102 protein-coding genes and 2 pseudogenes (1 of these 104 running past the window's edge) are annotated in these 111485 nt (G+C 69.3%); 42 read left to right on the top strand and 62 right to left on the bottom strand.

Translation table 11 applies throughout. The features are described from left to right. The 4 genes from LRS14_RS13495 to LRS14_RS13480 form a co-directional block, all read right to left on the bottom strand. Positions 1 to 500: the start of a long-chain-fatty-acid--CoA ligase gene (locus tag LRS14_RS13495; protein ID WP_257799870.1), read on the bottom strand. The gene continues 1204 nt to the left of window position 1, outside the view; the window shows 500 of its 1704 coding nt (coding positions 1–500); it begins with the start codon at positions 498 to 500; its stop codon lies beyond the left edge, outside the window. Between the two features lie 84 nt (positions 501 to 584). Beyond that, the gene (locus LRS14_RS13490) at positions 585 to 2009 is read right to left on the bottom strand and encodes an NAD(P)(+) transhydrogenase (Re/Si-specific) subunit beta (protein ID WP_046113231.1); all 1425 of its coding nucleotides are present in this window, start codon (positions 2007 to 2009) and stop codon (positions 585 to 587) included. Continuing rightward, positions 2006 to 2323, bottom strand: a complete 318-nt coding sequence (locus LRS14_RS13485; protein ID WP_046113230.1) for an NAD(P) transhydrogenase subunit alpha — start codon at positions 2321 to 2323, stop codon at positions 2006 to 2008. The genes LRS14_RS13490 and LRS14_RS13485 overlap by 4 nt, the downstream gene beginning before the upstream one ends. A gap of 18 nt (positions 2324 to 2341) precedes the next feature. Next, a complete protein-coding gene (locus LRS14_RS13480) occupies positions 2342 to 3457 on the bottom strand; it encodes a Re/Si-specific NAD(P)(+) transhydrogenase subunit alpha (RefSeq protein WP_257799869.1) in 1116 nt (371 codons plus the stop codon). A 112-nt stretch (positions 3458 to 3569) separates the two neighbouring features. On the opposite strand from LRS14_RS13480, the gene LRS14_RS13475 reads away from it, so the two are divergent. The 3 genes from LRS14_RS13475 (at position 3570) to LRS14_RS13465 (ending at position 6242) form a co-directional block, all read left to right on the top strand. After that, the gene (locus tag LRS14_RS13475; protein ID WP_257799868.1) at positions 3570 to 4064 is read left to right on the top strand and encodes an NUDIX hydrolase; all 495 of its coding nucleotides are present in this window, start codon (positions 3570 to 3572) and stop codon (positions 4062 to 4064) included. A gap of 26 nt (positions 4065 to 4090) precedes the next feature. Further along, positions 4091 to 5197: a tRNA 2-thiouridine(34) synthase MnmA gene (gene mnmA, locus LRS14_RS13470; protein ID WP_257799867.1), complete on the top strand. Its 1107-nt coding sequence runs from the start codon at positions 4091 to 4093 to the stop codon at positions 5195 to 5197. Between the two features lie 100 nt (positions 5198 to 5297). After that, entirely contained in the window at positions 5298 to 6242 is a 945-nt protein-coding gene (locus LRS14_RS13465; RefSeq protein ID WP_046113226.1) for a CysB family HTH-type transcriptional regulator, read from the top strand. Positions 6243 to 6275: 33 nt separating this feature from the next. Here the strand turns inward: LRS14_RS13465 and LRS14_RS13460 are convergent, their stop codons facing one another. Further along, positions 6276 to 7049: an N-acyl amino acid synthase FeeM domain-containing protein gene (locus LRS14_RS13460; RefSeq protein WP_046113225.1), complete on the bottom strand. Its 774-nt coding sequence runs from the start codon at positions 7047 to 7049 to the stop codon at positions 6276 to 6278. Between the two features lie 335 nt (positions 7050 to 7384). Between LRS14_RS13460 and LRS14_RS13455 the strand changes: the two genes are divergently transcribed. Next, the gene (locus LRS14_RS13455; protein WP_046113224.1) at positions 7385 to 8059 is read left to right on the top strand and encodes a CAAX prenyl protease-related protein; all 675 of its coding nucleotides are present in this window, start codon (positions 7385 to 7387) and stop codon (positions 8057 to 8059) included. Between the two features lie 27 nt (positions 8060 to 8086). Here LRS14_RS13455 and tgt read toward each other — a convergent pair whose 3' ends face one another. Together tgt and queA are read right to left on the bottom strand one after the other, a co-directional pair. After that, positions 8087 to 9247, bottom strand: a complete 1161-nt coding sequence (tgt, locus tag LRS14_RS13450) for a tRNA guanosine(34) transglycosylase Tgt (protein ID WP_046113223.1) — start codon at positions 9245 to 9247, stop codon at positions 8087 to 8089. A gap of 23 nt (positions 9248 to 9270) precedes the next feature. Next, positions 9271 to 10317 carry a tRNA preQ1(34) S-adenosylmethionine ribosyltransferase-isomerase QueA gene (gene queA / locus LRS14_RS13445; protein ID WP_046113222.1) on the bottom strand — a complete coding sequence of 349 codons (1047 nt, stop codon included), beginning with the start codon at positions 10315 to 10317 and terminating at the stop codon, positions 9271 to 9273. A gap of 52 nt (positions 10318 to 10369) precedes the next feature. Here queA and recG point away from each other — a divergent pair, with 52 nt between their 5' ends. The 6 genes and pseudogenes from recG to ubiA all read left to right on the top strand — a co-directional run bounded on the left by recG (position 10370) and on the right by ubiA (position 17466). Further along, on the top strand, positions 10370 to 12445 hold the full coding sequence (gene recG, locus LRS14_RS13440; protein WP_257799866.1) for an ATP-dependent DNA helicase RecG: 2076 nt from the start codon (positions 10370 to 10372) through the stop codon (positions 12443 to 12445). A gap of 47 nt (positions 12446 to 12492) precedes the next feature. Beyond that, positions 12493 to 13416 carry a LysR substrate-binding domain-containing protein gene (locus tag LRS14_RS13435; RefSeq protein WP_046113220.1) on the top strand — a complete coding sequence of 308 codons (924 nt, stop codon included), beginning with the start codon at positions 12493 to 12495 and terminating at the stop codon, positions 13414 to 13416. 55 nt (positions 13417 to 13471) lie between these two features. Then, on the top strand, positions 13472 to 13993 hold the full coding sequence (locus LRS14_RS13430; RefSeq protein WP_046113219.1) for a Dps family protein: 522 nt from the start codon (positions 13472 to 13474) through the stop codon (positions 13991 to 13993). Positions 13994 to 14141: 148 nt separating this feature from the next. After that, positions 14142 to 15767 (top strand): peptide chain release factor 3, encoded by a 1626-nt coding sequence (locus tag LRS14_RS13425; protein ID WP_046113218.1) that lies wholly within the window; start codon positions 14142 to 14144, stop codon positions 15765 to 15767. A gap of 172 nt (positions 15768 to 15939) precedes the next feature. Continuing rightward, positions 15940 to 16428 carry a PEP-CTERM sorting domain-containing protein gene (locus tag LRS14_RS13420; protein ID WP_257799864.1) on the top strand — a complete coding sequence of 163 codons (489 nt, stop codon included), beginning with the start codon at positions 15940 to 15942 and terminating at the stop codon, positions 16426 to 16428. Positions 16429 to 16547: 119 nt separating this feature from the next. Continuing rightward, positions 16548 to 17466: pseudogene (gene ubiA, locus LRS14_RS13415) on the top strand (4-hydroxybenzoate octaprenyltransferase). A 3-nt stretch (positions 17467 to 17469) separates the two neighbouring features. Here the strand turns inward: ubiA and proC are convergent. Then, positions 17470 to 18309 (bottom strand): pyrroline-5-carboxylate reductase, encoded by an 840-nt coding sequence (proC, locus tag LRS14_RS13410; RefSeq protein WP_257799863.1) that lies wholly within the window; start codon positions 18307 to 18309, stop codon positions 17470 to 17472. A 130-nt stretch (positions 18310 to 18439) separates the two neighbouring features. Here proC and LRS14_RS13405 point away from each other — a divergent pair. The 11 genes and pseudogenes from LRS14_RS13405 to LRS14_RS13355 form a co-directional block, all read left to right on the top strand. Further along, a pseudogene (locus LRS14_RS13405) lies at positions 18440 to 19714 on the top strand (Glu/Leu/Phe/Val dehydrogenase); the annotation flags it as partial. A gap of 278 nt (positions 19715 to 19992) precedes the next feature. After that, entirely contained in the window at positions 19993 to 20781 is a 789-nt protein-coding gene (locus tag LRS14_RS13400; RefSeq protein WP_257799862.1) for a tripartite tricarboxylate transporter substrate binding protein, read from the top strand. 65 nt (positions 20782 to 20846) lie between these two features. Further along, positions 20847 to 22010, top strand: coding sequence for an MFS transporter (locus LRS14_RS13395; protein WP_257799860.1), 1164 nt, complete (start codon positions 20847 to 20849; stop codon positions 22008 to 22010). Between the two features lie 13 nt (positions 22011 to 22023). Further along, complete coding sequence (locus tag LRS14_RS13390; protein WP_046113213.1) at positions 22024 to 23190, top strand: thiolase domain-containing protein; 1167 nt, start codon at positions 22024 to 22026, stop codon at positions 23188 to 23190. Positions 23191 to 23193: 3 nt separating this feature from the next. Next, positions 23194 to 23592 carry a Zn-ribbon domain-containing OB-fold protein gene (locus tag LRS14_RS13385; RefSeq protein ID WP_257799859.1) on the top strand — a complete coding sequence of 133 codons (399 nt, stop codon included), beginning with the start codon at positions 23194 to 23196 and terminating at the stop codon, positions 23590 to 23592. A gap of 196 nt (positions 23593 to 23788) precedes the next feature. Continuing rightward, positions 23789 to 24268, top strand: coding sequence for an Lrp/AsnC ligand binding domain-containing protein (locus LRS14_RS13380; protein ID WP_046113384.1), 480 nt, complete (start codon positions 23789 to 23791; stop codon positions 24266 to 24268). Between the two features lie 6 nt (positions 24269 to 24274). Further along, on the top strand, positions 24275 to 25045 hold the full coding sequence (locus LRS14_RS13375; RefSeq protein WP_257799858.1) for an ABC transporter ATP-binding protein: 771 nt from the start codon (positions 24275 to 24277) through the stop codon (positions 25043 to 25045). Further along, positions 25045 to 25758 carry an ABC transporter ATP-binding protein gene (locus LRS14_RS13370; RefSeq protein ID WP_046113210.1) on the top strand — a complete coding sequence of 238 codons (714 nt, stop codon included), beginning with the start codon at positions 25045 to 25047 and terminating at the stop codon, positions 25756 to 25758. Before LRS14_RS13375 ends, LRS14_RS13370 begins: the two co-directional genes overlap by 1 nt. Before the next feature lie 47 nt (positions 25759 to 25805). Then, positions 25806 to 27017, top strand: coding sequence for an ABC transporter substrate-binding protein (locus LRS14_RS13365; RefSeq protein WP_046113209.1), 1212 nt, complete (start codon positions 25806 to 25808; stop codon positions 27015 to 27017). Between the two features lie 117 nt (positions 27018 to 27134). Further along, the gene (locus LRS14_RS13360; RefSeq protein ID WP_046113208.1) at positions 27135 to 28022 is read left to right on the top strand and encodes a branched-chain amino acid ABC transporter permease; all 888 of its coding nucleotides are present in this window, start codon (positions 27135 to 27137) and stop codon (positions 28020 to 28022) included. Positions 28023 to 28098: 76 nt separating this feature from the next. Beyond that, the gene (locus tag LRS14_RS13355; protein WP_257800475.1) at positions 28099 to 29058 is read left to right on the top strand and encodes a branched-chain amino acid ABC transporter permease; all 960 of its coding nucleotides are present in this window, start codon (positions 28099 to 28101) and stop codon (positions 29056 to 29058) included. Here the strand turns inward: LRS14_RS13355 and LRS14_RS13350 are convergent. Further along, on the bottom strand, positions 28985 to 29956 hold the full coding sequence (locus tag LRS14_RS13350) for a hypothetical protein (protein WP_257799857.1): 972 nt from the start codon (positions 29954 to 29956) through the stop codon (positions 28985 to 28987). The two genes, LRS14_RS13355 and LRS14_RS13350, sit on opposite strands and share 74 nt — an antisense overlap. A 362-nt stretch (positions 29957 to 30318) precedes the next feature. On the opposite strand from LRS14_RS13350, the gene LRS14_RS13345 reads away from it, so the two are divergent. Continuing rightward, positions 30319 to 30513 (top strand): hypothetical protein, encoded by a 195-nt coding sequence (locus LRS14_RS13345; protein ID WP_257799856.1) that lies wholly within the window; start codon positions 30319 to 30321, stop codon positions 30511 to 30513. 263 nt (positions 30514 to 30776) lie between these two features. On the opposite strand, the gene LRS14_RS13340 is transcribed toward LRS14_RS13345, so the two are convergent. Next, positions 30777 to 31478, bottom strand: a complete 702-nt coding sequence (locus tag LRS14_RS13340; RefSeq protein WP_257799855.1) for a YggS family pyridoxal phosphate-dependent enzyme — start codon at positions 31476 to 31478, stop codon at positions 30777 to 30779. A 48-nt stretch (positions 31479 to 31526) separates the two neighbouring features. On the opposite strand from LRS14_RS13340, the gene LRS14_RS13335 reads away from it, so the two are divergent. From LRS14_RS13335 to LRS14_RS13320, 4 genes are read left to right on the top strand one after another with little or no spacing between them, the layout of a single operon-like run. Further along, positions 31527 to 32570 (top strand): type IV pilus twitching motility protein PilT, encoded by a 1044-nt coding sequence (locus LRS14_RS13335; protein WP_046113205.1) that lies wholly within the window; start codon positions 31527 to 31529, stop codon positions 32568 to 32570. Between the two features lie 8 nt (positions 32571 to 32578). After that, positions 32579 to 33169 (top strand): Crp/Fnr family transcriptional regulator, encoded by a 591-nt coding sequence (locus LRS14_RS13330; RefSeq protein WP_257799854.1) that lies wholly within the window; start codon positions 32579 to 32581, stop codon positions 33167 to 33169. A gap of 33 nt (positions 33170 to 33202) precedes the next feature. Further along, the gene (locus LRS14_RS13325; RefSeq protein WP_257799853.1) at positions 33203 to 34339 is read left to right on the top strand and encodes a PilT/PilU family type 4a pilus ATPase; all 1137 of its coding nucleotides are present in this window, start codon (positions 33203 to 33205) and stop codon (positions 34337 to 34339) included. 54 nt (positions 34340 to 34393) lie between these two features. Continuing rightward, on the top strand, positions 34394 to 35242 hold the full coding sequence (locus tag LRS14_RS13320) for a hypothetical protein (RefSeq protein WP_257799852.1): 849 nt from the start codon (positions 34394 to 34396) through the stop codon (positions 35240 to 35242). Positions 35243 to 35282: 40 nt separating this feature from the next. Here the strand turns inward: LRS14_RS13320 and LRS14_RS13315 are convergent, their stop codons facing one another. From LRS14_RS13315 to LRS14_RS13305, 3 genes are read right to left on the bottom strand one after another with little or no spacing between them, the layout of a single operon-like run. Next, the gene (locus LRS14_RS13315) at positions 35283 to 35924 is read right to left on the bottom strand and encodes a BON domain-containing protein (RefSeq protein WP_257799851.1); all 642 of its coding nucleotides are present in this window, start codon (positions 35922 to 35924) and stop codon (positions 35283 to 35285) included. Further along, positions 35921 to 36520 carry an SIS domain-containing protein gene (locus LRS14_RS13310; protein WP_046113200.1) on the bottom strand — a complete coding sequence of 200 codons (600 nt, stop codon included), beginning with the start codon at positions 36518 to 36520 and terminating at the stop codon, positions 35921 to 35923. The genes LRS14_RS13315 and LRS14_RS13310 overlap by 4 nt, the downstream gene beginning before the upstream one ends. Before the next feature lie 58 nt (positions 36521 to 36578). Continuing rightward, positions 36579 to 37001: a YraN family protein gene (locus tag LRS14_RS13305; protein WP_375136394.1), complete on the bottom strand. Its 423-nt coding sequence runs from the start codon at positions 36999 to 37001 to the stop codon at positions 36579 to 36581. Here LRS14_RS13305 and rsmI point away from each other — a divergent pair. The 3 genes from rsmI to LRS14_RS13290 all read left to right on the top strand — a co-directional run bounded on the left by rsmI (position 36994) and on the right by LRS14_RS13290 (position 40764). Beyond that, positions 36994 to 37905: a 16S rRNA (cytidine(1402)-2'-O)-methyltransferase gene (rsmI, locus tag LRS14_RS13300; protein ID WP_046113198.1), complete on the top strand. Its 912-nt coding sequence runs from the start codon at positions 36994 to 36996 to the stop codon at positions 37903 to 37905. The genes LRS14_RS13305 and rsmI overlap by 8 nt on opposite strands. Positions 37906 to 37966: 61 nt before the next feature. Further along, a complete protein-coding gene (gene tldD / locus LRS14_RS13295; protein ID WP_046113197.1) occupies positions 37967 to 39442 on the top strand; it encodes a metalloprotease TldD in 1476 nt (491 codons plus the stop codon). A gap of 203 nt (positions 39443 to 39645) precedes the next feature. Beyond that, positions 39646 to 40764 (top strand): 3-deoxy-7-phosphoheptulonate synthase, encoded by a 1119-nt coding sequence (locus tag LRS14_RS13290; RefSeq protein ID WP_257799848.1) that lies wholly within the window; start codon positions 39646 to 39648, stop codon positions 40762 to 40764. A gap of 41 nt (positions 40765 to 40805) precedes the next feature. Here the strand turns inward: LRS14_RS13290 and LRS14_RS13285 are convergent, their stop codons facing one another. The 12 genes from LRS14_RS13285 to LRS14_RS13230 all read right to left on the bottom strand — a co-directional run bounded on the left by LRS14_RS13285 (position 40806) and on the right by LRS14_RS13230 (position 55358). Continuing rightward, positions 40806 to 41738 (bottom strand): electron transfer flavoprotein subunit alpha/FixB family protein, encoded by a 933-nt coding sequence (locus LRS14_RS13285; RefSeq protein WP_257799847.1) that lies wholly within the window; start codon positions 41736 to 41738, stop codon positions 40806 to 40808. Positions 41739 to 41740: 2 nt separating this feature from the next. After that, positions 41741 to 42490: an electron transfer flavoprotein subunit beta/FixA family protein gene (locus LRS14_RS13280; protein ID WP_257799846.1), complete on the bottom strand. Its 750-nt coding sequence runs from the start codon at positions 42488 to 42490 to the stop codon at positions 41741 to 41743. Between the two features lie 26 nt (positions 42491 to 42516). Next, complete coding sequence (locus LRS14_RS13275) at positions 42517 to 43515, bottom strand: tripartite tricarboxylate transporter substrate binding protein (RefSeq protein WP_257799845.1); 999 nt, start codon at positions 43513 to 43515, stop codon at positions 42517 to 42519. A gap of 13 nt (positions 43516 to 43528) precedes the next feature. Next, positions 43529 to 45475: an acyl-CoA synthetase gene (locus tag LRS14_RS13270; protein ID WP_257799844.1), complete on the bottom strand. Its 1947-nt coding sequence runs from the start codon at positions 45473 to 45475 to the stop codon at positions 43529 to 43531. 48 nt (positions 45476 to 45523) lie between these two features. Then, positions 45524 to 46510, bottom strand: coding sequence for a nitronate monooxygenase family protein (locus tag LRS14_RS13265; protein ID WP_257799843.1), 987 nt, complete (start codon positions 46508 to 46510; stop codon positions 45524 to 45526). A gap of 16 nt (positions 46511 to 46526) precedes the next feature. Then, the gene (locus LRS14_RS13260; protein ID WP_257799842.1) at positions 46527 to 47525 is read right to left on the bottom strand and encodes a tripartite tricarboxylate transporter substrate binding protein; all 999 of its coding nucleotides are present in this window, start codon (positions 47523 to 47525) and stop codon (positions 46527 to 46529) included. Positions 47526 to 47617: 92 nt separating this feature from the next. Further along, on the bottom strand, positions 47618 to 48802 hold the full coding sequence (locus LRS14_RS13255; protein ID WP_257799841.1) for a CaiB/BaiF CoA-transferase family protein: 1185 nt from the start codon (positions 48800 to 48802) through the stop codon (positions 47618 to 47620). A 31-nt stretch (positions 48803 to 48833) separates the two neighbouring features. Next, positions 48834 to 49634, bottom strand: coding sequence for an oxepin-CoA hydrolase, alternative type (locus tag LRS14_RS13250; protein ID WP_046112946.1), 801 nt, complete (start codon positions 49632 to 49634; stop codon positions 48834 to 48836). Then, positions 49631 to 50773: an acyl-CoA dehydrogenase family protein gene (locus LRS14_RS13245; protein ID WP_257799840.1), complete on the bottom strand. Its 1143-nt coding sequence runs from the start codon at positions 50771 to 50773 to the stop codon at positions 49631 to 49633. The genes LRS14_RS13250 and LRS14_RS13245 overlap by 4 nt, the downstream gene beginning before the upstream one ends. Before the next feature lie 19 nt (positions 50774 to 50792). Continuing rightward, a complete protein-coding gene (locus tag LRS14_RS13240; protein ID WP_046112948.1) occupies positions 50793 to 51989 on the bottom strand; it encodes an acyl-CoA dehydrogenase family protein in 1197 nt (398 codons plus the stop codon). Between the two features lie 14 nt (positions 51990 to 52003). Continuing rightward, a complete protein-coding gene (locus LRS14_RS13235; RefSeq protein ID WP_257799839.1) occupies positions 52004 to 53194 on the bottom strand; it encodes an acetyl-CoA C-acyltransferase in 1191 nt (396 codons plus the stop codon). 25 nt (positions 53195 to 53219) lie between these two features. After that, positions 53220 to 55358 (bottom strand): 3-hydroxyacyl-CoA dehydrogenase NAD-binding domain-containing protein, encoded by a 2139-nt coding sequence (locus LRS14_RS13230; RefSeq protein ID WP_257799838.1) that lies wholly within the window; start codon positions 55356 to 55358, stop codon positions 53220 to 53222. A 137-nt stretch (positions 55359 to 55495) separates the two neighbouring features. Between LRS14_RS13230 and LRS14_RS13225 the strand changes: the two genes are divergently transcribed. Both LRS14_RS13225 and LRS14_RS13220 read left to right on the top strand, forming a co-directional pair. Further along, positions 55496 to 56434, top strand: coding sequence for a LysR family transcriptional regulator (locus tag LRS14_RS13225; RefSeq protein WP_046112951.1), 939 nt, complete (start codon positions 55496 to 55498; stop codon positions 56432 to 56434). A gap of 81 nt (positions 56435 to 56515) precedes the next feature. Beyond that, positions 56516 to 56977 (top strand): hypothetical protein, encoded by a 462-nt coding sequence (locus LRS14_RS13220; protein ID WP_257799836.1) that lies wholly within the window; start codon positions 56516 to 56518, stop codon positions 56975 to 56977. Positions 56978 to 56986: 9 nt separating this feature from the next. Here LRS14_RS13220 and LRS14_RS13215 read toward each other — a convergent pair whose 3' ends face one another. Next, positions 56987 to 57565 carry a cob(I)yrinic acid a,c-diamide adenosyltransferase gene (locus LRS14_RS13215; protein WP_257799835.1) on the bottom strand — a complete coding sequence of 193 codons (579 nt, stop codon included), beginning with the start codon at positions 57563 to 57565 and terminating at the stop codon, positions 56987 to 56989. 70 nt (positions 57566 to 57635) lie between these two features. On the opposite strand from LRS14_RS13215, the gene LRS14_RS13210 reads away from it, so the two are divergent. Genes LRS14_RS13210 through LRS14_RS13200 form a run of 3 tightly spaced genes read left to right on the top strand, consistent with a single transcriptional unit; the run spans position 57636 to position 61118 of the window. After that, positions 57636 to 58412, top strand: coding sequence for a serine protease (locus LRS14_RS13210; protein WP_257799834.1), 777 nt, complete (start codon positions 57636 to 57638; stop codon positions 58410 to 58412). A 55-nt stretch (positions 58413 to 58467) separates the two neighbouring features. After that, positions 58468 to 59889, top strand: coding sequence for an FAD-binding oxidoreductase (locus LRS14_RS13205; protein WP_257799833.1), 1422 nt, complete (start codon positions 58468 to 58470; stop codon positions 59887 to 59889). A gap of 17 nt (positions 59890 to 59906) precedes the next feature. After that, positions 59907 to 61118 carry a nucleotide disphospho-sugar-binding domain-containing protein gene (locus LRS14_RS13200; protein WP_257799832.1) on the top strand — a complete coding sequence of 404 codons (1212 nt, stop codon included), beginning with the start codon at positions 59907 to 59909 and terminating at the stop codon, positions 61116 to 61118. Between the two features lie 15 nt (positions 61119 to 61133). On the opposite strand, the gene LRS14_RS13195 is transcribed toward LRS14_RS13200, so the two are convergent. The 5 genes from LRS14_RS13195 to LRS14_RS13175 all read right to left on the bottom strand — a co-directional run bounded on the left by LRS14_RS13195 (position 61134) and on the right by LRS14_RS13175 (position 67924). After that, the gene (locus LRS14_RS13195; protein ID WP_046112956.1) at positions 61134 to 62693 is read right to left on the bottom strand and encodes a SpoVR family protein; all 1560 of its coding nucleotides are present in this window, start codon (positions 62691 to 62693) and stop codon (positions 61134 to 61136) included. A gap of 49 nt (positions 62694 to 62742) precedes the next feature. Then, positions 62743 to 64035, bottom strand: a complete 1293-nt coding sequence (locus LRS14_RS13190) for a YeaH/YhbH family protein (RefSeq protein WP_046112957.1) — start codon at positions 64033 to 64035, stop codon at positions 62743 to 62745. 30 nt (positions 64036 to 64065) lie between these two features. Beyond that, on the bottom strand, positions 64066 to 65988 hold the full coding sequence (locus LRS14_RS13185; protein WP_046113147.1) for a PrkA family serine protein kinase: 1923 nt from the start codon (positions 65986 to 65988) through the stop codon (positions 64066 to 64068). A 413-nt stretch (positions 65989 to 66401) separates the two neighbouring features. Then, entirely contained in the window at positions 66402 to 67328 is a 927-nt protein-coding gene (locus LRS14_RS13180) for a ParB/RepB/Spo0J family partition protein (RefSeq protein ID WP_046112958.1), read from the bottom strand. A 14-nt stretch (positions 67329 to 67342) separates the two neighbouring features. Continuing rightward, complete coding sequence (locus LRS14_RS13175) at positions 67343 to 67924, bottom strand: alpha/beta hydrolase (RefSeq protein ID WP_046113148.1); 582 nt, start codon at positions 67922 to 67924, stop codon at positions 67343 to 67345. 48 nt (positions 67925 to 67972) lie between these two features. Between LRS14_RS13175 and argC the strand changes: the two genes are divergently transcribed. Next, on the top strand, positions 67973 to 68914 hold the full coding sequence (argC, locus tag LRS14_RS13170; protein ID WP_257799831.1) for an N-acetyl-gamma-glutamyl-phosphate reductase: 942 nt from the start codon (positions 67973 to 67975) through the stop codon (positions 68912 to 68914). 309 nt (positions 68915 to 69223) lie between these two features. On the opposite strand, the gene LRS14_RS30265 is transcribed toward argC, so the two are convergent. The 9 genes from LRS14_RS30265 to LRS14_RS13125 all read right to left on the bottom strand — a co-directional run bounded on the left by LRS14_RS30265 (position 69224) and on the right by LRS14_RS13125 (position 79839). Next, positions 69224 to 69991 carry a GNAT family N-acetyltransferase gene (locus tag LRS14_RS30265; protein WP_257799830.1) on the bottom strand — a complete coding sequence of 256 codons (768 nt, stop codon included), beginning with the start codon at positions 69989 to 69991 and terminating at the stop codon, positions 69224 to 69226. Next, positions 69988 to 70764 (bottom strand): ParA family protein, encoded by a 777-nt coding sequence (locus LRS14_RS13160; protein WP_257799829.1) that lies wholly within the window; start codon positions 70762 to 70764, stop codon positions 69988 to 69990. Before LRS14_RS13160 ends, LRS14_RS30265 begins: the two co-directional genes overlap by 4 nt. Before the next feature lie 87 nt (positions 70765 to 70851). Beyond that, complete coding sequence (locus LRS14_RS13155) at positions 70852 to 74091, bottom strand: error-prone DNA polymerase (protein WP_257799828.1); 3240 nt, start codon at positions 74089 to 74091, stop codon at positions 70852 to 70854. Between the two features lie 84 nt (positions 74092 to 74175). Then, entirely contained in the window at positions 74176 to 75729 is a 1554-nt protein-coding gene (locus LRS14_RS13150; RefSeq protein ID WP_257799827.1) for a DNA polymerase Y family protein, read from the bottom strand. After that, positions 75689 to 76420, bottom strand: a complete 732-nt coding sequence (gene imuA, locus LRS14_RS13145; RefSeq protein ID WP_052736266.1) for a translesion DNA synthesis-associated protein ImuA — start codon at positions 76418 to 76420, stop codon at positions 75689 to 75691. Before imuA ends, LRS14_RS13150 begins: the two co-directional genes overlap by 41 nt. A gap of 71 nt (positions 76421 to 76491) precedes the next feature. Further along, complete coding sequence (locus LRS14_RS13140) at positions 76492 to 76824, bottom strand: SMR family transporter (RefSeq protein ID WP_257799826.1); 333 nt, start codon at positions 76822 to 76824, stop codon at positions 76492 to 76494. Further along, positions 76821 to 77513 carry a 16S rRNA (guanine(527)-N(7))-methyltransferase RsmG gene (rsmG, locus tag LRS14_RS13135; RefSeq protein WP_257799825.1) on the bottom strand — a complete coding sequence of 231 codons (693 nt, stop codon included), beginning with the start codon at positions 77511 to 77513 and terminating at the stop codon, positions 76821 to 76823. The genes LRS14_RS13140 and rsmG overlap by 4 nt, the downstream gene beginning before the upstream one ends. Then, positions 77513 to 79507, bottom strand: a complete 1995-nt coding sequence (mnmG, locus tag LRS14_RS13130; RefSeq protein ID WP_257800473.1) for a tRNA uridine-5-carboxymethylaminomethyl(34) synthesis enzyme MnmG — start codon at positions 79505 to 79507, stop codon at positions 77513 to 77515. The genes rsmG and mnmG overlap by 1 nt, the downstream gene beginning before the upstream one ends. Positions 79508 to 79560: 53 nt before the next feature. Next, entirely contained in the window at positions 79561 to 79839 is a 279-nt protein-coding gene (locus LRS14_RS13125; RefSeq protein ID WP_257799824.1) for a DUF2061 domain-containing protein, read from the bottom strand. Positions 79840 to 79947: 108 nt separating this feature from the next. Between LRS14_RS13125 and LRS14_RS13120 the strand changes: the two genes are divergently transcribed. After that, positions 79948 to 80238: a YkgJ family cysteine cluster protein gene (locus tag LRS14_RS13120; RefSeq protein ID WP_257799823.1), complete on the top strand. Its 291-nt coding sequence runs from the start codon at positions 79948 to 79950 to the stop codon at positions 80236 to 80238. A 36-nt stretch (positions 80239 to 80274) separates the two neighbouring features. On the opposite strand, the gene LRS14_RS13115 is transcribed toward LRS14_RS13120, so the two are convergent. The 3 genes from LRS14_RS13115 to LRS14_RS13105 form a co-directional block, all read right to left on the bottom strand. After that, positions 80275 to 82401: a peptidase domain-containing ABC transporter gene (locus LRS14_RS13115; protein WP_257799822.1), complete on the bottom strand. Its 2127-nt coding sequence runs from the start codon at positions 82399 to 82401 to the stop codon at positions 80275 to 80277. Positions 82402 to 82407: 6 nt separating this feature from the next. Next, complete coding sequence (locus tag LRS14_RS30260; protein ID WP_257799821.1) at positions 82408 to 83655, bottom strand: HlyD family secretion protein; 1248 nt, start codon at positions 83653 to 83655, stop codon at positions 82408 to 82410. 336 nt (positions 83656 to 83991) lie between these two features. Further along, the gene (locus LRS14_RS13105) at positions 83992 to 84705 is read right to left on the bottom strand and encodes a helix-turn-helix transcriptional regulator (protein ID WP_046112967.1); all 714 of its coding nucleotides are present in this window, start codon (positions 84703 to 84705) and stop codon (positions 83992 to 83994) included. A gap of 138 nt (positions 84706 to 84843) precedes the next feature. On the opposite strand from LRS14_RS13105, the gene LRS14_RS13100 reads away from it, so the two are divergent. Beyond that, entirely contained in the window at positions 84844 to 85221 is a 378-nt protein-coding gene (locus LRS14_RS13100) for a hypothetical protein (protein WP_157039537.1), read from the top strand. Positions 85222 to 85237: 16 nt separating this feature from the next. Here the strand turns inward: LRS14_RS13100 and LRS14_RS13095 are convergent, their stop codons facing one another. The 6 genes from LRS14_RS13095 to LRS14_RS13070 form a co-directional block, all read right to left on the bottom strand. Next, positions 85238 to 86422: an ABC transporter permease subunit gene (locus LRS14_RS13095; RefSeq protein ID WP_046112968.1), complete on the bottom strand. Its 1185-nt coding sequence runs from the start codon at positions 86420 to 86422 to the stop codon at positions 85238 to 85240. Beyond that, a complete protein-coding gene (locus LRS14_RS13090) occupies positions 86419 to 87180 on the bottom strand; it encodes an ATP-binding cassette domain-containing protein (protein ID WP_257799820.1) in 762 nt (253 codons plus the stop codon). Before LRS14_RS13090 ends, LRS14_RS13095 begins: the two co-directional genes overlap by 4 nt. Then, complete coding sequence (locus LRS14_RS13085) at positions 87177 to 88646, bottom strand: alpha/beta hydrolase (RefSeq protein WP_257799819.1); 1470 nt, start codon at positions 88644 to 88646, stop codon at positions 87177 to 87179. Before LRS14_RS13085 ends, LRS14_RS13090 begins: the two co-directional genes overlap by 4 nt. A gap of 107 nt (positions 88647 to 88753) precedes the next feature. Continuing rightward, positions 88754 to 90358 (bottom strand): thioredoxin fold domain-containing protein, encoded by a 1605-nt coding sequence (locus LRS14_RS13080; protein ID WP_257799818.1) that lies wholly within the window; start codon positions 90356 to 90358, stop codon positions 88754 to 88756. 60 nt (positions 90359 to 90418) lie between these two features. Beyond that, the gene (locus tag LRS14_RS13075) at positions 90419 to 91072 is read right to left on the bottom strand and encodes a YbhB/YbcL family Raf kinase inhibitor-like protein (protein WP_046112971.1); all 654 of its coding nucleotides are present in this window, start codon (positions 91070 to 91072) and stop codon (positions 90419 to 90421) included. Between the two features lie 133 nt (positions 91073 to 91205). Beyond that, entirely contained in the window at positions 91206 to 92030 is an 825-nt protein-coding gene (locus LRS14_RS13070; RefSeq protein WP_257799817.1) for an HDOD domain-containing protein, read from the bottom strand. 150 nt (positions 92031 to 92180) lie between these two features. On the opposite strand from LRS14_RS13070, the gene LRS14_RS30255 reads away from it, so the two are divergent. Beyond that, complete coding sequence (locus LRS14_RS30255; RefSeq protein ID WP_310740825.1) at positions 92181 to 93761, top strand: methyl-accepting chemotaxis protein; 1581 nt, start codon at positions 92181 to 92183, stop codon at positions 93759 to 93761. A gap of 164 nt (positions 93762 to 93925) precedes the next feature. Here the strand turns inward: LRS14_RS30255 and LRS14_RS13055 are convergent, their stop codons facing one another. From LRS14_RS13055 to LRS14_RS13045, 3 genes are read right to left on the bottom strand one after another with little or no spacing between them, the layout of a single operon-like run. Continuing rightward, positions 93926 to 95995: an ATP-binding protein gene (locus LRS14_RS13055; protein WP_257799816.1), complete on the bottom strand. Its 2070-nt coding sequence runs from the start codon at positions 95993 to 95995 to the stop codon at positions 93926 to 93928. A 45-nt stretch (positions 95996 to 96040) separates the two neighbouring features. Further along, on the bottom strand, positions 96041 to 96682 hold the full coding sequence (locus tag LRS14_RS13050) for a MarC family protein (RefSeq protein ID WP_257799815.1): 642 nt from the start codon (positions 96680 to 96682) through the stop codon (positions 96041 to 96043). Positions 96683 to 96706: 24 nt separating this feature from the next. Continuing rightward, positions 96707 to 97630 (bottom strand): hypothetical protein, encoded by a 924-nt coding sequence (locus LRS14_RS13045; RefSeq protein WP_257799814.1) that lies wholly within the window; start codon positions 97628 to 97630, stop codon positions 96707 to 96709. A 209-nt stretch (positions 97631 to 97839) separates the two neighbouring features. On the opposite strand from LRS14_RS13045, the gene LRS14_RS13040 reads away from it, so the two are divergent. Then, the gene (locus LRS14_RS13040; RefSeq protein ID WP_257799813.1) at positions 97840 to 98355 is read left to right on the top strand and encodes an RNA-binding protein; all 516 of its coding nucleotides are present in this window, start codon (positions 97840 to 97842) and stop codon (positions 98353 to 98355) included. Between the two features lie 83 nt (positions 98356 to 98438). On the opposite strand, the gene LRS14_RS13035 is transcribed toward LRS14_RS13040, so the two are convergent. From LRS14_RS13035 to LRS14_RS13020, 4 genes are read right to left on the bottom strand one after another with little or no spacing between them, the layout of a single operon-like run. Beyond that, entirely contained in the window at positions 98439 to 99224 is a 786-nt protein-coding gene (locus LRS14_RS13035; RefSeq protein ID WP_257799812.1) for an SDR family oxidoreductase, read from the bottom strand. Further along, positions 99221 to 99883: an LPS export ABC transporter periplasmic protein LptC gene (gene lptC / locus LRS14_RS13030; protein WP_257799811.1), complete on the bottom strand. Its 663-nt coding sequence runs from the start codon at positions 99881 to 99883 to the stop codon at positions 99221 to 99223. The genes LRS14_RS13035 and lptC overlap by 4 nt, the downstream gene beginning before the upstream one ends. After that, positions 99883 to 100476, bottom strand: a complete 594-nt coding sequence (locus tag LRS14_RS13025) for an HAD family hydrolase (protein WP_046112979.1) — start codon at positions 100474 to 100476, stop codon at positions 99883 to 99885. The genes lptC and LRS14_RS13025 overlap by 1 nt, the downstream gene beginning before the upstream one ends. Next, positions 100476 to 101477: an SIS domain-containing protein gene (locus LRS14_RS13020; RefSeq protein WP_257799810.1), complete on the bottom strand. Its 1002-nt coding sequence runs from the start codon at positions 101475 to 101477 to the stop codon at positions 100476 to 100478. The genes LRS14_RS13025 and LRS14_RS13020 overlap by 1 nt, the downstream gene beginning before the upstream one ends. A gap of 72 nt (positions 101478 to 101549) precedes the next feature. Here LRS14_RS13020 and LRS14_RS13015 point away from each other — a divergent pair, with 72 nt between their 5' ends. Beyond that, complete coding sequence (locus LRS14_RS13015) at positions 101550 to 103547, top strand: cation:proton antiporter (protein ID WP_257799809.1); 1998 nt, start codon at positions 101550 to 101552, stop codon at positions 103545 to 103547. A 19-nt stretch (positions 103548 to 103566) separates the two neighbouring features. Here the strand turns inward: LRS14_RS13015 and LRS14_RS13010 are convergent, their stop codons facing one another. From LRS14_RS13010 to rpmH, 6 genes are all read right to left on the bottom strand, one after another. Then, on the bottom strand, positions 103567 to 104034 hold the full coding sequence (locus tag LRS14_RS13010) for a cyclic nucleotide-binding domain-containing protein (protein ID WP_046112982.1): 468 nt from the start codon (positions 104032 to 104034) through the stop codon (positions 103567 to 103569). 75 nt (positions 104035 to 104109) lie between these two features. Further along, positions 104110 to 105495: a tRNA uridine-5-carboxymethylaminomethyl(34) synthesis GTPase MnmE gene (mnmE, locus tag LRS14_RS13005; RefSeq protein ID WP_257799808.1), complete on the bottom strand. Its 1386-nt coding sequence runs from the start codon at positions 105493 to 105495 to the stop codon at positions 104110 to 104112. 15 nt (positions 105496 to 105510) lie between these two features. Beyond that, positions 105511 to 107175 carry a membrane protein insertase YidC gene (gene yidC, locus LRS14_RS13000; RefSeq protein WP_257799807.1) on the bottom strand — a complete coding sequence of 555 codons (1665 nt, stop codon included), beginning with the start codon at positions 107173 to 107175 and terminating at the stop codon, positions 105511 to 105513. Next, entirely contained in the window at positions 107172 to 107477 is a 306-nt protein-coding gene (yidD, locus tag LRS14_RS12995; protein WP_375136387.1) for a membrane protein insertion efficiency factor YidD, read from the bottom strand. The genes yidC and yidD overlap by 4 nt, the downstream gene beginning before the upstream one ends. Before the next feature lie 7 nt (positions 107478 to 107484). Continuing rightward, the gene (locus LRS14_RS12990; RefSeq protein WP_046112985.1) at positions 107485 to 107973 is read right to left on the bottom strand and encodes a ribonuclease P protein component; all 489 of its coding nucleotides are present in this window, start codon (positions 107971 to 107973) and stop codon (positions 107485 to 107487) included. 27 nt (positions 107974 to 108000) lie between these two features. Next, positions 108001 to 108135, bottom strand: a complete 135-nt coding sequence (gene rpmH / locus LRS14_RS12985) for a 50S ribosomal protein L34 (RefSeq protein WP_046112986.1) — start codon at positions 108133 to 108135, stop codon at positions 108001 to 108003. A gap of 339 nt (positions 108136 to 108474) precedes the next feature. Between rpmH and dnaA the strand changes: the two genes are divergently transcribed. Both dnaA and dnaN read left to right on the top strand, forming a co-directional pair. Then, entirely contained in the window at positions 108475 to 109920 is a 1446-nt protein-coding gene (dnaA, locus tag LRS14_RS12980; RefSeq protein ID WP_046112987.1) for a chromosomal replication initiator protein DnaA, read from the top strand. 225 nt (positions 109921 to 110145) lie between these two features. Further along, a complete protein-coding gene (gene dnaN, locus LRS14_RS12975) occupies positions 110146 to 111324 on the top strand; it encodes a DNA polymerase III subunit beta (protein ID WP_046112988.1) in 1179 nt (392 codons plus the stop codon). Positions 111325 to 111485 lie beyond the last annotated feature (161 nt).

Here is a 111485-nt window from a genome sequence, read left to right as displayed (position 1 = left end):
ACTACGTAGTTGACGAGCGAGCCCTTGGCCAGGCCCAGCATGTCGCCCATGGCGGCCAGCACCACATGCTTGACCGGCACCGCATGCGCCACCTGCTGCAGCACGTGCGCGAAGTTCTCGAGGATCACCAGCGCCTTGGCGCCGGCGTCCTTGAGCTGGTGCTCCAGCTCGCGCGGGGTGTACAGCGGATTGACGTTCACCACCACGTAGCCCGCCCGCAGGATGCCCGCCACCGCCACCGGGTACTGGGGCACGTTGGGCATCATCACCGCCACGCGGTCGCCGCGCTCCAGCCCCAGCGACTGCAGGTAGGCGGCGAAGGCACGGGAGGCATCGTCCACCTGACGGAAGCGGTAGCTGCGGCCCATGAAGACGTAGGCCGGCAGGTCGCGGTACTTGCGGAAGCTCTCCTCGATCAGGGCCACGAGCGAGGGATACAGGTCGAACTTGATCTCAGGGGGAACGCCGGCGGGGTACTGCTTCAGCCAAGTTTTCTCCATCGCGGGGGCTCCAGAAACGAAGGGGCGATTCTGACGGAGCCTTCCGCGGTGCAGCATCAGGGGATTCGATAGCGATTTGGGCAGCTACTCCACCGCCTTGACCATCTCCTCCACCACCTTCTTGGCATCGCCGAAGACCATCATCGTCTTGTCCATGTAGAACAGCTCGTTGTCCAGGCCGGCGTAACCCGCGGCCATCGAACGCTTGTTGACGATGACGGTCTTGGCCTTGTAGGCCTCGAGGATGGGCATGCCGTAGATCGGGCTGCCCTTGGTCAGCGCGGCGGGGTTCACCACGTCGTTGGCACCCAGGATGATGGCCACGTCGGCCTGGCCGAACTCGCCGTTGATGTCCTCCATCTCGAACACCTGGTCGTACGGCACCTCGGCTTCGGCCAGCAGCACGTTCATGTGGCCGGGCATGCGGCCGGCCACCGGGTGGATGGCGTACTTCACCGTCACGCCCTTGGCAGTGAGCTTGGCCGCCAGCTCCTTGACCGCATGCTGCGCACGCGCCACCGCCAGGCCGTAGCCCGGCACGATGACCACCGTCTCGGCATTGCCCATGATGAAGGCCGCGTCGTCGGCGCTGCCGCTCTTGACGCTGCGCTGCTGCTGCGCGCCCGCCGCCGCCGCCGTGGCATCGCCGCCGAAACCGCCCAGGATCACGTTGAAGAACGAGCGGTTCATCGCCTTGCACATGATGTAGCTCAGGATGGCGCCCGAGCTGCCCACCAGCGAGCCCGCGATGATCAGCATGCTGTTGTTCAGGCTGAAGCCGATGCCTGCGGCCGCCCAGCCCGAGTAGCTGTTGAGCATGCTCACCACCACCGGCATGTCGGCCCCGCCGATGGGGATGATGAGCAGCACGCCCAGCACGAAGCCCAGCACGATCACCGCGGTGATGCTCATGCCGCCCTGCGACTGCCAGAACGCGAACACGAAGAATGCCGCCGCCAAGCCCAGCACCGCGTTCAGGATGTGCTGCCCCGGAAACTGCACCGGGGCGCCCTGGAACAGCCGGAACTTGTACTTGCCCGACAGCTTGCCGAAGGCGATGACCGAGCCGCTGAAAGTCACCGCGCCGATGAAGGCGCCCAGCGCCAGCTCGATGCGGTTGCCGCCCGGGATGGGCAGGCCCTTGGCGGCGATGCCGAAGGCATGCGGCTCGATCACCGCGGCCGCGGCGATGAACACGGCGGCCAAGCCGATCATGCTGTGCATGAAGGCCACCAGCTCGGGCATCTTGGTCATCTCGACGCGCTTGGCCATCAGCGCGCCGGCCGAGCCGCCCACCAGCAGGCCCAGCAGCACCCAGACCAGCCCGCCAATGCTGCCCTCGGCCAGCTTGACGATCAGTGCCGCGGTGGTCACCACCGCGATGGCCATGCCGGCCATGCCGAACAGGTTGCCGCGGATGGAGGTGGTGGGGTGGCTCAGGCCCTTGAGCGCCTGGATGAAGCAGACGCTGGCCACCAGGTAGAGCAGGGTGACGACATCCAGGCTCATGCCGCCTCCTTCTTGGCCGCCGGGCGGTCCTTCTTGCGGAACATCTCCAGCATGCGCCGGGTGACGAGGAAGCCGCCGAACACGTTCACCGCGGCCAGCGCCACGGCCAGCACGCCGAAGGTCTTGGCCGGCGCGCCTTCGGTCAGCGCGGCCGCCAGCATGGCGCCCACGATCACGATGGCGCTGATGGCGTTGGTCACGGCCATCAGCGGCGTGTGCAGCGCGGGCGTGACGGTCCACACCACGTGGTAGCCCACGTAGATGGCCAGCACGAAGATGATGAGGTTGGTGACGGTGGGTGACACGAAGTCCATGGCTGATCCTTCCCTTGCCTACTTGCGCTTGATGTCGCCAGCCTGCGTCATGAGGCAGGCGGCCACGATGTCGTCGTCCATCGGCACCTGGAAGCCGCCCTCCTTGGGCAGCACCAGCTTCAGGAAGTCGAGCACGTTGCGGGCGTACAGGCTGCTGGAATCGGCGGCCACCAGCGCGGGCAGGTTGGTCTCGCCCACCAGGGTGACACCGTGCTGCACCACGGTGCGGCCGGGCACGGTCAGCGGGCAGTTGCCGCCGGCCGGCGCAGCGAGGTCGACGATGACCGAGCCGGGCTTCATGCTGCGCACCATGTCCTCGGTGACCAGCACCGGCGCAGGCCGGCCCGGGATCAATGCCGTGGTGATGACGATGTCGGCCTGTGCCACGCGCTTGGCCACTTCCACCTTCTGCCGGTCGAGCCAGCTCTGCGGCATCGGCTTGGCGTAGCCGCCCACGCCTTGCGCCGCTTCCTTCTCCTCGGGCGTGTCGTAGGACACGTCGATGAACTTGGCGCCCAGCGACTCCACCTGCTCCTTCACCGCGGGCCGCACGTCGCTGGCCTCGATGACGGCGCCCAGCCGCTTGGCGGTGGCGATGGCCTGCAGGCCCGCCACGCCCACGCCCAGCACCACGACACGCGCGGCCTTGATGGTGCCGGCCGCGGTCATCAGCATCGGGAACAGCCGCTGGTACTTGTCGGCCGCGATCATCACGGCCTTGTAGCCGGCGATGTTGGCCTGGCTGGACAGCACGTCCATGCTCTGCGCACGTGTGGTGCGCGGCGCGGCTTCCAGCGCGAAGCTGGTGATGCCGGCCGTGGCCAGCGCGGCCAGGTTGTCGCGGTCGAAGGGATTGAGCATGCCCACCAGCGCGGTGCCGGGCTTCATCAGCGCCAGCTCGTCCGCCGAGGGCGAGCGCACCTTGAGCACCAGGTCGGCGGAAAAGGCGCCCGCGCGGTCGGTGATGTCGGCGCCGGCGGCGACGTAGGCCTCGTCGGTGGCGCTGGCGGCCAGGCCGGCGCCCGACTGCACCCGCACCTCGTGGCCCTGCGCCTTCAGTTTCTTGGCCGTCTCGGGGGTCGCGGCCACGCGGGTTTCCCCCGCGGCCGTCTCGAGCGGAACGCCGATGAGCATGGGTTCTCCTCCTCTGCGATGTTGCGGGGCAGCTTACACAAGTTCCCTCGCCATCCGTGTCATGGTTCACGCGGGCCGGGCAAGGCCGCCTGCCCGCCGCTACCATCCGCCGATGCCGTATGACCGATGCCAGCTCAGCGTGACGGTGGCCGCCGTGATCGAACACGAAGGCCGCTACCTGATGATCGAAGAGGAAACCAGCGAGGGTGTCCGGCTGAACAACCCGGCCGGCCACCTGGAGCCCGGCGAGTCGCCGCTGCAGGGCGTGATCCGCGAGACGCTGGAGGAAACCGGCTGCAGCTTCCAGCCGCAGCATGTGCTGGGCGTGTACCTCTCGCGCTTCCACCGGCCGGCCACCAGCGAGGACGTGACCTACCTGCGCATCGCCTTCGCGGGCACTGCGAGCGAACCCGCGCCCGGTTGGGTGCTGGACGAAGGCATCCTGCGCACGGTGTGGATGACCCCCGACGAGATCCGTGCCAGCGCCGTGCCGCACCGCAGCCCGCTGCTGCTGCGCTGCCTGGACGACCACCTGGCCGGCAAGCGCTATCCGCTGGACCTGCTCACCGTCGACCCCACGGTGTTTGCGCCCGAGGTCAAACGCTGAAATCCACCGCGCGGGACAATCGCGCGATGGAAACAAGGAACAAGCAGCGCGTGGTGGTCGGCCTGTCCGGCGGAGTGGATTCGGCCGTGACCGCCTGGCTGCTCAAGCAGCAGGGGCACGACGTCGTCGGCATCTTCATGAAGAACTGGGAAGACGACGACGACAGCGAGTTCTGCAGTTCGCGCCAGGACTTCCTGGATGCCGCCTCGGTGGCCGACGTGATCGGCATCGAGCTGGAGCACGTCAACTTCGCGGCCGAGTACAAGGACCGCGTGTTCGCCGAGTTCCTGCGCGAATACGGCGCCGGCCGCACGCCCAACCCCGACGTGCTGTGCAATGCCGAGATCAAGTTCAAGGCCTTCCTCGACCATGCGATGCGGCTGGGCGCCGAGAAGATCGCCACCGGCCACTACGCCCGCGTGCGCGAGGTGGACGGCCGCATTGAGCTGCTCAAGGGCCTGGACCCGGCCAAGGACCAGAGCTACTTCCTGCATCGGCTGACGCAGTCGCAGCTCAGCCGGACGCTGTTTCCGGTGGGCGAGCTGCACAAGACGGAGGTACGCCGCATCGCGGAGCAGATCGGCCTGCCCAACGCCCGGAAGAAGGATTCCACCGGGATCTGCTTCATCGGCGAGCGGCCGTTCCGCGAATTCCTGAACCGCTACCTGAAGCATGAGCCCGGCCGCATCGAGGACGAGAACGGCAAGGCAGTGGGCAAGCATGTGGGCCTGAGCTTCTACACCCTGGGCCAGCGCCAGGGCCTGGGCATTGGCGGCATCAAGTCGGCGCAGGGTCCGCAGGGCGAGCATGCGCCGTGGTACGTGGCCCGCAAGGACCTGCAGCGCAATGTGCTGGTTGTGGTGCAGGGCCACGAGCACCCGTGGCTGCAATCGCCTGCGCTCACTGCGGACGACACCAGCTGGATCGCCGGCACTCCGCCCGCGGTGCAAGCCTGTGCCGCCAAGACCCGCTACCGGCAGAGCGACGCCGCCTGCCGCTTCGTGGCGCAGGCCGACGGCCGCTTCGCGCTGCAGTTCGACCAGCCGCAATGGGCGGTGACGCCGGGCCAGTCGGCGGTGTTGTACGACGGCGAGGTGTGCCTGGGTGGCGGCGTGATCGCCTCCGCGGCGTGACCGCTTATTCGCCTGGCAACTATGCATAAGCGCAATAAGTAGTTCTTACGCATAAAAGCGAGCAACAAAATGCGGCGCTCTCATCAGCGAGCGTCCGCCCTTGAACTTCCAGCAGTTGCGATCCGTTCGGGAAACCGTCCGCCAGGGGTTCAACCTCACCTCGGTGGCCGAAGCCCTCCACACCTCACAGCCCGGCGTCAGCCGGCAGATCCGCGAGCTGGAGGAAGAGCTGGGCATCGAGCTGTTCGTGCGTGCCGGCAAGCGCCTGACCGGGCTGACGGCGCCGGGCGCCACCGTGCTGCCCATCGTCGAGCGCATGCTGCTGGAGGCCGACAACCTGCGCCGCGCCGGCGAGGACTTCGCCCGGGCCGGCCGCGGCACGCTCACCATCGCGGCCACGCACTCCCAGGCACGCTATGCGCTGCCGACGGCGGTGCGCGACTTCCGCCGCAGCCACCCCGACGTCACGCTGCACATGCACCAGGGCTCGCCACAGCAGGTGGCGCAGATGCTGCTGGACGGCAGCGCCGACATCGGCGTGGCCACGGAGGCCCTGACGCAGTACGACGAACTGGTGGCGCTGCCGTGCTACCGCTGGACGCACGTGGTCATCACCCCGCCCGGCCATCCGCTGGCCGAAGGCGGCGCGCTCACGCTGCAGAGCCTGGCCGCCCATCCGCTGGTGACGTACGAAGCCGGCTACACCGGCCGCGGCCACATCGACGAGGCCTTTGCCCGCCACGGGCTGTCGCCGCAGGTGGTGCTCACTGCAATGGACGCCGACGTCATCAAGACCTATGTGGAACTGGGGCTGGGCGTGGGCATCGTGGCGGCCATCGCCTATGACGAGGACCGCGACCGGCACCTCACGGCGATCGACGCGCGTCACCTGTTCGCCGCCAACATGACGCGGCTGGCCGTGCGCCGCGGCAGCTTCCTGCGCGACTACGCCTATGCCTTCATCGAGACCTTCGCGGCGCCGCTGGGCCGCGCGGTAGTGGAGCAGGCGCTGCAGTCCAGCGCCGGCGCCAGCTTCGACATCTGACGGCGCAGCGCGCCGCCAAAGCGGCCCACGCGCCTAGCGGTTGAACCCTTCGGTCGACCAGTTCGACTTCTGCAGCCGGCTGATGATGCCCGCCTCCTCCGCCAGCGAAAACGAAAACGGATACAGCGAACGTTCGCTGGCCGACAACTCCGGCTGGCCGCCGAACCTGGCGATTTGCTGCAGCGTGTAACCAAAATCCAGGTGCAGCAAAACGGCGGGCGCATCGACGCGCTTGTTGATCCGCTCTTCGCCCAGCACCTTGCAACCCAACATCCGGGTGTAATAATTCACATGCCGCGGGTTCACTTCGATCAATAAGGTATCAAATCCCTTGAATCGATAGGCAACGATATATGCGACGTGAAATAAAGATGCCAGCACCTGCTTGGCACCTGCCACTGGATCCATCGCCAGCTTGGTGAATTCGCAGATGCGGTGGCCATTCGCGCGCAAAGCATCCACTTCCGGGCCGAAGGTGTCTTCGGCATGCAGGCCCTCCGGCCCGTCCAGCCCCACGGTGATGGTGCCGATGATGGCGTCGTGGTCGGTGGCCGTCAGCGTGATGCGGTTGGGCGTCTGCTGGTCGGGCAGTCCGGCGTTCTGGTAGCCCCGCCACGCATAGCGCCGCTTGATGAGGATGTTCGCCGAGCTGCGCTGGCCATGGGAGTCGGCGCCGCGGATCTTGAACAGCCGCGGACGCGCACCGTCAGGCTTCGCCTCCACGCCCACATTGGCCACGCGGTGCGGCTCAAACGTCGCACCGATGATCGTGTTGGACGCGTCTCTCGTGCCGGGTCTCAAGTTCACCCCCCACCCCACATTGGTTTATTAGGTCAATTCTCACCCGAGCACAGCCATGAAGCTGTAGCAAGAGTTGAGGAACAAGCGCCGCGCCAAAGCGCGAAATCGTTCGCAGCGAAAGCGAACAACGGTCCGCAAGCCTTGCGCATTCAGGAACTACTGCACAGTCCAGCGTTGTAACAAACGCCAAGGCTCCATGAAATATTGACACCCACTGTTTCAAAAACAATCGGGACAACGCGCTTCCACATCGTTGCGGCCCCGTTTCCACCCATTCGAGCGTGCGGCCTGTCATGGGGGGTCCGGATACTCCGACGCTACCTCGCCACCTCGACAGGAACATGACGCTCAGCCGCGCCGCCCTTGCCCGCATCGCTCCCTTTGCACTGTTCATGGTGCTGCTCGCCCTCCGTGGCGCCCTGCCCGCCGAAGCCGACGGCGGCTTCGACACCCGCTGGATCTACGGCCTGACGGTAGTGGCCGTCGGCGCGCTGCTGCTGTATTTCCGCCGCGAGTACGGCGAGCTGGCGCGCCAAACCTGGCCCGGCGCCGGCGAGACGGCGCTGGCCGTCTTGGTGGGGCTGGCGGTGTTCGGCCTGTGGATCGTGCTGGACGCGCCGTGGATGGTGCTGGGCGAGCCCAGCGCCGCCTTCGTGCCGGTGCGCGCCGACGGCAGCCTGGACCTGCCGCTCATCGGGGTGCGCTGGATCGGGGCGGCGCTGCTGGTGCCGCTGATGGAGGAGCTGTTCTGGCGCTCCTACCTGATGCGCTGGCTGCAGCAGCCGCAGTTCGAAGCGGTGCCGCCGGCCCGGGTGGGCCTGAAGGCCATCGTGCTATCCACCTTCGTGTTCATGCTCGCGCACACGCTGTGGCTGGCGGCCATCGTGGCCGGGCTGGCCTATGCGCTGCTGTACGTGCGCACCGGCAAGCTGTGGGTGCCGGTCATCGCCCACGCGGTGACCAACGGCGTGCTGGGCATCTGGGTAGTGATGACCGGGAACTGGCAGTTCTGGTGAAGGGCCCGGCGGCGCAGGCCGCCGCCGCTACTGCGGCTGGATGCCCAGCGCCCGGTCGGCCTTGAACTGCGCGCGGAAGGCCTCGAAGCGGCCGGCGTCCAGCGCGTCGCGCACTTCCTGCATCAGGTTCAGGTAGTAGTGCAGGTTGTGGATGGTGGTGAGCATCGGGCCCAGCATCTCGCCGCAGCGGTCCAGGTGGTGCAGGTACGCCCGGCTCACCGCGCCGATGCCGCTGCCCGGCTCACCGGCGCAGGCCATGCAGCGGCAGGTGGGGTCGATCGGCCGCTCGTCAGTCTTGTAGCGGGCGTTGCGCAACCGCAGGTCGCCGAAGCGGGTGAACAGGTGGCCGTTGCGCGCGTTGCGGGTGGGCATCACGCAATCGAACATGTCCACGCCCTGGTGCACGCCTTCCACCAGGTCTTCCGGCGTGCCCACGCCCATCAGGTAGCGCGGCTTGTGGGCCGGCAGCCGGTGGGGCGTGTGGCCCATGATGTGCAGCATCTCTTCCTTCGGCTCGCCCACGCTGACGCCGCCCACCGCGTAGCCGGGGAAGTCCATGTCCACCAGCGCTTCCAGAGAGGCCTCGCGCAGGTTCTCGAACATGCCGCCCTGCACGATGCCGAACAGGGCGTTGCGGTTTTCCAGCCGCGCGAACTCGGCCTTGCAGCGCCGGGCCCAGCGCAGGCTCAGCTCCATCGACTTGCGCGCCTCGGCCTCGGTGGTGATGTGGCCCTTGGTCTCGTAGGGCGTGCACTCGTCGAACTGCATGACGATGTCGGAATCGAGCACCGTCTGGATCTGCATGCTGGTCTCGGGCGTCAGGAACAGCTTGTCGCCGTTGACCGGCGAGGCGAACTTGACGCCCTCCTCGCTGATCTTGCGCATCTCGCCCAGGCTCCAGACCTGGAAGCCGCCGCTGTCGGTCAGGATGGGCTTGGTCCAGCCCTCGAAGCGATGCAGCCCGCCGAACTGCTTCATCACGTCCAGCCCCGGGCGCATCCAGAGGTGGAAGGTGTTGCCCAGGATGATCTGGGCGCCCATCTCGTGCAGCGAACGGGCGCTGACGCCCTTGACGGTGCCGTAGGTACCCACGGGCATGAAGATCGGCGTCTCGACGACGCCATGGTTCAGGCGCAGGCGGCCACGGCGTGCATGGCCTTCGGTGGCCAGCAGTTGGTACTCAAGCATCGGTTGTTTTCCCGGCGGGCGCGTCAGGCGCTGCGTTGCAGCAGCATCGCGTCGCCGTAGCTGAAGAAGCGGTAGCGCGCCTCGATGGCGTGGCGGTAGAGGGCACGCACGTGCTCATGGCCGGCGAAGGCGCTGACCAGCATCAGCAGCGTGCTCTTGGGCAGGTGGAAGTTGGTGAGCAGCACGTCCACCACGTTGAAGCGGAAGCCGGGCGTGATGAAGAGCGTGGTCTCGCGCGCACCCGCCTGCAGCGTGCCGCCCACGGCGGCCGATTCCAGCGCGCGCAGCGTGGTGGTGCCGGCGCCGATCACGCGGCCGCCAGCGGCGCGGGTGGCGGCGATCGCCTCCACCGTGGCTTCGCTCACCTCGAACCATTCGCTGTGCATCTTGTGCTCGCTCAGGTCGTCGGTGCGCACCGGCTGGAAGGTGCCGGCGCCCACGTGCAGGGTGACACGCGCGGTGCGCACGCCGGCTGCCGCCAGCGCGGCCAGCACCGCCTCGTCGAAGTGCAGCGAAGCGGTGGGCGCGGCCACCGCGCCGGGGCGGCTGGCGAACACCGTCTGGTAGCGCTGTTCGTCGGCCGCGTCGTCGGCATGGGTGATGTAGGGCGGCAGCGGCACATGGCCGTGCTGCGCCAGCAGCGCCAGCGGGTCTTCGGGCAGCCGCAGGTGGAACAGCGAGTTGTCCGGGCCGCCGCGGCCCAGCACCTCGGCATCGAAGGCATCGGCGAATCGCACCTGGGCGCCGGCCTTGGGCGACTTGCTGGCACGCAGGTGGGCCAGCACCTCGTTGCCGGGCAGCACGCGCTCCACCAGCGCTTCCACCGCGCCGCCGGTGTCCTTGGTGCCCAGCAGGCGGGCCTTGATCACGGCGGTGTCGTTGAACACCAGCAGGTCGCCCGCACGAAACAGCGTGGGCAGGTCGCGGAACATGCGGTCCACCGGCATCAGGCCGGTGCCGTCGAGCAGCCGCGAGGCGCTGCGCTCGGCGGCCGGGTATTGCGCGATGAGTTCGGGCGGCAGCTCGAAGTCGAAATCGCTGAGGGTGAAGCGGCGGTTGGAGAGGGGCATGGGCTGCAGGCTTGACCGGCCTGTAGAGAGTGCGTGACGGCACAATTGTTCCATGCGCCCAGCCGCCGATCGTGCGACGAAAGAGACAGCCCCACGCGCGGCCCCGACGCTTTCGGCGCCGCAGCGCGCCATGCACAAGCTGGGCCTGGTGCGCGACATCGACCTGGCGCTGCACCTGCCCCTGCGCTACGAGGACGAGACCCGCAACATCCCCGTCGCCCAGGCCCGCGAAGGCGGCACGGTGCAGGTGGAGGGCGTGGTACTGGAGCACCGCATCGAGACCCGCCCGCGGCGCCAGCTCATCGTGCGCATCGCCGACGACACCGGCGAGCTCACGCTGCGCTTCATCCACTTCTACCCCTCGCAGCAGAAGGCGATGCCCGAGGGCCAGCGCGTGCGGGTGCGGGGCGAGCTGCGGGTGGGCTTCTTCGGCAAGGAGATGGTGCACCCCGCCGTCAAGGCCGTGACCGCCGACACCCCGCTGGCGCAGGCGATGACACCGGTGTACCCGGCCAGCGCCCAGCTGCCGCAGGCCTACCTGCGCAAGGCGGTGGCCAGCGGGCTGCAGCGCGCCGCGCTGGGCGAGGTACTGCCGCCCGAGGTGCTGCCACCCGGCCTGCCCAGCCTGAAGGAAGCGCTGCAGCTGCTGCACCACCCCACGCCGCAGACGCCGATCGCGGCCCTGGAGGACCGCACCCATCCCGCGTGGGAGCGGCTGAAGTTCGAGGAGCTGCTGGCCCAGCAGCTCAGCCAGCTGGAGGCCAAGCGCGAGCGGGCCAAGCTGGAGGCGCCCGTGCTGCACGCCACGCCCGGCGGCCTGCCCGAGCAGCTGCTGGCCGCGCTGCCCTTCGTGCTCACCGGCGCCCAGCAGCGCGTGTGCGAGGAGATCGCCGCCGACCTGGCCCGCCCGCAGCCGATGCACCGGCTGCTGCAGGGCGACGTCGGATCGGGCAAGACGGTGGTGGCCGCGCTGGCCGCCGCGGTGGCCATCGGCGCGGGCTGGCAGTGCGCGCTGATGGCGCCCACCGAGCTGCTGGCCGAGCAGCACTTCCGCAAGCTGGTGCAGTGGCTGGAGCCGCTGGGCGTGCGCGTGGCCTGGCTGAGCGGCAGCCGCAAGGGCAAGGCACGCACGCAGATGGTGGAGATGGTCGCGTCCGGCGAGGCGGGCCTCGTCGTCGGCACCCATGCGGTGATCCAGGACGACGTGCTGTTCCATCGCCTGGGCCTGGCCATCGTCGACGAGCAGCACCGCTTCGGCGTGGCACAGCGGCTGGCGCTGCGCGACAAGCTGGAAGCCGCGGCCCTGGAGCCGCACCTGCTGATGATGAGCGCCACGCCCATCCCGCGCACGCTGGCCATGACCTACTTCGCCGACCTGGCGGTGAGCACCATCGACGAGCTGCCGCCCGGCCGCACGCCGGTGCTGACCAAGGTGTTCGCCGACGGCCGGCGCGACGAGGTCATCGCCCGCATCGCCGACGAGGTGGCCGCCGGCCGGCAGGTGTACTGGGTGTGCCCGCTGATCGAGGAATCCGAAGCGCTGGACCTGCGCAATGCCACCGAGACCCATGCCGAACTGTGCGCCGCGCTGCCCGGCCGCAGCGTGGGCCTGCTGCACGGCCGCATGGCGGCGGCGGACAAGGCCGCGGTGATGGCCGAGTTCAGCGCCGGCGGCATGCAGGTGCTGGTGGCCACCACCGTCATCGAGGTGGGCGTGGACGTGCCCAACGCCAGCCTGATGGTGATCGAGCATGCCGAGCGCTTCGGCCTGTCGCAGCTGCACCAGCTGCGCGGGCGCGTGGGGCGCGGCGCGGTCGCCAGCATCTGCGTGCTGCTGTACACGCCGCCGCTGTCGCCCTCGGGCAAGGCGCGGTTGAAGGCCATGGCCTCGACCAACGACGGCTTCGAGATCGCCCGGCTCGACCTGGAGATCCGCGGCCCGGGCGAGTTCATGGGCGCGCGCCAGAGCGGCGATGCGCTGCTGCGCTTTGCCGACCTGGCGCAGGACGCGCCGCTGCTGGCCCATGCCCGCGACGCCGCGGCGCTGCTGTTCGAGCGCCACCCCGCCGCCGCCCGCGCGCACCTGGAGCGCTGGCTGGCCACGCGGGCGGAATACCTGAAGGCCTGATCGGCCCCCGCGTTACACAAGGCCCGGCATTTGCCGACAATGTCTGCATGACCTTGACCGAACTGCGCTACATCGTCGCCGTGGCCCGCGAGAAGCATTTCGGGCGTGCGGCCGAAGCCTGCTTCGTGTCGCAGCCCACGCTGTCGGTGGCGATCAAGAAACTGGAGGAGGAGCTGGACGTCAAGCTCTTCGAGCGCGGCACCAACGAGGTGAGCGTCACGCCGCTGGGCGAGGCCATCGTGCGGCAGGCGCAGTCGGTGATCGAGCAGGCCGCTGCCATCAAGGACATCGCCAAGCGCGGCAAGGACCCGCTGAACGGCCCGCTCAAGCTGGGCATCATCTACACGATCGGCCCCTACCTGCTGCCGGAGCTGGTGCGCCACGCCATCGAGATGACGCCGCAGATGCCGCTGATCCTGCAGGAGAACTTCACCAGCAAGCTGGTGGACATGCTGCGCACCGGCGAACTCGACTGCGCCATCATGGCCGAGCCGTTCCCCGACACCGGCCTGGCCATCGCGCCGCTGTACGACGAGCCGTTCATGATCGCCGTGCCGAAGGGCCATGCGCTCGCCAAGCGGCCGGCGGTGGGCGCCGACGAGCTCAAGCGCGAGACCATGCTGCTGCTGGGCACCGGCCATTGCTTCCGCGACCATGTGCTGGAGGTGTGCCCGGAGTACGCGCGCTTCTCCAGCGACGCCGAGGGCATCCGCAAGAGCTTCGAGGGCAGTTCGCTGGAGACCATCAAGCACATGGTGGCCTCCGGCATGGGCGTGACGGTGGTGCCGCAGCTGTCGGTGCCCAAGGAATCCTCGGGGCTGGTGACCTACGTGCCCTTCGAGCCGCCGGTGCCCACGCGGCGCGTGGTGCTGGCCTGGCGGCGCACCTTCACGCGCTACGAAGCCATCGCGGCGCTGCGCAATGCGGTGTATGCCTGCCAGCTGGACGGCGTGGAGCGCCTGACGGCCTGAAGGGACGCCAAGCCCTGCGCTACAGTCGTCTCGAACATTCACAGGAGTCGACCGAATGAGCAAGAACAAGGGCAAGGACAAGTCGCTTCCCGCGGTGAGCGCGCCGGTGATCCACATCGGCATCAGCCCGGAGGACCGCGCCGCCATCGCCGGCGGCCTGTCGCGCCTGCTGGCCGATACCTACACGCTGTACCTCACCACGCACAACTTCCACTGGAACGTCACCGGGCCGATGTTCAATTCGCTGCACGCGATGTTCATGACCCAGTACACCGAGCTGTGGAACGCGGTCGACCCCATCGCCGAACGCATCCGCTCGCTGGGCCACCCGGCTCCGGGCTCCTATGCGCAGTACGGCGCCCTCACCTCGCTGAAGGACGCGCCGGGCACGCCGCCCAACGCGATGGAGATGGTGCGCATCCTGGTCGAAGGCCATGAGGCCGTGGCCCGCACTGCCCGCAGCGTGTTCCCCATCGCCGACGGCGCCAGCGACGAGCCCACCGCCGACCTGCTGACCCAGCGCCTGACGGTGCACGAGCAATCGGCCTGGATGCTGCGGTCGATCCTCGAAGATTGATGGGGCACCCGGCTTCATGGGTACATGAAGCCACCCGCCGGGCGGGCGGACCGGCCACTGCAGGCGGAATCGGCCGAGCGCCGATAATCCCGCGCTTGCCCCAACCAATCGTCGGTGCACCCCGCCACCCGGGGCGCACCGCGCCGCCATGTCCGACCTCACGCCCCAGGTGCGCCGCCGTCGCACCTTCGCCATCATCAGCCACCCCGACGCGGGCAAGACCACGCTGACGGAAAAGCTGCTGCTGTTCTCCGGCGCGATCCAGATCGCCGGCTCCGTGAAGGCACGCAAGGCCAGCCGGCATGCCACGTCCGACTGGATGGAGATCGAGAAGCAGCGCGGCATCTCGGTGGCCAGCTCGGTGATGCAGATGGAATACCGCGACTGCGTCATCAACCTGCTGGACACTCCCGGCCACCAGGACTTCTCCGAGGACACCTACCGCGTGCTCACCGCGGTGGACGCCGCGCTCATGGTGATCGATGCGGCCAACGGCGTGGAGCCTCAGACCCGCCGCCTGCTGCAGGTCTGCCGGGCGCGCAACACGCCCATCCTCACCTTCGTCAACAAGATGGACCGTGAGGTGAAGGACCCGTTGGCCCTGATGGACGAGATCGAGCGCGAGCTGGGCATGACCGTCGTGCCCTTCACGTGGCCGGTGGGCATGGGCAAGTTCTTCCACGGCGTGATGGACCTGCGCAAGCAGCAGATGCGCGTGTTCAGCCCCGGCGAGGACCGGGTGGCCGGTGGCGAAGAGGTCATCGACGGCCTGGACAACCCCGTCTACGCCGAACGCTTCGGCATGCAGTACGAGCAGGCCCAGGGCGAGGTGGAACTGGTTCGCGAGGCTGCGCCGGAGTTCGTGCTGGACGACTTCCTCGCCGGACGGCAGACGCCGATGTTCTTCGGCTCGGCCGTCAACAACTTCGGCGTGCAGGAAGTGCTCGACGCCCTGGTGAACCTGGCGCCGTCGCCCGGCCCGCGCGGCTCGCTGCAGCGCGAGGTCAAGCCGGACGAGCCCAAGTTCACCGGCGTGGTGTTCAAGATCCAGGCGAACATGGACCCGGCGCACCGCGACCGCATCGCCTTCGTGCGCGTGGCCTCGGGCCACTTCGAGCGCGGCATGCGGCTGAAGGTGGTGCGCTCCGGCAAGGAGCTGCGGCCGAACACCGTGGTGAGCTTCCTGTCGCAGCGCCGCGAGCTGCTGGACGAGGCCTTTGCCGGCGACATCATCGGCATCCCGAACCATGGCGTGTTGCAGTTGGGCGACACCCTCACCGAAGGTGAATCTTTGCAGTTCACCGGGCTGCCGTTCTTCGCGCCCGAGATGTTCCGCAGCGTGGAAGTGGCCGACCCGCTGCGCACCAAGCAGCTGAAGGCCGGCCTGCAGCAGCTGGGCGAGGAAGGTGCGATCCAGGTGTTCCGGCCGGTGATGGGCTCGGTGCTGCTGCTGGGCGCGGTCGGACAGCTGCAGTTCGAAGTGGTGGCGCACCGGCTGGAGCATGAATACGGCGTCAAGGCGCGCGTGATGCCCAGCCGCTTCCAGGTGGCGCGCTGGGTGACCTGTGACGAAGCGGACGGCGGCGCGCGCGAACTGCAGCGCTTCATCGATGCAAATTCGCACCGTGTGGCGTATGACGCCGTGAACGCTCCCACGGTGCTGGTGGAGTACGCGCCGGAACTGCGGGCCATCGAGTCCAACTGGCCGAAGATCAAGTTCCATGCGCTGCGTGAACACGCCGGCTTGGTGTTCCAGCGACAGATGGAAGGCTGATAGGTTCACCCCCGCTCGGGGGACTGGCGGGAAGCAGTCGATCCCTAAGAATCGGCCACAAATTCACAGGGAGTTTCAATTGAGTCCTTGCACTTTCAAATCCGTTGTTGCTGCGGCAGCGCTTGCCGTTACAGCTTCCGCCGCCAGCGCTGCTGATTTCACCGTCAGCGCGGTGGACCATTGCGCCTGCTTTGCCGCCAACGGCCTGGCCACGGTCTCGCTGGCTGCTGGCCAGGGCTTCACCGTCAGCGTGGCGGCCACCGACCTGTGGAGCGCGGGTGAGCTGCCCCGCTGGTCCAACGCCGACGGCCTGGTGTCCAACCTGTTCGCCACGGGCAGCGACGAAAGCGGTGCAGCCGCCGGCGTTCAGATCGGCCAAGGCTTCGGCAACCTCGAGATGGGCAACCTGAGCGCTCCTTTCGGCGCGCTGGTGGGCCAGATTGGTTCCGGCAGCTACTTCCTGGTGGGCACCAACTACAGCGGCACCGCCAGCACGGCCGGCACGCTCAAGCTCTTCTACTGGGACTCGGCCAACGTTGACAACGTGGGCTCGGTGCTCGCCAGCGTCAACGTCAGCGCCGTGCCGGAACCCGGCACCTATGCGCTGATGGCCGGCGGCCTGGGCATGCTGGCCTGGTTCGCACGCCGCCGCCGCGCCTGAACCACCTCGCGCGCGGCTGCAGGCCGCGGCGCACACGAGCCACCCGCCATGCCGGCCGGTGGCTTTTTCATGGGCGGCCAGGCGACGGCCGACTTGCCGGCGGCGCCGATAATCGGCGCGTGAAAGCGTCCTCCCTGAACAGCCCGGGCGAGTCCAAGCTGCGGCTCTACCTCGACCTCATCCGCTTCGACCGGCCGGCCGGCTGGCTGCTGCTGCTGTGGCCCACGCTGTCGGCCCTCTGGATCGCGGCGGACGGTTTTCCGGGCTGGCACCTGCTGGCCGTGTTCACCGCCGGCACGGTGCTGATGCGCAGCGCCGGCTGCTGCGTGAACGACGTGGCCGACCGCGAGTTCGACCGCCACGTCAAGCGCACGGCGCGCCGGCCGGTCACCAGCGGCGTGGTGTCGGTGAAGGAAGCGCTGCTGCTGGGCGCCGCCTTGTCACTGGTGGCCTTCGGCCTGGTGCTCACCACCAATGCGCCGACCATCCTGCTGTCCTTCGCGGCGCTGGCCATCGCCATCGGCTATCCCTACGCCAAGCGCTTCGTGTCGATGCCGCAGGCGGTGCTGGGGGTGGCCTTCAGCTTCGGCATCCCGATGGCGTTCAGCGCGGTGCTCGGCGCGGCCGACTGGCGCTGGCGCGCGGTGGCCGACGCGGTGCCGCCGCACGCCTGGTGGCTGCTCGTCAGCAACCTTTTTCTGGGTGCTGGCCTACGACACCGAATACGCGATGGTCGACCGCGACGACGACGTCCGCATCGGCATCCGCACTTCGGCGTTGACGCTGGGGCGCTTCGACGTGGCGGGCGTGATGGCCTTCTATGCCATCCACCTGCTGTCCTGGGCGGTGATCGGCCGCCTGCTGGGACTGGGCGGCTGGTTCCTGGCCGGCATCGCGGCGGCGGCGGCGCAGGTGGCCTGGCATTACGTGCTGATTCGCCATCGCAGCCGGGAAGGCTGTTTCAAGGCCTTCCGGCTGAACCACTGGGTGGGGTTTGCGGTGTTCCTGGGCACCGCCCTCGACCTGGCGCTGCGCTGAAGCTCAGCCGGCGGCGCCGAATTCGTCGCCCAGTTCCACGGCGCGCCGCTGCGCCGCCTGCAAGGCCTTGACGAAGGCGGCCTTCACGCCATCCGACTCCAGCGAAGTAAGCGCCGCATGCGTGGTGCCGCCTTTCGACGTGACACGTTCGCGCAGCACCGAAGGCGGCTCGCTGCTCTGCTGCGCCAGCGCGGTGGCGCCTGCGAAGGTGCCCAGCGCCAGCTGCTTGCCTTCCTCGGCGCTGAGGCCCATGGCTTCGGCCGCGGCCATCATGGCCTCCAGCACATAAAACACATAGGCGGGGCCGGAGCCGGACAGCGCGGTGACCGCATCCAGCGCGCTTTCCTCGCCTACCCACAGCATGCGCCCGGTAGGTGCCAGCACCTGCTCCACCTCGGCACGCTGGGCGGCGCTGACGGCCGGCCGCGCAAAGAGGCCGCTCATGCCCTGGCCGATCAGGGCCGGCGTGTTGGGCATGGCGCGCACCACGGCGGGGCTGCCGGTGGCGCTGGCGATGGCGTCGCTGCGGATGCCGGCCATCACCGAGAGCTGCAGCGCCTGGGCCACATGCGCCGCGCTGGGCCGAGCGGCCTCCTTGAACAGCTGTGGCTTGACCGCCCACACCACCATCCGCGCCTCGGCCAGCGCGGCCCCCGGCGCGGGCAGCGTGCGCACGCCGAAGTCGGCCTCCAGCTTGGCGCACTGGGCCTCGCCAGGGTCCACCACCAGGATGGAGGCGGGTGCGCGGCCGGCGCGCACGAGTCCGCCGACGATGGCACTGGCCATGTTGCCGCCGCCGATGAAAGCCACGGTGCCCGGGGAAGAAGTGCTCTGTTCGCTCATGGCGGCGAGTGTAGGTTTGGCCGCTCATGCACAACACGCATAGTTTGCGTCTCCCGCTGGAAGCGCCCCGTGACTACATTGGCTGCACGAAAACATCGTGTGGCCGCGCAACCGCGGCACCGGAGAAGCCATGTCACAAGCTGCCTTGTCCTTTGTCCACCCCACCGCCGACAGCCCCTGGGGCACCTACCTGTCGCAGGTGGACCGCGTGGCGCCGTATCTGGGCCACCTCGCCAAGTGGATCGAAACGCTCAAGCGCCCCAAGCGCACGCTGATCGTCGACATCCCCATCGAGCTGGACAACGGCACCGTCGCCCACTTCGAGGGCTACCGCGTGCAGCACAACCTGTCGCGCGGCCCGGGCAAGGGCGGCGTGCGCTACCACCCCGACGTCACGCTGGAAGAAGTGATGGCGCTGTCGGCCTGGATGACGGTGAAGACCGCTGCGGTGAACCTGCCCTACGGCGGCGCCAAGGGCGGCATCCGCATCGACCCGAAGCAGTACTCGCGCAAGGAGATCGAGCGCGTGACGCGCCGCTACACCAGCGAGATCGGCATCATCATCGGCCCGCAGCAGGACATCCCGGCGCCGGACGTGAACACCAACGGCCAGATCATGGCCTGGATGATGGACACGTATTCGATGAACGTCGGCGGCACCGCCACCGGCGTGGTCACCGGCAAGCCGATCCACCTGGGCGGCTCGCTGGGCCGGGTGAAGTCGACCGGCCGCGGCGTGTTCGTCACCGGCCGTGAGGCCGCCCGCCGCCTGGGCATGAGCCTGGAAGGCGCCCGCGTGGCTGTGCAGGGCTTCGGCAACGTGGGTTCGTCGGCGGCGGAGCTGTTCGCCCAGGCGGGCGCCAAGATCGTCGCGGTGCAGGACCACAGCGGCACCATCTACAACGACAACGGCCTGGACGTGGCCGCGCTCACCGCCGCGGTGAAGGAAACCGGCGGCGTCGCCGGCTTCGCCGGGGCCGAGCGCATGAACGCGGAAGAGTTCTGGGACGTGCGCTGCGACATCCTCGTGCCCGCCGCGCTGGAAGGCGTGATCACCGCCGAGCGCGCCCAGCGCATCACCGCCAAGCTGGTGCTGGAAGGCGCCAACGGCCCGACCGTGCCGACGGCCGACGACATCCTGGCCGACCGCGGCGTGCTGGTGGTGCCGGACGTGATCTGCAATGCCGGCGGCGTGACCGTCAGCTATTTCGAGTGGGTGCAGGACTTCTCCAGCTTCTTCTGGAGCGAGGACGAGATCAACGTGCGCCTGGACAAGATCATGGTCGACGCGCTGTGCAAGATCTGGGACACGGCCGACAAGCACAAGATCACGCTGCGTACCGCCACCTTTGCCGTGGCCTGCGAGCGCATCCTGACGGCGCGCGAGGAGCGCGGCCTGTACCCCGACCCCCCGCGTCAACCCCTGCGGTGCGGCAGGGGCGGCGCGTCTACCATGCGGGCCCTTCGAGGCCCGCTTTTCATTCGCCCATGCAACGCCGTACCGTCCTGCCCGCCCTGCTCGCCACCGCCGCCGCCGTGCTGGCCCTGGCCCAACCCGCCGCCGCGCAGCCGCAATGGCCGAGCAGGCCAGTGCACATCGTGGTGCCGGCGCCCGCGGGCAGCTCGCTGGACATCATCGCCCGGCTGCTGGGCGAGAAGCTCAAGGACCGCTGGGGCCAGCCCATGGTGGTGGACAACAAGCCCGGCGCCGGCGGCATGCTGGGCGTGGACGTGGCGGCCAAGGCGCCGGCCGATGGCCACACCATCGCCATCGGCTTCAACGGCCCCATCGCCTTCGCGCCCTTCATGTACCGCAAGATGCCGTACGACCCGGCGAAAGACCTGGTGCCGGTGGTGATGACCACCTCCCAGCCCAACGTGCTGGCGGTCAATGCCAACCTGCCGGTCAAGACGACGCAGGAGTTCCTGGCCTGGGTGAAGCAGCAGGGCGGCAAGATGAACTACTCGTCGCTGGGCATGGGCAGCTCCAGCCACCTGACGATGGAACTGCTGCTGGCGCAGACCGGCCTGAACGGCACCCACGTGCCCTACAACGGCTCGCCACCGGCCGCGCTGGCCGTGGCGCAAGGCGATACCGATGCCACGTTCACCACCGCGCCGGCACTGCTCAACCACGTGAAGGCCGGCAAGGTGCGGCTGCTGGCGGTGAGCGCCGCGCAGGTGCCCGAGAGCCTGAAGGGCCTGCCCACGCTGGCCGACGGCGGCGTCAAGGGCGTGGAATCGCTGGCGTGGAACGGCCTCTTCGTGGCCGCCGGCACGCCCGAGGCGGTGGTGCAGAAGATCAATGCCGACGTGAACGCCGCGCTCACCGATGCGCAGCTGAAGACGGTGATGGACAACCAGGGCCTGACCATCGTCGGCGGCACCCAGGCGGACTTCCGCAAGGTGGTGGACAGCGACATGAAGCGCTGGGGCGCCATCATCGAGCGCATCGGCCTGAAGCTGGACTGAGCGCCGGCCGCCAAGCCCCCGCGTCAGCGCGGCCCTCCAGGGGCGGGGGTAGAGTGGGTTGCTTCATGCGACCGCTGCCCCTGCTGATCATCCTGCTGGTGCTCGACCACGTTGCCTTCAACGGCAGCCGCATCGCGGTATCGCTCACCGCCATCTCGCAGGGCGCCACGCCGTTGACCGTGGGGCTGCTGATGGCCTCCTTCGCGCTGCTGCCCGCGTTGCTGGCGGTGCCCGCCGGCCGCTGGATCGACGGCGTTGGCGTGCAAAGGCCGATGATGGTGGGCTCGGTGGGCGTGGGCATCGGCACGCTGCTGCCCTTCCTGCTGCCGCAGATCGCGGCGCTGTACGTGGCCAGCGTGCTGATCGGCATCTCGTTCATGCTGATCAACGTGGCGGCGTACCACGCGGTGGGCGAGCTGAGCACTGCCGACGACCGCACCGCCAACTTCAGCTATGTGGCGCTGGGCTTTTCCACCTCCAGCTTCATCGCGCCGCTGCTCACCGGCGTGGCCATCGACCAGCTGGGCCACCGCACCAGCTTCCTGGTGCTGGCCCTGTTCACCGTGATGCCGGCCCTGGTGCTGGCGCTGGTGGGCCTGCCCGACACGCGCCGCAAGGTGCCCGCGCCGTTGGACAGCGCCACCGGCGAGAAGCCCAGCATGTTCGACCTGTTGCGCAGCCCGCGCATGCGCCATCTCTTCATCGCCATCGCAGTGCTGACGGTGGCCTGGGACATCTACACCTTCGCGATGCCGCTGTACGGCACGCAGATCGGCCTCAGCGCCTCACAGATCGGCATCGTGATGGGCTCCTTCGCGGCGGCCAGCTTCATGGTGCGGCTGGCAATGCCCTTCGTCGCCAGCCACGTGCGGCCCTGGCAGCTCATCACCGCCTCGATGCTGCTGGCCGCCGCCAGCTACGCCGCCATTCCGTTCAGCCACAGCGTGGGCACGCTGATGGCGATCATGTTCGTGCTGGGCGCCAGCCTGGGCGCGCCGCATCCGATGGTGCTCACGCTGCTGCACCATTCGGCACCCGAAGGCCGCGCCGGCGAGGCGGTGGGCCTGCGCACCATGTTCATCAACACCAGCCAGACGGCGATGCCGCTCGTGTTCGGCGTGCTGGGCGCGGCCCTCGGCCTGGCCCCGCTGTTCCTGGCCATGACCGCCGCGCTGCTGGGCGGCGGCGCGCTGGCACGGCGCGTCGCCCGGCAGGAACGCGCCGGCTGACGGAGTGCCCCATATGAGCCTGAAACGGCAAGCCTGCATCGCCGGCGCCTGGGAACACCCCACGCGCAAGGCGCCCGACAAGACGACGGCACAGCTGCATGCCGAGTGTGCCCAGGGCGCGCTGGCCGATGCCGGCCTGTCGCTGGCGGATGTCGATGGCTACTTCTGCGCCGGCGACGCGCCCGGCTTCGGCGTGCTGAGCATGGCCGACTACCTGGGCCTGGACCGCCTGCGGCATGTGGACGGCACCGAGACCGGCGGCTCGTCCTACCTGGTGCATGTGGCCCATGCGGCGCAGGCCATCGCCGCCGGCCACTGCGACGTGGCGCTGATCACGCTGGCAGGCCGGCCGCGCTCCGAGCCGGCGCGTGGCGTCGCCGCCTCGGCCCATCCCGGCGTGCCCGAATTCGCCTTCGAGCAGCATGCCGGCCTCATCACGCTGAACGCCTATGCGCTGGCCGCGGCGCGCCACATGCACGAGTTCGGCACCACCGCCGAGCAGCTGGCCTGGGTGAAGGTGGCCGCCTCCCACCATGCGCAGCACAACCCGCATGCGATGCTGCCGCAGGTGGTGACGGTGGCCGACGTGCTGGCCTCGCCGATGCTGTCGGACCCGCTGCACAAGCTGGATTGCTGCGTGGTCAGCGATGGCGGCGGCGCGCTGGTGGTGGTGCGGCCGGAGATCGCGCGCAGCCTGAAGCGGCCGCTGGTCAACCTGCTGGGCGCGGGCGAATCCATCAAGGGCCAGGGCGGCGGCCGCGTCGACCTCACCCATTCCGGCAGCCTGCTGTCCGGCCGCCAGGCCTTCGAGGAAGCCGGCGTGCGGCCGGCGGACATCCAGTACGCGTCCATCTACGACAGCTTCACCATCACCGTGGTGATGCAGCTGGAAGACCTGGGCTTCTGCGCGCGGGGCCAGGGCGGGCGCTTCGTGGCCGACGGCAACCTGATCTCGGGCGTAGGCCGGTTGCCCTTTAACACCGATGGCGGCGGGCTGTGCAACAACCACCCCGCCAACCGCGGCGGCATCACCAAGGTGATCGAAGCGGTGCGACAGCTGCGCGGCGAAGCGCATCCCGCGGTGCAGGTGCCCGGCTGCACCTTGGCGCTGGCCAATGGCACCGGCGGCCTGCTGGGCACGCGGCACGGCAGTGCCACGCTCATCCTCGAAAGGGCCTGACCGATGACGCTGCCTGCAGCCGACCGCCCGCTGGCCGCGCCGGTGCGCGATGCCTTCACCACGCCCTTCTTCGACGCCGCCAACCAGAGCCGGCTGCTGCTGCGCCGCTGCGAAGCCTGCAGCCAGCCGCACTGGTATCCGCGCCCGGTGTGCCCGCTCTGCGGCAGCGCCCGCACCGCCTGGCAGGAGGCCAGCGGCCGCGGCACCGTCTACAGCGTGACGGTGACGCGCCACGCGCCGGTGCCCTACGCGGTGGCCTACGTGACGCTGGAGGAGGGCCCGACGATGCTGACCAACATCGTGGATGCCGACCTGGACAGCCTGCGCATCGGCATGGCGGTGACGGTGACCTTCAAGCCGGCCGAGGACGGCAGCGCCATCCCGATGTTCCGGCCGGGCTGAGGCCCGTCTGCCGCCCGGCAGGAAGATCCACAGCCACCGGTGCACCGCGCCGGATTAATCGCGGCATTCGCGTTTGCCCGCAGAGGGTTGATGCGGGGACCCGCCTGCGCCCGTTGGCTACAGAATCCGCCGCGCTGTACCCCCACAGTGCCGAAGGAAATCCGCTGGAAACGGCTGATTGGACGGGTTCTGCACCATGATGGATCTTTCCGCCAGCAGATCGCTCGACAAGATCGACACCAACATCCTGCGGGCCTTGCAGGCGGATGGCCGCATGTCCAACCTGCGGCTGGCCGAGGTGGTGCAGCTGTCTCCCACGGCGGTGCTGGAGCGTGTCAAACGGCTGACGCGCGAAGGCTTCATCCTCGGCTACGAGGCGCGGCTGAATCCGCAGCTGCTGGGGGCCGGCCTGCTGATCTTCGTGGAGGTGCTGCTCGACCGCACCGCGCCGCGGCAGCTCGACGCCTTCAAGGCCGAGGTGCTGGCGCGGCCCGAGATCCTGGAATGCCACCTGGTGGCCGGTTCGTTCGACTACCTGCTCAAGACCCGGGTGGCCGACATGGCCGCCTACCGCGACCTCATCAGCTCCGGCATCTGGACGCTGCCCGGCGTGCGTGAAACACGCACCTATGCGGTGATCGAAGAAGTGAAGAGCACCACCTTGCTGCCTGTCTAGACAACCATGAGCGACTACATCCTCGAGACCCGCGACCTCACCAAGGAGTTCAAGGGCTTCACCGCGGTCGATCGCGTCAACCTGCAGGTGCAGCGCGGGCACATCCATGCGCTGATCGGCCCCAACGGCGCCGGCAAGACCACCTGCTTCAACCTGCTGACCAAGTTCCTCACGCCCACGCGCGGCACCATCCTGTTCAACGGCATCGACATCACCGGAGAGCAGTCGGCGCAGATCGCCCGGCGCGGGGTGATCCGCTCGTTCCAGATCTCCGCGGTGTTCCCGCACCTGACGGTGCTGGAGAACGTGCGCATCGGGCTGCAGCGCTTCACCGGCACCTCGTTCCACTTCTGGAAGGGGCTGACCGCGCTGCGGCAGCTGGATGCCAAGGTGCTGGCGCTGCTGGACCTGGTGGACCTGCGCGACATGGCGCAGGCCAAGGCCGCCGACCTGCCCTACGGCCGCAAGCGCGCGCTGGAGATCGCCACCACCATGGCCATGGAGCCCGAACTGATGCTGCTGGACGAACCCACCCAGGGCATGGGCCACGAGGACGTGGACCGCGTGACCCAGCTCATCAAGCGCGTGGCCGAAGGCCGCACCGTGCTGATGGTGGAGCACAACATGCGCGTGGTGGCCAGCATCGCCGACCGCCTGACCGTGCTGGCCCGCGGCGCGGTGCTGGCCGAGGGCAACTACGCCGAGGTGTCCAGGCATCCGGCGGTGCTCGAGGCCTACATGGGCAGCGAGGCGACCGAACTGCAGGGGGCGCATTGATGAGCACCCCCGCCCTGGAGATCAAGGACCTGCACGCCTGGTATGGCGAGAGCCACATCCTGCACGGCATCAGCCTGACGGTGCACAGCGGCCAGGTGGTCACGCTGCTGGGCCGCAACGGCGCCGGCCGAACCACCACGCTGCGGGCCATCATGGGCCTGACGGGCGACCGAAAGGGATCGATCAAGGTGCATGGCACCGAGACCATCAACCTGCCCACGCACCGCATCGCCCACATCGGCATCGGCTACTGCCCGGAGGAGCGCGGCATCTTCGCCGCACTCACCACCGAGGAGAACCTGCGCCTGCCGCCCAAGCTCACCGCCGGCCGCGGCAAGGCGATGACCGAGGCCGAGCTGTATGCGATGTTCCCCAACCTGCAGGAGCGCCGCAGCAGCCCGGGCACGCGGCTGTCGGGCGGTGAGCAGCAGATGCTGGCCGTGGCCCGCATCCTGCGCACCGGCGCCGACATCCTGCTGCTGGACGAGATCTCCGAAGGCCTGGCGCCGGTGATCGTGCAGGCGCTGGCCCGCATGATCACCACGCTCAAGGCCCAGGGCTTCACCATCGTGATGGTGGAGCAGAACTTCCGCTTCGCCGCGCCGCTGGCCGACCACTTCCACGTGATCGAGCATGGGCAGGTCGTCGAATCGTTCCCCGCGTCCCAACTGGCCGAGAAGCAGGCCGTGCTCGACGAGCTGTTGAGCGTGTGATCGCCGTTCCCACCACACATCCACCCATCCCTTCCCTGGAGACGAGCATGACTTCCAACATTCGACGCATCGCGATCGCCGCCGCCGCGGCCTGCGGCTTCACCGGTGCCGTGCAGGCCCAGGTTTCGGGCGACGTGATCAAGATCGGCATCATCACCGACATGTCCAGCGTGTATGCCGACATCGACGGTGCCGGCGGCGTGGAGGCCATCAAGATGGCCATCGCCGACATGAAGGGCGCGGTGGCAGGCAAGAAGATCGAGGTGCTGTACGCCGACCACCAGAACAAGGCCGACGTGGCCGCCAGCAAGGCTCGCGAGTGGATCGACACCCAGGGCCTGGACATGCTGATCGGCGGCACCAACTCGTCCACCAACCTGGCCATGGCCAAGATCGCGGCCGAGAAGAAGAAGCCCTTCATCTCCATCGGCGCGGCCACCGCCCGCCTGACCAACGAGGACTGCACGCCCTACACCATCCACTACGCCTACGACACCGTGGCGCTGGCCAACGGCACCGGCAATGCGGTGGTGAAGTCGGGCGGCAAGAGCTGGTACTTCCTGACGGCCGACTATGCCTTCGGCCACTCGCTGCAGGCGGACACCACGGCGGTGGTGCAGAAGTCCGGCGGCAACGTGGTGGGCAGCGTGCGTGCGCCGCTGGGCGCCAGCGACTTCAGCTCCTTCCTGCTGCAGGCGCAAAGCAGCAAGGCCCAGATCCTGGGCCTGGCCAACGCCGGTGCCGACACCATCAACTCGGTGAAGGCAGCCAACGAGTTCGGCATCACCAAGACGATGAAGCTGGCCGGCCTGCTGATGTTCATCAACGACATCCACTCGCTGGGCCTGAAGGCCACCGAGGGCATGTACCTGACGGACGGCTGGTACTGGAACCAGAACGCCGAGTCGCGCGCCTGGGCCAAGCGCTTTTTCGAGAAGATGAAGCGCATGCCGTCGATGCTGCAGGCCGCCGACTACTCGGCCACCATGCACTACCTGAAGGCGGTGGAGGCCACCAAGACCGACGACGCCGACAAGGTGATCGCGCAGATGAAGGCGACGAAGATCAACGACTTCTTCGCCAAGAACGGCGAGATCGGCCCCGACGGCCGCATGCGCTACGACATGTACCTGATGCAGGTGAAGGCGCAGAAGGACTCCACCGAGCCATGGGACTACTACAAGGTGGTGCAGACCATCCCGGCCGCCGAGGCCTATACCAAGCTGGCCGACAGCAAGTGCCCTCTCGTCAAGAAGTGATCGTCGGCCCCCGAGACGCCTGCGGCGTCGCCCCCCGAGGGGAGCCGGCCGCCTTGGGGCGGCCCGGCGGCGGCCGGGGCGATGCCCCGCTCGACGGGGTTGTGACCAGGACATCCGATGTCGAACCTGTTTGATATTCCGCTGCCGGCCCTGCTCGGCCAACTGCTGCTCGGCCTGGTGAACGGCTCGTTCTACGCGATGCTGTCGCTGGGCCTGGCCGTCATCTTCGGCATGCTCAACATCATCAACTTCGCCCATGGGGCGCTGTACATGATGGGGGCGTTCATCGCGTGGATGGGCCTGGAGTACCTGGGCCTGAACTACTGGATGATGCTGCTGGCGGCGCCGCTGATCGTGGGCGTGCTGGGCATATTGATCGAGCGGCTGCTGCTGCAGTGGCTGTACAAGCTCGACCACCTGTATGGCCTGCTGCTCACCTTCGGCATCACGCTGGTGACCGAAGGCCTGTTCCGCTCGTTCTACGGCGTGTCGGGCAATCCTTATCCGGTGCCCGATGCGCTGCAGGGCGCCACCAACCTGGGCTTCATGGTGCTGCCCAACTACCGCGCCTGGGTGGTGGTGGCCTCGGTGGTGGTGTGCCTGGCGGTGTGGGCGTTGATCGAGAAGACCTCCATCGGCGCCACGCTGCGCGCCGGCACCGAGAACCCCAAGCTGGTGCAGGCCTTCGGCATCAACGTGCCGCGCATGATCACGCTCACCTACGCCGGCGGCGTGGCGCTGGCGGCCTTTGCCGGCGTGCTGGCCGCACCCATCCTGCAGGTGAATGCGCTGATGGGCAGCAACCTCATCATCGTGGTGTTCGCGGTGGTGGTGATCGGCGGCATGGGTTCGATCCTCGGCTCCATCCTCACCGGGCTGGGGCTGGGCGTGATCGAGGGCCTGACCAAGGTGTTCTATCCCGAGGCTTCGGCCACCGTGGTGTTCCTCATCATGGCGGTGGTGCTGCTCATCCGCCCGGCGGGCCTGTTCGGCAAGGAAAAATGAAGTGAGCACAGCCCCTGTGACCTCTCCCACCTCCACCCCCGCGGCTGCGGCCGCGGCCGCCCCGGCGCGCTCGCCGCTGCTGGGCTATGCGCTGCTGTTCGCGGCGGTGGCCCTGCTGCCCTTGCTGGGCGCGTACCCCATCTTCGTGATGAAGGTGATGTGCTACGCCCTCTTCGCCTGTGCCTTCAACCTGCTGATCGGCTTCACCGGGCTGCTGAGCTTCGGGCATGCGGCCTTCCTGGGCGCGGCGGCCTATGGCGCCGGCCATGCGCTCAAGGTATGGGGCCTGCCCACGCTGGCCGGCATCGGCTTCGGCGTGCTGATGGCCGCGCTGGCCGGCCTGGCGTTCGGCTGGCTGGCCATCCGCCGCAGCGGCATCTACTTCTCGATGATCACGCTGGCGCTGTCGCAGATGCTGTTCTTCTTCTTCCTGCAGGCGCCCTTCACCGGCGGGGAAGACGGCCTGCAATCGGTGCCGCGCGGCACGCTGCTGGGCCTGGACCTGACCAGCGACCTGACGCTGTACTATGTGGTGCTGGCCTTCTTCGCCTTCGGCTTCTGGCTGATCTACCGCACGGTCAATTCGCCGTTCGGCCAGGTGCTCACCTCGATCCGCGAGAACGAGGCCCGCGCCACTTCGCTGGGCTATGACGTGGACCGCTTCAAGCTGGTGGCCTTCGTGCTGTCGGCCGCGCTGGCCGGCCTGGCCGGGGCCACCAAGACGCTGGTGCTGGGCTTCGCCACGCTGACCGACGCGGTGTGGACCACCTCCGGCGCCGTCATCCTGATGACGCTGGTGGGCGGCATGGGCACGCTGCTGGGCCCCATCGTCGGGGCGCTGATCATCATCGCGCTGGAGAACAAGATCGGCGACCTGGGCAAGGCCCTGGCCGACCTCACCGGCGTGGCCTGGTTCAACGGCCTGGGCGAATCGGTGAGCCTGGTCACCGGGCTCATCTTCATCATCTGCGTGCTGGCCTTCCGGCGCGGCGTGGTGGGTGAGATCCTGCACCGCTGGCCGCGCAAGCGGCCCTGACGAGACCGCCGCTCAGGCCGTGCCCAGCCGGGCCGGCCCGGGCAATGCCGCCCCCCATCCGTCGGCTGCCGTGGGTGCGGCACAGGTGCGGCACGTACCAGCCGATGGTGGCGCCGATCAGCGCGGAGGTCAGCAGCATGCGCGGCAGGTTCGCCAGCATGGCGGCAGCCCGCTGCGGTGGCAGGATGTAGCCGAACACCTCCACCACCGTCCACTGCAGCAGCATGAACACACCCGCCAGCACCGCGGCCTCCGCCGGGCGCAGCCAGGACGGCGGCGGCCGGTCGGTGGCCACATGGTCGTCGGCCGCCCAGGCGATGGCGATGGTGGCGAAGAAACTCATCAGCAGCCACGGCCAGCGCTCCACCGTCAGGTGCCAGGCACGGGCGAAGGTGCCGGGCGTGGACAGCACCTGCAGCAGGTTGCCCGGCGTCTCGAAGGCATAGCGGAACAGCAGCGAGACGAAGAAGGCTGCCACTGCGGCCAGCGCGCCCGAGACCGCATAGGCCGCCACCGGCCGCCGCTCCCCCGGACGCCGCGTGGCGAAGGCCCACACCGACTTGGGATACACCGCCAGCACGATGGCCAGCGCGTAGATGATGGGCACCATCACCAGCACGCGCAGGTTCAGCGACAGCGGCTCCGGGTCCACGAAGCGGCGCATCGTCAGCGGCACGAACAGCATCGCCAGGAACACGATGCCGGTGACCAGCACGATGTCGTGCGAGCTCAGCGGGCCGCGCACCTCGCCTTCGGCCGACAGCCCCATCTCCTGCAGCGCCATGCGGCGCTGGCCCTGGTTCCAGCCGCGGTGCAGCACGCCGCCGCTGGCGAAATCGCACACCGCTCGCTGCAGCGCCACGATGTCGGCGGCCAGCTTCTTGCGCAGGTGGGCCATCAGCAGCGAGTCGGTGTTGCGGTCCAGCTCGGTGAGCGCGGCGGGGGGTGAGCACCTCGGCCTGCGCCGTCATGCGGCTGCGCAGCTCGGCCAGCACCGCGCGGTGCTCGTCGACGTAGCGCGAATAGCCGCGCGCGCCCTCCCACTGCTGCACATGCGCGAACAGCGCCACGCTGCGCGCCCAGCGGTGGCGCAGGGTGTCGGCCGGTTCGCTCAGCCAGGCCGGATCCACGCCCAGCTCGGCCATCGTGGGCAACAGCCGCGTCAGCAGCTCGGGCGGCGGCTCGTAGCGCGCGCCGGCCAGGTGGGCGCTCAGCTCGCGCACCTCGAACGGGATGTTGCCCACGCGCTGGAACCACTGCTTGACCGCTTCGTCCACCTTGCCCAGCACCGGCGAATGCGGCAGCAGCGAGGTGAGCATCAGCGCCGCCAGCAGCGGGCCGGGCAGCGTGGCCTGCTTGGCGTCGATGCCCAGCAGCGCCTGCAGCGTGGCGGTGTCCACCGCAATGATGCCGCCGCCCAGCACCACGAACAGCATCAGCATCGAGCCCAGGTAGCCGCACCAGGCCGACCAGTAGCGCCAGAAGGTGGTGCTGGCGCGCATCGGCCGCGGGTTGCGGAAGCGGTCGCGGGCATACAGCACCACGACGGCACCGCCCACGATCCACTGGAACACCAGGCCCTGGTCGGCGGCGACGGCGGTCTCGTTCATGGCGGCACTCCTGCCGGGCCCGGGGAAGCAGGCCCTTGCAGACCAACTTAGTGCAGCCGCACGCCGCGGGCCACCATCAAAGGTGGGAGTCCCGAAGGGCGGGCGCGTTTACCCGCGGCCGCCGAAGATGGCCGTGCCCACCCGCACGATGGTGGCGCCCTCGGCGATGGCGGCTTCCAGGTCGGCGCTCATGCCCATGGACAGCGTGTCCAGCTGCGGTGCCTGATGGCCCAGCCGGGCACGCAGTTCATCCAGCAGGCCGCGCAGCGCCCGGTGCGGCACGCGCTGCGCGGCTTCGTCCTGCGCCGGCTCGGGGATGGCCATCAGCCCGCGCAGCACCAGCCGCGGCAGCGCCGCCACGGCGCGCGCCACTTCAGGCAGCTCGGCCGGCGTCAGGCCGCTCTTGCTGGCCTCGCCACTGATGTTGACCTGCAGGCAGACCTGTAACGGCGGCAGGGTGGGCGGCCGCTGGTCCGACAGCCGCTGCGCGATCTTCAACCGGTCGACCGAATGCACCCAATCGAAACTTTCTGCCACCGGCCGGCTTTTGTTGCTCTGGATCGGGCCGATAAGGTGCCATTGGAGTTGCGTGCGCAGCGCGGCCAGGGCGTCGATCTTGGCCAGGGCCTCCTGGATGTAGTTCTCGCCGAAGGCGCGCTGGCCGGCATCGAAGGCCTGCTGCACCGCGTCGGCGCCGAAGGTCTTGCTGACCGCCAGCAGCTGCACGCTGTCGGGCGGGCGGTGCGCGGCATTGCAGGCAGCGGCGATGCGCGCGCGAGTTTGTTCCAACCGGGTCGGGATGCTCACCATAATCAATCCCGAGCCTAACCCAGCCGCCCCTGCGGGCGGACCGCTTTGATGGACATCACCCAGCTGCTCGCGTTCTCGGTCAAGAACAAGGCTTCCGACCTGCACCTGTCCGCCGGCCTGCCGCCGATGATCCGCGTGCATGGCGACGTGCGGCGCATCAACGTGGAGGCGCTGGACCACAAGACCGTGCACGACATGGTGTACGACATCATGAACGACGCCCAGCGCAAGGCCTACGAGGACACGCTGGAGTGCGACTTCTCGTTCGAGATCCAGGGCCTGGCGCGCTTTCGCGTCAATGCGTACAACCAGAACCGCGGCGCAGGCGCGGTGTTCCGCACCATTCCCAGCAAGATCCTCTCGCTGGAGCAGCTGCAGGCGCCCAAGGTGTTCGCCGACCTGGCGCTGCGCCCGCGCGGCATGGTGCTGGTCACCGGCCCCACCGGCTCGGGCAAGAGCACCACGCTGGCCGCCATGGTCAACCACCTCAACGAAAACGAGTACGGCCATGTGCTCACGGTGGAAGACCCGATCGAGTTCGTGCACGAGAGCAAGAAGTGCCTGGTCAACCAGCGCGAGGTGGGGCCGCACACCCTGAGTTTCTCCAACGCGCTGCGCTCGGCGCTGCGTGAAGACCCGGACGCGATCCTGGTGGGCGAAATGCGCGACCTGGAGACCATCCGCCTGGCGCTCACCGCGGCCGAAACCGGCCACCTGGTGTTCGGCACGCTGCACACCAGCAGCGCCGCCAAGACCATCGACCGCGTGGTCGACGTGTTCCCGGCGGCCGAGAAGGACATGGTGCGCGCGATGCTGTCCGAGTCGCTGGTGGCGGTGATCTCGCAGACGCTGTGCAAGACCCGCGACGGCAGCGGCCGCGTGGCGGCGCACGAGATCATGATCGCCACCTCGGCCATCAAGAACCTGATCCGCGAGAACAAGATCGCCCAGATGTACTCGGCCATCCAGACGGGCCAGGGCCTGGGCATGCAGACGCTCGACCAGAACCTGACCGACCTGGTGCGCCGCAACGTCATCACCCCGGCCGAAGCGCGCAGCAAGGCCAAGACGCCCGAGAACTTCCCGGGCTGAGCACCGCCGTGACACGTCCCCTGCCCCTGCCCGCCGCCGACCTGCCCGCCGAGGCCGACGACAGCCCCCCGCCCGTGCGGGTGAGCTGGCCCGAGCGTGCGCCTCAGGTGGATGCACGCGCGCTGCCGGCCGACGAAGGCGCCGCGCTGTTCGTGCAGGTGTGGCAGCGCGAGCCGCATGTGCTGCCGCTGGCCGACGACGAACTGCAGCGCCTGGCCGGCTGGCCGCAGGTGGTGGAGGTGCCCGGCGGCCGCACGCTGATCCGCCAGGACGAATTCGGCGACTACCTGCTGATCGTGCTGGAAGGCGTGCTGCTGGTGGAGCGCACCGTGCCCGGCAGCAAGCCCATGCGCCTGGCCGAGGCCCGCGCCGGCGACATGCTGGGCGAAATGTCGCTGCTGGATTCCGGCTCTCGCTTCTCGCTCGTCACCACCGTCGGAACCTGCCGCATCGCGGTGCTGCAGGCCGAGCCTTTCCACCGGCTGATGCAGGAAGAGCCGCGCATCGCGCTGGCGCTGATGGCCGCGCTGTCGCGCCGGCTGTCGCTGCGGGTGCGGCAGCTCAGCGCCCGCCTGGGCGCGCTGCTGTCGCCGGCCTGAGATCACTGAACGCAGTACGAGGAATCACACACCATGGAAAGAGAACAGGCCTCGAAGTTCGTCAGCGACCTGTTGCGGCTGATGATCGCCCGCGGCGGGTCCGACCTGTTCCTCACCGCCGACTTTCCGCCCGCCATCAAGGTGGACGGCAAGATCACCAAGGTGTCGCCCCAGCCGCTGACCGGACAGCACACGCTGGCGCTGGCCCGGGCGCTGATGAACGACAAGCAGTCGGCCGAGTTCGAGCGCACCAAGGAATGCAACTTCGCCATCTCGCCGCAGGGCGTGGGGCGTTTCCGCTGCAATGCCTTCGTGCAGCAGGGCTTCGTGGGCCTGGTGCTGCGCACCATTCCCGCCGCGCTGCCCACCATCGACGGCCTGAACCTGCCGCCGGTGCTGAAGGAGGTGGCGATGACCAAGCGCGGGCTGGTGATCTTCGTGGGCGCCACCGGCTCGGGCAAGAGCACCTCGCTGGCCGCGATGGTGGACTACCGCAACGAGAACTCGCAGGGCCACATCATCACCATCGAAGACCCGGTGGAGTTCGTGCACCCGCACAAGAACTGCATCGTCACCCAGCGCGAGGTGGGCCTGGACACCGACGGCTGGGAGATCGCGCTGAAGAACACGCTGCGCCAGGCGCCCGACGTGATCCTGATGGGCGAGATCCGCGACCGCGAGACGATGGAACATGCGGTGGCCTTCGCCGAGACGGGCCACCTGTGCATGGCCACGCTGCATGCCAACAGCGCCAACCAGGCGCTGGACCGGGTGATCAACTTCTTCCCGGAGGAGCGCCGCCAGCAGCTGCTGATGGACCTGTCGCTCAACCTGAAGGCACTGGTCTCGCAACGCCTGCTGCCCCGCCAGGAAGGCAAGGGCCGCGTGGCGGCGGTGGAAGTGCTGCTGAACACGCCGCTGGTGTCCGACATGATCTTCAAGGGCGAGGTGGGCGAGCTGAAGGAGCTGATGAAGCGCAGCCGCGAGCTGGGCATGCAGACCTTCGACCAGGCGCTGTTCGACCTTTTCGAGGCCCAAGCCGTCACTTACGAAGACGCCCTGCGCAACGCCGATTCGGTGAACGACCTGCGCCTGCAGATCAAGCTCAACAGCAAGCGCCTGCGCGGCGCCGACCTGGCTTCGGGCACCGAGCACCTGACCATCATCTGAGGCCCGAGCGACCCTAAACTCGCCTGTAACAGAACCGGCGAGCGGAGGCGCGAGGTGTCCATCGAGATCAAGTTCGACGAAGCCGCACGGCGGATCTTCGTCTTCGACGAGGTGTATTCCGAGCGCGCGGCGCGCGAGCAGGCCGAGAAGCGCAAGCTCGGCGCCTTCGGCACCGTGGCGCGGGTGCAGTCGCTGATCGCCGGCGGGCCGAAGCCCGAGACGGTGTCGCTGTCGAAGTCGGAGCTGCGCTTCGAACCCTTCTGGCTGGTGAGCGCCCGCCGCTCGGTGGACTACACCTGCCAGGTCGAATACACCGTCGGCATCGACAACGCGCATGCGCAGCGGGTGCAGATCGGCAGCTTCGCCACCGAGGTGGCCGCACGCGGCAGCAAGCGGCAGATCGTGGTGCCGGCGGTGGAAACCTGCCACCGCAAGATCGACTTCTCCACGCACCTGGACGGCCTGAAGCGCGAGATCCGCGCCAGCACGCTGGAGGCCTACGTGCGCAACTACAAGGCGCAGGACGTGGAGGCGATGGCTGCGGACAACGCGGTGGAATCCCTGGTGTCCATCGCCTCGGTGATCCAGATTGCCACCTCGCGCCTGACCGGCGAGGCCATCGCCGCGCACGAGATCGCGCACGACGAACTGCTGATCGACAAGCTGTACCTCTACTGGCGCCCGGTGTTCGCCTTCGAATACGTGTGGACCGCCAACGGCCGGACCGGCGTGGTCGAGATCGACGGCCTGACCGGCGACGGCATCGCCAACGGCCAGTGGTTCAAGGACAAGCTGCAGCGGGTGATGACCCGCGAGATGCTGATCGAGGTGAGCTCCGAGGTGGCCAACGCCGTGGTGCCGGGCACCGGCGTGGCCGTCAAGCTGATCGACCGCATGCTGTGATGCGGTGCCCCGGCCGGCGTGGCGGCGCCGGCCCGGTGGCTCACTTCTCGACGACGGGCGCCGGCCTGGTGTTGGCCAGCTCGGCTTCCGAGATCACCTCGAACACGCGCACCACCTTCTGCACGCCGCCGACGCTGCGGGCCAGGTCGCTGGCACGGGCGGCTTCGCGTTCGGTGACGCGGCCCATCAGGTAGACGGTGCCGCGTTCGGTCGTCACCTTGATGGCGCTGGCCTGCACGTCCTTGGCGTCCACCAGCGTGGCCTTCACCTTGCTGGTCAGCAGCGAATCGTTGGAGCGGGCGGTCAGCGAGCTGGGGCCCATGATGGCCAGCTCGTTGACCACCGAGCGCACGCCCTCGATGCCGCGCACCTGCTGTTCCACGCGGCTGCGCATGGCTTCGTCCGGCACCTCGCCGGTCAGCAGCACCACCTTGTTGTAGCTGGTGGCGCTCACGTGGCCGCGGTCGCCGGCGATCGGCGAGATGCGGTTGACGGCCTTGAGCTCGATGCTCTGGTCGTCCAGCTGGGTGCCGGTGGAGCGGCGGTCGGTGACCACCAGCGCGCTGCCCACGGCCGCGCCGCCGATCAGCAGCGGTGCGCAGGCGCTGAGCAGCAGGCTGGCGCCCAGCGCCGACAGCAGCAGGACGGCCGGGCGGCCGAAGCGGTGATTCGTTGACTTCATGGAAGAGGTTCCTGTTCGCCCATCAGTTGCACGTCCACCGCATCGCACAGGCAGTGCAGCGCCAGCACGTGAACTTCCCGGATTCGCGCCGCACGGTCGTGCGGCACGGCCACATGTACATCGGTCTCGATCAGCTCCGCCGCCAGCCCGGGGGCCTGGCGGCCGGTGAAGACGATGACCGTCATTTCCTTGCCATGCGCAGCCTGCACCGCGGCGATGACACCTTCGTCGTCGCCCGCGGGGGCCAGCACCAGCAACACGTCTCCTGGCAAGCCCAGGGCCTGCACCTGCTTGGCCAGCACCTCGTTCAGGCCGGCCTCGCGGGCCAGGGCCAGGGAAAGCACGCCATCGGTGCCCAGGGCCAGTGCCGCCAGGCCCGGCCGTTCCCGCTCGAAGCGGCCGACGAACTGGGCCGCCAGGTGCTGCGCGTCGGCGGTGGAGGCGCCGCTGCCGCACACCATCAGCTTGCCGCCGGCGGTGATGCAGCCCAGCACCGCATGCACCGCATCGGCCAGCGGGCGCGCAAGGCTGTCCGCGGCCTGCACCTGGAGGTCGGCACTCTCGAAGAACTGCTGCTGGATACGCTGTTCAAGCATGGCGGCGCATGATATGACAGGGATGCACCAAGACGGTTCCCGCGCGGTTGCTGCTTTGTCAACCCGCATCAAACGCCGCCACCAGCCATTGCAGTTCGTCGCCCTCGATGCTCACCACGTCGAAGCGGCAGGGCGGCAGCGTGTTCATGCGCATCAGGTAGTGCTGGGCCGCGTAGATCACGCGCCGCTGCTTGAGACCGGTGACGCTGCCGGCCGCGCCGCCGTGGCTGCGCCCGGCGCGGGCCCGCACTTCGACGAAGACGAGGGTGCCATCGGCATCGCGCATGATCAGGTCCACCTCGCCGGCGCGGCGGCTGGGCCCGCGGGCCACCCGATAATTGCGCTCCACCAGCGTGAGTCCGTGGCGCCGCAGATGCGCCAGCGCACGCTCCTCGCCCGCGGCGCCGGTTTCCTTCGTGCTGGCCTTCGTGCCGTCGGTACCGCCCGTACTGCCCAACCGCCGCTTGTTGAACATGTCCAGTGCCCTGACCGTCGTCGTGCAGGCCGCCGCCGAGGCGGCCGGTGCGCAGCAGTATCCGCCCGGCACGCTGTACGTGGTGGCCACGCCCATCGGCAACCTGGCCGACATCACGCTGCGGGCGGTGCATGTGCTGGCGCTGGTGGATGCGGTGGCCTGCGAGGACACCCGCGTCAGCGCCGGCCTGCTGCGCCACCTGGGGCTGCACAAGCCGCTGGTGGCGCTGCATGAGCACAACGAATTCGAAGGCGCCGCCGCCATCGTCGACCGGCTGTCGCGCGGCGAGCGCATCGCCTACATCAGCGATGCCGGCACGCCCGCGGTGTCCGACCCCGGTGCGCGCCTGGTGGCCGCGGTGCAGGCTGCCGGCCTGCGCACCATGCCGCTGCCCGGCGCCAGCAGCGCGCTGGCTGCGCTGAGCGTGGCGGGCGATGCCGACAGCCGCGGCTTCGCCTTCGCCGGCTTCCTGCCGACCAAGGCCGGCGAGCGCCGCACCGCGCTGCAGGCGCTGCTGGCGCAGCCGCTGTCGCAGGTGCTGTTCGAGGCACCGCACCGCATTGAAGCCCTGTTGCGCGAGCTGGCCGAGGCCGCGCCCGCACGCCGCGTGACGCTGGGCCGCGAGCTGACCAAGCAGTTCGAGACCGTGGCCACGATGCCCGCGGCCGAGCTGCCCGGCTGGCTGGCCGCCGATGCCAACCGCCAGCGCGGCGAGTTCGTGCTGGTGGTGCATGCGCCGCCGGCCGCCTCTGGCGCGGAAGACGATGCAGCGCTGCCGCCCGAGGCCGAGCGCGTGCTGGGCCTGCTGCTGGCCGAGCTGCCGCTGAAGCAGGCGGTGTCGCTGGCCGCGGCCGTGAGCGGCGCGCCGCGCAACGCGCTGTACCAGCGGGCGCTGGCGCTGCGCGGCTGAGAGCGCGCCGCCAGTCCCCCTGCGCGTGTCGCAGGCGGGGCCTCTCCCTATACTGGTTCGCATGATTTCGCGCGAACCCACCCTCGAACGCCTCGCGCAAGCGCAAGGCCTGTTGCTCGAACCCTTCGGGCTCACCGATGCGGCGCTGACCAAGGCCCTGCGCACGATCAGCGCGCACCGCATCGACGACGCCGACCTCTACTTCCAGACCACCCGCCACGAGGGCTGGAGCCTGGAGGAAGGCATCGTCAAGAGCGGCAGCTTCAGCATCGACCAGGGCGTGGGCGTGCGGGCGGTGGCGGGCGAGAAGACGGCCTTCGCCTACTCCGACGACATCTCCGAAGCCTCGCTGCTGGATGCGGCGCGCACCGTGCGCACCATCGCCGCGGCCGGCCAGAGCGTGCGGGTAAAGGTGCCCGGCAAGGGCAAGGTGGTGGGCAGCCGCACGCTGTACGGCCCCACCGACCCCATCGGCACGCTGGACAGCGCGCAGAAGGTGGCGCTGCTCGAGAAGACCGAGAAGCTCGCCCGCAGCAAGGACCCGCGCATCGTGCAGGTGATGGCCGGCCTGGCCGCCGAGTACGACGTGGTGATGGTGGCCCGTGCCGACGGCACCCGCGCTGCCGACGTGCGGCCGCTGGTGCGGCTGTCGGTCACCGTGATCGCCGAGCAGACCGTAGGCGGCGTGGTGCGCCGCGAGGTAGGCTCGGGCGGCGGCGGCGGCCGCTTCGGCCTGGGTTATTTCCAGGACGAGCAGATCGAGCAGTACGTCGACCAGGCGGTCAACGCCGCGCTGGTGAACCTGGAATCGCGGCCTGCGCCGGCCGGCGAGATGACCGTGGTGCTGGGCCCCGGCTGGCCGGGCATTCTGCTGCACGAGGCCATCGGCCACGGGCTGGAAGGCGACTTCAACCGCAAGGGCAGCAGCGCCTTCAGCGGCCGCATCGGCAAGCGCGTGGCCGCCAAGGGCGTGACGGTGCTGGACGACGGCACCCTGCCCGACCGCCGCGGCAGCCTGAACGTGGACGACGAGGGCAACGCCTCGCAGCGCACCGTGCTGATCGAGGACGGCATCCTGCGCGGCTACATCCAGGATTCGATGAACGCGCGTCTGATGGGCGTGCAGCCCACCGGCAACGGCCGGCGCGAGAGCTACGCGCACGTGCCGATGCCGCGCATGACCAACACCTACATGCTGGGCGGCGACAAGACCAAGGAAGAGATCGTCGCGAGCATGAAGCGGGGGCTGTACGCCACCAACTTCGGCGGCGGCCAGGTCGACATCACCAGCGGCAAGTTCGTGTTCTCGGCCAGCGAGGCCTTCTGGGTGGAAAACGGCAAGATCCAGTACCCCGTCAAGGGCGCCACGCTGATCGGCAACGGCCCGGACGCACTGACCCGCGTAAGCATGATCGGCAACGATATGCAGCTCGATTCCGGCGTGGGCACCTGCGGCAAGGAAGGCCAGAGCGTGCCGGTCGGCGTGGGCCAGCCCACGCTGCGCATCGACGGCCTGACCGTCGGCGGCACGGCTTGACGCGGCCCGCAGCGCACGGCTACATTGCGCCACCTATGAAATTCGCCACGTTCTTTTTGGCTACTTTTGGTTCTCGCACCGCCCAGCGGTTGGAGAGGCAAGCGCGTAGCTGAAAAGAACGAGCAAACCGAATCCACAAACCGCCGGGCAACCCCCGGCGGTTTTTTTCGCCCCTGCAGCCCCCACCACCGAGCCACACCGCCATGACCACCACCAGCTCACCCGCCAGCGAAGGCTGGCAAGCGCCGCCCGACCGCACCAGCCGAACCGACGACGAACGCATCAAGGACATCGTGCCGCTGCCCCCGCCTGAACACCTGATCCGCTTCTTCCCCATCCGCGGCACGGCGATGGAGAAGCTGGTGGTGGACACACGGCAGGCCATCCGCCGCATCCTGCACAAGCAGGACGACCGGCTGCTGGTGATCATGGGCCCGTGCTCCATTCACGACCCCGAGGCCGCGATCGACTACGCGAGGAAGCTCAAGGCGCAGCGCGACAAGTACGCCGACACGCTGGAGATCGTGATGCGCGTGTACTTCGAGAAGCCGCGCACCACGGTCGGCTGGAAAGGGCTGATCAACGACCCGTACCTGGACGAGACCTTCCGCATCGACGAAGGCCTGCGCATGGCACGGCAGCTGCTGCTGGACATCAACCGGCTGGGCATCCCGGCAGGCAGCGAGTTCCTGGACGTGATCTCGCCGCAGTACATCGGCGACCTGATCGCCTGGGGCGCCATCGGCGCGCGCACCACCGAAAGCCAGGTGCACCGCGAGCTGGCCTCGGGCCTGTCGGCGCCGATCGGCTTCAAGAACGGCACCGACGGCAACATCAAGATCGCGATGGACGCGATCCAGTCGGCCTCACGGCCGCACCACTTCCTGTCGGTGCACAAGAACGGCCAGGTGGCCATCGTGGAGACGTCGGGCAATGCCGACTGCCACGTGATCCTGCGCGGCGGCAAGGCGCCCAACTACGATGCCACGCACGTGGCCGCCGCGTGCCAGCAATTGGAAGCCGCGGGCCTGGACTGCGCGCTGATGGTGGATTGCAGCCATGCCAACAGCAGCAAGCAGCACGAGCGCCAGCTGGACGTGGCCCGCGACGTGGCACAGCAGCTGCGCGACGGCAGCCGCTGCATCTTCGGCGTGATGGTGGAAAGCCACCTGAAGGCCGGCGCCCAGAAGTTCAACGCCGGCAAGGACGATCCCGCCGCGCTGGAGTACGGCAAGAGCATCACCGACGCCTGCCTGGGCTGGGACGATTCGCTGGAGTGCCTGGAGGTGTTGAGTGGAGCGGTGAAGGCGCGAAGAGGCTGACCCGAGCTACCCGGGCGACCCTGGGCCGCCCGGGCGCGCGATCACAGGCTCTTCACCAACTCCGGCACCGCATTGAACAGATCCGCCTCCAGGCCGTAGTCGGCCACGCTGAAGATCGGCGCCTCGGGGTCCTTGTTGATGGCCACGATGACCTTGCTGTCCTTCATGCCGGCCAGGTGCTGGATGGCGCCCGAGATGCCCGCGGCGATGTACAGCTGCGGCGCGACGATCTTGCCGGTCTGGCCGACCTGCCAGTCGTTGGGCGCGTAGCCCGCATCCACCGCGGCGCGGCTGGCGCCCAGTGCGGCACCCAGCTTGTCGGCCAGCGGGGTGAGCACTTCGTTGAACTTGTCGCTGCTGCCCATCGCCCGGCCGCCCGAGACGATGATCTTGGCGGCCGTCAGCTCGGGCCGGTCGTTCTTGGCGATCTCGCTGCCGACGAACGTGGCCTTGTCGCTGGTGGCGGCGGCTTCGGCCTTCTCCACTGCGGCGCTGCCACCTTCGTGCGCGGCGGCGTCGAAGCCGGTGCCGCGCACGGTGATGACCTTGACCCCGTCAGTCGCCTGCACCGTGGCGATGGCGTTGCCGGCGTAGATCGGGCGCTCGAAGGTGTCGGCGCTGACCACCTTGGTGATGTCGCTGACCTGGCCGACGTCGAGCTTGGCGGCCACGCGCGGGGCGATGTTCTTGCCGCTGGCCGTCGCCGGGAAGACGAGGTGGCTGTAGTTGCCGGCGATCGCCAGCACCTGCGCGGCGACGTTCTCGGCCAGGCCGTGCTCCAGGCCGGCGGCTTCGGCCAGGATCACTTTGCTGACGCCCGCGATCTTGGCCGCCGCATCGGCCGCGCCCTGCGCGTTGTGGCCGGCGATGAGCACGTGCACGTCGCCGCCCATCTGGCTGGCGGCAGTGACGGTGTTGAAGGTCGCGCCCTTCACGGTCGCGTTGTCATGTTCTGCGATAACAAGTGCGGTCATGGTCAGATCACCTTGGCTTCGGTCTTGAGCTTGCTCACCAGCGTGGCGACGTCGGGCACCTTGATGCCGGCGCTGCGCTTGGGCGGCTCGCTGACCTTCAGGGTCTTGATACGCGGGGCCACGTCGACGCCCAGGTCGGCCGGCTTGACGACCTCCAGCGGCTTCTTCTTGGCCTTCATGATGTTGGGCAGCGTGACGTAGCGCGGCTCGTTCAGGCGCAGGTCGGTGGTGATGACCGCGGGCAGCGTGACCGACAGGGTCTCCAGGCCGCCGTCGACTTCACGGGTGACCGATGCTTTCCCATCAGCAACTTCCACCTTCGAGGCGAAGGTGGCCTGCGGCAGGTCCGCCAGCGCGGCCAGCATCTGGCCGGTCTGGTTGCAGTCGTCGTCGATGGCCTGCTTGCCCAGGATCACCAGGCCGGGCTGTTCCTTGTCCACCAGCGCCTTGAGCAGCTTGGCCACGGCCAGCGGCTGCAGCTCGTCGGTGCACTCGACCAGGATGCCGCGGTCGGCGCCGATGGCCATCGCGGTGCGCAGGGTCTCCTGGCACTGCGTGGGGCCGCAGGACACGGCGATGACCTCGGTGGCCACGCCCTTCTCCTTCAGCCGCACGGCCTCTTCCACCGCGATCTCATCGAACGGGTTCATCGACATCTTCACGTTGGCGATGTCCACGCCGGTGCCGTCGGCCTTGACCCGCACCTTGACGTTGTAGTCCACCACCCGCTTCACGGGCACCAGGATCTTCATAGCTCAGCTCCTTTGCGTGTATTCGTTCAGTCCAGCTTGGCGCCGGACGCCTTCACCAATTGTTCCCACACCGGGTAGTCCTTCCGGTAGGCGGCCATGAAGGCTTCCGGGGTACCGGCCACCGGATTGAAGCCCATCGCCGCGAACTTCTCGCGCATCTCGGGCGTCTGCACCACGGCATTCACTTCCTTGGCCATGCGCTGCACGATGTCCATCGGCGTCTTCGCCGGTGCGGCCATGCCCACGAAGCCGCAGATGCGGTACGCATCATCCTTCAGGCCCTGCTCCACCAGCGTGGGCACGTTGGGCAGCACGGCCATGCGCTGGTCGCCGGTGACGCCGATGATCTTCAGCTTGCCGGCGTCGATGTGCGGCTTGGTGCCCGAGGCGCTGGCATAGGCCATCTGGATCTGGCCGCCCAGCAGGTCCTGCAGCATCGGCGCCTCGCCCTTGTAGGCCACGTGGGACATGTCGGCATTCAGCGCCTGGCTCATGTAGGCGCCGGCCAGGTGCGCATAGGAGCCGATGCCCCAGGAGCCGTACGACACCTTACCCTTGTTCTTGGTAATCCACGCCTGCAGCTCGGCCGCGTTGCGGGCCGGCACGTCGGGGTGCACCACCAGCGTCACCGGCGCCACCGCGATCTGCGAGACCATCACCAGGTCCTTCTGCGGGTCGTAGGGCAGCTTGGCGAACAGGAACTGGTTGATCAGCAGCGAGGTGCTGAGCGAGATGGTGAAGGTGCTGCCATCGGGCGCGGCCTTGGCCACGGTATCGGTGCCCAGGATGCCGGCGGCGCCGCCCTTGTTCTCCACGATGATGGTCTGGCCCAGGCGCGGGCCCAGCTTGTCGGCGATCAGGCGCGCCGACACGTCGGTGGCGCCGCCCGGGTTGAACGGCACGATGATGCGGATGGGCTTGCTGGGCCAGGCGGCCTGCGCCTGCACCCACGGGGCGGCGGCCAGGCCGGCCGACACGGCGGCACCACGGGCCAGCAGCTGGCGGCGGTTGATGGGTTGGTTCATCGTGTTGTCTCCTTCAGGGGGCGGGGGATCGTTGTTCGTGTTCGATGCGGGCCTTCACGCCGAGCCGCGCCGCGGTTTCGGCGATGGCCGGTGCCAGCGCGGCCATGGCCGGATGCGCAGGGCAGCGCACCAGCACGCCCGCGGGGCCGTCGGCCACCACGGCAGGCAGCGGCGTGCCGGCGGGCGCGGCCTCGCGCCACAGGGCCTGCAGCCGCTGGCCAAGCGTGTCGATGGCGGCCAGCTGCCGCAGCTCGGGCTTGAAAATCTTGCCCACGTTGGTGGTGGGCATGCGCTGCAGCACGGTGATGCGCTTGGGCCGCGCCGGGGCCTCGTCCACCCGCTGGGAAACGAAGGCCAGCAGTTCTTCCTCGGTGGCGCTGGCGCCGGGCAGCAGCGTGGCATAGGCCACCGGCACTTCGCCGGCATAGGCATCGGGCGCGCCCACCGCCGCGGCCAGCTGCACCGCGGGATGGGCGTCGAGTGCGTCCTCGATCACTTTGGGATCGATGTTGTGGCCGCTGCGGATGATGAGGTCCTTGGCGCGACCGGTGAGGTTCAGCCGGCCCTGCTCGTCCAGCCAGCCCAGGTCGCCGGTGGCCAGCCAGCCGTCGGGGGTGAAGGCCTTCCTGTTCTCCGCCTCGTCGACGAAGCCGGAGAACAGGTTGGGCGAGCGGAACAGCACCATGCCGGCTTCGCCCGGCGGCAGCTCGCGGTCGCTGGCGTTGCCGCGCTCGTCCAGCGCCACGATGCGCAGCTGCGTGTACGGCAGCGGGAAGCCCACGCAGCCGGCCGGCCCCACCACGCCGGGTGGCGTGATGGTGGAGATGCCGGCCATCTCGGTCATGCCCAGGCTTTCATGCACATGCAGGCCGAACAGCCGCTCGAAGCGCGCCGCCAGCTCGGGCGACAGCGGCGCGGCGCCGGTGCGGCAGTACTGGATGGAGGAGATGTCGGCGCCTTCCAGCGGCACGTCGGCCAGCGCGGCCAGCACCGTGGGCACGGCCGACAGCGACGTGGGCTTGAAGCGCTCCACCAGGCGCCAGTACTGGCGCATCACCTCGCGGTTGCGCAGCAGCGTGGTGGTGGGGATCACCACTTCCACCCCGGCCGAGAACGACGCCAGCGACGCCGGCAGCACCCCCGCCACATGGAACAGCGGGTAGCCGTTGATGGCCACGTCGGTGGACCGCAGGCCCTGCATCTGCACGCTGGCCCAGGCGGTGAACACCTGCGCGCGGTGGCTGTGCCGCGCCAGCTTGGGGTCGCCCGTGGTGCCGCCGGTGTGGAAGTAGGCGGCGATGTCCTCGGGCTGGATGTCCCGGCCGCCGATCAGGCGGTCGGCGGGCTGCGCGGCGCGCGCTTCGCTGAAATCCAGCACGCCTTCGGGCAGTGCGCCTACCACCGCCGGTGGTGCGTCGTGCGGCATCACCCGCAGCACGGTGCGCAGCGTGGGCACCTTCTCGCGCAGGCGCATGGCCTTCTGCCAGTAGCCGGCCTCGGCATCGGCGCCCCAGGCGACCAGCACCTTGGCGCCGGCCGCATTCATCAGCGCGGCCAGCTTGTCTTCGTTCAGCAGCGGATTGAGTGGCTGCACGATGCCGGCCGCCTCGCCGCCCCACAAGGCCAGGTGGTACTCCGGGCAGGCGGGCAGCAGCACCGACACCGCCTCCTGGGGGCCCAGGCCCAGCGTGTGCAGCAGGTTGGCCGTCTGGTGCAGGCCTTCGAACAGCTGGCGGTAGCTCCAGCGCAACGGGCGGTCGGCCTCTTCCACGCTGCGGAAGAAGACGATGGCCGTCTTGTCGCCGAAGGCCGCGGCCGAGTTGCGGAACAGCTCATAGGTGCTGCGCACCGGCACGGCTTCGGCCAGCGGCATCGCGGCCTCGATGCGCTGCACGTCGGCCAGGCTGCGAACGGGCGCGCCGGCGCGGAACGGCTGGCCTGCGGCGTGGAAGGTGGTCATGCGCTTGTCTCCTGCACGGGTCGTGCTGCCCGTTGGGGGGTGATGATGTCAGGCTGCGAGGGGCACCGGTGCAATGCGGCGCGCGGCCGCCTGCATCTCGGTCGCCAGGCGATCGACGATGACGGCCAGCGGCTCGATGCGGTCGGTGAAGGCCAGCGCGTGGCCGGCCGACAGCACGCCGCGCGAGGTGTCGCCGGTCTCGTAGGCCTGGCGGCCGATGCGGCCGGCCACCAGCGGCAGCAGCTCCTGGATGGTGACGTCGGGCTTGGCGGCTTCGATGGCCTGCACCTCGTCGGTGGTGCCGTTGCGCAACGCGCGCACGGTGTTGCGCACCGTGTGCATCAGCAGCGTGGTGTCGGTAGGCTGGGCCTGCACCAGGCGGCGCTTGTAGTCGTCATGCGCCCAGATTTCCTCGGCCACGGTGAAGCGCGTGCCCACCACCACGCCGGCCGCCCCCATGGCCAGCGCCGCCGTCACCTGCGAGCCGCAGCCGATGCCGCCCCCGATCAGGTAGGGGATGTGCAGCTGCCCACGCGCCCAGGCGGCATTGACGATGCTGCCCACCATGTCCATGCCCGGGTGGCCGCCGCACTCGGCGCCCACGATGGCCACCGCATCCACGCCCAGCGACTGCGCCTTGACCGCATGGCGCACCGCCGGCACCTTGTGCAGCACCTTGATGCCGGCCGCCTTCAAGCCGGGCAGGTAGGCCTCCGGGCTGCGGCCCGAGGTCTCGACGAAGCGCACGCCCTCCTCGGCGATCAGCTCGAACACCGCCTGCGTGCGCTCGCCCGGCACCAGCTTGGGCAGCATCGACACGTTGACGCCGAAGGGCCCGCCCTCGCACAGGTCGCGGCAGCGACGGATCTCGTCGCGCAGGCGGGCCGGGTCGGGAAAGCTCGCCGCGGTGATGAAGCCGATGATGCCGGCGCGCGAGGCCGCGGCCACGTAGCGTGCGTCGGACAGCCACATCAGCCCGCCGGCCACGATGGGCAGGCGGATGCCGAACAGATCGGTGATGGCGGTGGTATGCATGGCGGACCTGCGGTGCTTATTCGATGGACACGCCCTTGTCGCGGATCACCTGGCCCCACTTCTGGTCGTCGCGGCGGATGCGCTCGGCCGTGTCCTTGGGCGACTGCCAGGCGGCAAAGGTGCCGGCGGCCTTCAGCTTCTCCTGGATCTCGGGCTCGGCCAGCGTCTGCTTCAGCGCCTCGCTCAGCTTGCCGATCACCGGCGCGGGCGTGCCGGCCGGCGCCAGCAGGCCGCCCCAGGACACCGCGTCAAAGCCCGGGAAGCCCTGCTCCGACACCGTCTTCACATCGGGCAGATAAGGCACGCGCTGCGGCGAACCCACGGCGATGGCGCGCAGCTTGCCGGCCTTGATGTGCGGCAGCGCGGCGACCATGTCCGCATACATCACCGGCACCTGGCCGCCCAGCACGTCGGTCACGGCCGGTGCGCCGCCGCGGTAGGGCACATGCGACATCTCGAACTTGCCCAGCGACTTCAGCGACTCGGTGGTCAGGTGGCCGAAGCTGCCCTGGCCCGAGCTGGTGTAGTTCAGCGGCGGATTGGTGGCCTTGGCCTTGGCGATGAGCTGCGGCAGCGTGGTCACGTCGGGCAGCGACTGCGGATTGACCACCATCACGATCGGCAGGTCGTAGGTGGTGCCGACGGGCGTGAAGTCCTTCTGGATGTCGTACCTGGCCGACTTGTACAGGTGCGGCGCCAGCAGCGTGGGCGTGGCCAGCATCATCAGCGTGTAGCCGTCCGCCGGGGCCTTGGCCACCTGCGCGGCGGCGATGGCGCCCGAAGCACCGGCCTTGTTCTCGACGATGACCTGCTGCTTCAGCAGCTCGCTCATGCGCTGGCCGACGATGCGCGATGCGGTGTCGGTGGGGCCACCCGGCGGGAAGGGCACCACCAGCGTGATCGGCTTGGCCGGGTAGGCCTGCGCCATCGCGCCGAATGCAGGCGCGGCCAGGGCCAGGGCGAGGAGACTGCGGCGCAGGGTACTGACGGGTCGGGAAGCGGAACGGGAACGCATGCGGAACTCCTTGCGGTGCAGTGGAAAGCGACGCGCCGCACCTGGCGGCCGGCGCGCATCTGGAAAGAAAAAGGAAGCGTGGGTCGCGGCGCCTAGCCGCGGCCAGGCCGCTGGTCGCCCAGCAGCTCCTGCAGCACGGCCTCGGTGTCGGCGCCGAGCTGAGGCGGCGGCCGGCGCACCGGCAGCCGCTCGCCGTCGATGCGGTAGGGCGGTGCCAGCACATGCGTGCTGCCGGCCACCGGATGCGGCTGCACCGTGACCAGGCCACCTTCCACCGCGCGCGGCGAGGTCAGCGCCTCATGCAGGCCCAGCACCTCGCCGCAGGGAATGCCGGCGCCCGACAGCGCGGCCAGCAGCTGCGCACGCGGCCGGCGGGCCAGCTCCGCATGCAGCACCGGCAGCAGCTCGGCGCGGTTGGCCGAGCGGCCCAGGTTGGTCTTGAAGCGCTCGTCGGCCGCCAGGTCGGGCCGCTCGATCACCTCGGTGCAGAAACGCTGGAACTGCGCGTTGTTGCCCACGGTGATGACGATGGGGCCGTCGGCCGCGTCGAACACGCCGTAGGGCACGATGGACGGATGCGCGTTGCCGTAGCGCGGCGGGTCTTCGCCCATCAGCAGCGCTTCCAGGCCGTAGTAGGCGGTGATCATCAGTCCGCAGTCGAACAGCGCCATCTCCACATGCCGGCCGGTGCCGGTGTGCTCGCGCTGGTACAGCGCGGCCAGCACCGCCTGCGCCGCATACATGCCGGTCATCAGGTCGACCGCGGCCACGCCGAACTTCAGCGGCGGCTGCGTGGCCTCGCCGTTCAGTGCCATCAGGCCGGCCTCGCCCTGCACCACCAGGTCGTAGCCCGGGCGCGCGGCCTCGCTGCCGGCGCGGTTGTAGCCCGAGACCGAGCAGTAGATCAGCCGCGGGTTGTCGGCCTTCAGCTGCTCATAGCCCAGGCCCAGCTTCTCCATGCCGCCGAACTTGAAGTTCTGGATCACCACGTCGCACTTGGCGGCCATGGCCTTGGCCGTGGCCTGGCCTTCGGGCGTCTGCAGGTCCAGCGCCACCGACCGCTTGTTGCGGTTCATGCTGTTGAAGTAGGCGGTCTCGGTCTTGCCGACGCGCAGGCCCCAGTCGCGGGTGTCGTCGCCGCGGCCGGGATGTTCCACCTTGATCACGTCGGCGCCGAAGTCGCCCAGCACCATGCCGCACAGCGGGCCGGCCAGCACCCGCGAGAAGTCCAGGACACGCACGCCGGACAGCGGCAGTGCGGAAGCATTCGGGGCCATCAATCAGTCTCCAGCCGGGTCAACGGCCATGTCAGCGGCGGCGCAAGGCCGCGAAGTCGGCGCGGCGCTTCTGCAGGAAGGCGCCGATGCCTTCGGCCGCCTCGTCGTCGCCCTGGCTTTCGACCATGGCGCGTGCTTCGAGTTCGAGCTGTTCATCCAACGAGCGCATGTGCGCGCCGCGGCACAGCGCCTTGATGCGCGCGGTGGCGCGGTCCGGTCCTTCGGCGATGCGCTGGCCCAGCGCGATGGCCTCGGCCTCGGCCGTGCCGGCGTCCACCAGGCGATTGACCGCGCCCAGCGCATGCAGCCGCTCGGCCGGCACGCGGTCGCCGGTCAGGCACAGCTCGGTCAGCACCTGGCGCGAGACGAACTCGGCCAGGAACGAGGTGATGCCGCCGTCGGGCGTGAGACCCACCTTGATGTAGGTGACGCTGTAGAACGCCTCGCGCGACGACACGAGCATGTCGCAGGCCAGCGCCAGCGACATGCCGGCCCCGGCCGCGCCGCCTTCCACCGCGGCGATCACCGGCTTGGCCGTGTCGCGCAGCCGGCGCACGAAGCCGTGCAGCAGCTCCAGCCGCTCGCGCCGATCCTCGGGCGCCATGTCGCGCCGCGTGGCCAGCTGGTTCAGGTTGCCGCCGGCGCAAAAGAAGCCGCCCGCGCCGGTGAGCACGATGGCGCCGATGGTGGGATCGGCGTCCGCCTCCACCAGCGCCTGCGTGGCCGCCGTGTAGAACTCGGCGCTCAGCGCATTGCGTGCGGCCGGGTTGTTGTTGACCAGCACCAGCACCGGGCCTTCGCGGCGCTGCAGCAGCACGTCGGTGGCACTCATGCGGCAACCTTGCCCAGCGCGATGTAGCGCTCGAGGTGGAAGTCTTCGTCGCCCAGCTGGTGGTCGATCATCACCAGCCGCTTGGCGTAGTGCGACAGCGGCAGCTCCCAGGTCATGCCGATGCCTCCGTGCAGCTGCACGGCTTCTTCCGCCACCAGCGTGCCCACGCGCCCGATGGTGAACTTGGCGGCCGACAGCGCCTTCTCGCGCGCGATGCGGTCATCGCCGTCGATGGCCGCGGCGGCATTGATCACCGCCGAGCGGGCCTGCTCGATTTCCAGCAGCACATCGGCCATGCGGTGCTGCAGCGCCTGGAAGCTGCCGATGGGCACGCCGAACTGCTTGCGGGTCTGCAGGTATTCCAGCGTGGCCTGGCGGGCCACGTCCATCGCACCCAGCGATTCGGCGCACAGCGCCAGCACGCCGCGGCCCACCGCATGCTCGAGGGTGGCCAGCGCCTGACCCTCGGCGCCCAGCAGCGCATCGGCCGGCACGGTCACGTTGTCCAGCACCACGGTAGCCACGCGGCCGCCGTCGATGGCGGCCTGCCCGCTCACCTTCAGGCCCGGCGTGCCGGCCGGCACCAGGAACAGCGACAGGCCTTGCGCATCGGCCTCGCCGCCCGCGGTGCGGGCCGACACCAGGAACAGCGTGGCCGCCTCGCCCTGCGCCACAACGGCCTTGGTGCCGTTGAGCACCCAGCCGTTGTCGCTGCGGCGCGCGGTGGTGGCCACCTGCTGCAGCGAATACACGCTGTCGGCCTCGCCATGCGCGAAGGCACCGATGGTGCTGCCGTCGATCAGCTTGTTGAGCCAGGTGCGCTGCTGCTCGTTGCCGGCATGGCTGATGGCGCTGCCCACTAGCACCGCGCTGCCCAGCAGCGGCTCCACCACCAGGCCGCGGCCCAGGGCCTCGAACACCACGGCGATGTCGAAGCCGGCGCCGCCGTAGCCGCCATCGGCTTCGCTGAACAGCGCGCCGATGGCGCCCAGCTCGGCAAACTGCTGCCACTGCGGCTGGCTGTAACCCTCGGGCGATTGCGCGATGCGGTTGCGCGCATCAAACCCGTACTTCTCGGCGATGTAGCGATTCAGGGTGTCCGCCAGCATGCGGCGGTCTTCGGTGTGCTCGAAATTCATGTCCTGCTCCTGGCTGGCGTCAGAGCCCAAGGATCATCTTGGAGATGATGTTGCGCTGGATCTCGTTGGAGCCGCCGAAGATCGACAGCTTGCGGTTGTTGAAGTAGCTGGCCGCCGCGCTGGCCGCTTCTTCCGGCGCACCCACTTCCCCTTCGTACGGGCCTTCCAGCGCATCGGCGTTGAAGGGCCGCGCATGCGGGCCCATCGCCCGGCGCAGCAGCGACGTCAGCTCCTGGCGGATGACGGTGCCGCGGATCTTCAGCATCGAGCTTTCGGCACCCGGCACGCCGCCGCCGGCCACCGCCGCGATCACGCGCAGGTTGGTGGTCTTCATGTTCTCCAGGTCGATCTCGACCTTGGCCAGGCGGGCCGCGAACAGCGGGTCCTCGGCCAGCGGCCGGCCGTTCTTCTGCACTCGTGCGGCGGCCTTTTTCAGCTTGGCCAGCGCAGCCACCGAGAAGCCCACGCCCGCGATGTTGGTGCGCTCGTAGGTCAGCAGGTACTTGGCACAGTCCCAGCCGCGATTCTCCTCGCCCACCAGGTTCTCGGCCGGCACGCGCACGTCGGTGAAGAACACCTCGTTGACCTCGTGCGCACCGTCCAGCGTGATGATGGGCCGCACTTCCACGCCAGGGCTCTTCATGTCCACCAGCAGGAAGCTGATGCCCGACTGCTTCTTGGCCGCCGGGTCGGTGCGCACCAGGCAGAAGATCATGTTGGCGTGCTGGCCCAGCGTGGTCCAGGTCTTCTGGCCGTTGACGACGTAGTGGTCTCCGTCGCGCACGGCGGTGGTCTTGACGCTGGCCAGGTCGGAGCCGGCGCCGGGCTCGGAATAGCCCTGGCACCACCAGTCGGCACCGTTCAGGATGCGCGGCAGCCAGTAGCTCTTCTGCGCCTCGTTGCCGTACTTGATGAGCACCGGGCCCAGCATATTCACGCCGAAGGGCACGATGCGCGGCGCGTGGGCGATGGCGCATTCATGCTCGAAGATGAACTTCTGCACCGCGTTCCAGCCCGGGCCGCCGTAGGCCTGCGGCCAATGGTTGGCCAGCCAGCCACGCTCGTTGAGGATGGCGTGCCACTCCTCCATGTCGGCCTTGCTCAGGTGCTGGCCGTTGGCCACCTTGGCGGACAGCCGCTCGGGCAGCTTGTCGGCCAGGAAGGCACGCACCTCGTCGCGGAAGGCCAGTTCTTCGGTCGTGAAGCTCATGTCCATGAGGCTGTCTCCGGTCAGTAGATTTCGAACAGGCCCGCGGCGCCCATGCCGCCGGCGATGCACATCGACACCACCGCGTACTTGGCCTTGCGGCGGCGGCCTTCCAGCAGGATGTGGCCGGCAAGCCGCGCGCCGGTCATGCCGAAGGGGTGGCCGATGGAAATGGCGCCGCCGTTGACGTTGAGCTTCTCGTGCGGAATGCCCAGCTGCTGCTGGCAGTACAGCGCCTGCGAGGCGAAGGCCTCGTTCAGCTCCCACAGGTCGATGTCGTCCACCGTCAGGCCATGGCGCTTGAGCAGCTTGGGCACGGCATTCACCGGGCCGATGCCCATCTCGTCGGGCTCGCAGCCGGCCACCGCCAGGCCGCGGAAGGCGCCCAGCGGCTGCAGGCCCAGGCGCTCGGCCTCGGCGGCTTCCATCAGCACGCAGGCCGAAGCGCCGTCCGACAGCTGCGAGGCATTGCCGGCGGTGACGAACTGGTCATCGCCGCGCACCGGGGCCAGCTTGGCCAGCCCTTCGTAGGTGGTGCCGGGGCGGTTGCAGTTGTCCATCGTGGCCGTGACCTCGCGGTGCGTCACGGCCTTGGTTTCCTTGTCGGTCACCGCCATCGTGGTGGTGCAGGGCACGATCTCGTCGGCATAGCGGCCGGCCTTCTGCGCTTCTTCGGTGCGGCGCTGGCTCTCGGCGCTGAAGCGGTCCTGCGCCTCGCGGCTGATGTTGTAGCGCTGGGCCACGATGTCGGCGGTCTCGATCATCGCCATGTACAGCGCGGGCTTGTGCTCGACGATCCACGGGTCCATGCCCGAGTCGCCGGCATCGGTGGCGCTGCGGGTGCGGATCTGCGAGATGCTTTCCACGCCGCCGGCGATCATGGCCGGGGCGCCGTCCACCACGATCCGGCCGGCCGCCATGGCGATGGCCTGCAGGCCCGAGGCGCAGAAGCGGTTGACCGTGGTGCCGGCGATGCTGATGGGCAGGCCGGCGCGGATGATGGCCTGGCGGCCGACGTTGCGGCCGGTGGTGCCTTCGGGGTAGCCGCAGCCGAGGATGGCGTCCTCGATCATCGCGGGGTCGATGCCCGCGCGCTCCACCGCGGCCTTGACCGCGAAGGCGGCCAGCGTGGGGCCCGGGGTGATGTTGAACTCGCCGCGGTGCGCCTTGGTCAGCGGGGTGCGGGCGGTTGAAACGATGACGGCTTCGCGCATGGTGTTTGTCTCCTGGATGCGGTGCTTAAGAGGCAGCCTTGTTGAGGCTCTCGAAGTTCTTGCCCTCTTCCACCAGCTTCACCAGCAACGGCGAGGGCTGCCAGAACAGCGGGTCTTCCTTGGCGAACTCGCGGATGTCGGCCAGCACCTTGTCCAGGCCCACCGTGTCGGCGTACTTCATCGGGCCGCCGCGGAAGCGCGGGAAGCCATAGCCGTGCACGAAGGTCACGTCCACGTCCAGCGGGCGCAGCGCGATGCGCTCGTGCACCACGTTCGCACCCTCGTTGATCATCGCGGCCATGTAGCGGCGGATGATCTCCTCGTTGCTGAAGCGGCGCGGCGTGATGCCGGCACGCTGGCGCTCGGCGTCGACGATGGCCAGCACTTCCGGGTCGGGCTGGCCGGTGCGCGAGCCTTCGGGGTACAGGTACCAGCCGCGCTGCGTCTTCTGGCCGAACCAGCCGCGTTCGCAGATGCGGTCGGCGACCTGCACGTAGCGTGCGGCCGGGTTGCGGGTGGCGGCCTTGCGCTTGCGCGTGGCCCAGCCGATGTCGCCGCCGGCCAGGTCGGACACCTGGAACGGGCCCATCGGGTAGCCGAACTCACGCACCGCGGCGTCGATGTCGTAGGGCGAGGCGCCGTCTTCCATGAGGTGATCGGCGGCCTGGCGGTACACGGCCAGGATGCGGTTGCCGATGAAGCCATCGCACACGCCGGCACGCACCGGCGTCTTCTTCAGCTTCTTGGCCAGCTCGAAGGCGGTGGCCACCACGTCGGCGCTCACCTGGGCCGGCACCACGATCTCCAGCAGCTTCATGATGTTGGCCGGCGAGAAGAAGTGCAGGCCCACCACGTCCTGCGGCCGCGAGATGCTGGCCGCGATGGCGTCGATGTCGAGGTACGAGGTGTTGGTGGCCAGCACCGCGCCCGGCTTGCACACGCGGTCCAGCTCAGCGAACACGGCCTTCTTGACGTCGATGTCCTCGAACACCGCCTCGATCACCAGGTCGACGTCCTGGAAGGCAGCGTAGTCGGTGCTGCCGTTGAAGCGGGCCATCACCGCGGCCTTGCCTTCGGCCGTCATGCGGCCCTTGGCCACCAGGCCGTCGTACACCTTCTCGACATTGGCGCGGCCGCGGTTGATGGAGGCTTCGTCGCGCTCGACCATCGTCACCGGCAGGCCGGCATCCAGTGCCGCCACCGCGATGCCGGCGCCCATGGTGCCGCCACCCACCACGCCGATGTGCTTGAACGGGCGCGGCTGCGCGGCCGCGGCCTCCGGCACCTTGGCCACTTCACGCTCGGCAAAGAAGGCGTGGATCAGGCCGGCGCGCTGCGGGCTGTCCAGGCATTGCATGAAGAACTGGCGCTCCAGCTTCAGCGCCTCGTCGAAGGGCTTGTCCAGCGCGGCCTGCACCGCTTCCACGATCTTGTGCGGCGAGAACAGGTTGCGCTGCTTCTTCTGCACGTCCGCCTTGGCGGCATCGATGGCGGCCTGCGCGGCTGCGCGGTCGGCCAGCGCCGTGCCGTCGCGGCTGCGGCGCGGGCCGGCATTGGCGGCCAGCAGTTCCTGCGCGTACGCCAGGCCTTCGGCCAGCGTGTCGTCGCTCTTGGCCAGGCGGTCGATCAGGCCCAGCTTCAGCGCCTCGGCGGCCGGCACGTGGCGGCCGCTGAGGATGATGTCCAGCGCCGCCTTGGCGCCCACCAGGCGCGGCGTGCGCTGCGTGCCGCCGGCACCGGGCAGCAGGCCCAGCGCCACTTCGGGCAGGCCCAGCTTGGCGCTGGCCACGGCGATGCGGTAGTGCGCGCCCAGCGCCACTTCCAGCCCGCCGCCCAGCGCGGCGCCGTGGATGGCGGCGATCACCGGCTTGCGGCTAGCCTCGATGCGGTTGCACACCTCCGTCAGCAGCGGCTGCTGCGGCGGCAGGCCGAATTCGCGGATGTCGGCGCCGGCGATGAAGTTGCGGCCCGCGCCCACGATCAGCACCGCGGCCACGGCCGGGTTGGCGTCGGCGCCCTCGATGGCGGCCATCAGGCCGCGGCGCACGGCCACGCCCAGCGCGTTCACCGGCGGGTTGTCGACCGTGACCAGCAGGATCTTGCCGCGCAACTCGGTGCTGACCGGGTTGGCTTCGGCTGCGGAGGAAGTGGCTTCTTGCACCATGTGCGTGTCTCCAAATGCAGGCCCCGGTCAACTCCGGGTGTGCAGGCATTGTTGGACGTCGATAGTTTCTTGACAATGGCTCAAGCCGTTGACATACTGTCAAGCCATTTTTGACAACCAGCACGGAACCTCGCCTGATGGACGTCAACGCCCTCACCTTGCTGGTGCAGATCCTGGACGCCGGCAACCTGAGCGAAGCCGCCCGCCGGCTGAAGATGAGCCGGGCCAACATCAGCTACCACCTGAACCAGCTGGAGCGCTCCATCGGCCAGCAGCTGGTGCGGCGCACCACCCGCCGCGTCGAGCCCACCGAGATCGGGCTGAAGCTGTACGAGCATGGCCTGCGCATCCAGAACGAGCTGACGGCCGCCAGGGAGTCGATCACCACGCTGGGCCAGACGCTGCAGGGCCGGGTGCGGTTGTCGGTGCCCAGCGGCTACGGGCAACTGGTGATGTCGCCGTGGCTGCTGGACTTCAAGCGCCAGTACCCCGGCATCGTGCTCGACGTGATGTTCGAGAACCGGGTGGAAGACCTGATGCGCGACGAGGTGGACGTGGCGGTGCGGGTGCTGTCGGAGCCGCCGCAGAACCTGGTGGCGCGCGACATGGGCACGGTGCGCTACGTGGCCTGCGCCTCACGCGCGTTTGCCGAGGCGCAGGGCCTGCCGCAGCGGCTGGAAGAGCTGCGCACCATGCCGCTGATCACCGCGGCGGTGATCGGCCGCCAGCTGCGCGTGGCCGCCTACTGGCGCGAGGAACGGCACGAGGTGCTGCTGGAGCCGTCGCTCATCTCGGAGAACTTTTTGTTCCTGCGCCAGGCGGTGCAGGCCGGCCTGGGCATCGGCCTGGTGCCCGACTACGTGGTGCAGGACGAGGTGGACCGCGGCGAGATCGTGACGTCACTGGACGAATGGCGGCTGTCGATCTTCGGCACCCACATGCACCTGCTGTACATGCCCAACCGCCACCACACGCGGGCGATGGCGACGTTCATCGACTTCGTGCTGGGGCGGGCGCGGGGCAGTGGCCCAGCCGGTGGAACATCGAGCGACATGGCAGCCATCGACTTGGGTTGACTGGCGCTGACAGGGAGTGCGATACCAGCGCCATGCCGCGCGCCAGCGCAGTTCGGCTTGCCAAAGCTGCAGGAGCCCTACATGCCAAAAGAGGACATGCGCCACCAGATCGGAAGGCAGTTCAGGACGTACTTCGTCTCATCGCCGGGCCTGGGCGGCGGCGGCGCTGCAATGTGGCAGAACGTCTTCTCAGACGAGTACCTTCGTACAGTGCAGGCCTCCCCCACCCTCTCTGCGGAGCAGAAGCGCAAGATCAAGCGAAAGATGCATCGCCTGCGCGCCGCGATGATCCTGGTTCCTTGGATCACGGCCTGGGCCCAGCCGATCCATGCCGCGCGCAAGTCGCTTCGCAAGCAACTCATCGCCAAGTTGCAGCCGCTCGGCCTGTCCGAGCGGGCCGCTACTGCGTATGCCGACTTCAAGGTCGGGAACGCCAAGTTCGAAGATTTCGTCGCGACGCTGGATGACGCCGAAATGACACATGTCACGTCGCCGGTCTTCAAAGCGGGCCTGCAACAGCTCCTCAAACAACTTGGCCTCTGAGCGCTGAGCTCACCCCTCCCGCGCCAACCGCTCGCTCTTCCAATACACGTCGTCGCCGCCCAGCCCGTCCAGGTTGGCGCGGTTCAGCACCCGCGCCAGCACGAACATCAGGTCCGACAGGCGGTTGAGGTACTGCCGCGCCTCGGGCCGCACGGCCGCGGCATCGGAGGCCGCCAACGCCACCACCACGCGTTCGGCCCGGCGGGCCACGGTGCGGGCCACATGGGCCAGCGCGGCGCTGCGGGTGCCGGCGGGCAGGATGAACTCCTTCAGCCGCGGCAGCGTGGCGTTGTAGTGGGCCAGCGCCTCGTCCAGGCGCAGCACCGCCTCTTCCTTCAACAGTGTGTAGCCGGGGATGGACAGCTCGCCGCCCAGGTTGAACAGCTCGTGCTGGATGACCACCAGCAGCTCGCGCACGTCGTCGGGCAGCGGCTCGGCCAGCAGCACGCCGATCTGCGAGTTGAGTTCGTCCACGTCCCCCAGCGCATGGATGCGCAGGTGGTCCTTGCCCACGCGGGTGCCGTCGCCCAGTCCGGTGCTGCCGTCGTCGCCGGTGCGGGTCGCGATTTGTGTGAGTCGGTTTGCCATGGGCGGATGCTAGGCGACGCAGCAGTTAGATTCGCCGTCGGGGCGTTGTCTGCCCACGAGGATGCACACCATGGATCGAAGAAGCTGGCTGGCCGGCCTGGCCGCATGCGGGGCCGCGCTGCCGATGTGGGCCGGGCCGGCGCAGGCCGGCGCGGTGGAGGTGATCGCGCGCAGCAAGCCGTCGGTGGTGGCGGTGGGCAGCTTCCGGCCCACCGACAACCCGCGCTTCACCTTCCGCGGCACCGGCTTCGCGGTGGACGACGGCACGCTGGTGGTCACCAATGCGCATGTGGTGCCCGAGCTGCCGGCCGACGCGGTGGGCGCGCACGTGGCGGTGCTGGTGCGGCGCGAAGGCCAGTCGCCCGAGCTGCGCCGCGCCAGCGTGCTGCAGCTGGTGCGCGGCCACGACCTGGCGCTGCTGCGCATCGACGGCGCGCCGCTGCCGGTGCTGCCGCTGGCCGCGCCCGCGGCCATCACCGAGGGGCAGTCGGTGGTGCTGATGGGCTTTCCGCTGGGCGGTGCACTCGGGTTCACGCCGGTGAGCCACCGCGGGATGATCTCGTCCATCACGCCCATCGCCGCGCCGGTGGCCAATGCACGGCAGCTGAACGAAGCCGCCATCTCGCGCATCCGCCAGGGCAGTTTCGACATCTACCAGCTGGACGCCACGGCCTACCCCGGCAACAGCGGCGGCCCCGTGCTGGACGCGGACAGCGGCCAGGTCATGGGCGTGGTCAATTCCGTGTTCATCAAGGGCAGCAAGGAAACCGCGCTGACCGATCCCTCCGGCATCAGCTACGCGCTGCCGGTGCGGCTGGTGGCCGAGCTGCTGCGCCTTCCGCGCTGACACCCCGCTGAAACCTCGCTGGCGGCACGGCGGGGCGCTGCACTATGCTGGGCCCATGAACGCCCCGCTGTCCCCCATCCTCTTCGACGTGGATGCACGTCGCCCCGTTCCGCCGGCCATGGTGGCGGCGTTGAAGGCCCGCTTCGGCGAGCGCTGTTCCACCGCCCGCGCGGTGTGCGAGCAGCACGGCCGCGACGAGTCGCCCATCGACGTGCCGCCGCCCGAGGTGGTGGTGTATTGCGAAAGCACCGAGGAAGTGGCCGCCGTGGTGCAGCTGGCGCATGAGCATGCGGTGCCGGTCATTCCCTACGGCGTGGGCTCCTCGCTGGAAGGCCACCTGCTGGCCGTGCAGGGCGGCGTGAGCATCGACCTCTCGCGCATGAACCAGCTGCTGCGCGTGAATGCCGAGGACCTGACCGTCACGGTGCAGGCGGGCGTCACCCGCATGCAGCTCAACCGCGAGATCAAGGACACGGGCCTGTTCTTCCCGATCGACCCGGGCGCCGACGCCACCATCGGCGGCATGTGCGCCACCCGCGCCAGCGGCACGAATGCGGTGCGCTACGGCACCATGCGCGAGAACGTGCTCGGCCTGACGGTGGTCACCGCCAGCGGCGAGGTGATCCGCACCGGCACCCGCGCGCGCAAGAGCAGCGCCGGCTACGACCTGACCCGCCTGTTCGTCGGCAGCGAAGGCACGCTCGGCGTGATGACCGAGGTGACGCTGCGGCTGTACCCGCTGCCCGAGGCGGTGAGCGCGGCCATCTGCTTCTTCCCGACCATCGACGCGGCGGTGCAGACCACCATCAGCATCATCCAGATGGGCGTGCCCATTGCCCGCTGCGAGCTGCTGGACCCGAACGCGGTGCGCGCGGTGAACCGCCACGACAAGCTCACGCTGCGCGAGGCGCCCATGCTGCTGATGGAATTCCACGGCAGCGAAGCCGGCGTGGCCGAGCAGGCCGCCACGGTGCAGGACATCGCGCGCGAGTACGGCGGCGAGGACTTCGAGTGGGCCCGCACGCCGGAGGAACGCACCCGCCTGTGGACGGCCCGCCACCATGCCTACCTGGCCGCGCTGCAGATGCGCCCCGGCTGCCGGGCGGTGACCTCGGACACCTGCGTGCCCATCTCCCGCCTGGCCGAAAGCATCAATGAATCGGTGAAGGAAGCCGAAGGCGCCGGCCTGCCCTACTTCATCGTCGGCCACGTGGGCGACGGCAACTTCCACCTGGCCTACCTGATCGACCCCAACCTGCCCGAGGAACGCGAGACCGCCGAGCGGCTGAACCTGCAGATGGTGGAACGTGCGCTGCGCCTGGAAGGCACCTGCAGCGGAGAACACGGCGTGGGCCTGCACAAGATGGGCTTCCTGGTGACCGAGGCCGGGGACGGCGCGGTGGAGATGATGCGCACCGTCAAGCGGGCGCTCGATCCGCGCAACATCATGAACCCGGGCAAGATCTTCACGCTGTAGCTGCGCCACGGCGGGCCATGGCGCGCTTCCTCCTGGCCTGGGAACTGGGCGGCGGCCTGGGCCACGCCACGCCGCTGGCGCAGATCGCGGCGCCGCTGCTGGCCGCCGGCCATGAGGTGCACTGCGCGCTGCGCGACCTCTCCATCCTGCTGCCGGTGTTCGGCCCGCTGGCCACGCATCCGCGGCTGACGGTGTGGCAGGCGCCGGTGTGGCAACCCACGCTGAACGGCCTGCCGCCGCCGGCCACCTATGCCGAGCTCCTGTTCCGCGCCGGCTACCTGGATGCGCAGCGCCTGCAGGGCCTGGTGCTGGCCTGGCGAGGCTTGCTGTCGTCGCTGCAGCCGCAGCTGCTGCTGGCCGACCATGCGCCCACCGCGCTGCTGGCCGCACGCGGGCTGCCGATGCGCCGGGCGCTGTGCGGCACCGGCTTCTTCATGCCGCTGCGGCGCCAGCCGATGCCGGCCTTCCGCGACTGGGAGCCGATGGCGCCACGCCGCGTGCACACCTCGGAAGAGCGGGCGCTGGCCACCTGCAACCAGGTGCTGGCGCCGCTGGGCCAGGCGCCCATGGCGGCGCTGCACGAGCTGCTGGCGGCCGACGAACGCTTCCTGCTCACCTGGCCCGAGCTGGACCACTTTCCGGCGCGCAGCGAGGAGCCCGGCACCCGCTACTGGGGTGCGCTGCCCGGCGCCACGGAGGGCGATACCGTGCCCTGGCCGGCCGGTGACTTCGGCCGCGTGCTGGCCTACCTGAAGCCGGAACATGCAGCCACCGAAGCCGCGCTCGCCTGCCTGCAGGCGGGCCCCTGGTCCACGGTGGCGTATGTGCCCGGCCTGGCCGCCTCGCTGAAGCAGCGGCATGCCTCGCCCCACCTGGTGTTTTCCGACCGGCCGGTGTCGATGGCGCAGGTGGGCTACACGGCCGATGCGGTGCTGTGCCATGCCGGCAGCGGCACCGTCACCGCCGCGCTGCAGGCGGGCCAGCCGGTGGTGATGTTGCCGATGCATGCCGAGCAGCTGCTGTTCGCGCGCCGGGTGCAGGCGGCCGGCGCCGGCAGCCTGCTGCTGGAGGGCGAGGTGGCCGGCCAGCTGGCCGACCGGCTGGACCAGGCCCTGCGCCAGGGCCCGATGCGCCAGGCCGCGCAAGGCTTCGCACAACGCCATGGCGCTTCGGCCAGCCAGGTGGCGCTGCAGGTCGCGCAGCGCTGCATCCAGCTGGCCACCGGCTGAGCGCCGGCCGGCGCTTCAGGTCGGTGCCGGCACCGTCCAGCGCTTGGTGACGTCGCCCTTGGCGTTGGTGCTTTCCAGGTGCACGCCGAAGCCCCACAGGCGGGCCACGTGGCGCAGCACTTCCTGCGCGCCGTCGTGCAGCGGCCGGTCGTTGTGCTGCGTGTGGCGCAGCGTCAGCGAGCGGTCGCCGCGCAGGTTCACGTTCCACACCTGGATGTTGGGCTCGCGCGAGCCCAGGTCGTACTGGTGCGACAGGGCTTCGCGCACGCGCTTGTAGCCGTTGTCGTCATGGATGGCCGAGACCTCCAGTTCGCTGTCCTTCTCGTCGTCGACGATGGCGAACAGCCGCAGCTCGCGCATCAGCTTCGGGCTCAGGTACTGGCCGATGAAGCTCTCGTCCTTGAAGTTGCGCATCGCATGGTCCAGCGTCGGCAGCCAGTCGCTGCCGGCGATCTCGGGGAACCACTCGCGGTCTTCGTCCGTCGGTTTCTCGCACACGCGCTTGAGGTCGGTGTACATCGCAAAGCCCAGCGCATAGGGGTTGATGCCGCTGTAGGCCCGGTGCCCCACCGGCGGCTGGTAGATCACGTTGGTGTGCGACTTCAGCCACTCGATCATCACGCCGTCGGTCAGGTAGCCGTCGTCGTACATGGTGTTGAGCAGCTTGTGGTGCCAGAAGGTGGCCCAGCCCTCGTTCATCACCTGCGTCTGCCGCTGCGGATAGAAGTACTGCGCCACCTTGCGCACGATGCGCACGATCTCGCGCTGCCAGGGCTCCAGCAGCGGCGCGTTCTTCTCGATGAAGTACAGCAGGTTCTCCTGCGGCTCGTCGGGGAAGCGCCGCAGCTCGGCGGCTTCCTCGGGCTTGTCGATGCGCTTGGGCAGCGTGCGCCACAGGTCGTTGACCTGCTGCTGCGCATAGGCCTCGCGGTCCTTGCGGGCGCGCAGTTCCTCGGCCAGGCTCTTGCGGCTGGGGCGGCGGTAGCGGTCGACGCCATGGTTGGCCAGCGCATGGCAGGAGTCGATGAACTCCTCCACCTTCTCCAGGCCGTGGCGCTCCTCGCACTCGGCCACGTAGTTCTTGGCATAGACCAGGTAGTCGATGATCGACGACGCATCGGTCCACATGCGGAACAGGTAGTTGCCCTTGAAGAAGCTGTTGTGGCCATAGGCCGCATGCGCGATCACCAGCGCCTGCATCGCCATCGTGTTCTCCTCCATCAGGTAGCTGATGCAGGGATTGCTGTTGATGACGATCTCGTAGGCCAGGCCCATGTGGCCGCGCTTGTAGTTCTTCTCGGTGGAGATGAACTCCTTGCCGTAGCTCCAGTGGCGGTAGTTCACCGGCATGCCGACGGACGCATACGCGTCCATCATCTGCTCGGCGGTGATGATCTCCAGCTGGTTCGGGTAGGTGTCCAGCCCGTAGCGCTCCGCGGTGCGGCGGATCACGTCGTGGTACTGGTCGATCAGCTCGAACGACCAGTCGCTGGGCGCGGGCAGCGGTTCGGCGGGGCGCTGTGCCAGCGGCATCATCTGGCGCAGCGGGGCACGGGGGGCAAGCACGGCGTTCATGTCGATGCCTTCAGCGTTCGGTGGTGGCAAGGTTGCGGCAGGCGCGGCATCAGGCCGCTTCCTGCACGCCTTCCTTCTTGAACAGGTCTCGGAACACGGGATAGATCTGCGAGGCGTCGGTGGCCTTGCGCATCGCGAAGCGCCGCTGGCTCTGCGCCAGCTGCGTGTATTCCTCCCACAGGTTCTGCTCTTCCTCGGCCACCTGCACGTAGGCGAAGTAGCGCACCAGGGGCAACAGCTTCTCGCTCAGCAGCTCGCGGCAGCGGCCGCTGTCGTGGTGCCAGTTGTCGCCGTCGCTGGCCTGCGCGCCGTAGATGTTCCATTCGGTCGGGTTGTAGCGCGCGCGGATGATCTCTTCCATCAGCACCAGCGCACTGCTCACCACCGTGCCGCCGGTCTCGGTGGCGTGGAAGAAGTTGTGCTCGTCCACCTCCTGCGCCTGCGTGTGGTGGCGGATGAAGACGAGGTCGATCTTCTCGTAGTGCTTGGTGAGGAACAGGTACAGCAGGATGAAGAAGCGCTTGGCGAGGTCCTTGCGCGATTCGTCCATCGAGCCCGAGACGTCCATCAGGCAGAACATCACCGCCTTGCTGCTGGGCACCGGCGTGCGCACCCGGTTGCGGAAGCGCAGGTCGATCGGATCGAGGTACGGGATGCGGCCCAGCCGCGTGCGCAGCTCCAGGATCTGCGCTTCCACGTCGGCGATGGCGGCCGCAGCCACCGCGTCGCCAGGCGTGGCATCGAGCTTCATCTGCAGCAGCTGCTCTTCCAGCTCGCGCAGCTCGCGCCGCGATTCACTGCCGATGGCGATGCGCCGGCCGATGGCGCCGCGCATCGAGCGCACCACATGCAGGTTGTTGGGCGTGCCGTCGCTGGTGAAGCCGGCGCGGTGACTCTTCCACTCCGGCGTCTCGGCCAGCTGCGTGCGCACCAGGTGCGGCAAGGCCAGGTCTTCGAAGAAGACCTGCATGAACTCTTCCTTGCTCAGCGTGAACACGAAGTCGTCGGTGCCTTCGCCCTGGTCGCTGGCCTGGCCACTGCCCGAGCCGCCACCGCCACCTCCCTTGGGCCGCTCGATGCGGTCGCCGCGCAGGTAGTCCTGGTTGCCCGGGTGCACCATCTCGCGCTTGCCGCCCTGGCCGTGGCCGAAGACGGGTTCGCTGATGTCCTTCTTCGGGATGACGATGTCCTCGCTGCGCTCGATGTCGCGGATGCCCCGCTGGTCGACCGCGCGGCGCACCGCGTCGCGTATCTGCGTCTTGTAGCGGCGCAGGAAACGCTCGCGGTTGCCGATCGACTTGTTCTTGCCCGACAACCGGCGATCGATGATCTGCTGAAGCATGTGGCAGGACTCCTGGGTGACGACGAGGGATCAGCTGCTCTTGCGCACGCGCAGGTACCACTCGCACAGCAGGCGCACCTGCTTGGGCGTGTAGCCCTTGTCGACCATGCGCGTCACGAAGTCCTCGTGCTTCTTGGCTTCGTCGGCACTGGCCTTGGCGTTGAAGCTGATGACCGGCAGCAGCTCCTCGGTGTTGGAGAACATCTTCTTCTCGATCACCGTGCGCAGCTTCTCGTAGCTGGTCCACACCGGGTTCTTGCCCTGGTTGTTGGCCCGCGCCCGCAGCACGAAGTTGACGATCTCGTTGCGGAAGTCCTTCGGATTGGCGATGCCGGCCGGCTTCTCGATCTTCTCCAGTTCCGCGTTCAGCGCACTGCGGTCGAACACCTCGCCGGTGTCGGTGTCGCGGTACTCGTGGTCCTGGATCCAGTAGTCGGCATAGGTCACGTAGCGGTCGAAGATGTTCTGGCCGTACTCGGAGTAGCTCTCCAGGTAGGCCGTCTGGATCTCCTTGCCGATGAACTCGGCATAGCGCGCGGCCAGGTGCTCCTTGATGAAGGCGGTGTACTTCTGCTCGATCTCGGCCGGGAACTGCTCGCGCTCGATCTGCTGCTCCAGCACGTACATCAGGTGCACCGGGTTGGCCGCCACTTCCGTGCTGTCGAAGTTGAAGACCTTCGACAGGATCTTGTACGCGAAGCGGGTGGAGATGCCGCTCATGCCTTCGTCCACGCCCGCATAGTCGCGGTACTCGGCATAGCTCTTGGCGCGCGGGTCGGTGTCCTTCAGGTTCTCGCCGTCGTAGATCTGCATCTTGCTGAACAGCGACGAGTTCTCCGGCTCCTTCAGCCGCGTGAGCACCGCGAACTGGCTCATCATCTTCAGCGTGCCGGGGGCGCACTTGGCCTCGGCCAGCGAGGAGCTGCGGATCAGCTTCTCGTAGATCTTGACCTCTTCGCTCACACGCAGGCAGTACGGCACCTTGACGATGTAGATGCGGTCGAGGAAGGCCTCGTTGTTCTTGTTGTTGCGGAAGGTCTTCCACTCGCTCTCGTTGCTGTGGGCCAGCACGATGCCGTCGAACGGAATCGCGCCGAAGCCTTCGGTGCCCTTGAAGTTGCCTTCCTGGGTGGCCGTGAGCAGCGGGTGCAGCACCTTGATCGGCGCCTTGAACATTTCCACGAACTCCAGCAGGCCCTGGTTGGCCAGGCACAGGCCGCCGCTGTAGCTGTAGGCGTCGGGGTCGTCCTGCGCATAGGTCTCGAGCTTGCGGATGTCGACCTTGCCCACCAGGCTGGAGATGTCCTGGTTGTTCTCGTCGCCCGGCTCGGTCTTGGCCACGCCGATCTGCTTGAGGATGGACGGATGCCGCTTGACCACCTTGAACTTGCGGATGTCGCCGCCGAACTCCTCGAGCCGCTTGACGGCCCACGGCGACAGGATGCGGTTCAGGTAGCGCTTGGGAATGCCGTATTCCTTTTCCAGGATCGGGCCGTCCTCCGTCGCGTCGAACAGGCCCAGCGGCGACTCGTTCACCGGCGAACCCTTGATGGCATAGAAGGGCACTTCCTGCATCAGCTGCTTCAGCCGCTCGGCGATGGAGCTCTTGCCGCCGCCCACCGGGCCCAGCAGGTAAAGGATCTGCTTCTTCTCTTCCAGGCCCTGCGCGGCATGCCGGAAGTACGACACCACCTGTTCGATGGCGTCTTCCATGCCGTAAAACTCGGCAAAGGCGGGATAGACCTTGATCACCTTGTTGGCGAACAGGCGGGACAGGCGCGGGTCGTTGCGCGTGTCGACGGTTTGCGGCTCACCGATGGCCTTGAGCATGCGCTCGGCGGCGGTGGCGTAGGCCAGCGGATTGCGCTTGCACTCCGCCAGGTAGTCCTCCAGCGAGATTTCTTCTTCTCGGGTGCGTTCGTATCGTGCGGCGAAGCTGCTGATCACGTCCATGCGGACCTCCTTGGTGGGGAAGGCGTCGGCGGGTCGCAACCCCACCGTCGTCTGGGAAGTTCTGATGGAGTCCCGGCTGGACAGGCCCAGGCGCCATCAGAGCTTTCCGGTCACTGGCGTACGTGCATCGCTGGTGTTCAGCTTCCTCTATGCCGGACAGACATGAAGCCAAGAGAAGCGGGCCGGAAGCCCGTCAACTCCACACGGGTTGAGCAAACTCTGTGCCCTGCCCCGCTGAGACACCCTACCAAAGTGCTTCGTTCCCTACAACGTGCGGGCCTGCACTTCGGCTGACGTGTGCAGCCCACTGTGCGCCCAAATGCGCGGCGCCGCATGCGGGTTGCACCGCAGCCCATGCGGGGCGGTCGGGCTTCGCGGGTCAAAGTGGATGCACCGGCGGCTGGCAGCCGCCTTCAGCGATCGCTGACGCCCAGCTTGTCGAGCAGGCCGTTGAGCTCTTCCAGCGAGCCGAACGAGATGGCGATCTCCCCCTGCTGGCCGCGCGAGGTGGTGCGCTGCACGCGGATCTCGACCGCTGCGGTCAGCTTGTCGGCGAGGGCTTCTTCCAGCCGCACGATGTCGCGGGCCTTGTCCTTCTTCACCCGAAGCAGCGGGCTCTGGCGGCCATTGGTCTGGCCGGCCACGCGGGCCACCAGCTTCTCGGCTTCGCGCACCGAGAGCTTGCGCGCCACCACTTCGTTGGCATTGAGGATCTGCTGCGCCGCGTCCAGCGGCAGCAGCGCACGGGCATGGCCCATGTCCAGGTCGCCGGCCATCAGCATCTGCTGCACCGGGGGCGCCAGGTTCAGCAGCCGCAGCAGGTTGCTGGCCGCGCTGCGCGAGCGGCCCACGGCCTGCGCCGCACCTTCATGAGTGAGCCCGAACTCGTCCACCAGGCGCTTCAGGCCTTGCGCTTCTTCCAGCGGGTTGAGGTCTTCGCGCTGGATGTTCTCGATCAGCGCCATCACGGCGGCGGCCTCGTCCGGCACCTCCTTGACCAGCACCGGCACGTCGTCCAGCCCGGCCAGCCGCGCGGCGCGCGAGCGGCGTTCGCCGGCGATGATCTCGTACTGCGGTAGCGCCCCGCCCTCGCCGCCGTCCTCGGCGGCCAGCGGGCGCACGAGGATGGGCTGCATCACGCCCTGCGACTTGATGCTCTCGGCCAGCTCGTACAGCGAGCCCTCGTCCATCCGCGTGCGCGGCTGGTACTTGCCGGGGCGCAGCTGCGTGAGCTTGAGCGTGCGCGGGCCGCCATCGGCCGCAGCCGGTGCGTCGCTCACCCGAGGGCCGAGCAAGGCCTCCAACCCGAGGCCGAGCCCCTTTTGCTTTTTCGTGACCATGCGGGGATTGTCAGCTACGCGCTGGCGCGGGCCGGGTCGGCGCCGGCCGGCCGTGCCGTGGCCATCAGCCCGCGCAGCAGCGACATGCCGTCCGGCCATTCACCCAGCCCCGACGCACCATTGATGTGCCCTGCCTCGCCCACCGAGATGGACTGTGCATCCCAGTCGTTCACCATGGTGCGCACCGCCCGCAGCTGGCAGAAGGGGTCGTCCTCGCTGTAGACCACCAGCGCCGGGAACGGCAGCGGCTGGCGCACGATGGGCCGCCAGGAATAGAGGTTGGGCGGCATGTCGTCACGCTCCACGTCGGGTGGCGCCACCAGCAGCGCGCCGGCCACCCGCTGGGTGTGGCGGCTGTGGGCGGCCCAGGCGGCCACCAGCTGGCAACCCAGGCTGTGCGCCACCAGCACCGCGGGCTGGTCCGACTGCAGCAGCACCTCCTCCAGCCGGGCCATCCAGTCGCCGCGCTTGGGCCACAGCCAGTCGTCCTGCTCCACCCGCTGGAAGCCATGCCGTGTTTCCCAGCGGCTCTGCCAGTGGTCGGGGCCTGAGTTCTCCCATCCGGGAAGCAGCAGTACACGAAAATCCTGCGTCATGTCCATGCCTTATCCTTGTCGTTTTCGATTGTGCGTGAGGGTCAGGCGATGGCATATCAGGTTTATGTAGATGGGCAGGAGGGCACCACCGGCCTGCGCATCCATGAGTACCTCGCGCAGCGCAGCGACGTGGAGCTGCTGCGCATCGACCCCGACAAGCGCAAGGACCCGGCCGAGCGCGCGCGCCTGCTGAATGCGGCCGACGTGGCCTTCCTGTGCCTGCCCGATGCGGCGGCGCGCGAAGCGGCGGCGATGGTGACCAACCCGGACACCTGCCTGATCGATGCCAGCACCGCCCACCGCATCGACCCCAGCTGGGCCTTCGGCCTGCCGGAGCTGTCGCGCGGGCAGCGCGACAAACTGCGCCAAAGCAAGCGCATCGCCAACCCGGGCTGTCACGCCAGCGCCTTCATCCTGCTGGTGCGCCCGCTGGTGGATGCGGGCCTCGTGCCGGCCGGGCTGCCGCTGTCGGCCACCTCCATCACCGGTTACTCCGGTGGCGGCAAGAAGATGATCGAGCAGTACCAGGCCGGCGGCGACGACAAGCTGCTGTCGCCGCGGCCTTATGGCCTGACGCTGGCGCACAAGCACATCCCGGAGATGATGACCCACACGGGCCTGACGACGAAGCCGGTGTTCCTGCCCATCGTCGGCAACTTCTACAAGGGCCTGGCGGTGAGCCTGCCGCTGCACTTCGAGCAGCTGGCGCCCGGCACCGACGCGGCACGGCTGCAGGCGGCACTGGAAGCGCACTACGAAGGCGAACGCTTCGTGAAGGTGATGCCGCTGCGCGATGCGGCCACGCTGGAAGCCGGCTTCTTCGACGTGCAGGCCACCAACGACACCAACAACGTCGAGCTGTTCGTGTTCGCGCATGACACGCAGGCGGTGCTGATCGCCCGGCTGGACAACCTGGGCAAGGGCGCCAGCGGCGCGGCGGTGCAGTGCATGAACGTGCACCTGGGCCTGGACGAAGGCCTGGGGCTGTGATGGGGCACCCGGTGCCGTGAGTACACGGCACCACCCGCCGGGCGGGTTGCCCGGCCGCCTTAGGGCGGCCCGGCGGCGGCCGGGAATGGAGCACCCGGTGCCGTGAGTGCACGGCACCACCCGCCGGGCGGGTTGCCCGGCCGCCTTGGGGCGGCCCGGCGGCGGCCGGGGATGGAGCACCCGGTGCCGTGAGTACACGGCACCACCCGCCGGGCGGGTTGCCCGGCCGCCTTGGGGCGGCCCGGCGGCGGCCGGGAATGGAGCACCCGGTGCCGTGAGTACACGGCACCACCCGCCGGGCGGTCCGCGTCAGCCTTGCGCGGTAACGCGGTAGTGGTAGCTGTAGCCGTCGCTGAAGCCCAGCCGGTGGTACACGCGGCGGGCGGCGGTGTTGTCGCCTTCCACCTGCAGGTAGCCCGTGCGGGCGCCTTCGGCCCGGGCCTGCACCAGCAGGTATGAACACAGGCAGGCGGCCAGGCCGCGGCCGCGGTGCTCGGGCGCGGTGAACACGTCGTACAGGCCGACCAGATCGGCCTCGCGAGCGAACTGGCCGCAGGCCAGCAAGGCATCGTCGTCCTCGCGCACGATGCCGAAAGCCTGGAACGGCACCGGCGACAGGCGCAGCCGCTCGGCATGCGCATGGCGTTGCAGCGGCGGCGAGCCGCGCAGGCCGCCCACGGCTTCGGCGAAGGCATGGGCGTCCATCGGTTGCCAGCGGGTGCCGGCCGGCAGCGGCAACGGCCGCATTGCGGTGAGCTCGGGGCAGGCCATCACGCGGGTGTCATCCAGGCTGGCCAGGCCCATGGCCTGCAGTTCGGCATCCAGCGTGGCCGGCTGCGTGAAGGGCGTGATGCGGATCACCATCGGCAGGCCGGCTTCGTCGAACAGCGCCTGCGCCAGCCGCAGCTTGTCGGCCAGCGGCAGCTTGCCTTCGGCCACGGCGTTGATGCAGCGCGCCCGCTTGGCCTTGCCTGGCGAATAGCGCACCAGCCAGCCGTCCATCCAGCGCTGCTGCGGCGGCGCGCTGGCATTGAGCCCGGCGTCCTCGATGCGCGAGAGCAGCGTCGTCTGGCTCACTTGAGCTTGGCCACCCGTTCTACGAGCTCACGCGCAAACGCCACATAAGCCTGCGCACCCTTGGACTGCGGATCGAACACCACGCCGGCCTGGCCGTAGCTGGGCGCCTCGGCCAGCCGCACGTTGCGCGGGATGACGGTGTCGAACACCTTGTCGCCAAAATGCGCCTTGAGCTGGTCGCTCACCTGCTGCTGCAGCGTGATGCGCGGGTCGAACATCACGCGCAGCAGGCCGATGACCTGCAGCTCGCGGTTGAGGTTGGCATGCACCTGCTTGATGGTGTTGACCAGGTCGCTCAGGCCTTCCAGCGCGAAGTACTCGCACTGCATGGGCACCAGCACGCCGTGGGCGCTGCACAGGCCGTTCAGCGTGAGCAGGCTGAGCGATGGCGGGCAGTCGATCAGCACGAAGTCGTAGTCGGCCTGCACCGGCTTGAGCGCCTGGCGCAGCCGCAGGTTGCGCTGCTCCAGCGCCACCAGCTCCACCTCGGCGCCGGCCAGCTCGCGGTTGGCGGCCAGCACGTCATAGCCGCCTTTTTCGCTGCGCTGCCGGGCTTCGGCCACGGTGCTGCTCTCCAATAGCACGTCGTACACGCTGGCGGGCAGCGCCCGCTTGTCGATGCCCGAGCCCATCGTCGCGTTGCCCTGCGGATCCAGGTCCACCACCAGCACACGCTGGCCCACCAGCGCCAGGCCGGCCGCCAGGTTCACGGTGGTGGTGGTCTTGCCGACGCCGCCTTTCTGGTTGGCGATGCAGAAGATGCGGCAGGTCATCGGGCGGCGTGGCGTGAAGGTGACGGCAAGGGATGGAGGGCGCGGATGCGACGGGCGATGGTAACTGCGGCGCGCCCGCCGCCGGCTTCAGTGGAAGTCGCGCGAGGAGGTGCTGAGCGCGCCCAGCCAGGGCGACACATCCAGCAGCCGGCGCGCCACCAGATGGCGCACGCCCTCCTCCGACACCTGCCATTGCCCCGCCACCGCCAGCAGCCGGGAGCGCAGCAATGCATTGCGCTGCTGCTCGCGCAGGCGCTTCCACACGATGACGTTGACCGTGCCGGTCTCGTCCTCCAGCGTGACGAAGACGGTGCCGTTGGCGGTGTCCGGCTGCTGCCGCATGGTGACGATGCCGCAGGCCCAGGTGCGCGCGCCGCCACGCAGCCGGCCCAGCTCCTCGGCGCTGAGCCATCCACGGCCCTGCAGGCGGCCGCGCAGCAGCGCCACCGGATGCCGACGCAGCGTGAGGCCGGTGGCCGCATAGTCGAGCAGGATGTCCTCGCCTTCGGGCGCCAGCGGCAGCTGCGGCTGCTCGTGCGCGGCCTCGCGCACCGGGGCTTCGGCCAGCAGCGCCCGCGCGGGCTCCAGCGCGGCGGCGGTCCACAGCTGCTGGCGGCGGTGGCCGGCCAGCCCGCGCAATGCGTCGGCCCGGGCCAGGGCCTGCAGCGCCCGTGCATCGAGGCCGGCGCGGCGCGCCAGGTCGTCGACGTCGGCGAAGGGCTGCTGCGCGCGGGCCTGCGCGATGCGCGCGGCCGCGGCCTCGGGCAGCGATGCCACCAGCCGCAGGCCCAGCCGCACGGCGGGGGCCGGGCCGCCGTCGCTGCGTGCTTCCAGCGAGGCGTCCCAGCCGCTGTGCTGCACGTCCACAGGACGCACTTCCACGTCGTGCCGGCGCGCGTCCTGCACCAGCTGCGAGGGCGGGTAGAAGCCCATCGGCTGCGAGTTGAGCATCGCGGCCAGGAAGATGGCCGGGTGGTGGCACTTCAGCCAGCAGCTGAAGTACGCCAGGATGGCGAAGCTGAAGGCATGGCTCTCCGGGAAGCCGTATTCGCCGAAGCCGCAGATCTGCTTGAAGATGGCCTCGGCGAACTCGGCGTCGTAGCCGCGCTGGGTCATGCCTTCGACGATGCGCTGCTGGAACTGGTCGACATGGCCATCGCGCCGCCAGGCGGCCATCGCGCGGCGCAGCTGGTCGGCCTCGCCGGGCGTAAAGCCGGCGGCGATCATGCAGATCTGCATCACCTGCTCCTGGAAGATGGGCACGCCCAGGGTGCGGCCCAGGGCTTCGTCGAGTGCCGGGTACTTCGACGGCGACAGCCGGCCGGCGGCCCGTTCCTCGCGCCGCTGCAGGTAGGGGTGCACCATGCCGCCCTGGATGGGCCCGGGGCGCACGATGGCCACCTCGATCACCAGGTCGTACAGGCACTGCGGTTTCAGCCGCGGCAGCATGCTCTGCTGGGCGCGGCTTTCGATCTGGAAGACGCCCACGGTGTCGGCGCGGCAGATCATGTCGTAAGTGGTGGTGCAGTCCTGGGGGATGTCCTGCAGCCGCCAGCGCCGGCCCTGCCAGGCACCCAGCAGGTCGAGCGAGCGCCGCAGCGCGGTGAGCATGCCCAGCGCCAGCACGTCCACCTTCAGCAGGCCCAGCGATTCGAGGTCGTCCTTGTCCCACTGGATGACGCGGCGGTCGGCCATTGCCGCGTTCTCGATCGGCACCAGCCGCGAGAGCTTGTCGCGTGCGATGACGAAGCCGCCGGTGTGCTGCGACAGGTGCCGCGGAAAGCCGCGCAGCGTGTCCACCAGCTCGATCCAGCGGCGGGTGACCGGCGAGTCCATCTGCAGCCCGGCCTCGGCCACCGAGGCGGCCATGCGGCTCCTGTCGTCGAACCACTGGAAGGAGCGCGCCAGCGCGTCCACCTGCGCCGCATCGATGCCCAGTGCCTTGCCCACGTCGCGCACCGAGCCGCGGGTGCGGTAGGTGGACAACGCCGCGGCCAGCGCGGTGCGCTCGCTGCCGTACTTGTTGTAGATGTACTGGATGACCTCCTCGCGCCGCTCGTGCTCAAAGTCGACGTCGATGTCCGGCGGCTCATTGCGCTCGCGCGAGATGAAGCGCTCGAAGAGCAGCGTGGTCTTGGTGGGATCGACCTCGGTGATGCCGAGTGCATAACAGACGGCCGAGTTGGCCGCTGATCCCCGGCCCTGGCACAGGATGCCGCGGCTGCGCGCAAAGCGCACCACGTCGTGCACGGTGAGGAAGAAGGCCTCGTAGCGCAGCTCCTCCACCAGCAGCAGCTCGCGCTCCACCTGTTCGCCCACGCCGGGCGGGGTGTCGCGGCCGTAACGGTCGGCCAGGCCCTGCAGCGTCAGTGCCCGCAGGTGGTCGATGGGCGTCATGCCCCGCGGCACGATCTCGGCCGGGTATTCGTAGCGCAGCGAATCGAGCCGGAAGGTGCAGCGTGCGGCGATTTCCAGCGTGGTGGCCAGCCATTCGGGCCGGTAGAGCTGCGCCAGCCGCAGGCGGGAGCGCAGGTGCTGCTCGGCATTGCGCGCCAGCGCGAAGCCGCAGTCGGCCACCGGCTTCTTCAGGCGGATGGCGGTGAGCGTGTCCTGCAAGGGCTTGCGCGAGCGCACATGCATCAGCACATCGCCCGCCGCGGCCAGCGGCAGGCCGGTGGCCGCGGCCACGGCTTGCAGGCGCTCGGCCAGCACGCCGTCGTCGGCATGCATCAGCAGTTCCACCGCGATGGCCGCATGCTGGAAGTTCCGGCGCAACCAGTGCGCCTGGGCCAGCAGGCGCTCGGGCGGGTCGGCGCGGTCGGGCAGCAGCAGCGCGGTGCAGTCGGGCAGGCGCTGCAGGCCGCGCAGGAAGCGTGGTGGATGGTCGTTGGTCACGGTCGTGCCGCCCGGCGCGGGCGGCTGCAGGTCACGCACGCTGAGGTGGTAGCTGCCCTTGGTGGTGCGCAGCCGGCCCAGCGTGATCAGCTCGCACAGATCGCCATACCCTTCGCGGTCGTGCGCCAGCAGCACCAGGCGGCAGCCGGGTGTGTCGCCCTCGCCTGCCAGCTGGAACTGGCTGCCGATGATGAGCTTGAGCGCGCTGCCGCCTTCGGTGTGTTGCCGGCGCAGTTCCTCGTGCGCGCGCACCACGCCCGCCACCGAGCATTCGTCGGTGAGGGCCAGCGCCGCATAACCCAGTTGCGCGGCACGGGCCACCAGTTCACCGGGATGCGACGCCCCGGTGAGGAAGCTGAAGTTCGAACGGCAGTGCAGCTCGGCATAGCCGGGAACGGCACCGCCGCTCCAGGGCAGGACCGACGCGGTCATGGCCGTCGCCCCGCGCCGGGCGCGGGGTGGGCGGGGCCTGCCGGGCCCGTGCGGGCGGCCTGGTGGGTGGCATGCATGGGCGGCTCAGCCGAACAGTCCGTGCAGGAACCAGTGCGCGGCCGGCTCGCCGGCCGTGTCGGCGTCACCCATGCGGCGCTGCCGGAACACCCAGCGCAGCCGGTGGTCGCTGCCCTCGGCCACGTGGTAGTCGCGACAGACCAGTTCATCGTCGAACCAGCCGCTTTCGATGCGCTCGGCCCGGGTGCGCAGCAGCAGCGGCCCGCCATGCACCGGCCGGCCGGCATGTTCGGCCAGGGGCAGCGGCTGCGGCAGCAGCCAGGCCGGACGGGTGCACAGGGCAGCCGGCGCCGGACTGCCGGACGGCACGGCGGCAACGGTGGCCGTTGCCTGAGCCGGCACGGGCTGGAAGGCACGCTCCGGCCGGTGGTCGTCGCACGGTGCCAGCTTGCGCACCTGCTCGGCACCCAGGCGGGCGGTCAACCGGTCCACCAGCGCGCGGAAGGCCTGCGGGTCGGCCTCCTCAGTGCCGGCGCCGGCGCCGGAAACCAGCGCCAGCCGGCCCTCGTGCCCGGCCAACGCCACCGCTTCGTCAAGCTGCAGCCGCAGGCCATAGACCGGGGCCGGCAGCTCGGTGCGCTGCAGCCGCTCCCGCAGCAGCAGCAGCAGCTGGGCCGCATCACGCGTGGGATCGCCCACCGCCAGCCGCACCGGCGTGGGCGGGCGGGCCTGGCGACCGGCGCCTTCATGCAGCAGCCAGAGCGTGCACCGTGCAGCCGCCAGCCACTGGCGCTGCAGCCACCCGGCCAGCGGCTGCACCAGGCGCTGCGCCGCGAACACCAGCATGGCGGCGTCGTCCGCACGGTGCATCAGTTCGCAGCCCAGCTCGAACTGCTGCGGCGGCTCGTACCAGGCCTGGGGGTCGGGCGCGTGGCCGTAGGCGCGGTCCAGCGCCAGCAGCAGCAGGCCACCGCCGCGGCGCTGCAGTCCGGTGCGCGGCAGCGCCCGCACCTGCCCCAGGCGCTGGCAGCCGATGCCTTGCAGCAGTTCGCCCAGCCGGGGCGGCAGCTCCAGCGCCTGCAGCACCGGCGGCAGTGGCAGCGCGTCCAGCAGCGCCGCCGCCGCGTCCAGCGTGCGCGCTCGGCCCGGCCGGCCGCCGGCGCCAGGCACCCGCGCCAGCAAGGCCGCCGCAGCCGCCGTGGGCGCCATGCCGATGCGCACATGCGCCCCCACCTGCTGCAGCGTGCGCCGCAGCCGGCCGCCCAGCCCTGCCAGGCCACCGAACAGGCGAAGGGAGCCGCTCACCTCCAGGAGCACCGCATCCGGTTGCAGCACCACCTGCGGCGTGTAGCAGGACAGCGCCATGGCCAGCAGCCGGACGAAGGCGGCCTCGGCCGCCGGTTGGCGTGGCAGGCCGTGCAGCGCGGGGCACAAGGACAGCGCGGTGGCGGTGCTCATGCCCTCCTCCAGCCCGAGCGCCCGCGCGCTGGCATTGACCACGCGCAGTCGGTGCTGCTCGATCACCGCGCGCGGCGGTGGCGGCGTGCCATCGGCGGGGCGCGGTGCGGGCCCCAGCGCCTCAAGCGGCAACCAGGGCAGGTGCAGCGCCAGCCACAGCATGGGCCACCTCCGGAGCAGGCATCACCGAGCGCCGCAGCAGCGGTGCGGCCAACGGCAAGGTGAGCAGCACAGGGGCCGCCATCGCCGGGCCGCGTCGCTTGAACACCTGCACGGCCAGCTGCCCGCCGGCCGCCGCCTCAGCCGCCAGGCGCAGCGGCGCGGCCGATGCCTGGCCGCGCGCGGCCAGCGGCCGCATCGCCCACAAGGGGCAGCCGCTGTCCTGTGCGGCCAGGTGCAGACGCCGCCACACGCCGGCCGGCGCGTCGGACCACCACAGCACGGCTGCGCAGGCGCGCGAGCGCAGCGCCTGCTCAGCCGCCCAGGCGGCGTCGATCAGGCTGGCCGGCGTGAGCCACACCAGGCCGTCCAGCGACAGGCCCAGCTGCTGCAGGGCGGGCAGGTAAGGCGTGGCGGGCGGCGCGATCCACAGCACCGGCCGGTTGCCAAAGCTGCGCAGCACCGGTGCCAGCAGGCGCAGTTCACCAATGCCGGGGTGGGCCAGCAGCAGCTCAGTCAAGCCCTGCGCCGGCCAGCCGCCACCGGGCAGCTCCGCATCCAGCGCGGGATAACCACTGGGCACGGTGTGGCCGCCGGCCTGCGCCATGGCGTCCCCACGCCACAGCAGCGCGGGATCGAGCGCCGGCAGGCCGCGGCGGCCGGCGGGCTGCAAGGAGGTGGAGGGCGAGGACATGGCGGCAGACGAAGGCAAGGAACAACTGTACGTTTATACAGCATTCCATACCCCCGTTCCGGGGCCTGTCTTCAGTGGGCGGCGGCTTTCGAGAACACGTTCAGCACCACGACGCCCGCGATGATCAGGCCCATGCCGATGACTCCCGGCAGGTCGACGCGCTGGCCGAACAGCAGCCAGGCCACCGTGGTGATGAGCACGATGCCGAGGCCCGACCAGATCGCATAAGCCACGCCCACCGGCACCGTGCGCAGCGTGATGGACAGGAACCAGAACGACGTGATGTAGCCAATCACCGTGACGATGCTGGGCAGCCACCGCGTGAAGCTTTCCGACGCCTTGAGTGCTGAGGTGGCGATGACCTCCGCCACGATGGCCAGCCCCAGCGCCAGGTAGCCGTTCATGCCGCGGCAGGTCGCATCCACACCAGGCAGCGCTGGGCGTCCAGCCCCGGCACCTGCAGCGGCTGCACCCCGGTGACGATGACGTCGGGTGGCAGTGCCGCCAGCTCCTCATCCGGCGCCCTGCCCTTCATGGCCATCCACAGGCCGCGGGGTGCCAGTTGCCGGCGGGTGAGCATGACGAAATCCACCAGCGACGCAAACGCGCGCGAGGTGACCACGCCGAACGGCGGCGTGTCCAGGTCTTCGATGCGGGTGTGCTGGGCGTGCAGCCGCCGCAGACCCAGCTCCGTGGCCACCTGCTGGATGAAGCGCGCCTTCTTGGCCACGGCATCTACGCACACCACGGTGAGCTCCGGGCGCAGGATGCTGATCACGACGCCCGGCAGCCCGGCGCCACTGCCCACGTCCAGCACGCGGTTTGCGGCCTCGCCGGTCTGGCCGGCCAGCGCCTCGGCCAGCGGCTGCACGACCGACAGGCTGTCGAGCAGGTGCTGCGTGAGCATGTCCTGCGGGTCACGCACCGCCGTCAGGTTGTAGACGCGGTTCCAGCGGGAAATCAGATCGAGGTAGGCGAGCAACCGCTCGGTCACGGCTTCGGCCTCGGCCTCGCTGCCCGGATGACAACCGAGCGCTCGCAGCCCCTGCTGCAGAGGTTCGCGCAGAGGCGCGGTGTTCACATTGCCGGCCATCAAGCGTCAGCGCCTTCGGCAGCAGCCGGAGTGGCGGCTGAGGTGTCGGCTCTGCGCGTGTCCACGAAGCCCTTGAAACGCCCCTTCTTCAGGTGCACCAGCAGCAGGGAGATGGCCGCCGGCGTCACGCCGGAGATGCGGGAAGCCTGGCCCAGCGTTTCCGGCCGATGCTTGCTCAACTTCTGGCGCACCTCGAAGCTGAGGGCGGATACCTGTGCGTAGTCCAGCTCCTCGGGAAGCTGGAGGTTCTCGAAATGGGCGGCGCGTTCCACTTCGCCCACCTGCTTGTCGATGTATCCGGCGTACTTGATGACGACTTCAATCTGTTCGACGACATCGTCAGCAAGGTCGCTCCCGAGATCTGCGACGAGCGTTTCACGTGAAACACCGGATTCCGGCTTCGCCAGCCGTGCAATTTCGGCCACCGCATCAAAGTTGACGCCGGGGCGGCGAAGCAGGTCGGCCAGGCTGTACTCCCGTTCCAGCGCCTTGCCGACCAGCCGTTCCGCTTGCTCCGCAGGCAAGATGGCCGGATGCACCCAGGTCGATTTCAGCTTTTCGGTTTCACGTGAAACAGCGTCGCGCTTGCGGTTGAATGCCGTCCACCGCACATCGTCGACCAGTCCAAGCGCCCGGCCGGTTTCCGTAAGACGGGCGTCTGCGTTGTCTTCCCGCAGCTGCAGTCGGAACTCCGCACGACTGGTAAACATGCGGTACGGCTCGGTCACACCCTTGGTGATCAGGTCGTCCACCAGCACACCGAGGTAGGCCTGATCGCGCCGCGGGAGCCAAGGCGCCTCGCCTTTCACCTGCAGCGCGGCATTGATGCCGGCAAACAATCCCTGCGCCGCCGCCTCCTCGTAGCCCGTGGTGCCATTGATCTGGCCGGCGAAGAACAAGCCTTTGATGGCGTGAGTTTCAAAGGACGCGCGCAACTCGCGGGGGTCGAAGTAGTCATATTCAATGGCATAGCCGGGCCGGAGGATGTGGGCATTTTCCAGCCCCGGCATGGACCGCACCGCCGCCAGCTGGATGTCGAACGGTAGCGAGGTCGAGATGCCGTTCGGGTAGAACTCATGCGTGGTCAGGCCCTCCGGCTCCAGAAAGATCTGGTGCGAGTCCTTGTCGGCAAACCGGTTGATCTTGTCTTCGATGCTGGGGCAGTAGCGCGGGCCGACGCCCTCGATCACGCCGGTGAACATCGGGGAACGGTCGAAGCCGGAGCGGATGATCTCGTGCGTGCGGGCCTGGGTGTGCGTGATCCAGCAAGGCACCTGACGCGGGTGCATCGCCCGGTCGCCCATGAAGCTGAACACCGGCACCGGGTCGAGGTCACCGGGTTGCTCCGTCAGGCGGCTGAAGTCGATGGAGCGGCCATCGATGCGCGGCGGCGTGCCGGTCTTCAGGCGGCCTTGCGGCAGCTTCAGTTCCTTCAATCGGGCGGACAGGCTCACCGCGGGCGGATCCCCGGCCCGGCCAGCGCTGTAGTTCTGCAGCCCCACGTGGATCTTGCCGTCGAGGAAGGTGCCCGCCGTCAGCACGACCGTGCGCGCACGGAACCGCAATCCGATTTGCGTCACGGCGCCCACCACCCGCTCACCCTCCACCATCAGGTCGTCCACCGCCTGCTGGAAGAGCCACAGGTTCGGCTGGTTTTCCAGGCGGTGGCGGATGGCCGCCTTGTACAAAACCCGATCGGCCTGCGCCCGCGTGGCACGCACCGCAGGCCCTTTGCTGGAATTGAGGATGCGGAACTGGATGCCCGACTCGTCCGTGGCCAGCGCCATCGCGCCGCCAAGCGCATCCACCTCTTTGACCAGGTGCCCCTTGCCAATGCCGCCGATGGACGGGTTGCAGCTCATCTGACCCAGCGTCTCAACGTTGTGGGTCAGCAGCAGAGTGGTGCAGCCCATGCGGGCCGCGGCCAGGGCGGCCTCGGTGCCGGCGTGGCCGCCGCCGACGACGATGACGTCAAACTCTTGAGGATGGAGCACGGGCATCAGGCCGGTGGGTACGGCCTGCCTTCAACGGTGGGAATGCCTCAATTTTAGGCGACCGCCTCACCCCCCTGCCGGCTGTGCAGTTCTTCACCTCGTTGCGCTCTGTTCCACGTGAAACACCGCTTCATGGCCAACTTGCGCCTAGCCACCCACGCCTCGACCGCGCTGTCATTCCAATGCTTGTCGAAGAAATAGTGGGCCACCATGTTCACCGCCGGCTCCACCAGCGTGACGGCACTGGCTGCCCATACGTTGCCGGTGAGCCCGTAGGTCACGCCGAACGCGATGCCCAAGTGAATGACACCAAATGCAGCGGTCTTGGCCATGCTCACTCCAGATGAGAACAAATCTTGTTCAGGAGTGTGGCGAGGCCTCCGCAAGTTGACCAATCAAAGGCGTCGATGGCGTCGATAGGCAGCCCCGACAATCACGCCATGCGCATCACACCCGTCCCTGCCCTCAACTGCCGCGCCGGCTGCGCGGCCTGCTGCATTGCGCCGTCGATCAGCAGCGCCATTCCGGGCATGCCCGGTGGCAAGCCCGCCGGCGTGCGCTGCGTCCAGCTCACTGAGCAAGGCCTGTGTGCGCTGTTCGGATCGCCGCAACGACCGGCCGTCTGCGGGTCTTTGCAACCGGCGCCCGACATGTGCGGCAGCAGCCGTGAACATGCAATGCACTGGTTGACAGCGCTCGAGGCCGCCACGACGGCCGGCACACCCGACTGACTTCAGCCATGGGCGGCGGCGACATGCCGACCAACGTCAGCCGCGCCCTGCCCCTACCGTGCGCAGGTCCTGCGTCACGCGGCCCTGCTCCAGCACCACGACCCGCGCGGCGCTGGCGATGGTTTCCGGCCGGTGCGCCACGATCACCCGCGTGAGTTGCAGCTGCCGGATGCTGTGGTTCACCGCCCGTTCGCGGTCCACGTCCAGGGCGCTGGTGGCTTCGTCGAGCAGCAGGATCTGCGGCCGCTTGTAAAGCGCGCGGGCCAGCAGCAACCGCTGCTTCTGGCCACCGGAGATGGCCGCGCCCATGTCGCCGATCAACGTGTGGTAGCCCATGGGCATGGCCTCCACCTCGTCATGCACCGAGGCCATGCGGGCACATTCCTCGATCCAGGCCGCGTCCGGCGCGGTGTCGAAGAAGCTGATGTTCTCGCCGATGGAGCCGGCAAACAGCTGGTCGTCCTGCATCACCGTGCCGATCATGGCCCGGTAGCGCGTCAGGCCGAGCTGACTCAGTGGCACGCCACCCACTCGCACCTCGCCCGCCTGCGGCGCATGAATGCCGAGCATCAACTTCAGGAGTGTTGTTTTTCCGCAACCCGACGCACCGACGATGGCCACGGACTCGCCAGGTTCGATGGTCAGGCTTACCCCGCGCAGCACCTCCGGCTCGGCATCAGAGTAGCGGAAGCTCAGGTCCTGCACCTCGATGCGCGCGGAGTCGGCCTTCACCGGCAACTCCGCCTCCTGCTGAGGCTCCGGCGCCGTCAGCACGATGTCGGCCAGGCGCTCGCCCTGCAGGCGCAGCATCTTCAGCTCCACCGCCTTGTCGATCAGCGCGCTGAAGCGGGTGGCGAACTGCTCCTTGAAGGCGATGAAGGCGAACAGCATGCCGACGGTGAAGCGCTCGTCCAGCACCAGCAGTGCACCCACCCACACCACCGCCACCCGCTCCAGGCCGAATACCAGCTTGTGCAGCACGCCGAACCACAGGTCGATCTTGCGGGTGGCGATGTCGGCATTCATCGCGTCCACCACCAGGTTCATGAAGCGGCCCTGGCGGTCGGCCTGGCGGTTGAACAGCTTGATGGCCTGCACGCCGCGCAGCGATTCCAGGAAGTGGCTGGCCTTGCGCGACTCGTGCACCAGCGATTCCTCGGTGGCCGCGCGCAGCGGCCGGAAGAAGGCCCAGCGCAGCAGCGCGTACACGCCCACCGCCCCCGCCACGATGGCTGTGAGCAGCCCGCTGTAAAGCGCCATCATGGCCAGCGTGGCCAGCACCAGCACGCCGTCCAGCACCGCTTCCACGAAGCTGGTGGTCAGCGTCTTCTGAATCTGCTGCACGGCCGTGAAGCGCGACCAGATGTCGCCGGTGTGCCGCTTCTCGAACCAGGCCACAGGCAGGCGCATCAGGTGCGCGAACACATTGGAAAGCCACTGCAGGTTCAGCGTGGCCGACATCACCAGCACCGCCCAGGAGCGCACTGCGCCCGTGGCCACCTGCATCAGCACCAGCAGGCCGAAGCCGATGCCCAGCGTGACCAGCAGGTCCCTGTCGCCGGTGACCAGCACGCCGTCCACCACCCACTGCAGCAGGAAGGGCGACAGCAGCATGAACGCTTCCAGCACCAGCGCCAGCACGAACACCTGCGCCATCGAGCGCTTGAGCCCGCTCACCCGCCCCAGCATGCGCCGCAGGCTGATGGGCTGGCGTTCCACCCGCGGCTCGAAGCCGCCGGCAGGCGTCAGCTCCAGCACGATGCCGGTGAAGTGCCGCGACAGCTCGCTGAGCTTCATGTGCCGCACGCCCTGCCCTGGGTCGTGTATCACTGCCACGCCGCGCCGCACGGCCACCAGCACGACGAAGTGGTTCATGTCCCAGTGCAGCACGCAGGGCAGCTGCAGGCTGTCGAAGTGCTCGGGCTCGGCGCGCAGCGCGCGGGGGCTGAGCTGCAGCTCACCGGCCATGCGCACCAGGTCGGCCATGGAGGCGCCTTTGAGTGACAGCGAAAAGCGCCGCCGCAGCGTGGGCAGGTCGGTCTGCAGGCCGTGGGCAGCGGCCACCATGCCCAGGCAGGCCAGGCCGCATTCGGCGGCCTCCGTCTGCAGCAGCATGGGCACCCGCCGGCGGTTGAACAGCCCGAGGTTCAGACGGTCGAGCATGTGGGGCTACACCCGCCCGGCCACGCCGAGCAGCGGCTCGAAGATCCATTCGATCAGGCGGCGCCGGTCGAGCTGCACGTCGGCCTCCAGCTGCATGCCGGGTGCCAGCGGCTGTGGCTGGCCGTAGGCCTGCACGTCCTGCCGGTCGAGTGCCACCGTCACGCGGTACAGCGGCTCGTCCGCTGGCAGGCCGGCCACCGGCGGCCGGGCGTCGGCTGGCACCGGCGTGCGCGACACCCGCAGCACCCGCCCCGCCTGGGAGCCGAACTTCTGGTATGGGAATGCGTGGTAGCGCATCAGCACCGGTTGCGCCGGCCGCAGGAACCCCATCGCGCTGGAGGGCGCATACAGCTCGGCCAGCAGCGGCGCCTGGCCCGGCATCATCCGCGCCAACACCGCCGAAGCCGCCACCGACTGCCCCGGCTCGGCCGTCAACGCACCCACCACGCCGTCCTGCGGCGCCCGCAGCACCTCGCGCCGGCGGGATTCGGTTTCCGCGGTGTCGCCGGCCAGGGCCGAGAGCTCCCGCTCGATCTCGCCCAGCTGCGCCTGTGCCTGCAAGGGCAGCTCGCGCGCCTCGGCCTGCAGCGCGGCCAGGCTGCGTTCATGCTGGGCGCGCTCCTGCGCCAGAGCCTGCAGGCGCTCGCGCTGTTCCAGCACGTCCTGCTGCTTGGCCCGCAGCTGCGCGGGGGCGATGAAGTCCTGGTGGCGCAGCGATTCGAACTGGGCCAGCGCCTGTTCGGCCAGCGCCAGGCGCTCACGCTGCAGCTGCGTGCGCTCGTCGTGGCGGCTGCGCTCGCGCGTCATTTCGGCGATGCGGTCAGCCAGCGCCTGGCTGCGCGCCTCGCGCAACGCGGCCTGGCGCTCCACCGCCTCGCGCAGGCTGCGGCGGCGCTCGTCCAGGCTGCGGCGCACCTCGGCCTGGGTTTCGCCTTCGCCGCTGCTGCGGTCCAGCGTCAGCACGTACAGCACGTCGCCCTGCCGCACCGCATCGCCTTCGCGCACCCGGCGCTCCAGCACCACGGCCTCACGCGGCGTGCGCAGTTCCAGCAGGCCGCCTTGCGGCACCAGCACGCCCGACAGGCGCGCCTTTCTCGTGTAGTGGCCCAGCGTGAGGAACAACGCCACGGCCACGAAAGCGGCCACCACCAGCACGGTCAGCCAGCGCAACGACACAGGTCGCGCCAGCCGGATGTGTCCGATCCACTGGTCGCGCTGGTGGTCCAGCGCTTCGGGTCGGAAGATGCTTGTCACGGTCCGCCCTCGGTGGGCGTGCGGAGCCTGAGCCCGCCCGCCGAGCCAGCGGGCCGAGAGCCGGTCACCAGCCGCCGACGCGCGGCAGGCCGCCGGTCACCTGGCCCAGCATGCGCTCGTCGAGCACCAGCGGCGCAGCGGGCTTCTGCACAGGTGCGCCAGCTTGCGGAGCGGGCGTGCGCACTTGTTGGGGGCCTGGGCGGCGGCGGCGTTGATTTGCGATTGGGCCATGGTCGACTCCTGGGGGTTTGGGGGCTGCGTCGATTCATCGACGTGGCCTTATTCCAGCAGTCGAGCCGGTCGGCTGTAACTGTAAGCTCTTACAGCTTGTGCACCTCAGTGGATCAAGCCTAGGCGCAGCGCCTTCAGCACCGCTTGGTGCTTGGTGGCGCATTCGAGCTTGTGCATCGCGTTCGTAATGTGCAGGACCGCCGTGCGCTGCGAGATCCCTAGGATGGCGCCCACCTCCCAGGCCGTCTTGCCCTCCATCGTCCACTTCAGCGCTTCCAGCTCGCGCGGGGTGAGCGCCGGGCGTTCCGGCTGCCGGGACGGCGGCACCAGGATGCGCAGCGCCGTGTCCTGCGCATGCACCGCGAACAGCTGCAGGTCGGCCACGATGCGCGTCAGCTCCCGCGTGTCGCTGGGCAGCGGCGCGTCGCGGTCCACGCCGAGCAGGAAGTGTTTGCCATCCGGCAAATGGAGTGCCATGGCCACGCCGGTGCGATAGCCGAAGGCGGCCTGCTCCTCCCAGAGATCTTCCACACCCTTGGTGCGGTAGGTATCGCGCGACCATACCAGCGGCACGCTCTGCCGCTTCAGATGCTGCAGCACCGGGTCGCGGCGCGAATCGGCCACACGCACGTAGGCTTCCTCATAGCCCGGCGGCGTATTGCCCACGGCGATGAAGTCCGCCTCGCGGCCGTGCTGCTCCACGACGGTCACCGCGCTGACCGTGCTGAAGCCGATGTCGTGCGTGAAGCGCAACACCGCGCTGCGGAACTCGTCGATGTCGCGGGCTTCGAGCACCGCCAGATAGTTGCCCTGCAGCATCAAACTTCCTGCATCGCTGCGACCGCCTGCCCCAACCTGTCAAGGTTTACAGCTTGAAGCGGGATGGCCGATGACCAAGACTGCCAGTACGCTGCCGGCCCCGCCCGACCAGTCAACCCACCATATTCCCCCACGCCGATGACACCCTCATGGACGCTGCATGCCTGGCCCACCGTATTGTGGCAGGCAGCCTCGAAGAGCCACCTCAACCTGGTGCACCTGGATACCCGCGTGATGTCCACCGGCGACGCCAGCGCGCCCTGCAGCGGCCACACCATCTGGATCGGCCCGCTGGGTGACGTGGATGCCGGCGTGGCCTGGGACTGGGTGCAGCTGTGCCCCGGCGTGGTGGCCATGGCCGACCCCATGTGCGTCATCACCAACCTGCGCCTGGTGGACACCGGCGGCACCGTGCTCACCGCCTGGGAATCGGCCCGCCACCTCACCGAGATCGTGCACGGGCTGCCCTGGCAGAACGAGGTGGAACGTGCCCTGGGCAGCACGCTGCTGAACTGACCGTTCGCCACGCGCATCACCGCACCGCCGCCCGGCGCAACCGCCGGGCCACGTCGCCGATGCCCAGCGCCGCCAGCAGCGCGCACACCAGCAGCGGCACCAGCACGTCGGCCAGCGGCACCGCCTCCGCGGCCAGCACCCGGTTCATCAGGGTCACCTGCCCCAGCGCCGGCACCCAGAGCTGCCAGGGCTGCGGGCCGCTGTCGTTGAACAACGCCACCAGCGGCAGCACCGACACCAGCAGCACGATGACCGCCGCATTGGCCTGCGCCTCCTTGACGCTGCGGCAGCGGATGGCCACCGCCATCAGCACCGACGACACCGCCGCTGCCAGGGGCACCAGCAGCGCGAGGAACACCAGCGCCTCGCGCCAGCCGTACTGGAACATCGCGGCCAGCGTCTCGCTGCGCAGCAGCCACTGCGCCGGCAGGAAGCTGAAGGAGCCGAGCAGTGCCACGCCCATCGCCACGCTGGCCACCGCGGCCCACTTGCCCAGCACCAGCGCCAGCGGCAGCGGCGGATTCATCAGCAGCGGCTCCAGCGAGCCGCGCTCGCGTTCGCCGGCGGTGGAGTCCAGCGCGGCAGGCAGCGCACCGTAGAGCACCGCCATCAGCACCAGGATGGGCACGAAGGCCGACAGCTGCGCTGCCCGGCCGCGCGGCGTGGACAGGTCGCGCGGCTGCACGTCCACCACCTGCAGCAGGCGGGGCGACACCCCACGCAGGGCCAGGTCCAGCGTGGCGCGTTCGCTGACGAAGCCGCTGACCAGCCGGCCGATGCGCGCGCTGCTGGCCTGCGACCGGGGATTGGCGCCGTTGGCCACGATCTCCAGGCGCGGCTGCGCGGCGGTGGCTAGCGCGGCGTCGAAGCCGGACGGCACCACCAGCACCGCGTCGCCCAGGCGGTTGCGGCGCAGCAGGTCCAGGTGGTCGGATGGCGCCTCGCGCACGCGCCAGGTCTGGCGCTCCAGGTAGTTGCGCAGCAGCGGCGAATGCTCGATGCCCACCACCATCAGCTCACGCTGCTCGGCGCGCTGCTCGATGCCGGCCATCAGCACCGACAGCACCACCAGCAGCACCGGCCCCACCGCCACCGAGCTGAGCAGCACGGTGAGCAGGGTGCGGCGGTCGCGCAGCGCGTCCAGCAGTTCCTTGCCGTACACGACCCACGCGGCAGCGATCACCTGGCGCCATCCCCTCATGCCGCGTCCGCCTCCGGGCCGAAGGCCAGCTGCACGAAGGCGTCCTCGAAGTCGACCTGGCCGGTGGACTGCAGCAGCGCGTCCACGCTGCCATCGGCCACCGTGCGGCCATGCGCCACCACGACGACCTTGTCACACAGGCGTTGCACCTCTTGCATGATGTGGGTGGAGAACACGATGCACTTGCCCTGCTCGTCGCGCAGGCGGCGCAGCGCCTCGCGCAGTGAGCGCGTGGCCAGCACGTCCAGCCCGTTGGTGGGCTCGTCCAGGATGATGTTGGCCGGGTCGTGCACCAGCGCGCGTGCCAGCGCGGTCTTCATGCGTTCGCCCTGGCTGAAGCCGTCGGTGCGGCGGTCCAGCAGCGGCACCATGTCCAGCACCTCGGCAAGCTGCTGTGCGCGCCTCAGCGCGGCCGCACGCGGCATGCCTTGAAGGCGTCCGTAGTAGACGATGTTCTCGCGTGCCGTCAGCCGCGGGTACAGGCCGCGTGCATCGCTCAGCACGCCCATGCGCGCCAGCGCCCGCTGCGGCTCGCGCGACACGTCGATGCCATCCACCAGCACGTGGCCGGCATCCGGCGGCAGCAGGCCGGCCACGATGCGCAGCGTCGTGGTCTTGCCGGCGCCGTTGGGTCCCAGCAGGCCGGTGATGCAGGCGTCCGCCGCGCGGAACAGCACGCCGTCCACCGCCTTCACCTGCCGCGCCTGGCGACCACGCCCGCTGGCAAACGATTTCTGCAAGCCCAGCACCTCGATCATCGGCGCGGCTCCGCCGGGGGTGCGGGCGGCTGGTAGGGCCGGGGGCGAGGCAGCTGCACCGCGCAGCCCGCATCGGCACGAACCGCGGCCAGGGCTGCGGCTTCGTCGGGAGTGTCGATGAAGCGGTAGAGCACGTCGCGCATGCAGGGCAGCATCGCCACGCCGTGGCCGGCCTGCGGCACCACCACATGCCGCGCCTTGGCGCCGAGGGCGGCGGCCATGCGGTCGCCGTGACGCGGCGGCGTGGCCGGGTCCAGCCCGCCCGACAGCAGCAACACCGGTGCGGCCGATGGGCCTACCTGGTAGAAGGCCGGCGGCACGCTGCCCCGCGGCCAGTCCGCGCAGGCATCGCGGTAGCGGCGCACCAGCGGGTCTTCACGCGGGGCGGCCGGGGGCAGGCGCGGCGCATCCTCGGCGCACACGACGGAGAAGTGCAGGCCCATCGCCACGCCCACGCCGCGGCGGCCGCCGGCCGCGTGGGCCAGGCCGGCCAGCGGCTCCAGCCGGCCCCGGGTGGCCTGGTCCATCGCCTGCGGGAGCGCGGCGGCCAAAGCAGGCAGGTACAGCGGGCCGCGCAGCACTGCGTCCAGCACTTCGGGCGTGACACGCTGGCGCTCCACCACGCCGGTGGCCGGATGTGCCACCGGCCAGTCGCGCGGCAGGCTGTTGCGCAGCGTGGCCCAGCGCTTGCGCAGGTCGGGATGCCGGCGGTTGCAGTCGGCGTCCTGCTCGCAGCCGCTGAACACCGCCTCCACGGCGCGCTGCTGGTCGCTGGCGAAGGCCACCGGCAGCACCATGTCCGGCGGCGCCACGCCATCGAGCACCACCCGCCGCACGCGCCGCGGCGACTGCCGCAGCACCTCCAGCGCCAGCCGGGTGCCGTAGGAGACGCCCACCAGGTTGATGCGCGCCACGCCAAGCGCGCGCCGCACCGCTTCCACATCCCCGGCGGCGACGGCGGTGGTGTACTGGCGCAGATCGCCATGCGGCAGTGCCTGCAGCAAGCGCCGGCATTCGGCCAGCCGCCGGCGCTGCGCATCAGGCTCGAACTGGCGGGCCAGCGGCGCCTGGTCGGCATCGTCGTCGCACAGCAGCGGCGCGCTGCGGCCGGTGCCGCGCTGGTCGATCAGCACCACGTCGCGACGGTTGAGGAAGCGCGACAGCATGCCGGCCACGGGACCCGCCATCTCGATGGCGCTCTGCCCCGGACCGCCGGCCAAGAAGAAGACGGGATCGGGCTGCTTGTTGCGGGCCAGCGCCGGCAGCACCGCATAGTGCAGCGTGATGCGCGCACCTTGCGGCGCGGCGGGGTCCAGCGGACGCTCCAGCGTGCCGCAGCGGGCCTCGTGCTCGATGCCGTCCAGCCGGCACGGCGTGAGCGCGGGTGCCGCCACCACGGCACCGTGCAAGAGCGCGCCCCAGGCCATGGCCCCGGCCAGCGCAACCGGCCTTCCCCAACGTTTCATGATGCGACGCATTGTGCGGGTTGCGATCCCACACCCATGCCAACTAGTGCCGGTGCCTGTCTCGTTCAGGCATCGAATCGGCGCTTGTTACTTCTGGGTCGCGCGGCTCACGCCCGGCCACCAGGCACCAGGCTGCGGGCCGTGGCTTCGCAGGCCTGGCGCTGGCCGTCGGCCGCCTCCCGCGCGGCGCACAGGCCGGCCAGGCGGGTTTGCAGCCGCTGCAGCGCCGCCTCGGCCGCCGGACGCTGCGCGCCCCAGCCGGCCAGCTTCTGCGCCGCACGCTGCAGCGAGCGTGCGCTGCGCTCATGGAAGGCCGCCGGATCGCGACCCGCCTCGGTGAAGATTTGCCCCGCAACCTGTTCGATGCGCGCCACATCGCCGGGCGCCAGATCGACCAGCGCCGCCAGGTAGCCGGCGCCCCATTGCAGCCGCGTGGCCGGGCCTTCGCTGCGCTCGAAGGCCTGGGCATACCAGCGCAGCGCCTCGTCCGGCCGGCCTTGCTTGCGGGCATTGCTGCCGAGCTGGCTCATCAAGTAGTACGGCGCGGCGCTGCGAGCCAGGTTGGCCTGCAGCAGTGCATCGCTGTCGGCCCACAGGCCGGCTCGGGCCTGCACCCAGGCCAGCGAGGGCACCACGGCCTGGCGTTCGAACGGATCACGGGTTTCCTGGTCCAGCCGGTTGGCCAGGCCGCGTACCTCGGCCAGCAACGCTGGCGGCAGGCGGGGCGACACCACCTCGTCCGCCTGGCCATGGCGGGCCAGCGACACGCGGGCATCCAGCGCGCTGATGCGATCGGCCCGCGACAGCGTGGTGTCCGCCTGCAGCCGCTGCAGCGCGGTGTCGAAAGCCGCGGTGAGCGCTGCGCGGCGGGTATCGTCGTCGCCGGCCAGGGCACGCACCAGTGCGGGCGTGTTGTAGACCAGCACGTCCATCTGCGCACGGGCGGCCGAGGCGTCGGCCAGCAGCTGCTGGGTGCGGGTGCGCACGGCGGCATCGGCAGCCAGGCCGTTGGCTCCTTCGGCGCCCAGCGCCAGGGCCTTCAGCATCAGGCGGGTGCGGGTTTCCTCGTCCGCGGTGGCAGCGCGTGCAGCGGCGCGGTGCAGCGCGGCCAGCACGGCCGGCCGCTCGGCTGCCGGCACCAGCTTGGACTCATCGGTCTCCCAGCCATGGAAAGCCAGCAGCTTCCATTCGCCGGCGGTCAGCGGCTTTCCGGCGCGGGCATCGGCCAGCACCTCGGATGCGGGCCGGCCACCGGCCATTGCGGTCTGCAGCAGCGCCATGACCTGCGCGGCCTCGGCTTCGCCGGGCAGGCGGGTGATCTCGCTGCGGTCGGGGCGCATCAGGATCAGCGTGGGATAGCCGCGTACCTGGAAGGCCGCGCCCAGCTTCTGCGCGCCGGGGCGGTCGCCATCCACATGCACTGCCACCAGCGAGCGCGACTGGGCCGCGAAGTCCTGCCGGTTGAACAGCGTGGCCTTGAGCTGGTTGCACGGCGGGCACCAGGTGGCGCCCCAGTACAACAGCACCGGCTTGTTCTCGGCGCGGGCCTGGGCAAAGGCGCGGTCCACGTCGGCATCGGTGGCCGCGGGCTGCCACGCCACCTGGGTGGAAGGCAGGCCGGGAGCCGCCTGCAGCGGCAGGCTCAGCGCGGACAGGCCGATCAGGCAACCGGCCAGCAGGCCCGCGGGCCACGCCGCGCGGATCGGTTTCACAGGCTGGGCCACCACATGCATGTCATCCGCCCCTTGCGCGCGACCATGCGCGCCAGCGGCTCATTGTGGCGCCAGCGGCGCCGCGCTGCCGGCAGCCGGCACGGTGGCGGTGGCCGTGGCGGGCTCGTCGCTGCGGATGGAGCCGTCGGGCCGCTCATAGGTGCCGATCAGGCAGCCGGAGGCCAATGCACGTTCCTGCAGTGCAGCCAGCACCTCGTCGCGGCCCGGTGTTTCGCTGAACGGCTCGCCAGGACCCAGCGCAAACACCTGGAATACATAGCGGTGGGTGCCATGGCCGGGCGGCGGATCGGGCGGCAGCCAGCCGCTGCCCAGGAAGGAATGGCGTCCGGCATGGGCTTCGCTGCCCTCCGTGTGGTCGAAGGCGCCCTCGGCCAAGGCCGTCTGGTCGGGCGGCAGGTCCACCACGATGCCGTGCACCAGCGGATGCGGCGTGGGCGCGTCGGCGTCCTCCACGATCAGCAGCACGCTGCTGGCGTTGGGCGGCACGCCGTGCCAGTGCAGCGGGGGCGACAGGCCTTCGCCGTCGGCGGTGTAGCGCGCGGGCATGGGCGCGTGGTCCGCGAAGGCGAGGCTGCCCACTTCCAGCGCCGCCTGGCCGGTGCGCAGCGGGGTGTGGTGAAAGACGGTCTGGTCCAGGCCCGCGCGCTGGTGGCGCAGTGCATGGCCCAGCATGCCGGGCAGTTTTTCCAACATGGCGGTCAGGTCCTGGAAGAAAGACCCAGTGGACACGCGACCGGGGCGGCCTGGCAGCACACGCCGGCCCATTCGGCTGTCGGAGCATGCCGACAACGGACACCGCAGCTCACGCCGGTATCCGTGCCTGGCTTCAGTGCTGGGTGGCGGCAGCGTCGCGGCCGGCCAGCTGCTCGCTCACCTTGCGGGCGGCGCGCAGCAGCAGGGTCTCGTCCAGCGGCACCTGCGGCGCCACCCGGGCCACCACGTCCTCCAACTGCTCGGGCGACTGCATCAGGATATGGGCCACGGCCGACAAGGCCAGCACCGCCGGCCGCGGCAACTGCGGCGGAAACGGCTCGCCGGCCTGCACCGACACATGGTGGCGCACGCTGGCCACTGAGGGCGCGCCCAGGCCCCAGCTCTCGCACAGGGCGGCGCCCAGCGCGTCATGGCTGACGCCGAAACCGGCACGTTCCAGCGTGCGCAGGTCGACGTCGTCGGGCGCGGCGCGCAGCATGGCGCCGTAATGGTCGCTGGCATGGCGCAGCAGCACCGCCTTGCCACATTCCTCGAACAACCCCGCGGAGTGGGCGGCCCAGGCGTCCACGCCCAGGAACTGGCCCATGCGGCCCATCAGCAGGCCACGGCGCGCAGCCCGCTGCCACACCGGCTCCAGCAGCTTGTTGGGCGGAAAGGCCGCGCGCAGCCCCATCTCGAAGGTGATGGCCGCCACCTCGCGCATGCCAAGGTATTGCACCGCCTGCATCACGGTCTGCACCCTGCCCTTGAGGCCATACATCGACGAATTGACCGCCTTCAGCACCGCCGCGGCCAGCGCCATGTCGGACTCGATCAGCTGCGCAGCGGCGTCCAGGTTGATCTCGTCGTCCGCAAGCAGCAGCGACAGGCGAACGAGCGCCTCCGGCTGGGCGGGAATATCGATGTCGAGGCTGCGGAGTTCGGGATCGACGGGCATGGCGGGATGCTAGCGGCCACTCCAGGGGCGCAAGCACGGGAAAAGCGCCTGGCTGCCCACGCAGTTCGGCCGCTAGGACGCACGCCCTGTTGCGGCCTCTGTCACTTTTCAACGTTCATTTCGTGTCACTTTCAGACGATGTAAGTGGACATGAACCTCCAACACCTCTCCCTCCGCGCGAGGCTCGCGGCCTCGTTCGCCACGCTTGCCGTCCTGGTTCTCGTCGTCTCGGCGGTGGCCGTCACCGCCCTGCAGGAAAGCGACGCGCACTTCTCCGACTATGCCCGGCAGGGCAGCGCCCGCATCGCGCTGGCGCACGAGCTGCGCAACGCCGCCGCGCTGCGCGCCATTGCCGCGCGCAACATGGTGCTGGCCACCGGTTCGGCCGAAAGCGAAGCGCAGACTGCCCAGGTGAAGCAGGCCCATGCCGCGGTGGAAGCCGCGCTTGCCGCGCTGGCGCAGCGCACCCGCAGCGACCCGGACGTGACCGCCGAGGAACGCCGGCGCTTCGACGCCCTGGCCGCGCTGGAAACCCGCTACAGCCCGGTGGCGCTGCAGGTGGTGGCGCTGGCGGGACGGGGCAGCGTGCACGAGGCCACCCTCTTGATGAGCCGCCAGTGCCAGCCGCTGCTGGCGGAGCTGCACGCCACGGTCGCGGCCTACCTGGCCGTGCTGGACCAGGGTACGCAGGCCACGTTGGCCGCGGCGGCAAAATCGCACCGGCAGTTCCGCCATGCGCTCATCGCGTCCGGCGTGCTGGCGTTGTCGGCGGCCGTGTTCTTCCTGTTCGCCATCACGCGGGACGTAGCGCGCACGCTGGGCGCCGAGCCGGCCGCCCTGGGCGCCGCCGCGGAACGCGTGGCACGCGGCGACCTCGGCCCGATCGAAGGCGCGGCCGATGCACCACCCGCCAGCGTGCTGGCCTCGCTGGCGCACATGCAGCGCAGCCTGGCCGGCGTGGTGGCCGACGTGCGCCGCGCCTCCGACTCCATCGCCACCGGCAGCGTGCAGATCGCCACCGGCAACGCCGACCTCTCTCGCCGCACCGAGCAGCAGGCCAGCAGCCTGCAGCAGACCGCCTCGTCGATGGAGCAGATGAATGCCGCGGTGGGCCACAGCGCCGAGACCGCCCAGCAAGCCACGCAGCTGGCCGCCACCGCCAGCGCCTCGGCGGTCAAGGGCGGCGACGTGGTGGGCCGCGTGGTGGCGACGATGGAGGAGATCAGCCGCAGCTCGCGCCGCATCGCCGACATCATCGGCGTGATCGACGGCATCGCCTTCCAGACCAACATCCTGGCGCTTAATGCCGCGGTGGAGGCCGCGCGGGCCGGCGAGCAGGGCCGCGGCTTCGCCGTGGTGGCCTCGGAGGTGCGCAGCCTGGCCCAGCGCTCGGCCCAGGCCGCCAAGGAGATCAAGACGCTGATCGAGGCGAGCGTCGACAGCGTGGGCGCCGGCGCCCGGCTGGTGGACGAGGCCGGCAGCTCGATGGCCGACATCGTGACCCAGGTCAAGCAGGTGTCGGACCTCATCGGCGAAATCAGCCATTCAGGCCAGGAGCAAACCGCCGGCATCGGCCAGGTGAGCCATGCGGTGAACCAGCTCGACCAGGTGACGCAGCAGAACGCGGCCCTGGTGGAGGAAAGCGCCGCCGCGGCCGAGAGCCTGCGCGCCCAGGCACACAGGCTGACGGAGCTGGTGAGCGTGTTCCGCGTGCCCCAGGCGGTGGCCTGAGCGGCGCGACGGACGAAAAAAACGCCAGCATCGGCTGGCGTTGGCAATGTGACCTCCGCGCGTGACGGGATCAGCGTCATCTTGTGGATCTTGGTGTCTGTTGTCTCCTCGGCCCCCGTTCAGCGGGCACGCACCAAAGTGGCGCCGCTGCGAGAACCGGGACTCTAGGTGGGCCTCGGCGCCACGGCATCGGTACTTTCCCCCGCGTTGTCGGTACCCTGCAACGGACCGCCGAGGCTGAAGTAGAAGCTCGCACCGCCCTTGGCCGGTGCTTCGGCGCGTACGGTGCCGCCGTGCCGCTCGACGATGCGCCGCACGATGGACAGCCCCAGCCCCGTGCCGTGGAACTGCTCAGCCGTGTGCAGCCGCTGGAACGGCTGGAACAGCCGGGCCGCGCGGCGGGCATCGAAGCCGGCGCCGTTGTCCTGCACCACGAACACGCCGGGCTCGCCGCTCGCGGCCAGGCGCACCAGCGGCAGCGGCACGTCGCGGGTGAACTTGGCGGCATTGCCCAGCAGGTTGGCCAGCGCCACCCGCACCAGCGGCGCGCTGCAGTGGGCCACCAGGCCGGGCTGGATCTGCCACTCCACGGGCACCGCACGCTCCACCCAGGGCAGCTCGGTGATCACGGAGCGGGCCAGCGCGCTCAGGTCCACCGGCTCGCGCACCAGCGGCGCGGAGCCCGACCGGGCCAGCTCCAGCAGCGCCGTGACGGTGTGCGACATGTCGCGCGCGGCCCGACCCTGCAGCGTGAGCCAATGGCGCTCGTCGTCGGCCAGGCGCTCCCAGGCGCGGGCACGCAGCATGTCCGCCAGGCCTACGACATGGCCGATGGGCGTGCGCAGCTCATGCGCCAGCTGGCGTGAGAAGGCCTCCAGGTCGCGGTTGTGCTGCTCCAGCTCGGCGGTGCGCTCGGCCACCTGGCGGGCCAGTTCGGCATTGCGGCTGAGCAGCATCTTCTCGGTGCGCTTGCGCAGCGTCACGTCGCGGCCCACGCCGTGGAAGCCGAGGAAGCGGCCGTGCGCGTCGTGCCGGGGCTGGCCGCTTACCGACACCCATCGAACGCCGCGGCCGGGCACGCGCACCGCGTACTCGAAGTTGCTGAAGGGCCGCCGCTCCTCGAGCTGCCGGCGGTGGCGCTGCCACTCCTCCTCGCTGGCACCGTCGGCATAGGCATGCCAGCGGGTACGGCCGATGAAGCGCCGCGCGCCCACATCGCCCAGCAGGTCGGTGAGCATGTCGCCCACCACCACGAAGCGGTGCTCGGCGTCTGTCTCCCAGTACCAGTCGGCGGACAGCTCGTTCATCACCGCATAGCGGCGCTCGCTGTCGTGCAGGCGTCGGAAGGCCAGCCGCTGCTCGGTGATGTCGCGGCCCACGCCTTCATGGCCGATGAACTGGCCGTCGTCGTTGCGGCGCGGGCGGCCGGTCAGGCCGATCCACACGGGCGAGCGGCCGGGCCGCCGCACCTCGATCTCCACATCACGGAAGTCGCGCCGCTGGTGCATGCACAGCATCAGTTCCGACCAGCCGGCCTCGGGCGGCTGGAAGAAGGGCACGCTGTCGTAGGTGTGGCCCAGCAGCTGGCGAGGCTCCAGTCCCAGCTTCAGGTGGGAGGACAGGTCGTCGGACACCCAGCAGATGCGGTGCTGTGCATCGGTCTCCCAGTACCAGTCACCGGACAACCGCACCCGCGCATGCCAGCGCCGCTCGCGCTCGCCCAGCAGCAGCTGCACCTCGCCGGCCGCGGCATGCAAAGCACTGGAGCCGCGCAGGCTGTGCGCCCGCAGCGCCAGGATGGCGCCGGGCAGGTCGTCGTGCCGCAACCGCTCCGCAAAGCGCTGCACCGCCGCCACGGCCGAAGCCAGCCGCGCCACCAGCCGGTGCAAGGCCAGCGCGGCGGCCAGCCAGCCCAGCGCCAGGGCGGCCCACAACAGCATGCGCAGGTGCGCGGGCACCGGCGCGGCCAGCGCGGCCCAGGTCAGCCCGGCCATCAAGGCGGCCAGTGCGGTGAAACCCAGCGCGGCCAGCGCGCCGCCCGCCAGGCGCGGCGGCGGCAGCGCCGGCGGCTGGGTGTCCACCAGCACCCGCGGGTCCATCGCGGTGTCGGGCAGCTCCGCCTCGGCCAGCACGGTGGTGGACGGCACGGTGGTGATGTCGATCTCGGCCAGCCCCGGCCGCCGGCCGGCCAGCCGGCCGCGTACCGCGGCGGCGGGATCGGGCGGCGCGTTCATGCGCTTCCCGGGCACGACGGCCGGAGGGCACTCATAGCAGCGCCGTCAGCGGGCCAGGTGCGAGGCCAGCACCGGGAACAGCTTCACCATCCCGTCGGCCAGCAGTTCCACCGCCATCGCGGCCAGGATCAGGCCCATCAGCCGCGTCATCACGTTGATGCCGGTGCGGCCCAGCGCCTTGGCGATGCGCCCAGCGGCCGAGAACACCAGGAAGGTGGCCAGCCCGATCACCACGCCATAGCCCACCAGCACCGCATGCTCGAACACGGTGCGTGTCTTCTCGGCGTAGATCACCATGGTGGAGATCGTGGCCGGCCCGGTGAGCAGCGGCACCGTCAGCGGCACCACGGCGATGCTGGCGCCGGCGTCCGCCTTGGCTTCACCTTCGGCCAGGTCGCTGGGCTTGGTTTCGGGCTGCTGCGCATTCAGCATCTGCAGCGAGCTGATGAGCAGCAGCGTGCCACCGCCCACCTGGAACGAAGCGATGCTGATGCCGAAGAACTCGATGATCTTCAGGCCCGCCACCGCGCTCACCGCGATGACGCAAAAGGCGCTGAAGCTGCTCACGCGGATGGTGTGGCGGCGCTGCTCCCGCGTGAAGTGCTGGGTGAAGGTGATGAAGAACGGCACCGCCCCGATCGGGTTGACGATGGCCAGCAGGGCGATGAGCGGCTTCAGGAGATCCATGAGCGGCCAATCGTATCCGAGTGTTTACACACTTCTTCGCCGCTCTCCGATCACGGAGAGGTACAGCGCGCACACGCCGCGCAGGTACACCAGCCCGGGCAGCGCGATGGCCAGCACGAACACCATGCCGCCGCCCACCAGGGCCGCCACGCCATGCGGCGTCTGCGCCACCGGCGCGCCGGCCGGACCCAGGCTGCGCAAGCCGAAGCCGAACAGGCCCGCCATCAACTGCTGCGGTGGCAGCTCCACGCCCGTCACCAGCACCGCCAGCGCCGACACCGCCCGCCCGCCGCTCACCACCACGAAGGTGGACAGCGCACCGACCGCGGCCGTCATCGCGCCCAGCACCGACACCATCAGCGCCGTGAAAAGTAGCCGTTCACGCGCCTGCTTGACGAGCAGGCGCAATGTGGTTCTCACGTCCAGGCCATCCCAGATTGCCGGACCGGCCAGCGGCCCCACCACGGCGGCCAGCACCAGCACGCACAGTCCCACCGCCACCACGCCCAGCGGCACCATGCCGGCAAACACGAAGGGCCCGACCAGCGGCAGCCGCGCCGCAAACAGGCCGGCCGCCAGCACGCCGAGCACAGCGACCACCGCGAGCAGCGCGGCCAGCATCACCAGCAGCAGGCGGTGGCCGGTGCGCAGCGCCTGCTGCACGGCATCAGCCACCTCGCGCCCGGCGCGCCCGCGCGCCTGGTCCATCAACAGCATGCCGGTGGCATTGCTGCCATAGAAGGCCACCGCGATCGCGGCCACGCCCTGCAGCACCGCCCAGCCCTGCGATTCCGCCTGCATGGACGAACCCGCCATCGCCAGCAACAGCCCGGCGGTGCTGAAAGTGAACAGCAGGGTATAGAGCGCGCGGCCGTGGCGCACCGCCTCGACGCTGGCAAGCAGGCGGGCCAGGGCCGCCAGGGGGTCACCGCGTCCGGGAATGCTCATGGCCGCCCCATGATAAGTCCCGGTTCGGGTGGTCACCCCGCATTGGTGCGTCGCTTAGAAAACAACACTTGACAAGCAAGCGCTTGCGCATTTTTGGAAGTTCTTTGTTAACCTTGCGCCCTCCGGGTATGGATGCGGCGCCTTCGCTTGAATGTTTCACGACGGGTTGAAGCTCCACATGGTGTTCTGTTAGAAGGAAGGTGTTCCCCATGGGAAACAAGCTCTACGTCGGAAACCTCGCATACAGCGTGCGCGACGAATCCCTCCATAGCGCGTTCGTGCAATTCGGTACCGTGACGTCGGCCAAGGTGATGATGGACCGGGAAACCGGCCGCTCCAAGGGCTTTGGTTTCGTCGAAATGGCTTCCGACGCCGAGGCGCAGTCCGCCATCAATGGCATGAACGGCCAGGCCCTCGAAGGCCGTGCCATCGTCGTGAACGAGGCGCGTCCTCGTGAAGAGCGTCCGGGCGGCTTCCGCAGCGGCGGCGGCGGTGGTGGCGGCTACGGCGGCGGTGGTGGCGGTGGTGGCGGTGGTTACGGTGGTGGTGGCGGCGGTGGCCGCAGCCCCTACGGCAGCGGTGGCGGCGGCGGTGGCCGCGGCGGCTACGGCAGCGGCGGTGGTGGCGGCGGCTACGGCGGTGGCGGTGGCGGCGGTGGTCGCGGCGGCTACAGCGGCGGTGGCCGTGGTGGCTACGGCGGCGGCAGCAGCAACGGCGGCTATTGATGCCACGGGCCCTTCGGGGCCCCTGTCACGACAGGCAAGAAGGGCGAGGTGTTCGACACCCCGCCCTTTTTCATGCCCGGCGTCTACTCACCCTGCCTTGGCTTGCGCCCCCGGCCTGCCACAACGCGGTCGAAAAGTGCATTGGGCAAAACTCGCATCAGCTTGGCGACGACGCCCATTTGCCAAGGTATGACGCGGTAACTGACACCGGCTTCAATGGCGCGGTAGGCCTTGTCGGCAAAATCCGCGGGCGACATCAAAAACGGCATGGAATAAGGGTTTCGCCGGGTCAGCGGGGTATCGATGTAACCCGGTGCAACTGTCACTACCTTGACACCAAATGGCCGGCAATCTCCACGCAAGCTTTCGCAATAGCTGACCACCGCGGCCTTGCTGGCGCAGTAAGCCCCATGTCCCGGCAAGCCGCGGATGGCGGCAACGCTGGCAATGCCCACCAGCGTGCCGGCGCGTCGCGCGTACATCGGCTGCAGAAAGGGATGGAAAGTGGCCGCCATGCCGAGGTTGTTGGTCTCGAAGGTGGCCCGCATCACCTCCAGGTCGGCCTCGATGGCGCTGTCCATGCCGATGCTGATGCCGGCATTGGCGATCACCACGTCCGGCAGGCCCTGGCGCGCAATGCAGGCGTGGCCGGCCGCCACGATGGCGGCGGTGTCGCGCACGTCGGCGTTGTAGGTGGCCCAGCGTTCGGGTGCGTATCCCTGCGCCGTGGCCCAGGCGGCGGTGTCCTCGCTGCGCCGTGCCACCAGGGCCAGCCGCCAGCCGGCGGCATGGAAGCGCGCCGCCAGCGCCTGTCCGATGCCGCTGGACGCACCGGTGATGAACACCAGCGGCCCGGCCGCCGCAGTCACCGGGCGGACCTCGCGGCGGGCTGGAAGCGCGCCTTCACCGGGCCCTTGAACACCGCCTGCTGGGTGAGGTGGTTGTAATCCAGGCCACCCGCGCGGATCTCGCTGCCGCCCTGGCGCAGCACCACCGGCAGATGCGAGCGCAATTGCTCGGTGCGCAGGAAGGCATGCAGGAACTCGCCTTCGAAGCGCATCGGCGGTGCATTGCCCGGACCGCCGCTGCGCTCGATCTGGGCGCCGCCGAGCAACTGCACCTCGCTGGCGTCGGCATTGCTGAGCGCACGGCGGGCCGTGGCGTGGGTGCGCGAGCCGTCGGCCGAATAGGACTGGATGCGCACCGTGTCCACTTCCACCGTGTCGCTGTCGGGAAAGTGGCGCAGCTGGTCGCCTTCCAGTTGCAGCAGCAGCCGGCCGTCGTCGGCGAAGCGCTGCAGGGTAAAGCCCTGCATCGTGTAGTCCGGGTCGCTGCGCACCGGCGCGCGGGCGGCGTCGGCCGGGGCGCCAGGCGTGTTGTTCACGAGCCACCAGGTGGCCAAGGCCAGCAGCCCCATCAGCAGCAGCGGCAGGTAGGAGGACAAGGCCTCGCGCAGCCGCCAATGCCAGGGCATGCGCGGCGCCGCATGGGCCGGCGCGGCGGGCGGAGCCAGCAGCGGCAACTCCATCAGGCGCTGTCCAAGGTGGTGAGCTGGCCGTGCAGCAGCCGTGCATAGGCGCCGCTGGCGATCAGCAGCAGGTCGCACAGCTCGCGGGCCGCACCTTCGCCGCCCTGCAAGCCGCTGACATGGTGGGCCACGGCTTTCACCTCGGCATGGGCATTGGCCGGCGCGCAGGCCAGGCCTGCGCGCACCAGCAGGGGCAAGTCAGGCCAGTCGTCGCCGATGACGGCCAGGTCGGCCCAGGCCACGCCCAACGCATCGATGGCCGACTGCACGACGGCCAGCTTGTCCTTCACGCCATAGTGCGCATGCTGCAGGCCCAGGTCGGCCACGCGGCGGCGCACCGCCGGCGAATCACGCCCGGTGCAGATGATCGGCACGATGCCGGCCTGCGCCAGCAGCTTCAGGCCATGGCCGTCCAGGCTGTGGAAGGCCTTGAACTGCTCGCCGGATTCGGCGATGTAGAGCCGCCCGTCGGTGAGCACGCCGTCCACGTCGAACACGGCGGCCTTCATGCCCAGTCCGCTGCCCTGCGCCTTCAACAGAAGCTCCGGTGCAAAGCGCAGCGCCGGTTCCAGGCTTGAGAGATCGAGCCCCATCAGATCACCTTCGCCCGCATCAGGTCGTTGCTGTTGATGGCGCCGACCAGGCGGTCCTGCGCATCCACCACCAGCACGCTGGTGACGCGATGCTGCTCCATCACGCTAGCGGCTTCCACCGCCAGCACGTCGTCGCGCACGCGGCGCGGCGCGGTGTGCATCACCTCGTGCGCGCGGAAGGCACGCAGGTCGTGACCCCGCTCGATCAGCCGGCGCAGGTCGCCGTCGGTGAAGATGCCCTGCAGCACACCGCCTGCATCCACCACCGCGGCAAAGCCCAGGCCCTTGGCGCTCATTTCGTGCAGCATCGCCAGGAAGTCGGCGTCGGGCGCCACGCACGGCAGCTCGTCGCCCGAGCGCATCAGGTCGCGCACATGCATCAGCAGCTTGCGGCCCAGCGCGCCACCGGGATGGGATCGGGCGAAGTCCTGCTCATGGAAGCCGCGGGCATCCAGCAGCGCGACGGCCAGCGCATCGCCCATTGCCATCTGCGCGGTGGTGCTGGTGGTGGGCGCCAGGTTCAGCGGGCAGGCCTCGCGCTCCACCTTGCACAGCAGGGTGTGGTCGGCATGCCGGGCCAGGGTGGAGTTGGCACCACCGGTGATGGCGATCATGGGCACGCCCAGGCGCTTGAGCACCGGCAGGATGACGTTCAGCTCGTCGCTCTCGCCGGAGTTGGAGATGGCCAGCACCACGTCCTGCAGCGTGACCATGCCCAGGTCGCCATGGCTGGCCTCGCCGGGATGCACGAACATCGCCGGCGTGCCGGTCGAGGCCAGCGTGGCGGCGATCTTGCGGCCCACGTGGCCGCTCTTGCCCATGCCCATGACCACCACGCGGCCGCGGCAGGCCAGCATCAGTCGCACGGTGTTGACGAAGGCGGTGGACAGCTCGGCACGCAGCGACAGCAGCGCTTCGGCTGCGATCTCGAAGGTCTGGGCCGCCAGGCTCAGCGCACGGTCGGCATCGAAGGCGGGAACCGCAACAGGCTCGGTGGTCACGTGACAGATCGCTCACTTAGGATCGGGCATTCTAGGTTGGCAGGCATGGCGCTTGCGCTGGGTCCACGCCGCATGGCTACTACGCTCGAACTGGTATTGCTGTACTTGGTGGCCGCTGTGGCCGGCGTGGTGGCATGCCGTTCGATGCGCCTGCCACCGATGCTCGGCTACCTGGTGGTGGGCGTGATCATCGGACCCAATGCGCTGGCCCTGGCCAAGGACGCGGGCGGCGTCACGTACCTGGCCGAGTTCGGCGTGGTGTTCCTCATGTTCGTCATCGGGCTGGAATTCAACCTGCCCAAGTTGCGCAGCATGCGCACGCTGGTCTTCGGTCTCGGGCTGTCGCAGGTGTCGATGACGATGGTTGCGGCCATCGTCGGCAACGCACTGCTCGCGCTGGGCTTCTCGATGGCTGGCCGCAGCTACGGGCTGAGCTGGCAGCACTCGGTGGTGCTGGGCGGCGCGCTGGCGATGAGCAGCACCGCCATCCTCGGCAAGCTGATGGCCGAGCGGCTGGAGCTGGAAACCGAGCACGGCCGCCGGGTGATGGGCGTGCTGCTGTTCCAGGACCTGGCCGTCGTGCCGCTGCTGGTGCTCATTCCCGCGCTCAGCGCGCCGCCCGAGGTGCTGCTCACAGCGCTCGCCTGGGCCACGCTCAAGGCCGCGGCGCTGCTCACCGTGCTGCTGGTGGGCGGCCAGAAGGTGATGCGCTGGTGGCTCACGCTGGTGGCGCGGCGCAAGAGCGCTGAACTGTTCGTGCTCAACCTGCTGCTGGTGACGCTGGGGCTGTCATGGCTCACGGAGCATGCCGGCCTGTCGCTGGCGCTGGGCGCCTTCGTGGCCGGCATGCTGATCGCGGAGACCGAATACAAGCATCAGGTGGAGACCGACATCCGGCCCTTCCACGACGTGCTGCTGGGCCTGTTCTTCATCACCATCGGCATGAAGCTCGACATGTCGATGGTGGTCTCTCAATGGGGCCTGGTGCTCGCGCTGGCGGTGCTGCCGGTGCTGTTCAAGTTCGCGCTGGTCACCGGCCTGGCCCGGGTGTTCGGGGCCACGCCGGGAGTGGCATTGCGCACGGGGCTTTACCTGGCGCAAGCGGGTGAATTCGGCTTCGTGCTGCTGGCGCTGGCCCGCCAGCACGAGCTGCTGCCGCCGCGGCTGGAGAGCCCCATCCTGGCCGGCATGGTGATCTCGATGATCGCCACGCCCTTCATCGTGATGTACAGCAACCGCATCGTCATGCGGCTGTCGTCCACCGACTGGCTGATGCAGGCCGCAGCCCTCACCACCATCGCCAAGAAGTCCATCCGCAGCGAGGAACACGTAATCATCTGCGGCTACGGCCGCAGCGGCCAGAACCTGGCCCGCCTGCTGGAGGCCGAACGCATCCCCTACATGGCGCTGGACCTGGACCCCGATCGCGTGCGCCAGGCCGCCGCCGCCGGCCAGAGCGTGGTGTTCGGCGACGCCGCCAAGCTGCGCAGCCTGATGGCCGCCGGCCTGGCCCGTGCCAGCGCGGTGGTGGTGAGCTACCACGACACCGCCTCGGCCCTGAAGATCCTGCGGCTGGCGCGTGAACACGCGCCCAAGGTGCCGGTGGTGGTGCGCACCATCGACGACACCGACCTGGAGCTGCTGCGCAATGCCGGCGCCACCGAGGTGGTGCCCGAGGCCATCGAGGGCTCCCTGATGCTGGCCTCCCATGCGCTGGCGCTGGTGGGCGTGCCCATGCGCCGCGTGATCCGCCTGACGCAGGACGCGCGCAATGCACGCTACGGCCTGCTACGCGGCTACTTCCATGGCGCCGACGACGACGGCGTGGAGGAGCGCCAGCAGGCCCGGCTACTGACGGTAAGCCTGCCGGCCGCGGCGGCCAGCCTGGGCCAGTCGCTCGGCGCGCTGGCACTGCACGCGGTGGGCGTGAAGGTGGTCTCCGTCCGGCTCGGCTCGGGCCAGGTGGTGGCCGCGGAGGACGGCCTGGTGCTGGGCCCGGGCGACACGCTGGTGCTCTCGGGCCTGCCCGAGCCGCTGTCGCTGGCCGAGGAAAAGCTGCTGAAGGGCTGAGCCGGCGCGGGCGCCGCGCTCAGCTCACCGGCACCGCGCGTTCCAGGTTGGCCCGCATGCGCACCGCCAGCACCGTGGCCGCGGCGCGCACCAGCGCCAGTGCCAGCGCCGGCTGGGCGGCGGCCAGTTCGTCCAGCCGCGCGCCGCGCAGCGCCCACACCACGCAGTTGCTCATCGCTTCCACATTGGCCATGCGCGGCGTGTGTCCGAAGAGCCCCGCCTCGCCGACGATCGAGCCCGACCGCAGGATGGCCACGCGGTGGGTGCCCGGCGTGCTGCGGGTGACGAACACCTGCAGGCTGCCGCGTTCCAGGAAATAGAGCGTGTCGTCGCGTTCGTCCTGCTTGAGCAGCAGATGGCCGGCGCGGATCTCGTGGCGGGTGAGCAGGCCGCCCAGGGCCAGCCAGTCGTCATCGCTGAGCTTGGCGCGAAAGGCGTCGTCCGCATTCAGCGTGGACACGGCTTCCTTCAACGCACTCAAATCCATCTCGCGCCCCTGTTCGAGTTGGCGCGATTATCTGGACGCCATCGCGGCCGTGAAGGCCGCGTGGCAGGTGCGAATTCACTTCCCGATGCAGAAGCGGCTGAAGATTTCGCCCAGCAGATCGTCCGCGCTGAAGGCCCCGGTGATCTCGCCCAGCGCGTTGTGCGCCAGCCGCAGTTCCTCGGCCAGCAGGTCCAGCGCGGGGTCGCTGGAAGCGCCTTGCGCGCGGGCCATCTCCAGGTGCTCCCGCGTGCGCCGCAGCGCATGCACATGCCGCGTGCGGGCGATGAACACCCCTTCCGGCGAGGCATGCCAGCCCGCGCGTTCCAGCAGCGCGCGGCGCAAGCCGTCCAGCCCGGCGCCGGTGGCCGCGGACAAGGCCAGGCTGCCCTCGCCAGGCACCACCGTGGCGTCGGCCGCGTCCGCCTTGTTGAACACATGCAGTACCCGCGACTGCTGGCCGGGCTCGGCCAGCGACAGGCGCTGGGCGATCTCCGCGTCGCCCTGGTCGTAGTCGGCCTGGCCCAGCCGCGTCAGATCGTGCAGGAAGATGACTGCATCGGCCTGCTCGATCTCGCTCCAGCTGCGCGAGATGCCGATGCGCTCCACCTCGTCGGTGGCCTCGCGCAGGCCGGCAGTGTCGATCACGTGCAGCGGCACGCCTTCGATCTGGATGGTCTGCGTGACCTTGTCGCGCGTGGTGCCCGGAATCGGCGTGACGATGGCCAGCTCCGCACCGGCCAGCGCGTTCAGCAGCGAGCTCTTGCCCACGTTGGGCTGGCCAGCCAGCACCACGCGGATGCCTTCACGCAGCAGCGCGCCCTGCTTCGCGCGGTCCAGCACCTCGTCCACCGAGGCGATCAGGCGCTCCAGCTGGCCACGCGCGTCGGCCTTCTCCAGGAAGTCGATCTCTTCCTCGGGGAAGTCCAGCGTGGCTTCCACCAGCATGCGCAGGTGCACGATGCGGTCGCGCAGGGTGCCGATCTCCGTCGAGAACGCACCGCTCAAGGATCGGCTGGCCGAGCGGGCCGCCGCTTCGGTGCTGGCATCGATCAGGTCGCTGACGGCCTCGGCCTGCGCCAGGTCCAGCTTGTCGTTCAGGAAGGCGCGCTGGGTGAACTCGCCGGGCTCCGCCAGCCGCAGGCCGATGCCCTCGCCCACGGCCAGGCAACGGGCCAGCAGCAGCTGCAGCACCACCGGCCCGCCATGGGCCTGGAGCTCCAGCACGTCTTCGCCGGTGTAGGAGTGCGGGGCAGGAAAGTGGATGGCCAGCCCGTGGTCGATGGGCTGGCCGTCGCTGCCGCGCAGCGGCAGGTAGGTGGCATAGCGCGGCTGCAGCGCGCGCCCGCACAGGGCGTCGATCAGCGGCCGCAGGTCGGGGCCGGAGGCCCGGACGATGCCCACCGCCCCGCGCCCAGGCGCGGTGGCGATGGCCACGATGGCATCACGCTGGCGCGCCAGCATCGTGGAACGCGGCGGCTAGACGCCGAGCCGCTTGTTGATGAACCACTGCTGCGCGATGGTCAGCAGGTTGTTGGTGATCCAGTACAGCACCAGGCCGGCCGGGAAGAAGAAGAACATCACGCTGAATACCAGCGGCATGATCCACATCATCTTGGCCTGCATCGGGTCCGGCGGCGTCGGGTTCAGCCACACCTGGAACAGCGAGGTGGCGGTCATCACGATCGGCAGGATGAAGTACGGGTCCTTGGCCGACAGGTCGGTGATCCACAGGATCCACGGCGCATCGCGCATTTCCACGCTGGACAGCAGCACCCAGTACAGCGCGATGAAGAACGGCATCTGCAGGAAGATCGGCAGGCAGCTGCCCAGCGGATTGACCTTCTCCTCGCGGTAGATGCGCATCATCTCCTGCTGCATCTGCTGCGGCTTGTCCTTCAGCCGCTCGCGCATCTCCTGGATCTTCGGGTTGATGGCCTTCATCTTGGCCATCGAACGGTATGCGCTGGCGTTCAGCCAATAGAAGGCGATCTTCAGCAGCACCACCAGCGCCACGATGGCCCAGCCCCAGTTGCCCAGGAAGCCGTGCAGTTGCGTCAGCAGCCAGAACAGCGGCTTGGACAGGATGTGGAACCAACCGTAGTCCTTCACCAGGTCCAGGCCCGGCGCCAGCTCGGCCAGCTTGTTCTCTTCCTGCGGACCGGCAAACAGCGTGGCCTGTTGCGTCTTGGTCTGGCCGGCGGCCACCTCGCCCAGCGGCAGCACCATCGCCACCGAGTACAGGTTGTTGCCCACCTTCTCGGCGCGGAACTCACGCGGCTGCTGGGTGTTCACCAGCCAGGCCGACGCGAAGTAGTGCTGCACCATCGCGATCCAGCCGTTGTCCGCCTGGCGCTCGTACTCGGCGTCGTTCTTCTCGATGTGCTTGAACTCGATCTTGCGGAACTTGCTCTTCTCGGTATATGCCGCGGGGCCCGTGAAGGTGGAATAGAACGCCGACTCTCCCGGGGGCGGGTTGCCGTCGCGCACCAGCTGCAGGTACAGCTCCGGCTTGATCGGCTGCGCCGAGCCGTTGACCACGTCGTGCTGCACACCCACCGTGTACTGCCCGCGCTGGAAGGTATAGGTCTTCACCAACTTCACGCCGTCGATGGCCTGCGACTCGAAGCGCACCTGCACGTCATTGGCACCGTCGGCCAGCGTGCGCGCACCGGGCACGGCGGTCATCGCCGTGAAGTGGTTGGGCAGGCGGGCGCCCGGCACGGCGCTGATCAGGCCGGTCTGCGCCAGGTACACACGCTGGGCGCTGCGGTCGAACAGCACCACGTTGCGGCTGTGGTCGTTCTGGTCGCGCTGGCCCAGCAGTTCCAGGTACACCAGCTCGCCGCCCTGGCTGTCTAGCACGGCCTTCACGCGGTCGGTGGTGACGGTGATCTGCTCGCCGCGCGCAGCGGCGGTGCCAGGATCGTTCGGCACGCTGCCGGCCGGCGCGGCCGCGGCGGACGACGAAGGCGCCGGCACGCCGATGGCGGAAGCAGCCGGCGCGGAGCCGGCGGCCACCGGCTTGGCCGTCTGGGGGCCGAAGATCGACGGCTGGCCGGTGTGCTTGTTCCAAGCGTCCCAAAGCAGGACGAGGGACATCGTGAACACCACCCAGAGCAGGGTACGGCGGATATCGGTCATGGAGCAGTCTTCTTGGGGGAATCGGAGGCGGCGCGGCCGCTCAGGAAGGCGAACAGCCGCGGCGGCTGGTCGGGCACCGGATCACATCCGGCCTCACACCAGGGATGGCAACGCAGGATGCGGCCGGCGGCCAGCGCCCCGCCGGCCAGCGCGCCGTGTTTGTCCAGCGCCTGCAAAGCATAGAGGGAGCACGTGGGCTCATACAGGCAGCGGCCGCCGATCCATGGACTGAGCAGCAGCCGATAGGCGCGCACCGGCAGCATGAGCGCACGGCGCGGCAGCAGCGCGAGCCAGTCGGGCACGGCCGCCTCAGCGCGGGGCCGAAGCGGCCACGCGGATCATTCGGTCGAGTTCGGCGCGCGCGGCGTCCCGCAGCGCGTCAGAGGCGGCACTGCGGAACTGGCGCACATCGAACGGCGCCCGTAGCCGCACCACCCACAAGCCAGGCGGCAGCGCCGAAGCCTGCCGGTCGATGGCGGCACGGATCTGGCGCTTGAGCAAGGTGCGGGTGACGGCGCGCCGGGCGTGCCGCTTGGGCACCACCAGGCCGAGCCAGCGCTGCTGCGGCACCGCCGCAGAGGAGTCATCCACAGGCGGCGGCGCAGGGGCGGCTACTTCTGTTGACAACTCAGCCGGCGCAGCCTTGCCGGCCGCCGGCTGGCGCGCGGGGCGCCGGAAGGGCGAGGCCGCCACGAAGTGAAGCGCGAAGTGCGGACTGCGCGCCTTCTGGGGTGCACCCAGCACCCGCTCGAAGTCGACAGATTGCACGAGGCGTTGCACGCGCTGGGCCGTGGGCATGCTGCGTCAGCTCGCAGCCGGCGAGGCTCAGACCGCCAGGCGCTTGCGGCCCTTGGCGCGGCGCGACTTGATCACGCTGCGGCCGCCGCGGGTCTTCATGCGCACGAGGAAACCGTGGGTGCGGGCGCGGCGGGTCTTGGACGGCTGGTAGGTACGCTTCATGATGACGTGCTTTCGGTGATGGACCCGCAGGGATCAGGCGCTCTGGCGGAGTCTGCGGCGACGGCTGTCGCCTGGTTCGAACCGGGGGTCTGGCCTGATCGCCCGGCGAGCCCGGACCGCGTTCGGCCATTTGGCACCTCGCCTGAAGAAGGCGCGGCGCAACCTCCTCGCGTCCGGGAAACCCGCGATTACAGCAAAAAGCCGTAGCACGGTCAATTCGCGTGCTGTAAAGCCCGCCGCGGGCCGCCGCTTGTCGAATTGTCCACCACTGTGGATAACCCAGCTGCCGCAGGCGCTGCGACGGGTAGAATGCGCCCGCTCTTAGAAGACTTTTCCACAATGAGCGCAGACCTCTGGCAGCGTGGGTGTGAGCGGTTGGCCGCCGAGCTGCCTGAACAACAATTCAACACCTGGATCCGGCCCTTGCCGCCCGCCGACGTGTCCGACGACGGCGATGCCGGCGTGGTCGCGGCCGTGCGTGTACCCAACCGCTTCAAGCTCGACTGGATCCGCTCGCAGTACGCCTCCCGCATCGAAGGCGTGCTGACCGACCTGGCGGGCAAGCCGGTGCGGCTGGAGCTGATGCTGGCCCAGCGCGACCCGATGGCTGCGCCGCGCGGTGCCTTGCCCGCGCATGCAGCTGCCGGCAATGCCGGCGCGGCGCTGGCGGCTACCGGCACTGCTACGAGCAGCGGCTCTTCCGGCAACGGCACGGCCGTGCTGCCACAAGGCCTGCCGCCGCGGCCGCCGGCACCGGCCTCGTCGGTGCACCGCCTCAACACCGCGCTGACCTTCGACACCCTGGTGCCCGGCCGCGCCAACCAGATGGCACGCACCGCCGCGCTGCACGTGGCCGGTGCGCCCGGCCACATGTACAACCCGCTGTTCATCTACGGCGGCGTGGGCCTGGGCAAGACGCACCTGATCCATGCCGTGGGCAACGCGCTGCTGCGCGACCGGCCCGATGCGCGCGTGCTGTACCTGCATGCCGAGCAGTTCATCTCCGACGTGGTGAAGAACTACCAGCGCAAGACCTTCGACGAGCTGAAGGCCAAGTACCACTCGCTGGACCTGCTGCTGATCGACGACGTGCAGTTCTTCGCCGGCAAGGAGCGCACGCAGGAGGAGTTCTTCAACGCCTTCGAGGCCCTGGTGGCCAAGCGCTCGCACATCATCATGACGAGCGACACCTACCCCAAGGGCCTGGTGGACATCGACGAACGCCTGACCAGCCGCTTCGACGCCGGCCTGACGGTGGCCATCGAGCCGCCGGAGCTGGAGATGCGGGTGGCCATCCTCATCAAGAAGGCCGACGCCGAGGCCTCGCCCATGCCCGAGGACGTGGCCTTCTTCATCGCGAAGAACGTGCGCGCCAACGTGCGCGAGCTGGAAGGCGCGCTGCGCAAGGTGCTGGCGTATTCGCGCTTCAGCCACAAGGACATCAACATCGCCCTGGCGCGCGAGGCGCTCAAGGACCTGCTGTCGATCCAGAACCGGCAGGTGTCCGTCGAGAACATCCAGAAGACGGTGGCCGACTTCTACAAGATCAAGATCGCCGACATGTACAGCAAGAAGCGGCCGGCCTCGATCGCGCGGCCGCGGCAGATCGCGATGTACCTGGCCAAGGAGATGACGCAGAAGAGCCTGCCCGAGATCGGCGAGCTGTTCGGCGGACGCGACCACACCACGGTGCTGCATGCGGTGCGCAAGATCGGTGGCGAACGCCAGAAAAACACCGAGCTGAACCAGCAGCTGCACGTGCTCGAACAGACCCTCAAGGGCTGAACAACCTGGTGTCAAGTGACAAGGCTGTGGACAACTTTTGCGCAACTGGGCACCTGTCCACAGGCCCCGGCGTTTTCAAGAAGTTGTTGTATGTCCGGCTCGACAATCCGGGGTGTTCGGCCCACAGGCTTGCCCTTGAGGTAAGCCGTTGAAAGATCAGGCCAAAATCGCGTTCTCCACAGCCCGGCAGCGGCTCTACTAGAACTACCAAGTTAAGAGGAAGACATGATTGTCTTGAAAGCTCCGCAGGAAAAATTGTTGTCTGCCCTGCAGGCCGTCGCCGGAATCGTCGAACGCCGCCACACCTTGCCCATCCTGGCCAACGTGCTGCTGCGCAAGAGCGGCTCGCGCATCGAGTTCACGACCAGCGACCTCGAGATCCAGGTGCGCACCCAGGCCGAACTCGGTGGCGATGCCACCGACTTCGCCACCACGGTGGGCGCCCGCAAGCTGATCGACATCCTTCGCTCGCTGCCGGCGGACCAGGTGGTGTCGCTCACGGCCAACCAGAACAAGCTGACGCTGCAGGGCGGCAAGAGCCGCTTCACGCTGCAGACCCTGCCGGCCGATGACTTCCCGCTGGTCAACGAGGCGGCGGAATTCGGCCCCGCCTTCAGCGTGCCGCAGAAGACGCTCAAGAGCCTGATCAACCAGGTGCACTTCGCGATGGCGGTGCATGACATCCGCTACTACCTCAACGGCATCCTCTTCGTGGCCGAAGGCAAGACGCTGACGCTGGTGGCCACCGACGGGCACCGCCTGGCGCTGGCGCAGGCCACGCTGGAGACGGAGATCCCGAAGCAGGAAGTCATCCTGCCGCGCAAGACGGTGCTGGAACTGCAGCGCCTGCTGAAGGACGAGAAGGCCGACAAGCCCGCCAAGGGCGCCGACAAGTCCGAGGAAGGCGAGGAGGGCAGCACCGCCAGCAGCGACAATGCCCCGATCGAGATGCGTTTTGCCGGCAACCAGGCCAAGTTCAGCTTCTCGGGCATGGAGTTCGTCACCAAGCTCGTGGAAGGCAAGTTCCCCGACTACAACCGCGTGATTCCCAAGAACCACAAGAACGCCGTCGTGCTGGGCCGCGCGCCGCTGCTGGCCAGCCTGCAGCGCGCGGCCATCCTCACCAGCGAGAAGTTCAAGGGCGTGCGCGTCAACATCGAGCCGGGCACGCTGCGCATCGCCTCCAGCAATGCCGAGCAGGAAGAGGCCAAGGAGGAGCTGGAGATCGACTACGGCGGCGACACCATCGAGATCGGCTTCAACGTCACCTACCTGATGGACGCGCTGGCGAACATGGGCCAGGAGATGATCCGCCTGGAACTGCAGGACACCAACTCCAGCGTGCTGATCACCGTGCCCGAGCAGGCCGGCTTCAAGTACGTGGTGATGCCGATGCGCATCTGACCGGACGGCAGTCGTCCGAAGCAAGCGGGCTGCGGCCCGCTTCAGCGTTTCTTATGAGGCCTTGGCGATGAAGCCGCGGCCTGCGAAGTGAGCCCCATGACCGACCCGAACACCCCCCACCACCCCCACGCCCGACGCCTACGGCGAAGGCAGCATCCAGA

This window comes from Aquincola sp. J276, from assembly GCF_024700035.1.
In the GTDB taxonomy this organism is placed as follows: domain Bacteria; phylum Pseudomonadota; class Gammaproteobacteria; order Burkholderiales; family Burkholderiaceae_C; genus Aquincola; species Aquincola tertiaricarbonis.
Note: the sequence above shows the minus strand (reverse complement) of the source record. Positions and strands in the feature narration are given on the sequence as shown.

Excerpts from the sequence above, each read along its gene's own strand:
- LRS14_RS13490 (WP_046113231.1), bottom strand. The coding sequence starts at position 2,009 with ATGAGCCTGGATGTCGTCACCCTGCTCTACCTGGTGGCCAGCGTCTGC.
- LRS14_RS13485 (WP_046113230.1), bottom strand. The coding sequence starts at position 2,323 with ATGGACTTCGTGTCACCCACCGTCACCAACCTCATCATCTTCGTGCTG.
- LRS14_RS13480 (WP_257799869.1), bottom strand. The coding sequence starts at position 3,457 with ATGCTCATCGGCGTTCCGCTCGAGACGGCCGCGGGGGAAACCCGCGTG.
- LRS14_RS13475 (WP_257799868.1), top strand. The coding sequence starts at position 3,570 with ATGCCGTATGACCGATGCCAGCTCAGCGTGACGGTGGCCGCCGTGATC.
- mnmA (WP_257799867.1), top strand. The coding sequence starts at position 4,091 with ATGGAAACAAGGAACAAGCAGCGCGTGGTGGTCGGCCTGTCCGGCGGA.
- LRS14_RS13455 (WP_046113224.1), top strand. The coding sequence starts at position 7,385 with ATGACGCTCAGCCGCGCCGCCCTTGCCCGCATCGCTCCCTTTGCACTG.
- tgt (WP_046113223.1), bottom strand. The coding sequence starts at position 9,247 with ATGCTTGAGTACCAACTGCTGGCCACCGAAGGCCATGCACGCCGTGGC.
- queA (WP_046113222.1), bottom strand. The coding sequence starts at position 10,317 with ATGCCCCTCTCCAACCGCCGCTTCACCCTCAGCGATTTCGACTTCGAG.
- recG (WP_257799866.1), top strand. The coding sequence starts at position 10,370 with ATGCGCCCAGCCGCCGATCGTGCGACGAAAGAGACAGCCCCACGCGCG.
- LRS14_RS13435 (WP_046113220.1), top strand. The coding sequence starts at position 12,493 with ATGACCTTGACCGAACTGCGCTACATCGTCGCCGTGGCCCGCGAGAAG.
- LRS14_RS13430 (WP_046113219.1), top strand. The coding sequence starts at position 13,472 with ATGAGCAAGAACAAGGGCAAGGACAAGTCGCTTCCCGCGGTGAGCGCG.
- LRS14_RS13425 (WP_046113218.1), top strand. The coding sequence starts at position 14,142 with ATGTCCGACCTCACGCCCCAGGTGCGCCGCCGTCGCACCTTCGCCATC.
- proC (WP_257799863.1), bottom strand. The coding sequence starts at position 18,309 with ATGAGCGAACAGAGCACTTCTTCCCCGGGCACCGTGGCTTTCATCGGC.
- LRS14_RS13400 (WP_257799862.1), top strand. The coding sequence starts at position 19,993 with ATGGTGGTGGACAACAAGCCCGGCGCCGGCGGCATGCTGGGCGTGGAC.
- LRS14_RS13395 (WP_257799860.1), top strand. The coding sequence starts at position 20,847 with ATGCGACCGCTGCCCCTGCTGATCATCCTGCTGGTGCTCGACCACGTT.
- LRS14_RS13390 (WP_046113213.1), top strand. The coding sequence starts at position 22,024 with ATGAGCCTGAAACGGCAAGCCTGCATCGCCGGCGCCTGGGAACACCCC.
- LRS14_RS13385 (WP_257799859.1), top strand. The coding sequence starts at position 23,194 with ATGACGCTGCCTGCAGCCGACCGCCCGCTGGCCGCGCCGGTGCGCGAT.
- LRS14_RS13380 (WP_046113384.1), top strand. The coding sequence starts at position 23,789 with ATGATGGATCTTTCCGCCAGCAGATCGCTCGACAAGATCGACACCAAC.
- LRS14_RS13375 (WP_257799858.1), top strand. The coding sequence starts at position 24,275 with ATGAGCGACTACATCCTCGAGACCCGCGACCTCACCAAGGAGTTCAAG.
- LRS14_RS13370 (WP_046113210.1), top strand. The coding sequence starts at position 25,045 with ATGAGCACCCCCGCCCTGGAGATCAAGGACCTGCACGCCTGGTATGGC.
- LRS14_RS13365 (WP_046113209.1), top strand. The coding sequence starts at position 25,806 with ATGACTTCCAACATTCGACGCATCGCGATCGCCGCCGCCGCGGCCTGC.
- LRS14_RS13360 (WP_046113208.1), top strand. The coding sequence starts at position 27,135 with ATGTCGAACCTGTTTGATATTCCGCTGCCGGCCCTGCTCGGCCAACTG.
- LRS14_RS13350 (WP_257799857.1), bottom strand. The coding sequence starts at position 29,956 with ATGGCCCACCTGCGCAAGAAGCTGGCCGCCGACATCGTGGCGCTGCAG.
- LRS14_RS13340 (WP_257799855.1), bottom strand. The coding sequence starts at position 31,478 with ATGGTGAGCATCCCGACCCGGTTGGAACAAACTCGCGCGCGCATCGCC.
- LRS14_RS13335 (WP_046113205.1), top strand. The coding sequence starts at position 31,527 with ATGGACATCACCCAGCTGCTCGCGTTCTCGGTCAAGAACAAGGCTTCC.
- LRS14_RS13325 (WP_257799853.1), top strand. The coding sequence starts at position 33,203 with ATGGAAAGAGAACAGGCCTCGAAGTTCGTCAGCGACCTGTTGCGGCTG.
- LRS14_RS13315 (WP_257799851.1), bottom strand. The coding sequence starts at position 35,924 with ATGAAGTCAACGAATCACCGCTTCGGCCGCCCGGCCGTCCTGCTGCTG.
- LRS14_RS13310 (WP_046113200.1), bottom strand. The coding sequence starts at position 36,520 with ATGCTTGAACAGCGTATCCAGCAGCAGTTCTTCGAGAGTGCCGACCTC.
- rsmI (WP_046113198.1), top strand. The coding sequence starts at position 36,994 with ATGTCCAGTGCCCTGACCGTCGTCGTGCAGGCCGCCGCCGAGGCGGCC.
- tldD (WP_046113197.1), top strand. The coding sequence starts at position 37,967 with ATGATTTCGCGCGAACCCACCCTCGAACGCCTCGCGCAAGCGCAAGGC.
- LRS14_RS13290 (WP_257799848.1), top strand. The coding sequence starts at position 39,646 with ATGACCACCACCAGCTCACCCGCCAGCGAAGGCTGGCAAGCGCCGCCC.
- LRS14_RS13285 (WP_257799847.1), bottom strand. The coding sequence starts at position 41,738 with ATGACCGCACTTGTTATCGCAGAACATGACAACGCGACCGTGAAGGGC.
- LRS14_RS13280 (WP_257799846.1), bottom strand. The coding sequence starts at position 42,490 with ATGAAGATCCTGGTGCCCGTGAAGCGGGTGGTGGACTACAACGTCAAG.
- LRS14_RS13275 (WP_257799845.1), bottom strand. The coding sequence starts at position 43,515 with ATGAACCAACCCATCAACCGCCGCCAGCTGCTGGCCCGTGGTGCCGCC.
- LRS14_RS13270 (WP_257799844.1), bottom strand. The coding sequence starts at position 45,475 with ATGACCACCTTCCACGCCGCAGGCCAGCCGTTCCGCGCCGGCGCGCCC.
- LRS14_RS13265 (WP_257799843.1), bottom strand. The coding sequence starts at position 46,510 with ATGCATACCACCGCCATCACCGATCTGTTCGGCATCCGCCTGCCCATC.
- LRS14_RS13260 (WP_257799842.1), bottom strand. The coding sequence starts at position 47,525 with ATGCGTTCCCGTTCCGCTTCCCGACCCGTCAGTACCCTGCGCCGCAGT.
- LRS14_RS13255 (WP_257799841.1), bottom strand. The coding sequence starts at position 48,802 with ATGGCCCCGAATGCTTCCGCACTGCCGCTGTCCGGCGTGCGTGTCCTG.
- LRS14_RS13250 (WP_046112946.1), bottom strand. The coding sequence starts at position 49,634 with ATGAGTGCCACCGACGTGCTGCTGCAGCGCCGCGAAGGCCCGGTGCTG.
- LRS14_RS13245 (WP_257799840.1), bottom strand. The coding sequence starts at position 50,773 with ATGAATTTCGAGCACACCGAAGACCGCCGCATGCTGGCGGACACCCTG.
- LRS14_RS13240 (WP_046112948.1), bottom strand. The coding sequence starts at position 51,989 with ATGGACATGAGCTTCACGACCGAAGAACTGGCCTTCCGCGACGAGGTG.
- LRS14_RS13235 (WP_257799839.1), bottom strand. The coding sequence starts at position 53,194 with ATGCGCGAAGCCGTCATCGTTTCAACCGCCCGCACCCCGCTGACCAAG.
- LRS14_RS13230 (WP_257799838.1), bottom strand. The coding sequence starts at position 55,358 with ATGGTGCAAGAAGCCACTTCCTCCGCAGCCGAAGCCAACCCGGTCAGC.
- LRS14_RS13225 (WP_046112951.1), top strand. The coding sequence starts at position 55,496 with ATGGACGTCAACGCCCTCACCTTGCTGGTGCAGATCCTGGACGCCGGC.
- LRS14_RS13220 (WP_257799836.1), top strand. The coding sequence starts at position 56,516 with ATGCCAAAAGAGGACATGCGCCACCAGATCGGAAGGCAGTTCAGGACG.
- LRS14_RS13215 (WP_257799835.1), bottom strand. The coding sequence starts at position 57,565 with ATGGCAAACCGACTCACACAAATCGCGACCCGCACCGGCGACGACGGC.
- LRS14_RS13210 (WP_257799834.1), top strand. The coding sequence starts at position 57,636 with ATGGATCGAAGAAGCTGGCTGGCCGGCCTGGCCGCATGCGGGGCCGCG.
- LRS14_RS13205 (WP_257799833.1), top strand. The coding sequence starts at position 58,468 with ATGAACGCCCCGCTGTCCCCCATCCTCTTCGACGTGGATGCACGTCGC.
- LRS14_RS13200 (WP_257799832.1), top strand. The coding sequence starts at position 59,907 with ATGGCGCGCTTCCTCCTGGCCTGGGAACTGGGCGGCGGCCTGGGCCAC.
- LRS14_RS13195 (WP_046112956.1), bottom strand. The coding sequence starts at position 62,693 with ATGAACGCCGTGCTTGCCCCCCGTGCCCCGCTGCGCCAGATGATGCCG.
- LRS14_RS13190 (WP_046112957.1), bottom strand. The coding sequence starts at position 64,035 with ATGCTTCAGCAGATCATCGATCGCCGGTTGTCGGGCAAGAACAAGTCG.
- LRS14_RS13185 (WP_046113147.1), bottom strand. The coding sequence starts at position 65,988 with ATGGACGTGATCAGCAGCTTCGCCGCACGATACGAACGCACCCGAGAA.
- LRS14_RS13180 (WP_046112958.1), bottom strand. The coding sequence starts at position 67,328 with ATGGTCACGAAAAAGCAAAAGGGGCTCGGCCTCGGGTTGGAGGCCTTG.
- LRS14_RS13175 (WP_046113148.1), bottom strand. The coding sequence starts at position 67,924 with ATGACGCAGGATTTTCGTGTACTGCTGCTTCCCGGATGGGAGAACTCA.
- argC (WP_257799831.1), top strand. The coding sequence starts at position 67,973 with ATGGCATATCAGGTTTATGTAGATGGGCAGGAGGGCACCACCGGCCTG.
- LRS14_RS13160 (WP_257799829.1), bottom strand. The coding sequence starts at position 70,764 with ATGACCTGCCGCATCTTCTGCATCGCCAACCAGAAAGGCGGCGTCGGC.
- LRS14_RS13155 (WP_257799828.1), bottom strand. The coding sequence starts at position 74,091 with ATGACCGCGTCGGTCCTGCCCTGGAGCGGCGGTGCCGTTCCCGGCTAT.
- LRS14_RS13150 (WP_257799827.1), bottom strand. The coding sequence starts at position 75,729 with ATGCTGTGGCTGGCGCTGCACCTGCCCTGGTTGCCGCTTGAGGCGCTG.
- imuA (WP_052736266.1), bottom strand. The coding sequence starts at position 76,420 with ATGTCCTCGCCCTCCACCTCCTTGCAGCCCGCCGGCCGCCGCGGCCTG.
- LRS14_RS13140 (WP_257799826.1), bottom strand. The coding sequence starts at position 76,824 with ATGAACGGCTACCTGGCGCTGGGGCTGGCCATCGTGGCGGAGGTCATC.
- rsmG (WP_257799825.1), bottom strand. The coding sequence starts at position 77,513 with ATGGCCGGCAATGTGAACACCGCGCCTCTGCGCGAACCTCTGCAGCAG.
- LRS14_RS13125 (WP_257799824.1), bottom strand. The coding sequence starts at position 79,839 with ATGGCCAAGACCGCTGCATTTGGTGTCATTCACTTGGGCATCGCGTTC.
- LRS14_RS13120 (WP_257799823.1), top strand. The coding sequence starts at position 79,948 with ATGCGCATCACACCCGTCCCTGCCCTCAACTGCCGCGCCGGCTGCGCG.
- LRS14_RS13115 (WP_257799822.1), bottom strand. The coding sequence starts at position 82,401 with ATGCTCGACCGTCTGAACCTCGGGCTGTTCAACCGCCGGCGGGTGCCC.
- LRS14_RS13105 (WP_046112967.1), bottom strand. The coding sequence starts at position 84,705 with ATGCTGCAGGGCAACTATCTGGCGGTGCTCGAAGCCCGCGACATCGAC.
- LRS14_RS13100 (WP_157039537.1), top strand. The coding sequence starts at position 84,844 with ATGACACCCTCATGGACGCTGCATGCCTGGCCCACCGTATTGTGGCAG.
- LRS14_RS13095 (WP_046112968.1), bottom strand. The coding sequence starts at position 86,422 with ATGAGGGGATGGCGCCAGGTGATCGCTGCCGCGTGGGTCGTGTACGGC.
- LRS14_RS13090 (WP_257799820.1), bottom strand. The coding sequence starts at position 87,180 with ATGATCGAGGTGCTGGGCTTGCAGAAATCGTTTGCCAGCGGGCGTGGT.
- LRS14_RS13085 (WP_257799819.1), bottom strand. The coding sequence starts at position 88,646 with ATGAAACGTTGGGGAAGGCCGGTTGCGCTGGCCGGGGCCATGGCCTGG.
- LRS14_RS13075 (WP_046112971.1), bottom strand. The coding sequence starts at position 91,072 with ATGTTGGAAAAACTGCCCGGCATGCTGGGCCATGCACTGCGCCACCAG.
- LRS14_RS13070 (WP_257799817.1), bottom strand. The coding sequence starts at position 92,030 with ATGCCCGTCGATCCCGAACTCCGCAGCCTCGACATCGATATTCCCGCC.
- LRS14_RS30255 (WP_310740825.1), top strand. The coding sequence starts at position 92,181 with ATGAACCTCCAACACCTCTCCCTCCGCGCGAGGCTCGCGGCCTCGTTC.
- LRS14_RS13055 (WP_257799816.1), bottom strand. The coding sequence starts at position 95,995 with ATGAACGCGCCGCCCGATCCCGCCGCCGCGGTACGCGGCCGGCTGGCC.
- LRS14_RS13050 (WP_257799815.1), bottom strand. The coding sequence starts at position 96,682 with ATGGATCTCCTGAAGCCGCTCATCGCCCTGCTGGCCATCGTCAACCCG.
- LRS14_RS13045 (WP_257799814.1), bottom strand. The coding sequence starts at position 97,630 with ATGAGCATTCCCGGACGCGGTGACCCCCTGGCGGCCCTGGCCCGCCTG.
- LRS14_RS13040 (WP_257799813.1), top strand. The coding sequence starts at position 97,840 with ATGGGAAACAAGCTCTACGTCGGAAACCTCGCATACAGCGTGCGCGAC.
- lptC (WP_257799811.1), bottom strand. The coding sequence starts at position 99,883 with ATGGAGTTGCCGCTGCTGGCTCCGCCCGCCGCGCCGGCCCATGCGGCG.
- LRS14_RS13025 (WP_046112979.1), bottom strand. The coding sequence starts at position 100,476 with ATGGGGCTCGATCTCTCAAGCCTGGAACCGGCGCTGCGCTTTGCACCG.
- LRS14_RS13015 (WP_257799809.1), top strand. The coding sequence starts at position 101,550 with ATGGCTACTACGCTCGAACTGGTATTGCTGTACTTGGTGGCCGCTGTG.
- LRS14_RS13010 (WP_046112982.1), bottom strand. The coding sequence starts at position 104,034 with ATGGATTTGAGTGCGTTGAAGGAAGCCGTGTCCACGCTGAATGCGGAC.
- mnmE (WP_257799808.1), bottom strand. The coding sequence starts at position 105,495 with ATGCTGGCGCGCCAGCGTGATGCCATCGTGGCCATCGCCACCGCGCCT.
- yidC (WP_257799807.1), bottom strand. The coding sequence starts at position 107,175 with ATGACCGATATCCGCCGTACCCTGCTCTGGGTGGTGTTCACGATGTCC.
- LRS14_RS12990 (WP_046112985.1), bottom strand. The coding sequence starts at position 107,973 with ATGCCCACGGCCCAGCGCGTGCAACGCCTCGTGCAATCTGTCGACTTC.
- rpmH (WP_046112986.1), bottom strand. The coding sequence starts at position 108,135 with ATGAAGCGTACCTACCAGCCGTCCAAGACCCGCCGCGCCCGCACCCAC.
- dnaA (WP_046112987.1), top strand. The coding sequence starts at position 108,475 with ATGAGCGCAGACCTCTGGCAGCGTGGGTGTGAGCGGTTGGCCGCCGAG.
- dnaN (WP_046112988.1), top strand. The coding sequence starts at position 110,146 with ATGATTGTCTTGAAAGCTCCGCAGGAAAAATTGTTGTCTGCCCTGCAG.